Source organism: Bradyrhizobium sp. 930_D9_N1_4 (assembly GCF_052076015.1).
Lineage (GTDB): Bacteria > Pseudomonadota > Alphaproteobacteria > Rhizobiales > Xanthobacteraceae > Bradyrhizobium.
The window spans coordinates 4,439,237-4,547,070 of the sequence record NZ_CP197236.1; the positions used below are offsets into that span (position 1 = coordinate 4,439,237).

118 protein-coding genes and 2 tRNA genes (2 of these 120 running past the window's edge) are annotated in these 107,834 nt (G+C 64.5%); 52 read left to right on the plus strand and 68 right to left on the minus strand.

From position 1 onward, the window contains the following. The 3 genes from AB7532_RS20935 to rpoZ form a co-directional block, all read right to left on the minus strand. Nucleotides 1–52 carry the 5' end (the start) of a pyridoxine 5'-phosphate synthase gene (locus AB7532_RS20935; RefSeq protein ID WP_441236629.1) on the minus strand. It extends 701 nt beyond the left edge of the window, so the window shows 52 of its 753 coding nt (coding positions 1–52); its start codon is at nucleotides 50–52; its stop codon lies beyond the left edge, outside the window. A gap of 45 nt (nucleotides 53–97) precedes the next feature. Further along, nucleotides 98–2,383, minus strand: a complete 2,286-nt coding sequence (locus AB7532_RS20940) for a RelA/SpoT family protein (RefSeq protein ID WP_441236630.1) — start codon at nucleotides 2,381–2,383, stop codon at nucleotides 98–100. A gap of 206 nt (nucleotides 2,384–2,589) precedes the next feature. Continuing rightward, nucleotides 2,590–2,982 carry a DNA-directed RNA polymerase subunit omega gene (rpoZ, locus tag AB7532_RS20945; RefSeq protein ID WP_024512695.1) on the minus strand — a complete coding sequence of 131 codons (393 nt, stop codon included), beginning with the start codon at nucleotides 2,980–2,982 and terminating at the stop codon, nucleotides 2,590–2,592. A gap of 329 nt (nucleotides 2,983–3,311) precedes the next feature. On the opposite strand from rpoZ, the gene AB7532_RS20950 reads away from it, so the two are divergent. Both AB7532_RS20950 and AB7532_RS20955 read left to right on the plus strand, forming a co-directional pair. Next, nucleotides 3,312–3,953: a LabA-like NYN domain-containing protein gene (locus tag AB7532_RS20950; RefSeq protein WP_441236631.1), complete on the plus strand. Its 642-nt coding sequence runs from the start codon at nucleotides 3,312–3,314 to the stop codon at nucleotides 3,951–3,953. Beyond that, nucleotides 3,934–4,608 carry a uracil-DNA glycosylase gene (locus tag AB7532_RS20955; RefSeq protein WP_441236632.1) on the plus strand — a complete coding sequence of 225 codons (675 nt, stop codon included), beginning with the start codon at nucleotides 3,934–3,936 and terminating at the stop codon, nucleotides 4,606–4,608. Before AB7532_RS20950 ends, AB7532_RS20955 begins: the two co-directional genes overlap by 20 nt. Nucleotides 4,609–4,616: 8 nt before the next feature. Here AB7532_RS20955 and AB7532_RS20960 read toward each other — a convergent pair whose 3' ends face one another. From AB7532_RS20960 to dapA, 4 genes are all read right to left on the minus strand, one after another. After that, a complete protein-coding gene (locus tag AB7532_RS20960; protein ID WP_441236633.1) occupies nucleotides 4,617–5,198 on the minus strand; it encodes a peroxiredoxin in 582 nt (193 codons plus the stop codon). Nucleotides 5,199–5,202: 4 nt separating this feature from the next. After that, nucleotides 5,203–5,676: an SsrA-binding protein SmpB gene (smpB, locus tag AB7532_RS20965; protein ID WP_061847806.1), complete on the minus strand. Its 474-nt coding sequence runs from the start codon at nucleotides 5,674–5,676 to the stop codon at nucleotides 5,203–5,205. Between the two features lie 73 nt (nucleotides 5,677–5,749). Further along, nucleotides 5,750–6,163, minus strand: coding sequence for a large conductance mechanosensitive channel protein MscL (mscL, locus tag AB7532_RS20970; RefSeq protein WP_441239325.1), 414 nt, complete (start codon nucleotides 6,161–6,163; stop codon nucleotides 5,750–5,752). Nucleotides 6,164–6,216: 53 nt separating this feature from the next. Beyond that, a complete protein-coding gene (dapA, locus tag AB7532_RS20975) occupies nucleotides 6,217–7,107 on the minus strand; it encodes a 4-hydroxy-tetrahydrodipicolinate synthase (protein WP_441236634.1) in 891 nt (296 codons plus the stop codon). A gap of 241 nt (nucleotides 7,108–7,348) precedes the next feature. Here dapA and AB7532_RS20980 point away from each other — a divergent pair, with 241 nt between their 5' ends. Together AB7532_RS20980 and AB7532_RS20985 are read left to right on the plus strand one after the other, a co-directional pair. Beyond that, complete coding sequence (locus tag AB7532_RS20980) at nucleotides 7,349–9,793, plus strand: lytic transglycosylase domain-containing protein (protein WP_441236635.1); 2,445 nt, start codon at nucleotides 7,349–7,351, stop codon at nucleotides 9,791–9,793. A gap of 239 nt (nucleotides 9,794–10,032) precedes the next feature. Beyond that, nucleotides 10,033–10,125: transfer RNA gene (locus AB7532_RS20985), tRNA-Ser, on the plus strand. Nucleotides 10,126–10,220: 95 nt separating this feature from the next. On the opposite strand, the gene AB7532_RS20990 is transcribed toward AB7532_RS20985, so the two are convergent. From AB7532_RS20990 to gatB, 3 genes are all read right to left on the minus strand, one after another. Beyond that, entirely contained in the window at nucleotides 10,221–10,433 is a 213-nt protein-coding gene (locus tag AB7532_RS20990) for a hypothetical protein (protein WP_441236636.1), read from the minus strand. Nucleotides 10,434–10,526: 93 nt separating this feature from the next. Next, on the minus strand, nucleotides 10,527–10,793 hold the full coding sequence (locus AB7532_RS20995) for a hypothetical protein (protein ID WP_441236637.1): 267 nt from the start codon (nucleotides 10,791–10,793) through the stop codon (nucleotides 10,527–10,529). Between the two features lie 1,521 nt (nucleotides 10,794–12,314). After that, nucleotides 12,315–13,799, minus strand: coding sequence for an Asp-tRNA(Asn)/Glu-tRNA(Gln) amidotransferase subunit GatB (gene gatB / locus AB7532_RS21000; protein ID WP_441236638.1), 1,485 nt, complete (start codon nucleotides 13,797–13,799; stop codon nucleotides 12,315–12,317). 209 nt (nucleotides 13,800–14,008) lie between these two features. On the opposite strand from gatB, the gene AB7532_RS21005 reads away from it, so the two are divergent. Continuing rightward, the gene (locus AB7532_RS21005; RefSeq protein ID WP_441239326.1) at nucleotides 14,009–14,683 is read left to right on the plus strand and encodes a CC0125/CC1285 family lipoprotein; all 675 of its coding nucleotides are present in this window, start codon (nucleotides 14,009–14,011) and stop codon (nucleotides 14,681–14,683) included. On the opposite strand, the gene AB7532_RS21010 is transcribed toward AB7532_RS21005, so the two are convergent. The 6 genes from AB7532_RS21010 to AB7532_RS21035 form a co-directional block, all read right to left on the minus strand. Next, the gene (locus tag AB7532_RS21010; RefSeq protein ID WP_441236639.1) at nucleotides 14,672–14,968 is read right to left on the minus strand and encodes a hypothetical protein; all 297 of its coding nucleotides are present in this window, start codon (nucleotides 14,966–14,968) and stop codon (nucleotides 14,672–14,674) included. The two genes, AB7532_RS21005 and AB7532_RS21010, sit on opposite strands and share 12 nt — an antisense overlap. Further along, on the minus strand, nucleotides 14,959–16,434 hold the full coding sequence (gene gatA, locus AB7532_RS21015; protein ID WP_441236640.1) for an Asp-tRNA(Asn)/Glu-tRNA(Gln) amidotransferase subunit GatA: 1,476 nt from the start codon (nucleotides 16,432–16,434) through the stop codon (nucleotides 14,959–14,961). The genes AB7532_RS21010 and gatA overlap by 10 nt, the downstream gene beginning before the upstream one ends. Continuing rightward, nucleotides 16,431–16,646, minus strand: coding sequence for a hypothetical protein (locus AB7532_RS21020; protein ID WP_441236641.1), 216 nt, complete (start codon nucleotides 16,644–16,646; stop codon nucleotides 16,431–16,433). The genes gatA and AB7532_RS21020 overlap by 4 nt, the downstream gene beginning before the upstream one ends. A gap of 82 nt (nucleotides 16,647–16,728) precedes the next feature. Continuing rightward, nucleotides 16,729–17,016 (minus strand): Asp-tRNA(Asn)/Glu-tRNA(Gln) amidotransferase subunit GatC, encoded by a 288-nt coding sequence (gatC, locus tag AB7532_RS21025; protein ID WP_232992209.1) that lies wholly within the window; start codon nucleotides 17,014–17,016, stop codon nucleotides 16,729–16,731. Nucleotides 17,017–17,094: 78 nt separating this feature from the next. After that, a complete protein-coding gene (locus AB7532_RS21030) occupies nucleotides 17,095–18,171 on the minus strand; it encodes an NAD(P)H-dependent flavin oxidoreductase (protein WP_441236642.1) in 1,077 nt (358 codons plus the stop codon). Nucleotides 18,172–18,306: 135 nt separating this feature from the next. After that, nucleotides 18,307–19,320, minus strand: coding sequence for an NAD(P)H-dependent flavin oxidoreductase (locus AB7532_RS21035; RefSeq protein WP_441236643.1), 1,014 nt, complete (start codon nucleotides 19,318–19,320; stop codon nucleotides 18,307–18,309). A 96-nt stretch (nucleotides 19,321–19,416) separates the two neighbouring features. On the opposite strand from AB7532_RS21035, the gene AB7532_RS21040 reads away from it, so the two are divergent. Continuing rightward, entirely contained in the window at nucleotides 19,417–20,307 is an 891-nt protein-coding gene (locus AB7532_RS21040) for a LysR substrate-binding domain-containing protein (protein WP_441236644.1), read from the plus strand. Here the strand turns inward: AB7532_RS21040 and AB7532_RS21045 are convergent. After that, the gene (locus AB7532_RS21045; protein WP_441236645.1) at nucleotides 20,294–20,509 is read right to left on the minus strand and encodes a hypothetical protein; all 216 of its coding nucleotides are present in this window, start codon (nucleotides 20,507–20,509) and stop codon (nucleotides 20,294–20,296) included. The two genes, AB7532_RS21040 and AB7532_RS21045, sit on opposite strands and share 14 nt — an antisense overlap. Nucleotides 20,510–20,555: 46 nt before the next feature. On the opposite strand from AB7532_RS21045, the gene ruvX reads away from it, so the two are divergent. Both ruvX and AB7532_RS21055 read left to right on the plus strand, forming a co-directional pair. After that, nucleotides 20,556–21,047 (plus strand): Holliday junction resolvase RuvX, encoded by a 492-nt coding sequence (ruvX, locus tag AB7532_RS21050; RefSeq protein ID WP_441236646.1) that lies wholly within the window; start codon nucleotides 20,556–20,558, stop codon nucleotides 21,045–21,047. A 3-nt stretch (nucleotides 21,048–21,050) separates the two neighbouring features. Continuing rightward, a complete protein-coding gene (locus AB7532_RS21055; protein WP_441236647.1) occupies nucleotides 21,051–21,974 on the plus strand; it encodes an AEC family transporter in 924 nt (307 codons plus the stop codon). 138 nt (nucleotides 21,975–22,112) lie between these two features. On the opposite strand, the gene AB7532_RS21060 is transcribed toward AB7532_RS21055, so the two are convergent. Continuing rightward, nucleotides 22,113–22,877: a lysostaphin resistance A-like protein gene (locus tag AB7532_RS21060; RefSeq protein ID WP_441236648.1), complete on the minus strand. Its 765-nt coding sequence runs from the start codon at nucleotides 22,875–22,877 to the stop codon at nucleotides 22,113–22,115. Between the two features lie 38 nt (nucleotides 22,878–22,915). Next, entirely contained in the window at nucleotides 22,916–23,629 is a 714-nt protein-coding gene (locus AB7532_RS21065) for a M15 family metallopeptidase (RefSeq protein WP_441239327.1), read from the minus strand. A 276-nt stretch (nucleotides 23,630–23,905) separates the two neighbouring features. Between AB7532_RS21065 and AB7532_RS21070 the strand changes: the two genes are divergently transcribed. The 4 genes from AB7532_RS21070 (at nucleotide 23,906) to AB7532_RS21085 (ending at nucleotide 28,170) form a co-directional block, all read left to right on the plus strand. Continuing rightward, complete coding sequence (locus AB7532_RS21070; protein ID WP_441236649.1) at nucleotides 23,906–24,853, plus strand: aspartate carbamoyltransferase catalytic subunit; 948 nt, start codon at nucleotides 23,906–23,908, stop codon at nucleotides 24,851–24,853. 5 nt (nucleotides 24,854–24,858) lie between these two features. Continuing rightward, on the plus strand, nucleotides 24,859–26,160 hold the full coding sequence (locus tag AB7532_RS21075) for a dihydroorotase (RefSeq protein ID WP_441239328.1): 1,302 nt from the start codon (nucleotides 24,859–24,861) through the stop codon (nucleotides 26,158–26,160). 32 nt (nucleotides 26,161–26,192) lie between these two features. Further along, nucleotides 26,193–26,789, plus strand: coding sequence for a glycerol-3-phosphate 1-O-acyltransferase PlsY (plsY, locus tag AB7532_RS21080; RefSeq protein WP_441236650.1), 597 nt, complete (start codon nucleotides 26,193–26,195; stop codon nucleotides 26,787–26,789). Nucleotides 26,790–26,976: 187 nt separating this feature from the next. Continuing rightward, nucleotides 26,977–28,170 (plus strand): patatin-like phospholipase family protein, encoded by a 1,194-nt coding sequence (locus tag AB7532_RS21085; RefSeq protein WP_441236651.1) that lies wholly within the window; start codon nucleotides 26,977–26,979, stop codon nucleotides 28,168–28,170. Here AB7532_RS21085 and AB7532_RS21090 read toward each other — a convergent pair. Then, nucleotides 28,162–29,406, minus strand: coding sequence for an amidase (locus AB7532_RS21090; RefSeq protein WP_441236652.1), 1,245 nt, complete (start codon nucleotides 29,404–29,406; stop codon nucleotides 28,162–28,164). The genes AB7532_RS21085 and AB7532_RS21090 overlap by 9 nt on opposite strands. Before the next feature lie 90 nt (nucleotides 29,407–29,496). Between AB7532_RS21090 and dprA the strand changes: the two genes are divergently transcribed. After that, the gene (gene dprA / locus AB7532_RS21095; protein WP_441236653.1) at nucleotides 29,497–30,639 is read left to right on the plus strand and encodes a DNA-processing protein DprA; all 1,143 of its coding nucleotides are present in this window, start codon (nucleotides 29,497–29,499) and stop codon (nucleotides 30,637–30,639) included. On the opposite strand, the gene AB7532_RS21100 is transcribed toward dprA, so the two are convergent. After that, a complete protein-coding gene (locus AB7532_RS21100; RefSeq protein WP_441236654.1) occupies nucleotides 30,640–31,047 on the minus strand; it encodes a winged helix-turn-helix transcriptional regulator in 408 nt (135 codons plus the stop codon). 83 nt (nucleotides 31,048–31,130) lie between these two features. Here AB7532_RS21100 and AB7532_RS21105 point away from each other — a divergent pair, with 83 nt between their 5' ends. After that, the gene (locus AB7532_RS21105; RefSeq protein WP_441236655.1) at nucleotides 31,131–31,739 is read left to right on the plus strand and encodes an FMN-dependent NADH-azoreductase; all 609 of its coding nucleotides are present in this window, start codon (nucleotides 31,131–31,133) and stop codon (nucleotides 31,737–31,739) included. Between the two features lie 58 nt (nucleotides 31,740–31,797). On the opposite strand, the gene AB7532_RS21110 is transcribed toward AB7532_RS21105, so the two are convergent. Both AB7532_RS21110 and AB7532_RS21115 read right to left on the minus strand, forming a co-directional pair. Continuing rightward, the gene (locus AB7532_RS21110; RefSeq protein WP_441236656.1) at nucleotides 31,798–31,980 is read right to left on the minus strand and encodes a hypothetical protein; all 183 of its coding nucleotides are present in this window, start codon (nucleotides 31,978–31,980) and stop codon (nucleotides 31,798–31,800) included. Between the two features lie 176 nt (nucleotides 31,981–32,156). After that, nucleotides 32,157–32,930, minus strand: coding sequence for an SDR family oxidoreductase (locus AB7532_RS21115; protein WP_441239329.1), 774 nt, complete (start codon nucleotides 32,928–32,930; stop codon nucleotides 32,157–32,159). Between the two features lie 121 nt (nucleotides 32,931–33,051). On the opposite strand from AB7532_RS21115, the gene AB7532_RS21120 reads away from it, so the two are divergent. Further along, complete coding sequence (locus AB7532_RS21120; protein ID WP_441236657.1) at nucleotides 33,052–33,519, plus strand: winged helix-turn-helix transcriptional regulator; 468 nt, start codon at nucleotides 33,052–33,054, stop codon at nucleotides 33,517–33,519. A gap of 334 nt (nucleotides 33,520–33,853) precedes the next feature. On the opposite strand, the gene AB7532_RS21125 is transcribed toward AB7532_RS21120, so the two are convergent. Further along, nucleotides 33,854–34,093, minus strand: coding sequence for a hypothetical protein (locus AB7532_RS21125; protein WP_441236658.1), 240 nt, complete (start codon nucleotides 34,091–34,093; stop codon nucleotides 33,854–33,856). A gap of 227 nt (nucleotides 34,094–34,320) precedes the next feature. Between AB7532_RS21125 and topA the strand changes: the two genes are divergently transcribed. The 4 genes from topA to AB7532_RS21145 are packed head-to-tail and all read left to right on the plus strand — an operon-like array spanning nucleotide 34,321 to nucleotide 40,643. Next, on the plus strand, nucleotides 34,321–37,074 hold the full coding sequence (gene topA, locus AB7532_RS21130; RefSeq protein WP_441236659.1) for a type I DNA topoisomerase: 2,754 nt from the start codon (nucleotides 34,321–34,323) through the stop codon (nucleotides 37,072–37,074). A 7-nt stretch (nucleotides 37,075–37,081) separates the two neighbouring features. After that, the gene (rnr, locus tag AB7532_RS21135; RefSeq protein ID WP_441236660.1) at nucleotides 37,082–39,433 is read left to right on the plus strand and encodes a ribonuclease R; all 2,352 of its coding nucleotides are present in this window, start codon (nucleotides 37,082–37,084) and stop codon (nucleotides 39,431–39,433) included. Continuing rightward, complete coding sequence (locus tag AB7532_RS21140; protein ID WP_441236661.1) at nucleotides 39,427–39,864, plus strand: DUF983 domain-containing protein; 438 nt, start codon at nucleotides 39,427–39,429, stop codon at nucleotides 39,862–39,864. The genes rnr and AB7532_RS21140 overlap by 7 nt, the downstream gene beginning before the upstream one ends. Before the next feature lie 32 nt (nucleotides 39,865–39,896). Further along, complete coding sequence (locus AB7532_RS21145; RefSeq protein WP_441236662.1) at nucleotides 39,897–40,643, plus strand: NUDIX hydrolase; 747 nt, start codon at nucleotides 39,897–39,899, stop codon at nucleotides 40,641–40,643. A gap of 80 nt (nucleotides 40,644–40,723) precedes the next feature. On the opposite strand, the gene AB7532_RS21150 is transcribed toward AB7532_RS21145, so the two are convergent. Then, a complete protein-coding gene (locus AB7532_RS21150) occupies nucleotides 40,724–41,098 on the minus strand; it encodes a hypothetical protein (RefSeq protein WP_441236663.1) in 375 nt (124 codons plus the stop codon). A gap of 146 nt (nucleotides 41,099–41,244) precedes the next feature. After that, nucleotides 41,245–41,787, minus strand: coding sequence for a hypothetical protein (locus tag AB7532_RS21155; protein WP_441236664.1), 543 nt, complete (start codon nucleotides 41,785–41,787; stop codon nucleotides 41,245–41,247). Nucleotides 41,788–42,096: 309 nt separating this feature from the next. On the opposite strand from AB7532_RS21155, the gene AB7532_RS21160 reads away from it, so the two are divergent. Both AB7532_RS21160 and rpmG read left to right on the plus strand, forming a co-directional pair. Beyond that, nucleotides 42,097–43,422, plus strand: a complete 1,326-nt coding sequence (locus tag AB7532_RS21160) for an LLM class flavin-dependent oxidoreductase (RefSeq protein WP_441236665.1) — start codon at nucleotides 42,097–42,099, stop codon at nucleotides 43,420–43,422. 124 nt (nucleotides 43,423–43,546) lie between these two features. Further along, nucleotides 43,547–43,714 carry a 50S ribosomal protein L33 gene (gene rpmG, locus AB7532_RS21165; protein WP_008139339.1) on the plus strand — a complete coding sequence of 56 codons (168 nt, stop codon included), beginning with the start codon at nucleotides 43,547–43,549 and terminating at the stop codon, nucleotides 43,712–43,714. Between the two features lie 1,007 nt (nucleotides 43,715–44,721). Here the strand turns inward: rpmG and AB7532_RS21170 are convergent. The 3 genes from AB7532_RS21170 to AB7532_RS21180 all read right to left on the minus strand — a co-directional run bounded on the left by AB7532_RS21170 (nucleotide 44,722) and on the right by AB7532_RS21180 (nucleotide 45,396). Next, complete coding sequence (locus tag AB7532_RS21170) at nucleotides 44,722–44,898, minus strand: hypothetical protein (RefSeq protein ID WP_441236666.1); 177 nt, start codon at nucleotides 44,896–44,898, stop codon at nucleotides 44,722–44,724. Beyond that, nucleotides 44,895–45,158 (minus strand): hypothetical protein, encoded by a 264-nt coding sequence (locus tag AB7532_RS21175; RefSeq protein ID WP_441236667.1) that lies wholly within the window; start codon nucleotides 45,156–45,158, stop codon nucleotides 44,895–44,897. The genes AB7532_RS21170 and AB7532_RS21175 overlap by 4 nt, the downstream gene beginning before the upstream one ends. Nucleotides 45,159–45,267: 109 nt before the next feature. Continuing rightward, nucleotides 45,268–45,396 (minus strand): hypothetical protein, encoded by a 129-nt coding sequence (locus AB7532_RS21180; protein WP_441236668.1) that lies wholly within the window; start codon nucleotides 45,394–45,396, stop codon nucleotides 45,268–45,270. 174 nt (nucleotides 45,397–45,570) lie between these two features. On the opposite strand from AB7532_RS21180, the gene AB7532_RS21185 reads away from it, so the two are divergent. Next, a complete protein-coding gene (locus AB7532_RS21185) occupies nucleotides 45,571–46,791 on the plus strand; it encodes an acyltransferase family protein (RefSeq protein ID WP_441236669.1) in 1,221 nt (406 codons plus the stop codon). Between the two features lie 28 nt (nucleotides 46,792–46,819). On the opposite strand, the gene AB7532_RS21190 is transcribed toward AB7532_RS21185, so the two are convergent. The 3 genes from AB7532_RS21190 to AB7532_RS21200 all read right to left on the minus strand — a co-directional run bounded on the left by AB7532_RS21190 (nucleotide 46,820) and on the right by AB7532_RS21200 (nucleotide 49,780). Then, nucleotides 46,820–47,587, minus strand: coding sequence for an alpha/beta fold hydrolase (locus AB7532_RS21190; RefSeq protein WP_441236670.1), 768 nt, complete (start codon nucleotides 47,585–47,587; stop codon nucleotides 46,820–46,822). A gap of 23 nt (nucleotides 47,588–47,610) precedes the next feature. Beyond that, the gene (locus AB7532_RS21195; RefSeq protein WP_441236671.1) at nucleotides 47,611–48,294 is read right to left on the minus strand and encodes a type 1 glutamine amidotransferase domain-containing protein; all 684 of its coding nucleotides are present in this window, start codon (nucleotides 48,292–48,294) and stop codon (nucleotides 47,611–47,613) included. 247 nt (nucleotides 48,295–48,541) lie between these two features. Continuing rightward, nucleotides 48,542–49,780 carry an MFS transporter gene (locus tag AB7532_RS21200; RefSeq protein WP_441236672.1) on the minus strand — a complete coding sequence of 413 codons (1,239 nt, stop codon included), beginning with the start codon at nucleotides 49,778–49,780 and terminating at the stop codon, nucleotides 48,542–48,544. A 130-nt stretch (nucleotides 49,781–49,910) separates the two neighbouring features. On the opposite strand from AB7532_RS21200, the gene AB7532_RS21205 reads away from it, so the two are divergent. Continuing rightward, nucleotides 49,911–50,474, plus strand: a complete 564-nt coding sequence (locus AB7532_RS21205) for a TetR/AcrR family transcriptional regulator (protein WP_441236673.1) — start codon at nucleotides 49,911–49,913, stop codon at nucleotides 50,472–50,474. A 94-nt stretch (nucleotides 50,475–50,568) separates the two neighbouring features. Here the strand turns inward: AB7532_RS21205 and AB7532_RS21210 are convergent, their stop codons facing one another. Both AB7532_RS21210 and AB7532_RS21215 read right to left on the minus strand, forming a co-directional pair. Continuing rightward, the gene (locus AB7532_RS21210; protein ID WP_441236674.1) at nucleotides 50,569–51,822 is read right to left on the minus strand and encodes a serine hydrolase domain-containing protein; all 1,254 of its coding nucleotides are present in this window, start codon (nucleotides 51,820–51,822) and stop codon (nucleotides 50,569–50,571) included. A 10-nt stretch (nucleotides 51,823–51,832) separates the two neighbouring features. Then, nucleotides 51,833–53,053 (minus strand): ABC transporter substrate-binding protein, encoded by a 1,221-nt coding sequence (locus AB7532_RS21215; protein WP_441236675.1) that lies wholly within the window; start codon nucleotides 53,051–53,053, stop codon nucleotides 51,833–51,835. A gap of 293 nt (nucleotides 53,054–53,346) precedes the next feature. Between AB7532_RS21215 and AB7532_RS21220 the strand changes: the two genes are divergently transcribed. Then, nucleotides 53,347–54,039 (plus strand): TetR/AcrR family transcriptional regulator, encoded by a 693-nt coding sequence (locus AB7532_RS21220; RefSeq protein WP_441236676.1) that lies wholly within the window; start codon nucleotides 53,347–53,349, stop codon nucleotides 54,037–54,039. Nucleotides 54,040–54,139: 100 nt separating this feature from the next. Here AB7532_RS21220 and AB7532_RS21225 read toward each other — a convergent pair whose 3' ends face one another. Both AB7532_RS21225 and AB7532_RS21230 read right to left on the minus strand, forming a co-directional pair. Further along, nucleotides 54,140–55,513: a PleD family two-component system response regulator gene (locus tag AB7532_RS21225; protein ID WP_441236677.1), complete on the minus strand. Its 1,374-nt coding sequence runs from the start codon at nucleotides 55,511–55,513 to the stop codon at nucleotides 54,140–54,142. 14 nt (nucleotides 55,514–55,527) lie between these two features. After that, the gene (locus AB7532_RS21230) at nucleotides 55,528–55,893 is read right to left on the minus strand and encodes a response regulator (RefSeq protein WP_008566616.1); all 366 of its coding nucleotides are present in this window, start codon (nucleotides 55,891–55,893) and stop codon (nucleotides 55,528–55,530) included. Between the two features lie 228 nt (nucleotides 55,894–56,121). Here AB7532_RS21230 and AB7532_RS21235 point away from each other — a divergent pair, with 228 nt between their 5' ends. The 3 genes from AB7532_RS21235 (at nucleotide 56,122) to AB7532_RS21245 (ending at nucleotide 58,283) form a co-directional block, all read left to right on the plus strand. Beyond that, complete coding sequence (locus tag AB7532_RS21235) at nucleotides 56,122–56,433, plus strand: DUF3572 domain-containing protein (protein WP_441236678.1); 312 nt, start codon at nucleotides 56,122–56,124, stop codon at nucleotides 56,431–56,433. After that, entirely contained in the window at nucleotides 56,430–57,719 is a 1,290-nt protein-coding gene (locus AB7532_RS21240) for a DNA polymerase IV (protein ID WP_441236679.1), read from the plus strand. The genes AB7532_RS21235 and AB7532_RS21240 overlap by 4 nt, the downstream gene beginning before the upstream one ends. A gap of 156 nt (nucleotides 57,720–57,875) precedes the next feature. Next, nucleotides 57,876–58,283: an ACT domain-containing protein gene (locus AB7532_RS21245; RefSeq protein ID WP_441236680.1), complete on the plus strand. Its 408-nt coding sequence runs from the start codon at nucleotides 57,876–57,878 to the stop codon at nucleotides 58,281–58,283. A gap of 33 nt (nucleotides 58,284–58,316) precedes the next feature. Here the strand turns inward: AB7532_RS21245 and AB7532_RS21250 are convergent, their stop codons facing one another. Continuing rightward, complete coding sequence (locus AB7532_RS21250) at nucleotides 58,317–58,718, minus strand: RidA family protein (protein WP_129272251.1); 402 nt, start codon at nucleotides 58,716–58,718, stop codon at nucleotides 58,317–58,319. A gap of 174 nt (nucleotides 58,719–58,892) precedes the next feature. Continuing rightward, on the minus strand, nucleotides 58,893–59,738 hold the full coding sequence (locus AB7532_RS21255) for a cell envelope integrity EipB family protein (protein ID WP_441236681.1): 846 nt from the start codon (nucleotides 59,736–59,738) through the stop codon (nucleotides 58,893–58,895). A 245-nt stretch (nucleotides 59,739–59,983) separates the two neighbouring features. Between AB7532_RS21255 and AB7532_RS21260 the strand changes: the two genes are divergently transcribed. The 4 genes from AB7532_RS21260 (at nucleotide 59,984) to AB7532_RS21275 (ending at nucleotide 63,122) form a co-directional block, all read left to right on the plus strand. Beyond that, a complete protein-coding gene (locus AB7532_RS21260; protein ID WP_441236682.1) occupies nucleotides 59,984–60,451 on the plus strand; it encodes a RidA family protein in 468 nt (155 codons plus the stop codon). Nucleotides 60,452–60,461: 10 nt separating this feature from the next. After that, nucleotides 60,462–61,208 carry a glycerophosphodiester phosphodiesterase gene (locus tag AB7532_RS21265; protein WP_441236683.1) on the plus strand — a complete coding sequence of 249 codons (747 nt, stop codon included), beginning with the start codon at nucleotides 60,462–60,464 and terminating at the stop codon, nucleotides 61,206–61,208. Between the two features lie 177 nt (nucleotides 61,209–61,385). Continuing rightward, the gene (locus AB7532_RS21270) at nucleotides 61,386–62,627 is read left to right on the plus strand and encodes a GNAT family N-acetyltransferase (protein WP_441236684.1); all 1,242 of its coding nucleotides are present in this window, start codon (nucleotides 61,386–61,388) and stop codon (nucleotides 62,625–62,627) included. Between the two features lie 66 nt (nucleotides 62,628–62,693). Then, nucleotides 62,694–63,122, plus strand: a complete 429-nt coding sequence (locus AB7532_RS21275; RefSeq protein WP_441236685.1) for an HIT family protein — start codon at nucleotides 62,694–62,696, stop codon at nucleotides 63,120–63,122. A gap of 108 nt (nucleotides 63,123–63,230) precedes the next feature. Here the strand turns inward: AB7532_RS21275 and tsaA are convergent, their stop codons facing one another. The 4 genes from tsaA to AB7532_RS21295 all read right to left on the minus strand — a co-directional run bounded on the left by tsaA (nucleotide 63,231) and on the right by AB7532_RS21295 (nucleotide 65,936). After that, complete coding sequence (gene tsaA / locus AB7532_RS21280; RefSeq protein ID WP_441236686.1) at nucleotides 63,231–63,722, minus strand: tRNA (N6-threonylcarbamoyladenosine(37)-N6)-methyltransferase TrmO; 492 nt, start codon at nucleotides 63,720–63,722, stop codon at nucleotides 63,231–63,233. Between the two features lie 32 nt (nucleotides 63,723–63,754). Further along, nucleotides 63,755–64,105, minus strand: coding sequence for an AzlD domain-containing protein (locus AB7532_RS21285; protein WP_441236687.1), 351 nt, complete (start codon nucleotides 64,103–64,105; stop codon nucleotides 63,755–63,757). Next, nucleotides 64,102–64,842 (minus strand): AzlC family ABC transporter permease, encoded by a 741-nt coding sequence (locus AB7532_RS21290; protein ID WP_441236688.1) that lies wholly within the window; start codon nucleotides 64,840–64,842, stop codon nucleotides 64,102–64,104. The genes AB7532_RS21285 and AB7532_RS21290 overlap by 4 nt, the downstream gene beginning before the upstream one ends. A gap of 104 nt (nucleotides 64,843–64,946) precedes the next feature. Then, entirely contained in the window at nucleotides 64,947–65,936 is a 990-nt protein-coding gene (locus AB7532_RS21295; RefSeq protein ID WP_441239330.1) for a transglycosylase SLT domain-containing protein, read from the minus strand. A gap of 72 nt (nucleotides 65,937–66,008) precedes the next feature. Here AB7532_RS21295 and AB7532_RS21300 point away from each other — a divergent pair, with 72 nt between their 5' ends. Beyond that, nucleotides 66,009–67,025, plus strand: a complete 1,017-nt coding sequence (locus AB7532_RS21300) for a TRAP transporter substrate-binding protein (RefSeq protein WP_441236689.1) — start codon at nucleotides 66,009–66,011, stop codon at nucleotides 67,023–67,025. A 55-nt stretch (nucleotides 67,026–67,080) separates the two neighbouring features. Here AB7532_RS21300 and AB7532_RS21305 read toward each other — a convergent pair whose 3' ends face one another. From AB7532_RS21305 to AB7532_RS21330, 6 genes are all read right to left on the minus strand, one after another. Continuing rightward, nucleotides 67,081–67,275, minus strand: coding sequence for a hypothetical protein (locus AB7532_RS21305; protein WP_441236690.1), 195 nt, complete (start codon nucleotides 67,273–67,275; stop codon nucleotides 67,081–67,083). A 42-nt stretch (nucleotides 67,276–67,317) separates the two neighbouring features. After that, nucleotides 67,318–67,560 carry a hypothetical protein gene (locus tag AB7532_RS21310; protein WP_441236691.1) on the minus strand — a complete coding sequence of 81 codons (243 nt, stop codon included), beginning with the start codon at nucleotides 67,558–67,560 and terminating at the stop codon, nucleotides 67,318–67,320. Between the two features lie 59 nt (nucleotides 67,561–67,619). Beyond that, a complete protein-coding gene (locus tag AB7532_RS21315) occupies nucleotides 67,620–68,921 on the minus strand; it encodes a glycoside hydrolase family 130 protein (RefSeq protein WP_441236692.1) in 1,302 nt (433 codons plus the stop codon). A gap of 34 nt (nucleotides 68,922–68,955) precedes the next feature. Then, nucleotides 68,956–71,241, minus strand: a complete 2,286-nt coding sequence (locus tag AB7532_RS21320) for a glycosyltransferase family 4 protein (RefSeq protein WP_441236693.1) — start codon at nucleotides 71,239–71,241, stop codon at nucleotides 68,956–68,958. 109 nt (nucleotides 71,242–71,350) lie between these two features. Beyond that, complete coding sequence (locus AB7532_RS21325; protein ID WP_441236694.1) at nucleotides 71,351–71,599, minus strand: hypothetical protein; 249 nt, start codon at nucleotides 71,597–71,599, stop codon at nucleotides 71,351–71,353. Between the two features lie 60 nt (nucleotides 71,600–71,659). Beyond that, nucleotides 71,660–71,854 carry a hypothetical protein gene (locus tag AB7532_RS21330; RefSeq protein ID WP_441236695.1) on the minus strand — a complete coding sequence of 65 codons (195 nt, stop codon included), beginning with the start codon at nucleotides 71,852–71,854 and terminating at the stop codon, nucleotides 71,660–71,662. A gap of 303 nt (nucleotides 71,855–72,157) precedes the next feature. Between AB7532_RS21330 and AB7532_RS21335 the strand changes: the two genes are divergently transcribed. Next, the gene (locus AB7532_RS21335; protein ID WP_441236696.1) at nucleotides 72,158–72,802 is read left to right on the plus strand and encodes an HAD family hydrolase; all 645 of its coding nucleotides are present in this window, start codon (nucleotides 72,158–72,160) and stop codon (nucleotides 72,800–72,802) included. Continuing rightward, nucleotides 72,799–73,329: a hypothetical protein gene (locus AB7532_RS21340; protein ID WP_441236697.1), complete on the plus strand. Its 531-nt coding sequence runs from the start codon at nucleotides 72,799–72,801 to the stop codon at nucleotides 73,327–73,329. The genes AB7532_RS21335 and AB7532_RS21340 overlap by 4 nt, the downstream gene beginning before the upstream one ends. A gap of 36 nt (nucleotides 73,330–73,365) precedes the next feature. Here the strand turns inward: AB7532_RS21340 and AB7532_RS21345 are convergent, their stop codons facing one another. After that, a complete protein-coding gene (locus AB7532_RS21345) occupies nucleotides 73,366–74,382 on the minus strand; it encodes a carbon-nitrogen hydrolase family protein (protein ID WP_441236698.1) in 1,017 nt (338 codons plus the stop codon). A 197-nt stretch (nucleotides 74,383–74,579) separates the two neighbouring features. Between AB7532_RS21345 and AB7532_RS21350 the strand changes: the two genes are divergently transcribed. From AB7532_RS21350 to AB7532_RS21370, 5 genes are all read left to right on the plus strand, one after another. Beyond that, a complete protein-coding gene (locus tag AB7532_RS21350; protein WP_441236699.1) occupies nucleotides 74,580–75,536 on the plus strand; it encodes a helix-turn-helix domain-containing protein in 957 nt (318 codons plus the stop codon). Between the two features lie 95 nt (nucleotides 75,537–75,631). After that, a complete protein-coding gene (locus AB7532_RS21355) occupies nucleotides 75,632–75,862 on the plus strand; it encodes a hypothetical protein (RefSeq protein WP_441236700.1) in 231 nt (76 codons plus the stop codon). A gap of 115 nt (nucleotides 75,863–75,977) precedes the next feature. Then, complete coding sequence (locus AB7532_RS21360; protein ID WP_441236701.1) at nucleotides 75,978–77,003, plus strand: aldo/keto reductase; 1,026 nt, start codon at nucleotides 75,978–75,980, stop codon at nucleotides 77,001–77,003. A gap of 401 nt (nucleotides 77,004–77,404) precedes the next feature. After that, the gene (locus AB7532_RS21365; RefSeq protein ID WP_441236702.1) at nucleotides 77,405–78,826 is read left to right on the plus strand and encodes an MFS transporter; all 1,422 of its coding nucleotides are present in this window, start codon (nucleotides 77,405–77,407) and stop codon (nucleotides 78,824–78,826) included. 101 nt (nucleotides 78,827–78,927) lie between these two features. Beyond that, a complete protein-coding gene (locus AB7532_RS21370; RefSeq protein ID WP_441236703.1) occupies nucleotides 78,928–79,392 on the plus strand; it encodes a hypothetical protein in 465 nt (154 codons plus the stop codon). Between the two features lie 128 nt (nucleotides 79,393–79,520). Here AB7532_RS21370 and clpA read toward each other — a convergent pair whose 3' ends face one another. Together clpA and clpS are read right to left on the minus strand one after the other, a co-directional pair. Beyond that, nucleotides 79,521–81,935, minus strand: coding sequence for an ATP-dependent Clp protease ATP-binding subunit ClpA (gene clpA / locus AB7532_RS21375; protein WP_441236704.1), 2,415 nt, complete (start codon nucleotides 81,933–81,935; stop codon nucleotides 79,521–79,523). A gap of 283 nt (nucleotides 81,936–82,218) precedes the next feature. After that, nucleotides 82,219–82,551, minus strand: coding sequence for an ATP-dependent Clp protease adapter ClpS (clpS, locus tag AB7532_RS21380; protein ID WP_015685564.1), 333 nt, complete (start codon nucleotides 82,549–82,551; stop codon nucleotides 82,219–82,221). Nucleotides 82,552–83,067: 516 nt separating this feature from the next. On the opposite strand from clpS, the gene AB7532_RS21385 reads away from it, so the two are divergent. After that, on the plus strand, nucleotides 83,068–83,217 hold the full coding sequence (locus AB7532_RS21385) for a hypothetical protein (RefSeq protein ID WP_441236705.1): 150 nt from the start codon (nucleotides 83,068–83,070) through the stop codon (nucleotides 83,215–83,217). Nucleotides 83,218–83,293: 76 nt separating this feature from the next. Here AB7532_RS21385 and AB7532_RS21390 read toward each other — a convergent pair whose 3' ends face one another. After that, nucleotides 83,294–83,632: a phasin family protein gene (locus AB7532_RS21390; RefSeq protein WP_441236706.1), complete on the minus strand. Its 339-nt coding sequence runs from the start codon at nucleotides 83,630–83,632 to the stop codon at nucleotides 83,294–83,296. Between the two features lie 388 nt (nucleotides 83,633–84,020). Between AB7532_RS21390 and AB7532_RS21395 the strand changes: the two genes are divergently transcribed. After that, on the plus strand, nucleotides 84,021–85,850 hold the full coding sequence (locus tag AB7532_RS21395) for a serine hydrolase (protein WP_441236707.1): 1,830 nt from the start codon (nucleotides 84,021–84,023) through the stop codon (nucleotides 85,848–85,850). A 223-nt stretch (nucleotides 85,851–86,073) separates the two neighbouring features. Here the strand turns inward: AB7532_RS21395 and AB7532_RS21400 are convergent, their stop codons facing one another. From AB7532_RS21400 to AB7532_RS21415, 4 genes are all read right to left on the minus strand, one after another. Continuing rightward, nucleotides 86,074–86,799, minus strand: coding sequence for a DnaJ domain-containing protein (locus AB7532_RS21400; RefSeq protein ID WP_441236708.1), 726 nt, complete (start codon nucleotides 86,797–86,799; stop codon nucleotides 86,074–86,076). Between the two features lie 58 nt (nucleotides 86,800–86,857). Then, nucleotides 86,858–87,601 (minus strand): VWA domain-containing protein, encoded by a 744-nt coding sequence (locus tag AB7532_RS21405; RefSeq protein WP_441236709.1) that lies wholly within the window; start codon nucleotides 87,599–87,601, stop codon nucleotides 86,858–86,860. A 123-nt stretch (nucleotides 87,602–87,724) separates the two neighbouring features. After that, nucleotides 87,725–88,585: an alpha/beta fold hydrolase gene (locus tag AB7532_RS21410; RefSeq protein WP_441236710.1), complete on the minus strand. Its 861-nt coding sequence runs from the start codon at nucleotides 88,583–88,585 to the stop codon at nucleotides 87,725–87,727. Nucleotides 88,586–88,926: 341 nt separating this feature from the next. Further along, entirely contained in the window at nucleotides 88,927–89,850 is a 924-nt protein-coding gene (locus AB7532_RS21415) for a division plane positioning ATPase MipZ (protein ID WP_441236711.1), read from the minus strand. A 285-nt stretch (nucleotides 89,851–90,135) separates the two neighbouring features. Between AB7532_RS21415 and panC the strand changes: the two genes are divergently transcribed. Together panC and AB7532_RS21425 are read left to right on the plus strand one after the other, a co-directional pair. Beyond that, complete coding sequence (gene panC / locus AB7532_RS21420) at nucleotides 90,136–90,987, plus strand: pantoate--beta-alanine ligase (RefSeq protein WP_441236712.1); 852 nt, start codon at nucleotides 90,136–90,138, stop codon at nucleotides 90,985–90,987. Between the two features lie 75 nt (nucleotides 90,988–91,062). Then, the gene (locus AB7532_RS21425) at nucleotides 91,063–91,812 is read left to right on the plus strand and encodes a hypothetical protein (RefSeq protein ID WP_441236713.1); all 750 of its coding nucleotides are present in this window, start codon (nucleotides 91,063–91,065) and stop codon (nucleotides 91,810–91,812) included. Between the two features lie 2 nt (nucleotides 91,813–91,814). On the opposite strand, the gene AB7532_RS21430 is transcribed toward AB7532_RS21425, so the two are convergent. From AB7532_RS21430 to AB7532_RS21450, 5 genes are all read right to left on the minus strand, one after another. After that, nucleotides 91,815–92,255, minus strand: a complete 441-nt coding sequence (locus tag AB7532_RS21430; RefSeq protein ID WP_441236714.1) for a DUF1489 family protein — start codon at nucleotides 92,253–92,255, stop codon at nucleotides 91,815–91,817. Between the two features lie 42 nt (nucleotides 92,256–92,297). Next, nucleotides 92,298–93,278: a hypothetical protein gene (locus AB7532_RS21435; protein ID WP_441236715.1), complete on the minus strand. Its 981-nt coding sequence runs from the start codon at nucleotides 93,276–93,278 to the stop codon at nucleotides 92,298–92,300. A gap of 155 nt (nucleotides 93,279–93,433) precedes the next feature. Beyond that, the gene (locus tag AB7532_RS21440; RefSeq protein ID WP_084292202.1) at nucleotides 93,434–93,637 is read right to left on the minus strand and encodes a hypothetical protein; all 204 of its coding nucleotides are present in this window, start codon (nucleotides 93,635–93,637) and stop codon (nucleotides 93,434–93,436) included. Between the two features lie 189 nt (nucleotides 93,638–93,826). Then, nucleotides 93,827–94,249 (minus strand): YidB family protein, encoded by a 423-nt coding sequence (locus AB7532_RS21445; RefSeq protein WP_441239331.1) that lies wholly within the window; start codon nucleotides 94,247–94,249, stop codon nucleotides 93,827–93,829. Nucleotides 94,250–94,279: 30 nt separating this feature from the next. Then, nucleotides 94,280–94,936 carry a glutathione S-transferase family protein gene (locus tag AB7532_RS21450; protein WP_441236716.1) on the minus strand — a complete coding sequence of 219 codons (657 nt, stop codon included), beginning with the start codon at nucleotides 94,934–94,936 and terminating at the stop codon, nucleotides 94,280–94,282. Nucleotides 94,937–95,058: 122 nt separating this feature from the next. Between AB7532_RS21450 and AB7532_RS21455 the strand changes: the two genes are divergently transcribed. Together AB7532_RS21455 and AB7532_RS21460 are read left to right on the plus strand one after the other, a co-directional pair. Continuing rightward, on the plus strand, nucleotides 95,059–95,775 hold the full coding sequence (locus AB7532_RS21455; protein WP_441236717.1) for a DUF599 domain-containing protein: 717 nt from the start codon (nucleotides 95,059–95,061) through the stop codon (nucleotides 95,773–95,775). Nucleotides 95,776–96,111: 336 nt separating this feature from the next. Then, nucleotides 96,112–96,966: a hypothetical protein gene (locus tag AB7532_RS21460; RefSeq protein ID WP_441236718.1), complete on the plus strand. Its 855-nt coding sequence runs from the start codon at nucleotides 96,112–96,114 to the stop codon at nucleotides 96,964–96,966. Nucleotides 96,967–96,975: 9 nt separating this feature from the next. Here the strand turns inward: AB7532_RS21460 and AB7532_RS21465 are convergent, their stop codons facing one another. The 4 genes from AB7532_RS21465 to mgtE all read right to left on the minus strand — a co-directional run bounded on the left by AB7532_RS21465 (nucleotide 96,976) and on the right by mgtE (nucleotide 100,921). Further along, complete coding sequence (locus tag AB7532_RS21465; RefSeq protein WP_441236719.1) at nucleotides 96,976–97,974, minus strand: hypothetical protein; 999 nt, start codon at nucleotides 97,972–97,974, stop codon at nucleotides 96,976–96,978. 49 nt (nucleotides 97,975–98,023) lie between these two features. Next, nucleotides 98,024–98,842 carry an aldo/keto reductase gene (locus AB7532_RS21470; protein WP_441236720.1) on the minus strand — a complete coding sequence of 273 codons (819 nt, stop codon included), beginning with the start codon at nucleotides 98,840–98,842 and terminating at the stop codon, nucleotides 98,024–98,026. A 124-nt stretch (nucleotides 98,843–98,966) separates the two neighbouring features. Beyond that, the gene (locus AB7532_RS21475) at nucleotides 98,967–99,263 is read right to left on the minus strand and encodes a helix-turn-helix domain-containing protein (RefSeq protein WP_441236721.1); all 297 of its coding nucleotides are present in this window, start codon (nucleotides 99,261–99,263) and stop codon (nucleotides 98,967–98,969) included. Nucleotides 99,264–99,499: 236 nt separating this feature from the next. Beyond that, nucleotides 99,500–100,921, minus strand: coding sequence for a magnesium transporter (mgtE, locus tag AB7532_RS21480; protein WP_441236722.1), 1,422 nt, complete (start codon nucleotides 100,919–100,921; stop codon nucleotides 99,500–99,502). A gap of 115 nt (nucleotides 100,922–101,036) precedes the next feature. On the opposite strand from mgtE, the gene AB7532_RS21485 reads away from it, so the two are divergent. Together AB7532_RS21485 and AB7532_RS21490 are read left to right on the plus strand one after the other, a co-directional pair. Continuing rightward, nucleotides 101,037–101,810 (plus strand): polysaccharide deacetylase family protein, encoded by a 774-nt coding sequence (locus AB7532_RS21485; RefSeq protein WP_441236723.1) that lies wholly within the window; start codon nucleotides 101,037–101,039, stop codon nucleotides 101,808–101,810. A 161-nt stretch (nucleotides 101,811–101,971) separates the two neighbouring features. Then, entirely contained in the window at nucleotides 101,972–103,243 is a 1,272-nt protein-coding gene (locus tag AB7532_RS21490) for a polysaccharide deacetylase family protein (protein ID WP_441236724.1), read from the plus strand. A 3-nt stretch (nucleotides 103,244–103,246) separates the two neighbouring features. On the opposite strand, the gene AB7532_RS21495 is transcribed toward AB7532_RS21490, so the two are convergent. Beyond that, on the minus strand, nucleotides 103,247–103,621 hold the full coding sequence (locus AB7532_RS21495) for a hypothetical protein (RefSeq protein ID WP_441236725.1): 375 nt from the start codon (nucleotides 103,619–103,621) through the stop codon (nucleotides 103,247–103,249). 217 nt (nucleotides 103,622–103,838) lie between these two features. Between AB7532_RS21495 and AB7532_RS21500 the strand changes: the two genes are divergently transcribed. From AB7532_RS21500 to AB7532_RS21510, 3 genes are all read left to right on the plus strand, one after another. Then, the gene (locus AB7532_RS21500; RefSeq protein WP_441236726.1) at nucleotides 103,839–104,096 is read left to right on the plus strand and encodes a hypothetical protein; all 258 of its coding nucleotides are present in this window, start codon (nucleotides 103,839–103,841) and stop codon (nucleotides 104,094–104,096) included. Nucleotides 104,097–104,320: 224 nt separating this feature from the next. After that, complete coding sequence (zigA, locus tag AB7532_RS21505) at nucleotides 104,321–105,541, plus strand: zinc metallochaperone GTPase ZigA (protein ID WP_441236727.1); 1,221 nt, start codon at nucleotides 104,321–104,323, stop codon at nucleotides 105,539–105,541. Further along, nucleotides 105,538–105,723, plus strand: a complete 186-nt coding sequence (locus AB7532_RS21510) for a hypothetical protein (RefSeq protein WP_441236728.1) — start codon at nucleotides 105,538–105,540, stop codon at nucleotides 105,721–105,723. Before zigA ends, AB7532_RS21510 begins: the two co-directional genes overlap by 4 nt. Nucleotides 105,724–105,732: 9 nt before the next feature. Here the strand turns inward: AB7532_RS21510 and AB7532_RS21515 are convergent. Then, a tRNA-Leu gene (locus AB7532_RS21515) sits at nucleotides 105,733–105,817 on the minus strand. 181 nt (nucleotides 105,818–105,998) lie between these two features. Continuing rightward, nucleotides 105,999–106,241, minus strand: a complete 243-nt coding sequence (locus AB7532_RS21520; protein WP_008141759.1) for a FliM/FliN family flagellar motor switch protein — start codon at nucleotides 106,239–106,241, stop codon at nucleotides 105,999–106,001. 81 nt (nucleotides 106,242–106,322) lie between these two features. Here AB7532_RS21520 and lipB point away from each other — a divergent pair, with 81 nt between their 5' ends. Continuing rightward, nucleotides 106,323–107,060, plus strand: coding sequence for a lipoyl(octanoyl) transferase LipB (lipB, locus tag AB7532_RS21525; RefSeq protein ID WP_441236729.1), 738 nt, complete (start codon nucleotides 106,323–106,325; stop codon nucleotides 107,058–107,060). Nucleotides 107,061–107,259: 199 nt separating this feature from the next. Then, on the plus strand, nucleotides 107,260–107,834 hold the 5' portion of the coding sequence (locus AB7532_RS21530; protein ID WP_441236730.1) for a DNA helicase. Its footprint extends 139 nt past the window's final position; the window shows 575 of its 714 coding nt (coding positions 1–575); its start codon is at nucleotides 107,260–107,262; its stop codon lies beyond the right edge, outside the window.

Below are 107,834 nucleotides of genomic sequence, written 5' to 3' on the forward strand. Positions count from 1 at the left end.
CGGTTGCGACGTGATCGATATTGACGCCGAGGCGGAGCGGAGAAGCGGGCATTTCAGGACTCACGAAATCAGGGAGACAGACGCATGCAGGATGCGCTTATCCATTAACACGTTCGACGCGGGCGACGACCGCCTTGGCGCGCAGCTGGGCGAGGATCGCGCTCAGATGCTTGAGATCGTAGACTTCGAGGTCGATTGTCGTCTCGGTGAAGTCGGGCGAGCGCCGCTGCATGCTGATGTTGTCGATGTTGCCGTCATGCTCGGCGATCACGGTGGCGATCTGCGCGAGCGCGCCGGGCTCGTTGACGTTCTCGACCTTGATGCGGGCCGGGAAGCGCTGCGGCATGGAGTCCTCGATGTCCCAGCGCACATCCAGCCAGCGCTCCGGCTCCTCCTCGAAATCCTTCAGGGCCGGCGCCTGGATCGGGTAGATCGTGATCCCCTCGCCCGGCGTGACGATGCCGACGATGCGGTCGCCCGGCACGGCGCCGCCGTTCGGCGCGAACTTGATCGGCAGGTCGGAATTGATGCCGCGGATCGGGATCGCGACCGGGCTGCGCGGCGGCTCCGACGGCTTTTCCTTGAGCTTGGCGGCAAGCCCCTTCTTGACGCCGTAGCGCGCGATGCGCTCCTCCTTGTAGTCGGGATACATCGCGCGCGCGACGTGGGACGCCTTGATCTCGCCGCGTCCCACGGCCGCCATGACGTCCTCGATCGAGGTGCGTGCGAGCCGCGGCAGCGCGCCCTTGAGCTTGTCGTCGGCGTATTCGATCTTGGCGCGCTCGAACAGCCGCTCGACGATGCGTCGGCCGAGACCGGCATATTGATCGCGCACCGCAGTCCGGGTGGCGCGGCGGATCGCGGCCCGCGCCTTGCCGGTGACCGCCAGCGTTTCCCACGCCGACGGCGGCGCCGATTGCGCCTCCGAGGTCAGCACCTCGACCTCGTCGCCGTTCTGGAGCTCCGAGGATAGTGGTGCGAACTGGCCGTTGATCTTGCAGCCGACCGCGCTGTTGCCGACGTCGGTATGCACGGCATAGGCGAAGTCGATCACGTTGGCGTGGCGCGGCAGCGCGATCAGCTTGCCCTTCGGCGTGAAGCAGAACACCTGGTCGTGGAACAGCTCGAGCTTGGTGTGCTCGAGGAATTCCTCGGGGTTGGCGCTCTCCGAGAGGATGCCGATGGTGTGGCGCAGCCAGGCGAATGCGGTGGACTCGCGCTTGAGGAGTTCGGTCGGCGAGCCCACGCCTTCCTTGTAGAAGACGTGCGCGGCAATGCCGCGCTCGGCGATCTGGTCCATTGCCTCGGTGCGGATCTGGAGCTCGACGCGCTGGTTGCCCGGCCCGATCACGGTGGTGTGGATCGAGCGGTAGTCGTTCTGCTTCGGCGTCGAGATGTAGTCCTTGAAGCGCCCGGGCACGACCGGCCAGTTGGTGTGGACGATGCCGAGCGCGCGATAGCAGGACTCGATGTCGTTGACGACGAGGCGGAAGCCGAAGATGTCGGACAATTGCTCGAAACCGACCGACTTGCGCTCCATCTTGGTCCAGATCGAGAACGGCTTCTTGCTGCGGCCATAGACCCGCGCACCGAGGCCCCTGTGGCGCAGATTGTTGGAAAGCTGTGCCTCGATCTCGCCGATCAGATTGCGATTGCGGTCGGCGAGCGCGTCGAGCCGCTGCATCACCACCGAATAGGCTTCGGGATCGAGCGTGCGGAAGGACAGATCCTCCAGCTCCTCGCGCATCTCCTGCATGCCCATGCGCCCCGCCAGCGGCGCGTAGATGTCGAGGGTCTCCTCGGCGATGCGCCGCCGCGATTCCGTCGGCACGAAGTCAAGCGTGCGCATGTTGTGCAGGCGGTCCGCGAGCTTGACCAGAAGCACGCGGACATCATCGGCAATGGCCAGCAGCAATTTGCGCAGGTTCTCGGCCTGCTTGGCCTCGCGCGACACCAGCTCCAGCCGCTTCAGCTTGGTCAGGCCCTCGACCAGCGCACCGATCTCGGACCCGAAGATCTGGTCGATCTCGGCCCGCGTCGCCTCGGTGTCCTCGATCGTGTCATGCAGCAGCGCGGCCACGATGGTGGCGTCGTCGAGTTTCAGGTCGGTGAGAATCGCCGCCACTTCGAGCGGGTGCGAGAAATACGGATCACCCGAGGCGCGGGTCTGCGAGCCGTGCGCCTTCATGGCGTAGACATAGGCGCGGTTCAGCAGATCTTCGTCGGTGTTCGGGTTGTAGGACCTGACGCGCTCGACGAGGTCATATTGACGCATCATCCGCGCGCGCGGCTTGGCCGGACGAGCCACCGGCGCAGTCGGGGCCACGGCAACCGATTCGGTTGCGGCCAGCATCTGCGTTGGTCTCCGGCGCCGATACACCATGCCATCCTGCCTTCAAACGGCCCTGAGACGGCCGTTGTACACACCTTAGCTCCGATCGCGCGCGCGTCCGATCAATTCAGTGACAGCTGCGCAGCGCCAACCGGCAACGCTATGGTAACCACGAAAACGCCAACAAAAGCAAAGGCCCGAACGCGGGTTCGGGCCTTTGATAAGATCACAAGAAATCGACGATCGCGATGGACGATTTACTCGTCCTCCTCGGGCTGCTCTTCCGGCGGCGCGAGGCCCTCGAGGCCCTTCAGGAGCTCCTCTTCGGTCATGCGCTCAACGGCAACCTCGGTATCATCCGCATCGACGCTGGCACCGGCGGAACCGATCAGCGGCACCGTATCCGGCTCGGGCTCGTCGACCTCGACGAACTTCTGGAGCGAGTGCACCAGCTCTTCGCGGAGGTCCTCCGGCGAGATGGTCGAGTCCGCAATTTCACGCAAAGACACAACAGGGTTCTTGTCGTTATCGCGGTCAACCGTTAGTTGTGAACCGGACGAAATCATGCGGGCACGGTGGGCGGCCAGCAGGACCAGGTCAAACCGGTTGTCGACCTTGTCGATACAATCTTCTACGGTGACGCGAGCCATGGACTGTCGCTCCGTTGTGGGTGGGACGAAATATGTGGATGATCGGGGCTAGTTATAGGGGCTGGACCGGTTTCGCAAGGCCAATTTGTGATTTGGCCTCGCCAAACGGCTCTGATACCTCCACATTAGGGCTGGGACGGGTGGTTTCCCGGGCTGCCATTAATGGCGGCGCCGGGTGTATGCAGGTTCGCCATAACTATACCTTGATTGCCCCGACTTCTCCGGATTTGCGGTTTCGACGGGTTTCGGCGTCACCTTAGGACTGCGCGGCTTGCTGCCGTCGCGCCAACAATAAACGATCAATCACGAACTCTACGCGAGCAAACTGAATGTCATCTCCTACCAACAAGATCGCGCTCTTCATCGATGGGGCCAATCTCTACGCGACGGCGAAAACTCTCGGCTTCGACATCGACTACAAGCGACTGCTGAAGGAGTTTCAGAGCCGCGGGACGCTACTAAGGGCGTTCTATTACACCGCCATCATCGAGGATCAGGAATACTCCTCGATCCGCCCGCTGATCGACTGGCTGGATTATAACGGCTATACGGTGGTCACCAAGGCGACCAAGGAATTCATCGACGCCTCCGGCCGCCGCAAGGTCAAGGGCAACATGGATATCGAGCTCGCCGTGGATGCGATGGAGCTCGCCGAGCACATCGACCAGATGGTGCTGTTCTCGGGCGACGGCGACTTCCGCTCGCTGGTCGAGGCCGTCCAGCGCCGCGGCGTGCGGGTTACGGTGATTTCCACCATCGCAAGCCAGCCGCCGATGATCGCCGACGAGCTGCGCCGTCAGGCCGATGTCTTCACCGACCTTGTCGAGCTGCAATCCAAGCTCGGCCGCGACCCGTCCGAACGCCCCGCCCCGCGTGATCGCGGCGATCGCGAGCCGCGCCATCATGCGCCGCAATTCCTCCAGCGCGCGACGACGATGGCGCCGAGGGGCGATGACGACCTCGAGGAGTGAGGCGGCACGGTCAAACCGCCAGCCTCTCGCCCTCGTCCCTGATCGTGACTGTCCGCTCTGTCCGCGCCTGGTCGCCTTTCGCGAGGCGAACCGCGCGCGCGAGCCGTTATGGCACAATGCGCCGGTCGCGCCGTTCGGCGACATCAAAGCGCGCCTTTTGATCGTCGGCCTCGCGCCGGGCATGCAGGGCGCCAACCGCACCGGCAGGCCGTTCACCGGCGACTATGCCGGCGACCTGCTCTACGCCACGCTGCTCGAATACGGATTCGCCAAGGGGACCTATCAGGCCCGCCCCGACGACGGGCTGAAGCTGGTCGACTGCCGGATCGCCAATGCCGTGCATTGCGTTCCGCCGCAGAACAAGCCGCTGCCGGTCGAGATCAACACCTGCCGCCAGTTTCTCGTCGCGAATCTCGAGACGATGCCGAAGCTGCGCGCGATCATCGCGCTCGGGCGGATTGCGCACGACAGCGTGCTCAAGCCGCTGAAGCTGAAGGCCTCGCAAGCCCCCTTCGGCCACGGCGCCGTGCATCAGGCCGGCGCGTTCAAGCTCTACGACAGCTATCATTGCTCGCGCTACAATACGAACACGCGCGTGCTGACCACGGACATGTTCCGGTCTGTGTTCGCGAAGGTGAAGGCCGACCTCGATTAGTCTTTGGATCAGGCCTTGGCCGGGTTGGCCTTGAGCCAGTCCAGGACATCGCCGGCGTTCCGGTCGGGCGGAAACACCGGATAGAACACATGCGTGATCCTGGCATCGTCGATAACCAGCGCGAGGCGCTTGATCAGCGTCAGGTCTGCGACCTCCATGGTCGGCAAGTTCAGCGCACGCGTGAGTGCCAGCTTCTCGTCCGACAGCACCGGGAACGGCAGATGCAGCCGGGAGGCCATTTCGGTCTGGTAGTCGTTGCCTTGGGTCGAGAGACCGTACACCTGGGCGGCGCCGGCGGCCTTCAGCTCGGCAAACAGATCGCGAAACGCGCAAGTCTGCGGCGTACAACCGCGCGCGCCCGGGATCATATCCCAGTCGTCGACCAGCGCGATCTTGCCGGGCTCGCCGGTGCGCGGATAGGCGAACACCACGGTCCGGCCGCGCAGGGACGAGAGCGTCACCGATGTATCGTCGGTCGCAAGCAGGCTGACCGGCGGCAATGCCATCCCGGCGAGATGGGCTGCGCCGCCGTCATCGGCGGGCGCGGCAATCCGGCTCCAATCGACCTCGAGCAGGTTCCGCTGGTTCATCTCGCTATCCCCTCGCCCGCATCAGGCGGCCCTTCTCTCGACTCCAGTCGCGCTTCTTCTCGGTCTCGCGCTTGTCGTGCAGCTTCTTGCCCTTTGCAACCGCGAGCTGCAATTTGGCGCGACCGCGCTCGTTGAAATACAGCTTGAGCGGGATCAGCGTCATGCCCTCGCGGTCGACCGCGCCCATCAGCTTGTTGATCTGCCGCCGATGCAGCAGCAGCTTTCGGGGCCGCTTGGGCTCGTGATTGAAGCGATTGCCCTGGAGATATTCGGGGATGGTGGCGTTGATCAGCCAGATCTCGCCGTTCTTCGAATCGGCATAGGACTCCGCGATCGTGCTCTTGCCGTTGCGGATCGACTTCACCTCGGTGCCGGTCAGCGCAATGCCCGCCTCGATCGTGTCCTCGATGGCGTAGTTGAAGCGGGCCTTGCGATTCTCCGCCATGACCTTGATAGGACGTTCGTTCTTATCGGCCATGACTTGGAAAACCTGGTCAACAAAGCTGATCGCGATGCGCGCGTAAGCTAACAGTTTGGACGAAGCGCGCGCGTCACTTCTTGAGGAGATCGCGGATCTCGGTCAGCAGCTCGACCTCCGCGGACGGTTTCGCAGGAGCCGCAGGCGCGGCCTCCTCCTTGCGCTTCAGCGTGTTGATGCCGCGGATCACCAGGAACAGCACGAAAGCAACGATCATGAAGTTGATCGTGAGCGTGAGGAAGCTGCCCCAAGCGAGCACGGCACCTTGCTTTTTCGCGTCAGCTAAGTTGGTGGCGGTAACGGCTTTCGACAAGGGGGTGAAGTAGTTCGAGAAGTCGAGGCCGCCGGTGATCGCGCCGATGATCGGCATGATGACGTCGCCGACCAGCGACGTGACGATGGCGCCAAAGGCCGCGCCGATGATGACGCCGACCGCGAGATCGACCACGTTGCCCTTGACGGCGAACTCCCGGAACTCCGTGAGCATCCGCCTGCCCGATTGCTCGACTCCCATAAAAACCTCCCCGGTCGGCTAACGCATCAATTGATCAGGCCAGCGTGCACCATGGCGCTGCGCACGGCAACGCGCGTCGGCTCCGAGACCGGGACCATCGGCAGGCGCAGCGTCTCGTCCAGCTTGCCGAGCAGCGACATCGCGTACTTGATCGGCGCCGGATTGCTCTCGATGAAGAGGTTGTTGTGCAGCGGCATCAGCTTGTCGTGCAGCTTCAGCGCGGTGGCGTGGTCGCCCTTCGCCCAGGCCGCCTGGAACTCCGAGCACAGGCGCGGCGCGACGTTCGAGGTCACCGAGATGCAGCCATGGCCGCCATGCGCCATGTAGCCGAGGATGGTCGCGTCCTCGCCGGATAGCTGGTTGAAATCCTCGCCCATCGCGGCCCGCTGCTGCGAGACGCGGACCATGCTGGCGGTCGCGTCCTTGACGCCGGCGATGTTCTTCAGCTCCCACAGCCGCTTCATGGTGTCGACCGACATGTCGATCACCGAGCGCGGCGGGATGTTGTAGATGATGATCGGGATGCCGATCGCATCGTTGATCGCCTTGAAGTGCTGGTACATGCCTTCCTGGGTCGGCTTGTTGTAGTAGGGCGTCACCACCAGCACGGCGTCCGCGCCCGCCTTCTCGGCGTGCTGGGCAAGCTCGATCGCTTCCTTGGTCGAGTTGGATCCGGCGCCGGCAACGACGGGTACGCGTCCCCCGGCTTCAGCGATGCACCATTCGACGACCTTCTTGTGCTCGTCATGGCTGAGCGTCGGGCTCTCGCCGGTGGTGCCGACCGGGACCAGGCCGTTGGTGCCCTCGGAGATCTGCCAATTGACCAGCGAGCGGAACGCCGCCTCGTCCAGCGAGCCGTTCTTGAACGGCGTGACCAAGGCGGTGAACGACCCCCGGAATTTCGTCTTGGCTGCCATGGACTTCCTCCGTACGCGGCTATCTCGTGAGCAAGCCCCCTTCATACCGGGTCTGATCCGGCGGTAAAAGGCCCGCTGCCGTGTGACGCACCGTTTAGGCCGCGATTTTGCCGCGGTGGTGGTGCAAACCCGCGCCCGGTAAGCGGCTGTTGGTATTTTGTCCGCATATTCAATCAAATACAGCCAGATCTTGTACAGATAGGTCTTGAGCCAATTGACTGATTCGGGGCGACGAAACGCCGTGATCTCACTTCCGCGCGCCGCATGGCGATCCCTAGGTCTGGTCGTGTGCCTGATGGCAGGGCTGACGGTCGGCTGCGCCGCCCTGGCCAAATCCAACGAGACGGCCGCTGAAGGCGCCAAAGACGCTGCGAAGCCAGCCGCCAAGGGATCGGCGAAAGAGACGGCCAAGGGAACCGGCAAGGACACGGCGAAAGGCGCGACCAAGGGAGCAGCCGGCGCCCCGGCCAAGGATGCCGCGAAAAAGCCGGCCAAGGACGGCGCCAAGGACAGTACCAAGGACGCTGGCAAAAATGCCGGCAAGAGCGCCGGGAAGGAACCCGCGAAGGACAAGCCCAAGCCCGCCGCAGCCGCCGCGCCGAAATCAACGCCGACGGCCCATGGCTCGCCCCCCAAAGCCGCACCGGCTGTGACGGCTACGATCAAGCCCAGTGCCCCGGCTCCCGCAAAGCCCATAGCTGCTCCCGTGCTGGCACCTGCGACCCGCCAGCATGCGACGCCGCGCAAGCCGGTCACGCCCGCCGCGGTCGCTGCGACCTCGTCGACGTCGCAGGCCGACAAGGACACGCTGGAGACCGTCATCGAGCTGGTGCGCAAGCGCAAGGCGGGTGACGCGACCGATGCCGCGGCCTCGATTTCCGATCCCGTCGCGCGAAAGCTCGCGGAATGGATCATCCTGCGCAGCGAGAACAACGGCGCGACCGTCGAGCGCTACCGCGCCTTCATCTCCGCCAATCCGAGCTGGCCGTCGCAGACCTTCCTGCGCCGCCGCCTGGAAGCTGCGATGTGGGATGACAGGCGCGACGATTCCGTCGCGTGGTCGTGGTTCGAGAATGAATCTCCCATGTCCGCCAAGGGCCGCTTCACGCTCGCCAAGGCGATGCTGGCGCGCGGCGATCGCGCCAATGCCGAACGGCTGGTGCGCGAAGCCTGGCGCAGCGACCCGATGTCGGAGGACACCGAGAACAACGCGCTCGACCAGTTCGGCGCGTTGCTGACGCCGGGCGACCAGAAGGCGCGGATGGACACGCTGCTCTACGGCAGCGAGAACGAGGCGGCGCTGCGTGCAGCGAAGCGCCTCGGCGCCGGCTATCTCGCGCTCGCAAGGGCCCGCATCGCCGCCGTCAAGAAGGCGCCGAACGCGCACGCGCTGCTCGACGCCGTGCCGCGCGAGCTGCACAACGATCCCGGCTTCATCTTCAGCAAGATCCAGCTGCTGCGCCGCGAGGAGAAGTTCGCCGAAGCCGCGCAGCTGATGCTGTCGGCGCCGAAGGATCCCAACCGGCTCTACAATCTCGACGAATGGTGGATCGAGCGGCGCCTGCTGGCGCGCAAGATGATCGACACCGAGGAATTCCGTAGCGCCTATCTGATCGCGCGCGACGCGGCCCTGCCCTCGCGCGACATCTACAAGACCGAGCAGGAATTCACCGCGGGCTGGATCGCGCTACGGTTCCTGAACGATCCCGCGGCGGCCACCCAGCATTTTGCCCGCATCGGCGTCGGCAGCGTCAATCCGACCACGCTGGCGCGCGCCGGCTATTGGCAGGGTCGCGCGGCGGAAGCCGCGGGCCGGCAGCAGGAGGCGCGCAACGCCTACGCGCGCGCCGCCGAGCAATCCACCAGCTATTACGGCCAGCTCGCACGCGCCAAGCTCGGCCTGCCGCAGATCGAGCTCAACAGCCAGCCGCGCGGCCGCGGCGCCGAGCGGCTCGAGATCGTGCGCGCCGCGCAGCTGCTCTACGAGCTCGACGAGCGCGAGATGGCGATCCCCGTTCTCGCCGACATGGGCGAGAACGGCGATGCCGAGGCGCTTGCGGGCCTCGGCGAGCTCAGCCAGCGCTACAGCGACGCACGCGGCATGCTGCTGCTGGGCAAGGCCGCGCTCAACCGCGGCCTACCGTTCGACTTCTACGCCTACCCCGTCAACGGCATCCCGCAATTCACGCCGATCGGCCCCGAGGTCGAGCGCAGCATCGTCTATGCGATCGCGCGGCAGGAAAGCGCGTTCAACCCTTCCGTGGTCTCGCCGGCGCAGGCCTACGGGCTGATGCAGGTGACGCCGGATGCCGCCCGCTATGTCTGCAAGCGGCATGGCGCGACCTACGATCTCGGCCGGCTGAAGAACGACTCGGTCTACAACGCGACGCTCGGCTCGGCCGAGCTCGGCGGCCTGCTCGAGGATTATCGCGGCTCCTACATCATGACGTTCGCCGCCTACAATGCCGGCCGCGGCAGCGTGAAGAAGTGGGTCGACCGCTACGGCGATCCGCGCGATCCGAAGGTCGACGCGGTCGACTGGGTTGAGCTCATTCCATTCTCCGAGACGCGCAACTACGTGCAGCGGATCATGGAGAACCTTCAGGTCTATCGCGCCCGTTTCGGCGGCGGCACGCGGTTGCAGATCGAGGCTGACCTGCGCCGCGGCGCCGGCAGCGTGCAGTAAAGCACCATCCTGCAATTCAGTGATCGCCCGGCTGGCGGCCTCGCGGGCTGGCCGCGACGGATATGCGCGAAGCCCATGCTTCGGCTGACATCGCGTTTGATGTTGCAAAAAAGTCACACAAGCGCATACATCGCTGAGAGCAAACTCGTTTTGTTTCGAAGATCGTTGGGAATATTCGAGCGAAAACACGCGCTTCCAAATTGACCGGCCCAAGTAATTAGATGCATAAGGCTCGCACCGGAGAGGTGGCCGAGTGGCTGAAGGCAACGCTTTGCTAAAGCGTCATACGGTCTCAAGCTGTATCGAGGGTTCGAATCCCTCCCTCTCCGCCACCCAGCCCTGGAATCAAGGATCCGCGCGTCTTTCACCTGAAAGCGATCGTGGAGCGGCTGCGCAAACCTGGCGCCGAGGATCGGCGCGGCTGAGATCAGCCGATGCGCGCTGTCGTTATATATGCGTGTTCGCATCTCACGGCCGGATCGCCAGACCCGCCAATGCCCGGAGCTGCGCCGGCACAGATGGTGAGCGGCAGGATGCCGGTCTTGTGCGGCCGTCCGAGCTCCAGATCGCAATCGTCGGGCGCGATCTGAATCGGCAGCCATTGACCCAATCCTGAGTCATTCTTGTCGGGATCGCTCATGCCGCGCGGGTTACGTGGCGGCACGACGCAGGAGCTTGATTCAGCGCAACCCGACAGCCCCGTGAAAGCACGGGGGCGGATGCGATTCCCGGTCTAGTGGGCGGAAACCCACGCCCTCGCCTCGCGCTGCGCGGCCGAGATCTCGGTCTCCGACATCTGACCGGCAACTTCCTGGCGCAGCACCACGGCATCCTTGCGGCCCTTCAGGGCGGCGAGGTTGAACCATTTGTGGGCGGCGATGAGATCGACGAGGCCGGAGCGGCCGCTCGCCCAATAGATCCCGCGCTCGAACAGCACGTCCGACAGCGCGCTCGCGTCGATCGGCGTCGCCGTCTCCAGATCGAATGTACCCTGAAACATAACGCATCCCCTTTTTTCTTGTGCCGCCTCGTCCCCCGAGCGCGGCTCCCGTCCAACTTTGATGTGCATGACCCTTCCTCGATCGTGCACTGTTCAACTCTCCCCATGCCGTTTGCCGGCTTGTTGGAGGTTATGATGGCGGGCAAATTTGAATGGCAGTTTAAGTATCGCGATGAAGCAGACGTAAACGCAAACGCGTTCACCCGCGCGCGGAATTCAAAAAGCCCCTGATTTGCAGGCACTTCTGCGATTCGTCAGATTTGGTTTACCTTGGGATTTTGGGAGAACGATAACCATCGCGCGCGGTGGTGCGTGTGCCGTGGTTACAATTTGCGGGCGCGGATCGCCGGAAAGGGCCAGCGGTCCGCCTCGCGCGGGCGCGAGCCGCGGCCGTTATGCCGGCGGGCGCGAAGGACGGGACCCCGGAGATGCAATCGCATCGCATCGCGCGCGAACGGGGACCGTCGCAACACATGACGGTTCGCCGCAGCCCTCGCCTGCCCCATGGCAATGCGACGACGTTGCGTTCAGATCAGCAATGTGAGGAAAGAAATGCCGGCAATACCCCGGCCTCAAGAGAACGAGGGCGTCGGCGAACACGTCAGGATCAGATTTCACGTTGGCCCGAAGGCCGCCTGTGAAATTGCGGAGCTCCTTGCGGAGAACCGCACCGAACGAAGAAAACTTGTTTCTTCTGCCGGACCGGGCTTTAGCGAGCGAACCCGCGAAGCGAACGATCCGACCGTTGACCTGATGTCTCGCCGACACCCTCTATCGTCAACCAGGACCTCCAGGAGGTGCTGATGACGTGCCGGCTCTCGAGGAGCCGGCAACTTCAGAAGCGAAGTTACTTCTTCTTGGCGACCTTGCGGGTCTTCTTCGCAGTCTTCTTCACTGCGCTCTTCGCCTTCTTTACCTTCTTCGCCTTCTTAGCTTTCTTGGCCATGTTGCCCTCCGATGTGTGAGATGGCTTAATTGCTGTGCGCATTCGGGGATCGAATGCACTCACCCCGAATACACCAACACGACGAAAAAAACATCTTCCCACTTAAGGAAGTGTTGACGACGCAGCGCGCGTGCGCCAGCCGCGCTTGATTTGCCGATGCGCAGAGACACGTGTCCGCGATTGCAAATACTTCTCGCAGCGTCGACGTCGACAAGAGCAGAGATTGCGAAAAACCCTACGCAGCAAGTATTATTCTGCGCGCGCATATGATGCGCGATCGGTGCAACGATAAACGCTGCAAAGCGCTCGATCGCCTCGCGGGGGCGCGTCGTGGACTCTGAGTCGCGAATTTTGGCAATTAAATTATTTTCGTCCACAACGGCGCGAGCGCTCGTCCGAGCGTGTGCAAGCCGCCGTTTTGCGCGAATCGCGTGACGGCGATTCGGTGGCGTCGTGCGCCTTGAGCAGATGATGAGCGGGTGATGTTCACCGCCGACGATGCGCGCGAACGCCGCATCGCGAACCCGTCGCGAGGTGACGACGCGTGTTTCGTCACCTCGTTCGAACGTGTGAGATCAGATGCCGAGCTTCGACTTGAGCAGGTCGTTGACGCTCTGCGGGTTGGCTTTGCCGCCGGACGCCTTCATCACCTGGCCGACGAACCAGCCGAGCGACTGCGGCTTGTCCTTCACCTGCGCGGCCTTGTCGGGATTGGCCGCGATGATGTCGTCGACAACCTTTTCGATCGCCGAAAGATCCGTGACCTGCTTCATGCCGCGGCTTTCGACCAGCGCGCGGGGGTCTCCGCCTTCCTGCCAGACGATCTCGAACAGATCCTTGGCGATCTTTCCGGAGATCGTGCCCTCGCCGATCAGGTCGACGATCGCGGCCAACTGCTCGGCATTGATCGGAGAGCCCGTAATATCCCGGCCTTCCTTGTTGAGGCGGCCGAACAGCTCGTTGATCACCCAGTTCGCCGCCATCTTGCCGTCACGGGCGCGGTTGCCGAGCTTGTCCAGCACGGTTTCGTAGAACACCGCGCTCTCGCGTTCGGCGACCAGCACGCCCGCATCATAGGCCGACAGGCCGAGATCGGCGACGAAGCGCGTCTTCTTCTGGTCCGGCAGTTCCGGCAGCTCCGTCTTCAGCGCGTCGACGAACTCTTGGCTGAATTCCAGCGGCAGCAGGTCGGGATCGGGGAAGTAGCGATAGTCGTGCGCCTCTTCCTTCGAACGCATCGAGCGCGTCTCGCCCTTGTTGGGGTCGTAGAGCCGCGTTTCCTGGTCGATCTGGCCGCCGTCCTCCAAAATCTCGATCTGGCGGCGCGCTTCATACTCGATCGCCTGGCCGATGAAGGTGATCGAGTTCATGTTCTTGATCTCGCAGCGGGTGCCGAGCGGCGCGCCCGGCTTGCGCACGGAGACGTTGACGTCGGCGCGCAGGCTTCCCTTCTCCATGTCGCCGTCGCAGGTGCCGAGATAGCGCAGGATCGAGCGCAGCTTGGTGACATAGGCCTTGGCCTGCTCGGCATCGCGGATGTCGGGCTTGGAGACGATCTCCATCAGCGCCACGCCGCAGCGGTTGAGATCGACAAAGGACATGGTCGGCGACTGGTCGTGCAGCAATTTGCCGGCATCCTGTTCCAGATGCAGCCGCTCGATGCCGATGGTGGCGATCTTGCCGCCGTCCAGTTCGACGACGACCTCGCCCTCGCCCACGATCGGCGACTTGTACTGGCTGATCTGGTAGCCCTGCGGCGAGTCCGGATAGAAATAGTTCTTGCGGTCGAACACCGAGCGCAGGTTGATCTTCGCATTGAGGCCGAGCCCGGTGAGCACCGCCTGCCTGACGCATTCCTCGTTGATGACGGGCAGCATGCCCGGCATTGCGGCGTCCACCAGCGACACGTGGCTGTTCGGCTCGCCGCCGAACGCGGTGGAGGCGCCCGAGAACAGTTTCGAGTTCGAGGTCACTTGGGCATGGATCTCCATGCCGATGACCATCTCCCAATCGCCGGTGGCGCCTTTGAGAAGCTTGTGGGGTGCAGCAGGTGCGTTCATCGATCCAGGTCCGGATAAGATCATATCGGGGGCGGTCCGGCTTCGCGCAACGGATCGTGCCAGTCAAGCTTGAGATCAGGGCACGGTCCTTCCGACGCAGCACCGGCGCTCCGCTCCCGCCGCAACACACCGCCGGGCATTGACGCCAGCGCCTCAGATATCCTAGAAGTTGCACGCAGGGGGCACTGCGTATGTTCATTCGTGCTTTGATGTTGGCGGCGGCGGCCGTCATGCTCACATCGTGTGCGACACCATATCAGCAATCAGGTTTGATTGGCGGCGCGGAGGTCAGGGAATTGCGGCCTGACGTTTATCGGGTCACGTTCCAGGGCAACGGGTACACCACCCGCGAAACCGTCCAGGTCTACTGGCTCAACCGGTGTGCCGAGCTCGCCGTCGAAAAAGGCTTTGCGGGATTCGAGATCCTGTCGGACGTGCGGTTCGTCATGCGGCGTCCACCGACGGAGGATCGTCACGACGCCCGGCTCGCAAGTGCGATCCCATCGCTCAAGACGCAGATTCCGGTGTCGCGGGACGAAGCCTCCGCATTCAGGTTTCGACCTGACAGTGCCGATCCAGCCAACCGGCCGCTCGCGCCGGTCAGGTTGGCGCGCGGCGGCACGCTGTTCGTTTACTCGGCTCCCGTCGCGGCTGGTCCCAAGCCGGGGATCGAGGCTGACATCCACTTCCTGGCCGCACCGGTGAACGCGGCACCTCCCAGCGTGTTCAACGCCAGGACACTCCTCGCGCAGCTCGAGCCGATCATCAAGGCCGAGAAGTGTGGTGTCGGCAATGTCTGTCCGCATGTGCACGATTATCTGCTGCCGAAGGACATGCTGAAGCCGCAGCAGGGAATAGGTGGCGGTGCGCCTTCACTTCGCTAGCAGCGTGGCCGCGATCCGGTTCCACTCCGCCTCCAGTGAATCATTTGCCGCCACCTGGCCGGCCTGGCGGTACCAATAGCCGGCATTGCCGAGATCGCCTTCGACCCGGTGCAGATAGGCGTGCACCCAGGCGGCGTCGCGGCCGCTATCATTTTGAACGATCCTGTGCGCCTGGTCCCAGTCGCCCTTGCCGGCCCACCACAGTCCGGCGAGCGGCGCGTTCAGGTCCGGCGCCGGTGCTGCACCGTCGAGGCTCGCGATGAAATCAGCGACATTCACCACCACCTCGTCGGCGTGAAGCGGCCGGCAGCCTGCTCGATCACCTCGCCGAGCGAGAACAAAGTCTCCTCGTCGAAGGGACGGCCGATCAGCTGAAGCCCGAGCGGCAGGCCCTGCGCGTCCTTGCCGGCGGGCACGGCGATGCCAGGCAGGCCCGCCATGTTCACGGTCACCGTGAAGATGTCGTTGAGATACATCTCGACGGGATCGGCGCCGCCCTTCTCGCCGATGCCGAAGGCCGCCGACGGCGTCGCCGGCGTCAGGATGGCATCGACGCCCATGGCGAAACAGTCCTCGAAATCCCGCTTGATCAGCGTGCGCACCTTCTGGGCGCGCAGATAATAGGCGTCGTAATAACCGGCCGAGAGCACGTAGGTCCCGATCATGACGCGGCGGCGCACCTCCGCGCCAAAGCCTTCGGCGCGGGTGTTCTCGTAGAGCTCGTGGATGGTCTTGCCCTGCTCGCGCAGGCCGTAGCGAACGCCGTCATAACGCGCGAGGTTCGACGAGGCTTCCGCCGGCGCCACGATGTAATAGGCCGGCAGCGCATACTTCGTGTGCGGCAGCGACACCTCGACCAGCTCGGCGCCGGCCGTCTTCAGCCAGGCTGCGCCCGCTTCCCAAAGCTTTTCGATCTCGGCCGGCATGCCGTCGAGGCGATACTCCTTGGGGATGCCGATCCTCTTGCCCTTCACGGACTTTCCGATCGCGGCTTCGTAATCCGGCACGGGAATGTCGACCGAGGTCGTATCCTTCGGATCGTGCCCGGCCATCGAGCGCAGCAGCATCGCGCTATCGCGCACGCTGCGCGCGATAGGACCCGCCTGGTCGAGCGAGGAGGCAAAGGCGACGATGCCCCAGCGCGAGCAGCGGCCATAGGTCGGCTTGATGCCGACGGTCGCGGTGAACGCCGCCGGCTGGCGGATCGAGCCGCCGGTGTCGGTCGCGGTCGCCCCCATGCACAGCAGCGCCGCCACGGCCGAGGCCGAGCCGCCGGACGAGCCGCCCGGCACCAGCGTCGTGTTGCTTCCCTCACGCCGCCAGGGATTGCCGACGGGACCGAAGCACGAGGTCTCGTTCGCCGAGCCCATCGCGAACTCGTCATTGTTGAGCTTGCCGAGCATCACCGCGCCGTCGCGCCAGAGCTGCGAGGTGATGGTGGACTCATAGGTCGGCACGAAATTGCCGAGGATTTTCGAGCACGCCGTAGTGCGCACGCCCTTGGTCGCGAACAGGTCCTTGATGCCAAGCGGAATGCCCGCGAGCGGGCCGGCGTTGCCCTTGGCGATCTCGGCGTCCGCCTCGCGCGCCATGGCGCGCGCCTGGTCCGGCGTCTCCATCACGAAGGCATTGAGCACCCGCGCGGCCTCGATCGCGCTCAGATGCGCGTCGGTCAGCTCGAGGGACGTGAAGGTTTTTGCCGCGAGACCCTTGCGGGCCTCGGCGAGCGTCAGGGATGTCAAATCGGTCATTTATTGATCGGGCTGCAGAAGAACGGAGACAGGGTCTTGTCGTTGGCCGGGTCGTCTTTTGTCTTGGCGGCAGCGTTCGCTGCGGCCTCGATCTCGTCGAGCACGGCATTGACGGCGACATTGGGATCGGCGGCCTTGCCCTGCCGCTCCATCTTGTCGAGGTAGTTCATGTAGGCCTGATAGGCCTTCTCATCGTCGCAAAGCATGCACATCGGGCGGCGTCCTGAGACTCTTTAGTTTGACGCGTTTTCTTGACGCGAACCGGCTTCCACTTCGCTCGAAAACGCTCTGCAATTACTCGACGACCTTCGGCACCAGGAAGAAGTGCCCCTCGGTCGCGGGCGCATTGGCAACGATATCGTCGGCGATCTCGCCGTCATTGACCACATCCAGCCGCTTCTTCATCTGCATCGGGGTCACCGAGGTCATGGGCTCCACGCCCTCGACATTGACCTCCGAGAGCTGCTCGACAAAGGCGAGCATGGCGTTGAGCTCGCCCTGCAGATGCGGAACCTCGCCCTCGGAAACCGCAATGCGCGCCAGATGCGCGATGCGGCGGACGGTAGCGGCGTCGACGGACATTATATACGGCCTCTCACGGCAAAATCTAACTGCCGTATAGCAGAGGCCGGTTTTGCGCCGCAACCGGCGCTTTCCCGCTTATCCAGCGAGCGCCTTCATGCGGGCCAGAGCCGATTTGGCAAAATCCCGGGTCAATTCGGCTGCCGGGACCTCGCGACCCAGGGCCACGGCCTGTCCGGCCCAGAGATTGGTGAAATCCACCCTGCCCTGCTTTTCGGCGGACGCCTTCAGCGGTCCCAGCGCGGTCGCGGCGTGCGGGAACGGCGGCGCATCCGGCGAGATCGGGCCGGCCTCGCGCATCACGCGGTTCTGCACGCCGCGCGCCGGACGCCCGGTCATGACATTGGTGATGACGGTGGAATCGTCCCGCGCCTCGGCCAGCGCCACGCGGCCGCCCGCGCTGACCTTGGATTCCGGACAACGCAAGTAGGCGCTGCCGATCTGCACGCCGGAGGCACCGAGTGCGAAGGCGGCTGCGATGCCGCGCCCGTCGGCAATGCCACCGGCCGCGATCACAGGCACCTTCACGGCATCGGCGACCTGCGGCACCAGCGCAAAGGTGCCGGGCTGCTCGGAAATCTTGTCGGTCAGGAACATGCCGCGATGGCCGCCGGCCTCGGCGCCCTGCGCGATGACGGCATCGACACCGTGCTGTTCCAGCCAGACCGCTTCCTTCACCGTCGTCGCCGACGAGATGACGAGGCAGCCGGCCGCCTTGACGCGCTTGAGCAGCGATGCATCAGGCAGGCCGAAATGAAAGCTGACGATTTCCGGCTTCAGCTCCTCGACGACCTCACAGAAGGAGGCGTCGAACGGCGCACGGTTCGCGGCATTGATCGGCGCGGCGGGATCGAGACCGTGCTCGGTGTAATAGCCCGCCAGCCGCTGCTTCCAGCGCGCCTCGGCTTCTGCCGTGAGATCAACCGGGGTATGGCAGAAGAAATTCATGTTCACCGGCGCCTTCACCCGCTGGCGGATGATGTTGACCTGCTCACGCGCCTTCTCCGGCGACAGCATCGCGCTCGGCAGCGAGCCGAGCCCGCCGCCCTCTGCCACGGCGATCACCAGTTCCGCGTCCATCACGCCGGCCATCGGCGCCAGCACGATCGGGAATTCGGTCTTGAAGAGGTCGATCAGTCGACGGTCAGGCCACATGGTGTGTCTCTCGCTCTTGCCCTCTCCCCTTGTGGGAGGGGGTGGATCGCCGCGCAGCGGCGAGACGGGTGAGGGGTTTGCATCCGCGGACGCAGACCGCTCGAATTTGACTTTACTCTCCGCGGGTAGAACCCCTCAGCCGGCGTTACGCGCCACCTTCTCCGCAAGGGGAGAAGGGAAAGAAGCACTGGAGTTTCTTCGCCCCGCCAGCAGCTGCTCGGCTTCGGCCGCGATGCGTTCGACGATCTCGGCCGCCGGGGGAATATCATGGATCAGGCCGACCGCCTCACCCGCAAACACGGCCGCGATTTCGAAATCGCCCGCCATTTTCGCCGCAGCATACTGCGCGGCAATTTCACCGGCGCGCTGCATCAGCTCGACTTCGCGGCCGGTCCAGCTCTTGATGTGGCCGTTCATCAATGTGCGCGCGGTGAACGGGGCCGGCCAGAACAGCTCTCTCGACCAATCGGGAACGACGCCGCGCACCGTGTCGTTGCCATCAGCCGCGCGAATGCGCTGCTTCGCCTCCTCCGCACCATTGGCCTCCACGCTCGCATAGAACCGCGTCCCGATCAGCACGCCGGATGCGCCCAGCATCATCATCGCCGCAAGGCCGCGACCGTCAGCGATACCGCCGGCCGCGACAACAGGCACCCGCCCGGCCGCAAGGTCGACGATCGCCGGCACGATATCGACGGTGGTGCGCGATGCGCCATGGCCACCCGCCTCCGTCCCCTGCGCGATTAAAATCTCGGCGCCGGCATCCAGTGCCTGCTTCGCCATCTCCTCGCTCTGCACCTGGCAGATCAATCGTACGCCGCGTGCCTTGATACGCGGCGCGAACGGTGCGGGATCGCCGAACGACAGCATGATGGCTTGCGGCCGAGCGTCGAGCGCGACATCGAGAAGATCGGGCTGCTTGGCAAGGCTCCAGGTGATGAAGCCGATGCCGAACGGCGCAAAACCGTTCAGCTCGCGGGCCTCGGCCTCCAGCCGCGCGCGGTCGCCATAGCCCCCGCCGAGGATCCCGAATCCGCCGGCCTCGCTGACGGCGCGGGTCAGCCGGCTGCCGGCGATCGTGTCCATGGGGGCCGACAGGATCGGATGCCTGATCCCGAGAAGCTCCGTCAGTGGCGTGGCGATCGACATGGGTTCTCCCACTCTGGACAGGAACACTAGGCGCAACTAGCATTCACGAAAAATGAATTGTTGCGAACGTTCCCATCACAAAAGCGAAACGACGCCATGGAACTCAGCGATATCCAGACCTTCGCCGCTGTCGCCCGCACCGGCGGCATCACCCGCGCCGCCGAAGAGCTCAACACGGTGCAGTCGAATGTCACCCAGCGCGTGAAGGCGCTGGAGGCGGAGATCGGCACGCCGCTGTTCGAGCGGCACAGTCGCGGCATGACACTCACGGCCGCCGGCAAGCGTCTCCTGCCCTACGCGCAGAAGATGACCGCGCTGTCGCACGAGGCCGTCCTCGCCGCGCGCGACGACGGTGAGCCGAAAGGACCGCTCGCGATCGGCTCGATGGAAACCACCGCGGCCGTGCGGCTGCCGCCCCTGCTCGCCGATTTCCATCGGCGCTTTCCCGCCGTGCGGCTGACGCTGCGCACCGCGACCACCGCCGACCTCGTGGCCGCCGTGCTGGATGGCACGCTCGATGGCGCCTTTGTTGCAGGTCCAATCGAGCACGCGGATTTGTTTGCCGCCAGCGCCTTTCGCGAAGAGCTGGTGCTGGTCAGCGCACGGCGCTGGGGTTCGCTTGCCGAACTGCGCGCCGGCACGCCGGAGTCCGGCCCGACCGCACTCGCCTTCCGCACCGGCTGCACCTACCGCCAGCGGCTCGAACAGATCTTCGTCGAGTTCGGTTGGCCGTCGGCCGCACGCTTCGAGCTCGGCACGCTCGACGGCATGATCGGCTGCGTCGCCGCCGACATGGGCGTGACGCTGCTGCCGCGGGCCGTGGTCGAGCGTAGCGCGATGAACGGCAGCGTCTCGATGCACACGCTGAGCCCTTCGCATGCGCGGGTCGAGACGCTCTTCATCCAACGTCGCGCAGGGCATCAATACAGTGCGCTGAGCGGTTTCATCTCCTGCCTGCAGGCAGACGACGAAATCATCGCGGCCTGAGCATCCACCGCCGCAGCGCAACCAGAGCCCAGATCGCCTCGACCAGGCCGAATGGCCAGGCGCCTTGCAGGAAGCCGTACGCCGAGCCGAACGCACAGGATATTGCGAACAGCAGCACGAACCAGTGGCTGCGATCCTCCAGGGCATAGCAGACCAGCATCGCGGTGACGGCAAACAGGCCGAATAGGGTCAGCGCATCCATTGTTTCGGGTTCACTCCGCAGCGCGACGCATGATATGCGCTAACTCATGCCGGCTCTTATCCTGCCAATCGTCGATGCTGCAACCCACTGGCCCGAACGCGGCGGGTTGATCGGGCTCGATCTGGGGACCAAAACCATCGGCGTTGCCGTCTCCAATCCGGATCGCCGGCTCGCGACCGGCGTCGAGACGATCCAGCGCAAACAGTTCAAGCAGGACGCGGCCCGCCTCCTCGCGATCGCCGCCGAGCGGAAAGTGGTCGGTTTCGTGCTCGGTCTGCCCATCAACATGGACGGCAGCGAGGGGCCCCGCGCGCAATCCACCCGCGCGTTCGCCCGCAACCTTGCCGGGCTGACCGCACTGCCGATCGGCCTCTGGGACGAGCGCCTCTCGACCGCAGCCGTCGAGCGCGAGCTGATCGGCATGGACGTCAGCCGCGCCAAGCGCGCCGAGGTGATCGACGAGCACGCCGCGATCTTCATCCTGCAAGGCGCGCTCGACCGCCTCGCCAATCTTCGCGCCAGCCCGGGGGCTGGCTGATCCATGATCGTGGTGATCGCGGCGTTGCTGCCGGTCTTCATCCTCATCGTGCTCGGCGTGGTGCTCCGCCACAGCCTGATGCGGCTCGACACGCAATGGCACGGGCTGGAACGGCTGACCTACTTTGTCCTTTTCCCAATGCTCTTGATCCAGACGCTGGTGAAGGCGGATCTCTCCAAAGTCCCGGTCGCCGGCGTCGGCGGCGCGCTGCTGCTGTCGGCGCTCGCGATGTCGCTGCTCTGCCTTGCGCTGCGCCCGGTGCTGGCGCGGCTCGACATCGACGGCCCCGCCTTCACCTCGATCTTCCAGGGCGCGACGCGCTGGCAGACCTATGTGGCGCTCTCCGTCTCCGCCAACCTGTATGGCGATGTCGGGCTGGCGCTGGCCTCCGTCGCCATGGTCGCGATCATTCCGCTGGTCAACGTGTTCAGCGTCGCGGTGCTCGCCCATTACGCCTCGCCCGAGAAACAGTCCGCGCGCGCGATCGTCATGACGGTGATCCGCAATCCCCTGATCTGGGCCTGCGTGATCGGGCTCGCCATCAACCTCATTCATCTGCCGCTGCCAAAGATCTGGCACGAGGTCGCGGACGCTCTCGGCCGCTCCTCGCTCGCGATCGGCCTGCTCGTCACCGGCGCGGGCCTGCAGCTCAAGGGCCTGTTCCGCCCAAGCCTTGGCGTAACGCTCGGCGTGGCGTTCAAGCTGGCTCTGATGCCTGTCCTCGCGCTGGCGCTCGCCGTCTGGTTCGGGCTGTCAGGCACCAACCTCGCGATCGTCGCGATCTGCGCGGCAGTGCCGACCTCGCCCAGCGCCTATGTACTGGCCCGCCAAATGGGCGGCGATGCGCCACTACTGGCGCAGATCATCACACTACAGACGATTTTGGCGGCGATCACCATGCCGATCGCGATCGCACTGGTGGCGTAGAACGCGTTATTGCACACACCTCTCTCGCCTCGTCATTGCGAGCGCAGCGAAGCAATCCAGAATCCCTCCACGGAGGCACTCTGGATTGCTTCGTCGCAAGGGCTCCTCGCAATGACCGAGTGTGGAGCAGCAGCAGGGCTAACTCCCCAGCCACATCGTCAGCACCACCGCCGTCAGATTGTTCAGCGCATGCAGCATGATGGTGAGCCAGAGCGAATTTGCGCGATAACGCATGTAGCCGAACCAGACGCCGATCGAAAACACCTCGGCGAGGAAGTACAAATCGTATTGCAGATGCACGGCCGTCCAGACCAGCGACGACAGCAGGATCGCGCCGGGCACGCGCAGGAAGCTCGCCGACCAGCCACGAAACAGGAACCCGCGCGCCAAAACCTCTTCCGACATCGGCGCCGCCACGCTGAACGCGAACAACAGCATCACGGCGGCGCCCTTGTCGCGGCCGGATTTCAGCAGATCCGTCATGAACCCCGGCGTCGCCTCGCGCCCCAGGCTGCGCGACATCGTCTCCCAGATGACCACGACCAGGATCAACCCGACGGCGCCGAGCAGAAGCTGCTTCCAGGACGGCCAGTGCAGCGCGAGGTAGTCGACGAAGGAAGCCTTCTTGATGCGGATCGCGAGCCACACCGCAGCCAGCGTCGCCGGCAGGCCCATGGTCACCGACAGCGCGAGCGCCGCGGGCTCGCGACCGACGTCCTGCATCGACGCGAGACTCATGGGAGCGCCGTGCTCCCAGACCAGGTAGATAATGGCACCGACTTGCCCGACGAACATGGCCCCGAAAATGACGATGCCCCACACCGCCGTGCCCCAGAACATCCAGACGCGCGGCGGCGCGGGCGTTACGGTCAGCGGCGGGAGATCGGGATTGAGGGAATCCATCAAGAGGCCTTCGTTAGGTGCGGCAAACCATCGGGCATTCAACGTCGCGGTTGAATCGGGAAATCATAGGCCGCCACGCCCGCCCCCGGCAGGGAAAAATGCCACCACTCCTTCGAATAGTTCACAAAGCCTTGCTTCGCCATCGCAGCCACCAGCCGCCTGCGCCAGACGCGCTGGTCCGGCGTGATCGACGACGCCGCGGTATGGCCTTTCGTGTCCGTGCAGTCATAGCCGGTCCCCATGTCGACGCTGCCTTCCGGCAGCCGCGCTTCGACCGGCGCCGTGCAATCGGCATAGGTTTTCGACGGGTCAATCTTGGCCGAATTGTCGGCCTTGAGATCGACCAGCGTGAGATCGAGCGCCGCCCCCGTCGAATGCTGCGAGCGGTTTGCGATGTAACCGAGGCGGAACAACTCGGTCTTCGGGATCTTCGGATTGTAGCGCCGTTCGGCGGCCGTCTCGCGGCCGTTCTGCGACCACTTCACCATGTCGAGCGAAGCCCGCGCGGGCCGGTAACAGTCGAACATCTTGAGCGAGAGATTTTGCGTGGCGAGTTCCTGCTGAACCGCCTTCAGCCGCAGCCCCACCTGGCGCATCACGACGCATTCGCCGGCGTTGTATCCGGCGAGCGGACGGCCGACAAAATTGTTCGATGTGGCGTAGCGGATGTCCTGGATGATGGTGGCGTCGATGTCGCGCAAATAGACGAAGCCGCCGGGGAGCGATTGGGCGTGGGCTGCGCCGATCATCATAGCGGCGAAGAGCGCCGTCCAAATTGTTTTCACGTGATGTGTCCCCGCCGTCATGGCCGGGCTTGTCCCGGCCATCCACGTCCTTTTACCTCAAATGCGATTGAAGATTGTGGATGCCCGGGCCTTCGCCGCGCCGAAGCGGCTTCGGCCGCGCAGGCGGGACAAGCCCGGGCATGACGGAGAGTATGAGCCAAAACCGACAGATCAGGGGATAACTCCCCGCCCCGGCTTTGGCCCTTGCCCCCCCAGCCATCCGCGCCTATAGCTCTCGCTTTAATGACATCGAAATCGACCTTCGTCCTCGGCCACCGGCATTTGCTGGGCATCGAGGGCCTTTCCGCGGCCGACATCACCGGCCTCCTCGACCTGTCCGAAGAATATGTCGAGCTCAACCGCCAGGTTGACAAGAAGCGCACCGTCCTGCGGGGACGGACGCAGGTGAACCTCTTCTTCGAGGCCTCCACCCGAACCCAGTCGTCGTTCGAGCTCGCGGGAAAGCGGCTCGGCGCGGACGTCATGAACATGTCGGTCGCCTCCTCGTCCATCAAGAAGGGCGAGACGCTGATCGACACCGCGATGACGCTAAACGCCATGCACCCGGACATCCTGGTGATGCGCCATCACGCCTCCGGCGCGGTGGAACTGCTGGCGCGCAAGGTCGACGGTTCCGTGATCAATGCCGGTGACGGCGCGCATGAGCATCCGACCCAGGCGCTGCTCGACGCGCTGACCATTCGCCGCAACAAGGGCCGCATCGAAGGGCTCGTGGTCGCGATCTGCGGCGACGTGCTGCATTCGCGCGTTGCCCGCTCCAACATCATCCTGCTCAACACCATGGGTGCCCGCGTCCGCGTCGTCGGCCCGTCCACGCTGCTGCCGCCCGGCATCGAGCGGATGGGCGTCGAGGTCGCACGCGACATGCGCGAGGGTCTCAACGGCGCTGACATCGTGATGATGCTGCGGCTCCAGCGCGAGCGCATGAACGGCTCCTTCGTGCCCTCGACCTCCGAATATTTCCACTATTTCGGGCTCGACCAGAAGAAGCTCGCTTACGCCAAGCCGGATGCCCTCGTGATGCATCCCGGCCCGATGAACCGCGGCGTCGAGATCGACACTGCGGTTGCCGACGGCGCGCAATCGCTGATCCGCGAACAGGTCGAGATGGGCGTCGCCGTGCGCATGGCGGTGCTTGAAGCGCTCGCCCGCAACCTGCCGAACGCGTGATGCCGATGCTGACCGACCGCCGCCCCATCCTGCTCGCCAACGCCCGCGTCATCGATCCCTCCAGGGATTTCGACGGCATCGGCGACGTCCTCATCGCCGACGGTGCCATCCGCGAGACCCGCCGCGGCATCGGCGCTGCCGGCGTCCCCGAGGGCACCGACATCGTCAACTGCTCCGGCAAGGTCGTCGCGCCCGGCCTGATCGATATGCGCGCCTTTGTCGGCGAGCCCGGCTTCAGCCATCGCGAAACCTTTGCCTCGGCGAGCCAGGCGGCTGCGACCGGCGGCATCACCACCATCATCTGCCAGCCCGATACGTCTCCGGTCATCGACAATTCGGCGACCGTCGACTTCGTGATGCGCCGCGCCCGCGACACCGCGATCGTCAATATCCAGCCGATGGCCGCGCTCACCAAGGGCATGCGCGGCGAGGAAATGACCGAATTCGGCCTGCTCAAGGCGGCCGGCGCGGTCGCCTTCAGCGACAGCGACCGGAGCGTGACCAATGCGCAGGTGATGCGCCGCGCGCTCACCTACGCCCGCGACTTCGACGCGCTGATCGTGCACTTCACCGAGGATCCCGATCTCGTCGGCGAAGGCGTGATGAACGAGGGCGAGTTCGCCTCGCGGCTCGGCCTGATGGGCATCCCGAAAACCGCCGAGGCCGTGATGCTCGAACGCGACATGCGCCTCGTCGCCCTGACCGGCGGCCGCTATCACGCGGCCTCGCTGTCCTGCATCGAGTCGCTCGAGATCCTCAAGCGCGCGCGCGACGCCGGCCTCGCCGTCAGCGCCTCGGTCTCGATCAATCATCTGGCGCTGAACGAGAACGATATCGGCCCCTACCGCTCGTTCCTGAAGCTGTCGCCGCCGCTGCGCAGCGAGGACGACCGCCGCGCGCTGGTGGAGGCGATGGCGTCCGGTCTCGTCGACGTCATCATGTCCGATCACAATCCGCAGGACGTCGAGGTCAAGCGCCTGCCGTTCGCGGAAGCCGCTCCCGGCGCCATCGGGCTCGAGACCATGCTGCCGGCGGGCTTGCGGCTCGTGCACAATGGCGAGATGGACCTGAAGACGCTGATCAAGGCGATGTCGACCCGGCCGGCCGAACTGCTCGGCCTGCCCGGCGGAACCCTGCGCGCAGGCGCCCCGGCGGATGTCATCGTGATCGACCCCGATGTGCCCTGGGTGGTCGATCCCGCCGATCTGAAATCGCCCTGCAAGAACACTCCGTTCGACGAGGCCCGCTTTACAGGCCGCGTGGTGCGCACCATTGTCGGCGGACGAACGGTGTATGAGCATGTCTGACGTGCAGGTTCGTTCGACATGGAGATTCAACCATGGGGCTTGATGCCTTTCTGCCGGTGGCCTTCGTCATCGGCTACCTGCTCGGCTCGATTCCGTTCGGGCTGGTCCTGACCAGGCTCGCCGGCACACAGGATATCCGCTCGATCGGTTCCGGCAGCATCGGCGCCACCAATGTGCTGCGCACGGGCCGCAAGAGCTTGGCCGCGGGCACACTGCTGCTCGACGCGCTCAAGGGCACCGTGGCCGTGGTGATCGCCGGCACGATCGCAGGCCCCGATGCCGCGATGCTGGCCGGGCTCGGCGCCTTCCTCGGTCATCTCTTCCCGGTCTGGCTGAAGTTCAAGGGCGGCAAGGGCGTCGCGGTCTATATCGGCATCCTGCTCGGCCTGTTCTGGCCGGCCGCATTGGTGTTCTGCGTGCTCTGGCTGGCGACCGCTTTCACCACCCGCTACTCCTCGCTCTCCGCACTGGTGGCCTCGTTCATCACGCCCATATTCCTGTGGTGGTTCGGGCACCTCGCGCTCGCAGCATTGGCCGCGGTGCTGACGCTGCTGCTGTTCTACGCGCATCGCGAGAACATCAAGCGGTTGCAATCGGGCAAGGAAAGCCGGATCGGCGAAAAAGCCTGAATCGGTTCGCGTCGAGAAAACGCGTCAAAAAATCGAGGGCCGGAAAAAGTACGGATACCGCCGCACCACCTCCGCATCATATGACAATTGCTGTTCGCAACTTCGAGCCGACTCACGGCAGGCTGTAGCGAACGGGTTCCATGCCTGTCATCCTGGCAGCGGACATGGCGTTACGCGGGTGCTCAGAATGAGCGCGAAGATTGACGGCACACATGACGAGGGTGGCCCGCAGGGCACTGCGGCAAGCCGGCTGCTGTCGACGACGAGCATCTGGTCCGATGCGCCCTCGCCGCGTCCCGCGCTTGAGCCTGTCCCCGTTCCTCCACCGGCTCTGCCATCCGCTCCCGACGTTCCAGCCGCGCGCGAGGTCGTAACCGAGGCTGCGCCGGTGACGCGCGCGAAGCAATGGCCGCCCCGAAAACTCTCGCTCGCGCTTCAGGGCGGCGGCACCTTTGCCGCCTTCACCTGGGGCGTGCTGGAGCGGCTGCTGGAAGAGCCTGATATCGAGATCGACACCATCAGCGGCGCCAGCGCAGGTGCCATCAATGCGCTGCTGCTCGCGTCCGGCCTGGTCGAAGGCGGTCGCGAAGGCGCCCGCAACCGGCTGAACCGTTTCTGGATCCGCCTGATGCACGAGGCCTCGTTCCGCTCGCTGATGCTGGTCGGCGGCTTCTCGCCGGCGGGAAGCTCGGTCGCGTTCGGGACGACGCTGCGCTCCGGCCAGTTCGATCCGTTCGATCTCGACCCGCTGCGCCAGGCACTCTCGCGCGACATCAATTTCGCGAGCTTGCGCGATGCGGCGTGCCCGAAACTGCTGATCGCGGCAACGCGCATTCGCGACGGCCAGCAACAGATCTTCCGCAACGATTCCATCACCGCCGACGTCGCGCTGGCCTCGACCTGCCCGCCGCTGGTTCATTGCGCCGTCGAGATCGAGGGCGAGGCCTATTGGGACGGCGGTTTTGGTGGCAATCCGGCGCTGGTGAAGCTGGTGCAGGAATCTGCAACCGCCGACCTGCTGCTCATTCAGGTCACGCCGGCGCGCGACAGCTACGTGCCGATCACGCTCGCCGCGATCGACCGCCGCCTCGACCAGATCGCGGCCAATGCCGCGCTCAATGCCGAGATCGCCGCGATCGAATGGGCACAGTCACATGCTGCGCCCACTCTGCGGCTCTCCAGGATCGCGGCCGAAGACTCCGTCGAGGGACTGGCGCAGCGCTCATCCACCGATCTAGGCCGCGGCTTCATCCGCACGCTGCACCGGAGCGGCCGCGAGGCCGCCGCGCGCTGGCTCGGGCAAGGCGCCGCAGGCACACAAGGTGCAGTCGGCACCGAGGCCCAACACACCCTGCCCGTGGGCGAGCCCGCGCTAGCCTGATGTCGCCAGCGCGTTCTCCAGGAACCACGCCGACGACAGTGCCACCGGATCATTTCCGAAGCGCGCGATCACCTGCACGCCGACCGGCAGGCCGCCGACCTTCAGCACCGGCACGTTGACGCAAGGATTGCCCATCAGCGTCCACACCCGGTTGTAGCGGGGGTCACCGGTGGTCGCGAGCTCCTTGGACGGCGGCGTGCCCGGCGCCGAATAGGTCAACAGCACGTCGAAGCCTTCGAACAATTCACCGAGCTCGCGGCGGCCGCGCCGGGCGATCCGGCGCGCCTCGTCATAGTCCTTCGGCGTCAGCCCGACCGTCGCGTCGAGGCTGGCACGCAGCATCGGCTCGATCTCGTCGTGACGCGCGTCGAATTCCCAGGCAAGCGCGCGATGCGCCTCGAAGTCCTGGATGATGGGATGGATGCGCCAGGCCTCCTGCACGGACGCCGGCAGCGCGATGGTCTTCACGCTGGCACCGGCGCGCTCCGCGGCCTTGATCGCGGCTTGCAACCCCTCCTCGGCCGCCGGCTCGACGGCGCCGGCAAACTCCTGCCTGACAACGCCGATGCGCGGCGCCTTCGCCGGAGCAATGCCGGAGAATTCGGTGCGGCCGGTCATGCCCAGAAGGCCACGCGCAAGATCTTCCGCGCGCGATCCGAACAGGCCCACCGTGTCGAGCGCCCATGAATAGCATTTGACCCCGACCGTCGGCAGCATCCGGAACGACGGCTTGATCGCGGCCGCTCCGCAATAGGCCGCAGGCCGGATCACCGAGCCGCCGGTCTGGGTGCCCAGCGCCAACGGAATCATGCCGGCGCCGACCGCCGCCGCCGAGCCCGACGACGAGCCGCCGGGCGTATGGCCGAGATTGTGCGGATTGAGCGTCGGCGTCGGATCACGCGAGGCGAACGCCGTGGTCGTGGTCTTGCCGATGATGGTGGCGCCTGCCCGCTTCAGCATCATGACGACGGGCGCATCCGAACGCGGCTGCCAGCCGCGATAGATCTTCGAGCCCATCTCGGTCGGCATGTTGGCGGTGTCGATGATGTCCTTGATGCCGACCGCGATGCCGCGCAGCGGCCCGGCGTTCTGCGCCTTCGCCGATTTGTCGTGGCGGACGAACGCGCGGACATCCTTCTCCTTGGCCTCGATCGCCGCATGCGACTGGGCGATGGCGTCCTCGGGCGAAAGCTCGCCCGCTTCAATGCGGCGCTGGAGGTCGGCGAGTGAGATCATGGCAATACCCTTCTTATTGGTATCGCTTTTAGCATCGCGACAACGCCGTGCAAGCGCACGTCACTGTTGCCCACGCCCTCAGGTTGTTCCATGCTGCTCCCACAAGGAGACGCCGTGGACGCCATCAATCCCAGTGTGGAGCTGACCGAGGCGGAGCGGATCGACCGTCTGCGGCTGATCCGCTCCGACAATGTCGGGCCGCGCACCTTCCGTTCGCTTGTCGATCATTTCGGCACGGCGCGCGCGGCGCTGGAGCGCTTGCCCGATCTGGCGCGCCGTGGTGGTGCGCAGCGATCGGGCCGCATATGCAGCGCGGATGAGGCCAGGGCCGAGCTCGCTGCAAGCCGCAAATTCGGCATCGCCTGGCGCGCGCCCGGCGAGGACGGTTATCCCGCGCGGCTGGCGATGATCGACGATGCACCGCCGCTGCTCGCGGTACGCGGCGACAACACGACCTTGATGCGGCCGATGATCGCCATCGTCGGCTCGCGCAATGCCTCGGGCGCCGGGCTGAAGTTCGCCGGTCAGCTCGCGCGTCAGCTTGGTGAAGCCGGCTTCATCGTCATCTCCGGGCTCGCCCGCGGCGTCGATCAGGCCGCACATCGCACCAGCGTCGAGAGCGGCACGATCGCGGTGCTCGCCGGTGGACATGATTGCATCTATCCGCCCGAGCATGGCGATCTGCTGGCATCGATCCTCGATCACAAGGGCGCGGCGATTTCCGAGATGCCGCTCGGCCACGAGCCGCGCGCCCGCGATTTCCCCCGCCGCAACCGGCTGATCTCGGGAGCTGCACTCGGCGTGGTCGTGGTGGAAGCGGCGCACCGCTCGGGCTCCCTGATCACCGCGCGCATGGCAGCCGAACAGGGCCGCGAAGTGTTCGCCGTCCCCGGCTCGCCGCTCGATCCGCGCGCCGCCGGCACCAACGATCTGATCAAGCAGGGCGCGACGCTCGTCACTGAGGTCGCCGACATCGTCAACGCGGTCCAGCCGATCATGGAACGGCCGCCGATGCATCCGATAAGCGAGCCTGACAGCGAGCCGTTCGAGCACGATCCGCAGAGCCACGACCGCGACCAGATCATCAACCTGCTCGGCCCCGTGCCGATGGGAATCGACGATCTCGTGCGGATGTCCGGCGCCTCGCCCACGATCGTGCGCACGGTGCTGCTGGAGCTCGAGCTGGCCGGAAGGCTCGAGCGTCACGGCGGTGGATTGGTGTCGCTGATCTAGCTAGCCAGCCTTCGCGTCGAAGCGCGTGCGCGCCGCCGCGATCTGCGGCTGGTGATCGAACGCCCATTGCCCGAGCGCCTTCACCGGCTCCTGAAGCCCGCGGCCGAGATCTGTCAGTTCGTAATCGACCCGCGGCGGAATGGTCGGGAAGATCGTGCGCGTGACGAGACCGTCGCGCTCCAGCCCGCGCAAGGTCAGGGTAAGCATCCGCTGCGAGATGCCGTTGATCGTACGCTTCAGCTCGTTGAAGCGCTTCGGACCGTCGCTCAAATTCATGATGACGAACACGCTCCATTTATCGCCGACGCGCGACAGGACCGACGCCACCCCGCGGCAGTCGGCATGGTCGGGACTCGGCACAAGCGGAGCAGGCAAATCGGTGTGCGCAGGTTTCAAAGATGTGCCCATGGCTCAAAAAAGTGCGTTCTTGCGGGGATTTCGACAGTCACTCATGTAGTGCCAGTTACAAACATATACCATGGGTGACCCCAATGAAACTCCTCCATATCGACTCCAGCGTGCTCGGCCCCCACTCCGTCTCCCGGCAGGTTTCCGCCGCCATCGTCGACCGTCTCCGGCAGACGACGCCTTCGCTCGACATCGCCTATCGCGACCTGACCCAGACGCCGCTCGCCCACCTCTCCGGCTCGCATCTGGCGGCCGCGCAAGGTGCACCCGCGCCTGCGGAACTCGGACCCGATCTTGCCGCGAGCGCGGCGGTGCTGAACGAGTTCCTCGATGCCGACATCGTCGTGATTGGCGCGCCCATGTACAATTTCACCATCCCGAGCCAGCTTAAGGCCTGGATCGACCGCGTCCTCGTGGCGGGGAAGACGTTCAAATACGATGCGAACGGCCCGCAGGGCCTCGCCGGCAGCAAGCGCGTGATCGTGGCGATCTCGCGCGGCGGCTATTACGGCCCGGGCACGCCGGCGGCGTCGCTCGAGCATCTCGAAACCTATCTGCGCGGCGTGTTCGCATTCATGGGCGTCACCAGCCCCGAATTCATCGTCGCCGACGGCATCCAGGTCGGCCCCGAGCATCGCGAGAAGGCGTTGGCCGGTGCGCTCCAGGCCGCAACCTCCTTGCGCGCCGCGTAAGGCTCACGCCGACACCAGCCGCTGCCGGTCGCCGGCGGCGGCTGAGAGTTCGACTGCGCTAAAACCAGGCGCCTTGAACGCCCAGGATGACGGCAACGAGTGAAATGAACAGGCCGATGCCGGAGAAAATGGCGACGCCGATCAACTCGGACCGGCCGGAGCGTTTGGCCGGAATGGCGGAAGGTTCGCTGTAAATATGCGGTTCTGAAATCGACGGAAAAATGCGAGCTGCTTTTGGCATTACGGGCTCCATTGAAATTGAGTCTTGTGACCCCTGCCCGTAAAAATGTCTGCGCAGCAGATGCGAAGGTTCAACGCCTCACGGAAGGTTCAGAGCCATACGTTCGCCGGGATGCAGGAACCGGTCGACACAACCGCAATGATCGTGCCGGCCGATTCAATTTTCGACAGAGTTGATCAGCCGCGATAGATCGGTGCGCCCGCGGGAGAGGCGACCGCGCCTCCGTCAACGAAGATCTCCTGGCCTTGAATGTGCGCGGCATCATCCGACGCAAGGAACAGCACCGTCTTTGAGATGTGATCTGGTTCACCAATGCGCCCAAGCGGCGTGGACAACCCGATGCGCGCCTCGAACGCCTTCTCCGCTTCAGGCGTTGCAACCGCAGCACCCCAGATCGGCGTGCGGATCGCGCCGGGCGCAACGACGTTGACGCGAATGCCGCGCGGCGACAGTTCCGACGCCATGATCCGCGCCATCGCGCGCACGCCGGCCTTGGCCGCGCCGTAAGCCGAGTAACCGGGAATGCCGAGCACCGAGATCACCGAGCCGTTGAGGATGATTGAGGCATTGTCGTTGAGATAAGGCAGCGCGGATTGAACGGTGAAGAACACGCCGGTGAGGTTCGTGCTGATGACTTTCTCGAAAACCTCGAGCGTCGCCGATCCCAGCGGCGTGCCGCCGGGAATGCCGGCATTGGCGAACACGACGTCGAACTTGCCGAACTTCTCGGCACCCTTTTTGATCGCCGCGTCGGTCGCGGCGATGTCGGTGGCGTCAGCGACGAGCGCGAGCGCGTTCGGGCCGAGCTCCTTTGCGGCCGCGTCGAGCGTTTCCTTGTTGCGCCCGGTGATCACCACCTTGGCGCCCTCCGCCACGAACAGCTTTGCCGTTGCCAGGCCGATGCCGCTATTGCCACCCGTAATCAGTGCCGTCTTGCCTTGAAGTCTCACGTTCGCCTCCAGTGGTTGCATAATGAAACTGAGTTGCCATCTAGGCCATACGGTTTTATGATGCAACCACACAAGCGCGTGATCGGCGCCGACATCGGGCGAATGCGCAAGGACTAGGACGATGGTGAAACGAACCAGCTTCGAGGGCGATTCCTGCCCGATCGCGCGGTCGCTGGAAGCGATCGGCGACTGGTGGTCGCTGCTGATCATCCGTGAAGCGCTGTTCGGCGTCCGCCGCTTCGGCGAGTTTCAGAGCAGGCTCGGTATGGCCAGGAACATTTTGTCCACGCGGCTACGTGCGCTTGTCGATCACGGCATTCTGGAAACAGCCCCCGCCTCCGACGGCAGCGCCTATTCCGAATATCTGCTGACGCCGAAGGGCCGCGGCACTTTCCCGATCCTGGTGGCGCTCCGGCAATGGAGCGAGGAGTTCGACGACACGCCAGAGCAGATCGCGACCATTCTGGTCGATCGCGAGAAAGGCCGCCTGGTGAAAAAGCTCGAAATGCGCGCGGAGGACGGGCGCCTGCTCACGCCAGCCGACACCGTAGTGAAGCTGCGCCCACCACCGCGAAAGCGATCGGCCTGACGGATCTGCGTAGCCCGGATGCAGCGAAGCGAAATCCGGGGCCACTTAATCCGCGGCGAGAATCCCGGATTGCGCTTCGCTCCATCCGGGCTACGCGCACGTGACGACCCATAGCTGCCTCTCCACCGTCATTGCGAGCGCAGCGACTTGTCCCGCCGAAGCTTTAGCGAAGGCGGAAGCAATCCAGACTGCCACCCGCGGAAAGACTCTGGATTGCTTCGCTGCGCTCGCAATGACGGGGATAGAGCAACGCCTCCAAATTTCTCCCCGTCACCCTGAGGTGGCCGCTTCGTCAGCGGCCCTCGAAGGGCGACGGCCCGGCTCTCTCCCGCCGCTACGACAACTTGCGCTTGCTCCGCAGCCGCAGGTGCTCGTCGGCTTCGAGCTTGGTCATCCCCAGGAGATAATGCAGCACATCGAGCTTGTGGCGCTCGGCCAGCTTGCGCAAAGCCGTCACCTGCTCGGCGATGAAGGCGACGGCCTCTTCGACGCCGCCCTCCCCCGGTTCCTCGTTGCGTAAGCTCCCTCGCGCGCCGGACGCGGCGCGCGCTCGTTTCTTCCCCGGCCTAGTCACCAGACCCCACCCGAATCCATGCCCCGGAGAGACTCTACGCCCACACCAGCCACAACTCCAAGGTGGTATTTCGCAACTTTCGCGATATGAAACTTTTCCCATTTCGCGGGCTTTCAACACCCTTCGATTTGACAGCGGGGGTCGCACCACCCATGTTCGGGTCGAAAGGGCCGACCCGAATCTCATCGAATTCGGCCCGGAATTTCCCCATAAGTTACTGGAACTACATGAATATCGTCATTGTGGAGTCGCCGGCGAAAGCCAAGACGATCAACAAGTATCTGGGCTCGTCCTACGAGGTTCTGGCCTCGTTCGGGCATGTCCGCGACTTGCCCGCGAAGAACGGCTCCGTCGATCCCGACGCCAATTTCAAGATGATCTGGGAGGTCGATCCCAAGGCGGCCGGCCGGCTCAACGATATCGCCAAGTCCCTGAAGAACGCGGACCGCCTGATTCTCGCGACCGACCCTGATCGCGAGGGCGAGGCCATCTCCTGGCACGTGCTGGAGGTGTTGAAAGAGAAGCGCGCGCTGAAGGACCACAAGATCGAGCGCGTGGTGTTCAACGCCATCACCAAGCAGGCGGTCACGGACGCGATGAAGAATCCGCGCCAGATCGACGGCGCGCTGGTCGACGCCTATATGGCGCGCCGCGCGCTGGACTATCTGGTCGGCTTCACCCTCTCCCCCGTGCTGTGGCGCAAGCTGCCGGGCGCCCGCTCGGCCGGCCGTGTGCAGTCGGTGGCGTTGCGGCTGGTCTGCGATCGCGAGCTCGAGATCGAGAAGTTCGTTGCGCGCGAATATTGGTCGCTGATCGCAACCCTGCTGACACCGCGCGGCGATGCCTTCGAAGCCCGTCTCGTCGGCGCCGACGGCAAGAAGATCCAGCGCCTCGACATCGGCACCGGCGCTGAAGCGGAAGACTTCAAGAAGGCGCTGGAAACGGCCGCCTACGCCGTCACCTCCGTCGATGCGAAGCCCGCCCGGCGCAATCCGCAGGCGCCGTTCACGACGTCGACGCTGCAGCAGGAAGCCAGCCGCAAATACGGCTTTGCCCCGGCGCACACGATGCGCATCGCGCAGCGCCTCTATGAAGGCATTGACATCGGTGGCGAGACCACCGGACTCATTACTTACATGCGGACCGACGGCGTGCAGATCGATCCGTCCGCGATCACCCAGGCGCGCAAGGTGATCGGCGAGGATTACGGCAACGCCTACGTGCCGGACGCCCCGCGCCAGTACCAGGCCAAGGCCAAGAACGCCCAGGAAGCGCACGAAGCGATCCGTCCGACCGACATGTCGCGCCGCCCTGACAGCATGAGCCGCAAGCTCGAGTCTGATCAGGCGCGGCTCTACGAATTGATCTGGAAGCGCACCATTGCAAGCCAGATGGAATCCGCCGAGCTCGAGCGCACCACGGTCGACATCACGGCGAAAGCCGGCGGCCGGACGCTGGAGCTGCGCGCGACCGGCCAGGTCGTCAAGTTCGACGGCTTCCTCGCGCTCTATCAGGAAGGCCGCGACGACGAGGAGGACGAGGACTCCCGCCGCCTGCCCGCGATGAGCCCGAACGATGCGCTCAAGCGGCAGTCGCTCGCCGTCACCCAGCACTTCACCGAGCCGCCGCCGCGTTTCTCCGAGGCCTCGCTGGTCAAGCGCATGGAAGAGCTCGGCATCGGCCGTCCCTCGACCTATGCCTCGATCCTCGATGTGCTGAAGGCTCGCGGCTACGTCAAGCTGGAGAAGAAGCGCCTGCATGGCGAGGACAAGGGCCGCGTCGTGGTCGCCTTCCTCGAGAGCTTCTTTGCCCGCTACGTCGAATACGATTTCACCGCCGGCCTCGAAGAGCAGCTCGACCGCATCTCCAACAACGAGATCTCCTGGCAGCAGGTGCTGAAGGATTTCTGGACCGGCTTCATCGGCGCCGTCGACGAGATCAAGGATCTGCGCGTCGCGCAGGTGCTCGATGTGCTCGACGACATGCTGGGCCAGCACATCTATCCGCCGCGCGCGGATGGCGGCGACATCAGGCAGTGCCCGAGCTGCGGCAACGGCCGGCTCAATCTGAAGGCCGGCAAGTTCGGCGCCTTCGTCGGCTGCTCGAACTATCCGGAGTGCCGCTACACCCGTCAGCTCGCCGCCGACAGCGAGCAGACGGCCGACCGTTCGCTCGGCCAGGATCCCGTCACCGGTCGCGATGTCTGGGTCAAGGCCGGCCGCTTCGGCCCCTACATCCAGCTCGGCGAGCAGAAGGATTACGAGGAAGGCGAGAAGCCGAAGCGCGCGGGCATTCCGAAGGGCACCTCGCCCGGCGATGTCGAGCTCGAGCTTGCGCTGAAACTGCTGTCGCTGCCGCGCGAGATCGGCAAGCATCCGGAAACCGGCGAGCCGATCACCGCTGGCCTCGGGCGCTTCGGGCCGTTCGTGAAGCACGAGAAGACCTATGCCAGCCTCGAGGCCGGCGACGAAGTCTTCGACATCGGCATCAACCGCGCGGTCACGCTGATCGCGGAGAAGATCGCCAAGGGTCCAAGCCGCCGCTTCGGCGCCGATCCCGGCAAGGCCATCGGCGATCATCCGACGCTTGGCACCGTCACCGTGAAGGGCGGCCGCTACGGCGCCTATGTCACGGCCGGCGGCGTCAACGCGACGATCCCGAGCGATATCGAGAAGGACGCCATCACGCTGCCGCAGGCGATCGCACTGATCGACGAGCGCGCGGCCAAGGGTGGCGGCAAGAAACCGAAGAAGGCGGCCAAGCCGGCCAAGGCCAAGAAGACTGCCAAGGCTGCGGACGGCGACGACGCCGCGCCGAAGAAGAAACCGGCTGCGAAGAAGGCGGCCAAATCGAAAACCGAATCCACCAGCAAGGCGCGCGCAGCCGTGTCGTCGACCGCCAAGACTTCAGCAGTCAAGACGTCGCCGACCAAGGCATCCGGCGCCAAAGCTCCGGCCAAGAAAAGTGCCGGCACCAATTAGAGGTTAAGTGAAACGCAAGAATGACCATGGCTTTCCCGACCGGCAAGCCATCGTCGCCTTCATCAAGGCAAACCAGGGAAACGTCGGCACCCGCGAAATTGCGCGCGAGTTCGGCCTGAAGAACGCCGATCGCATCGAGCTCAAGCGCCTGCTGCGCGAGCTCGCGGACGACGGCACCATCAAGAAGAAGCGCCACACGGTATCCGAGCCGGACACCCTGCCGACGACGTTGGTCGCCGACATTACGGGCCGCGACCCCGACGGCGAATTGATCGCCACCCCTACCGAATGGGACGAGGTCGAAAGCGGCGAGCCCCCCAAAATCCGCATCCAGATGCCGCGCCGGCCGAAGCCCGGCACCGTCGCCGGCGTCCGTGACCGCGTGCTGCTGCGCGTCGAGCCGAGCAACGAGACCGAGGGTCCGGCCTATCGCGGCCACGTCATCAAGGTCTTCGACAAGACCAAAAGCCGCATCCTCGGTGTTTTCCGCAGCCTGCCCGACGGCGGCGGACGGCTCGTGCCCGTCGACAAGAAAGGCGCCGACCGCGAGTTGAACATCGCCGCGGCCGAGACGCACGGCGCCCAGGACGGCGACCTCGTCAGCGTCGACATCATCCGCTCGCGCAGCTTCGGCCTCGCCTCCGGCCGGGTGAAGGAGAAGCTCGGCTCGGTCAAGTCGGAGAAGGCGATCAGCCTGATCGCGATCTACGCCCACGACATCCCGCTGCAATTCTCCTCTGGCGCGATGCGCGATGCGGAAGCCGCAGAGCCCGCGAACCTGAAAGGACGTGAAGACTGGCGCGACGTCCCGCTCGTCACCATCGATCCGCCCGACGCCAAGGACCACGACGACGCGGTGCATGCGCAGCCGGACGACGATCCCAACAACAAGGGCGGCTTCATCGTCAACGTCGCCATCGCCGATGTCAGCTTCTATGTCCGGCCGGGCACCGCGCTCGACCGCGATGCGCTCGACCGCGGCAACTCGGTCTATTTCCCCGACCGCGTCGTACCGATGCTGCCGGAGCGCATCTCCAACGATCTCTGCTCGCTGGTCCCCGGCGAGCCGCGCGGCGCACTCGCGGTGCGGATGGTGCTCGGCCCCGACGGCCGCAAGCGCTCGCACAGCTTTCATCGCATTCTGATGCGCTCGGCCGCCAAGCTGAGCTACGCGCAGGCGCAGGCCGCGATCGACGGGCGGCCCGACGACACCACCGGCCCTCTGCTCGATCCGATCCTCAAACCTCTCTACTCGGCTTATGCCTGCGCCAAACGCGCGCGCGACGAGCGCGATCCGCTCAATCTCGATCTGCCTGAGCGAAAAATCCTGTTGAAGAGCGACGGCACCGTCGACCGCGTCATCATCCCCGACAGGCTCGACGCGCACAAGCTGATCGAGGAGTTCATGATCCTCGCCAACGTCGCCGCGGCCGAGATGCTGGAGAAGAAATCGCTCCCGCTGATCTACCGCGTGCATGACGAGCCGACGCTGGAGAAGGTTCATGCGCTCCAGGAATTTTTGAAGACGCTGGACGTCCCCTTCGCGAAATCAGGCGCTCTGCGCCCGGCTCTGTTCAACCGCGTGCTGGCCCAGCTCGAAGGCCATGATCACTTCCCGCTGGTCAGCGAGGTGGTGCTGCGCTCCCAGTCGCAGGCCGAATATTCCTCGGAGAATTACGGTCATTTCGGTCTGAATTTGCGTCGCTACGCGCATTTCACCTCGCCGATCCGCCGCTATGCCGACCTCGTCGTGCACCGCGCGCTGGTCCGCGCGCTCGGGCTCGGCGAAGGTGCCCTGCCCGACAGCGAGACGCCGGAAACGCTTGGCGAGGTCGCAGCCCACATCTCGGTGACCGAACGGCGCGCGATGAAGGCGGAGCGGGAAACCGTGGACCGTCTGATTGCCCATCACCTCGCCGACCGCATCGGCTCGACGTTCCAGGGCCGCGTCTCCGGCGTCACGCGCGCCGGCCTGTTCGTGAAGCTCGCCGATACCGGCGCCGACGGCCTGATCCCGATCCGGTCCCTCGGCACGGAATATTTCAACTATGACGAGGGCCGCCACGCCCTCGTCGGCACGCGCAGCCGCACCATGTACCAGCTCGGCGACGTCGTCGACGTTCGCCTGATCGAAGCAGCCCCTGTTGCGGGCGCGCTGCGCTTCGAGCTGCTGTCGTCGGCCAGCGAGACCGCGCCGCGCGACCGCCGGTCATCCGGTCCGCAACGCCGCCCCTCCTTCAAGGCCCAGCCCGGACGCAGCCCGGCGAAAAAACACAAGCCGCCGAAGCCGAAATCCGGCAAGCCCAAGAAGAGCAAGAACAAGGGCAAAGGCAAGGGCCAGAAGGGCAAGGCATGGTGACGAGCACGGCCCCAAAGATCTGGACGCGCGAGACCGGTCTGGTCGAGAAGCGCGACGTCTGGGCGGCGATAAAGCGCGGCTTTCGCAGCCGCTGCCCGCGCTGCGGCGAGGGCAAGCTGTTCCGCGCCTTCCTGAAAACCGCCGACAATTGCGCGGTCTGCGGCCTCGACTTCACGCCACATCGCGCCGACGACCTGCCCGCCTATCTCGTCATCGTCATCGTCGGCCACATCGTGGTGCCCGCGATATTGTGGATCGAAACCAATTACACCACGCCGGCCTGGCTCAGCTTTGCCGCCTATCTGCCCTTCACCTTCGTCGCCTCGCTGGCGTTGCTCCAGCCGGTGAAAGGAGCTGTGGTCGGCCTGCAATGGGCTCTGCGCATGCACGGCTTTGACGAGAACCCGCCGGATGGTATTCCGCCGGTCTAAGCAAATAATCAAAAAGCGGTTTGGGTGAGGACATGACGGATATTTCGCAGGACGAAAAGGCGAAGGTCCACGACCAGAAAGAAGCCGATCACCATCCTTATTTCCGTCCCAAGGATGCCGCGACGCTGATCCTGGTCGATCGCAGCGGCACGATTCCAAAAGTCCTGGTCGGCAAGCGCCACGACAAGGTGGTGTTCATGCCCGGAAAGTTCGTCTTCCCCGGCGGCCGCGTCGACAAGGACGATTATCGCGTGCCGTGTGCCGCGCCCATCACCACCGAGCTGGAAGCCAATCTCGCCAAGGGCAGCCCGAAGACGCCCGCCTCGCGCGCCAAGTCGCTCGCCATCGCCGCGATCCGCGAAGCCTGCGAGGAGACCGGCCTCTGCCTGGGACGCAAGATCGAGGGGAAGGCAAAACTCGAAGGCGCCTGGAAGCCCTTTGCGGATGCGGGCCTGCTGCCCGATCCCTCCAGCCTGTTCCTGATCGCACGCGCGATCACCCCGCCCGGCCGCGTCAAGCGGTTCGACACCCGCTTCTTCACGGCGGATGCCTCCGCCATCACCCATCGCGTCGATGGCGTGATCCATGCCGATGCCGAGCTGGTCGAGCTGGTCTGGGTCGAGCTCGGCTCGAAGCCGCTCGCCGACCTGCATCCGATGACGCGCAACGTGCTCAACGAGCTCGACACCCGCCTTGCCACCGGCCCGCTGCGCCACGACGCGCCGGTGCCGTTCTTCCATTTCTATGGCGGCAAGATGCAGAAGGATATTCTGGGCTAGGACGCGGACTCATTGAGGCGCAGCCACATCACCCCACCGGAATCATGCGTCCGGCGGCAGTGGACAGCATTGTTGCCTGATCAGTCGTTCGCGCCGATATCCGTAAAACGGAACCCCGCCGGCGTCTTGGCAAAGACGAAGATGTGCTGCCCGCAGAAGACGGAGTAATAGCCATTGTTCTCTTGATCGCGATCGTAGACGGCCTTGCTGCGCTGGATACACGCGCGATTTTTCGCCGTGAAAAAAGTCGCATAGGTCTTGGCGCGAAATTGCGCGGCGTCGCGAATTGCGCTGTCGTTCATGAACGGCAATTTTGTCATACCGGCGACGGCGGCGGAATCGTTTGTCTTCAGCGCCGCGCGAAACGTCTCGATGAAGCCGTCGAATTCCTTCTGCAAGGCAGGAGAAGCGACGGGGTCCTTCGGCGTCTGGGCGACGGCTGGAGCAAGGTTCACGAGAGCGGCTGCAAGCATAATTCTCAGCAAAAATCGCACGGGTCGGTTCCTTCCATCGAACAATCAAGATCTTCCGACCGCTCCAGATCCATGGCGTTCTTTTACGTCAGGGATTTTCTGGCTCGCCGGGTTTATGGGTACACGACCTAATCAGCGTCCGGCTCGGTACCGACATAGTCGCGCGCCGGCAGCTTGAGGACGCGGCCGATCTCGCTTGCGAGCTGGTCCGCTTCCTCGCGCCTGGTAAAGCTCTGGAGCGTGATCGGCTCGGTGCCCCTGTTGCCGCAGAGATTGACGTCGTAGGCCGTCAGCTCCGGGTCATAGTCCTCGGTGATGCTGATGAAATGATAGTCGGCGAGATCGCGGTGCTTGCGGATGTTCAGCGGGCCGAACTGCCTGGTGATCACGATCTGGCGCAGCGTCTCGTTGAGCACGACGAAAGTGCGGTAGCTGAGCAGGATGACACCGGGAATGCCGACCAGCAGCCCGAGCCCGGTGAACACCAGCACCGGCACGAGGTCATCGGCGAGCCGTCCGAAACCGGAAAAATCCTGGCGCAGGCCGAGCGCGACATTCCACAGCAGATAGCCGCTCGCGGCCAGCAGCGGCAGCGACAGCAGCCGCCCGACCCAGGGCATGGGCCGGTCGATGCGGACGATGCTGCCATCCACTGTCATTGCGCCTGCCATGAAAAGTCTCCTCGGAAGCGAAGGTCATGGCTTGGTCGGAGTGAACCGCGGATTGGTTCGAGAGACGCACCGCTCTCTCCCCGTCATGCCCGGGCTTGTCCCGGGCATCCACGTTCTTCGTGCCCGGAGCAAGGCGTGGATGGCCGGGACAAGCCCGGCCATGACGCTGAGGATGCGCCGCGGCCCTCAATGACGAGAACGTGCTGACCATGTCGCAAAAAACAAAAAATTCTTCCCGCCTCCCCCAATGGCGGAGTTCCCTGGCGTCCCTATGTGTTCAGGAACGACACCCAGAACGGATACGGGGCAATGGCACAACGGCAACTCAAGCTTGGCGCATTCATGCGGCCGGTCAGCATCCACACCGGCGCATGGCGCTATCCCGGGGCCTGGCCCGACGCCAATTTCAATTTCGGCCACATCAAGACGCTGATCAAAAAGCTCGAGGCCGGCAAGTTCGACGCCTTCTTCATGGCCGATCACCTCGCCGTGCTGAACATGCCGATCAACGCGCTCAAGCGCAGCCACACCGTGACCTCGTTCGAGCCGTTCACGCTGCTCTCGGCGCTCTCCGCCGTCACCGAGCGGATCGGCCTGGTTGCGACCGGTTCGACCACGTTCGACGAGCCCTATCACGTCGCGCGCCGCTTCGCCTCGCTCGACCATCTCAGCGGCGGCCGCGCCGGCTGGAACATCGTCACCACCTCCAACCCGGATGCGGCGCTCAACTTCGGCCTCGACGACCACATGGAGCATGCCGAGCGCTACAAGCGCGCCCGCGAGTTCTACGACGTCGTCACCGGCTTGTGGGATTCCTTCGCCGACGATGCCTTCGTGCGCGACGTCGAGAGCGGCCTGTTCGTCGATCCCGCGAAGATCCATGTGCTCGACCACAAGGGCAAATATCTGAAGGTCCGCGGTCCTCTCAACATCGCCCGTCCCGTACAGGGCTGGCCGGTGATCGTGCAGGCCGGCGCGTCCGAGGACGGCCGGCAGCTGGCGGCGGAGACCGCGGAAGCCGTGTTCACCGGCGGCGGTCCCCTCGCGGACGGCCAGAAGCTCTATGCCGACATCAAGGGCCGCATGGAAAAGATCGGCCGCGACCCCGAGCACCTCAAGATCCTGCCCGGCGCCTTTGTCGTGGTGGGCGACAGCGACGACGAGGCCAAGGAGAAGCGCGCGCTGCTCGACAGCCGCGTGCACTACGACAGCGCGATCGCCTCGCTCTCGGTCATCCTCGGCACCGATGCCTCAGGCTTCGATCCCGATGGCCAGCTGCCGGAGATTCCGGAGACCAACGCCAGCAAGAGCGGCCGGCAGCGCATGGTCGACGTCGCCAGGCGCGACAAGCTCACCGTGCGCCAGCTCGCCCAGCGCGTCGGCGGCTATGGCGGGCTGTCCTTCGTCGGCACGCCAAAAACCATCGCCGACCAGATGGAGGAATGGCTGGTCGGGCGCGGCTCGGACGGCTTCAACATCATGTTCCCGTTCCTGCCCGCCGGTCTCGACGATTTCGTCGACAAGGTCGTCCCGGAGCTACAGAAGCGTGGGATTTTCCGGAAAGAATACGAAGGGGCCACTTTGAGGGAGAATCTGGGCCTGCCTCGGCCGAAAAACCGGTTCTTCGAGGCTTGATCGGGCCGATTTGGGTGGTTTCCCAGCCCTGAAACCTTGACATCAGGCGGTTTCTGGCTAGGTTGCCGGCCAACGCGGGCCGTTTGGCCGGCTCCATATTCCCCAATTTTCTGAGGTTCAGAACATGGCCAAAGCGGTCACCATCAAGGTCAAGCTCGTGTCCTCGGCCGACACCGGCTTCTACTACACGGCCAAGAAGAACTCGCGCACCATGACCGACAAGCTGGTCAAGAAGAAGTACGATCCGGTCGCGCGCAAGCACGTCGAATTCCGCGAAGCCAAGATCAAGTAAGATCGGCGCCGCGTTGAAGCGTTTTGCGGGGCCCCTACGGGCCCCGTTTTCGTTTTGGGGCCTCCCTTGTGTCCCGGGCGCGCCGCAGCGCGGAGCGCTGCTGCGCAGAACCGGAACCCAGAAAGCTACACGGTAAGGTCGGAGACATGGGCCCCGGCTCTGCAGCGCACCGCTGAAGGAGCGCTGCGCTGCGTCCGGGGCACGAGACTGAAGTTGAAGCGCTGCCTCTCCACGCCGCATGGCATGTCTCACATCGATGGCGAATCATTGAGCAGAGGGTTTATCAACCCTCGGTTGCCCCATCCCTAGTGTATGTTACCGTGCACTGACCGGGACGGCATTTCCGGTCCCGGATTTGGGAGGACATGGTCATGAGATTCTCGCCAAGCCTTGTCGTGCCTTCAACCGCCGCCATCTTGTCAACGGTCCTGCTGTGCGGTCCGGCCGCGTCGCAAATCAACGCCGGCTCCACCGCTACGCTTCCCCCCGTCACAGTCGATGCGCCGAAACAGGCGGCAAAGCCGCACGCGTCGGAGCGGGGAGCAAACACAGCGGCGCCGCGCCGGACTGCGTCAACCGCGCGACGGTCAACCGCGTCCACGCCTTCATATGCGCCGGGTTCTGTGATGGGGAGGATTGCCGGCCTCGAGGCGCGCGCCAGCAGCTGCAACGGCGGCTGTGCATCAAGCTTCCGGCACGGCAACGAGCCCTGGATTGGATGCAGCGAGTCCGGCGGCGGTCTGAACTATGGACCTTTCTCGCCAACGTGCCGGGACACCATCACCCATACATCCTACGAGAATTGCGTCGAGACGAAGGTGTTCCTGGGCGAGTTTCGAAACAGGGCCCACTGGTTCTGCAGCAGCCTGCAGGCCGGCAACAGGTTCAAGGTCGCCGATCTCAAGCGGCCAGGACGTCGCTAGTCCAGACGTCCGGGGCGCTCTGTTCAGCAACGTTGAAGCTGGACGGCTCCATCTGCCCCGGGCCGATTGCACACATGCGCTCCGCTACGGCGACCATTTTTCATGCTCTTCGTGGTAAGCCTGCTCGTTGAGGCGGTCGGCGATCTCTTCCGCGACAGGCTCGCTCTCCGCGTCCGCGAGCGGCTTACCTGTGCTGGTTTTGACGGTCGTCTTGTCGGCCTCGACCGGGAAGTCGTTTGGATGTAGCGCGGGTTTGGTCATTGCTGTTCCTCACCATCACGGGAATGAATCAAAACGAAAGCAGACTCAAGTTCGTCCCTGGTTTGCCTCACCACACTGGCCGCAAGTTGCGAGTTGGCCGCGCCGCTGTCGATGAGGCTGGCATGCCAGGTCACGCCGGCGCCGACGATCCGAACCGGTGTGATTGCGATTTCCTGGACGAGCTCACATCCCTGATGCGTCCGGACTGCAGTCAACACTTTGACGGTCAGTTCCTCGTGGGTAATCGCAACCTTGCACATCAACGGCCTCGTCAGCGAAGTGAACACCTCATTCAACCGCGGAAGAGCCACTGGAGTTTCGCAGAATTTCACGTCGCGATGAGGTCATGTGGACGCAGGTCTCGGCAGATCAATTGCCAATGAGCTTGTCGAATCCAACCAACAGCCAGAAACCGGCGAAGGTCACGGCGAGGAAGGCGACAAAATACCAGATGCGATACATGCGGGGATAACCGTCAATCCGGAGAATGGTTGCCACCCGGCCAACTCCCCTCCCGCTCTGTTGGTTACGGAGACATCTAATGTGACGGCTGGATGAAAATGCTCCGCGGAGCAAGTGTGACGCACGTCAAAGAGCGAGCTGACAGGATTCAATATCTCCGACGGGATCGTTCCCTGAATCTGGTCCAATCCCGTGAAGAGCCATTTACCGTTGCTGGATCCGCTGCGTTTCGCCGCCGCTCTCGGCGTCGCCCTTTTCCACTGGATGTTCTGGTCCTGGGGCTGGGCCTCGATCGGCGTCCCCGGTTTCGAACGCACCATCGCCGCCGACGTTCTCTACCCCTCCGCCGCACCCTTCACATGGTTCGGCTGGGTCGGCGTCGAGATCTTCTTCGTGATCTCCGGCTTCGTCATCGCGAATTCCGCAAGCCAGTCCGCGCCCGGCGAATTTCTGCTGGGCCGTGCGCTCAGGCTCTATCCGGCGGTCTGGATTTGCGCGACCGCGACCTTCCTGGTTCTGCTTCTCTTCGGCAGCGGACCAGCATCCGAACTCATCCTGCCTTATATCCACGCCATGCTGATGGTCCCCAAGGGCGTCACGGGCGAGTGGCTTGACGAGGTCTATTGGACGCTGGCCGCCGAGACAGCGTTCTACGGCCTCGTGTTCTGCGCGATGCTGACGCGGAAGATCACGCTGCGGCACCTGGCCTTTGGTCTCACCATCTACAGCGCAATCTTCAATGCCATCGCATTGCTGGTGATGTCCTGCACGACGCCATCCGACCTGCCTTATCTCGTCATCCTGATGTTCCGGGTGCCGTGCGCGGCATTCCTGTTGACCCACGGCTGCTTCTTCGCGCTGGGGATCTGGCTGTTCATCTCTGCCAACCGCGAATTGACCGCACTCGAACAGGCCGCCGTCGCCATCACGTGTCTGTCGGGCGCCGCCGAAATCTACGTCTTTGCTTCCTTCTTTTTGACGTCGATCCCCGCCATCGCGGATCAGTCAGCCCTTGTGCCGATCATGGTCTGGGCCGCCGCGGTCCTGCTCATCGCCCGTGCCGCGAAGCGGAACAGGAACGCCGCAGACACCGCGTCCCCCGAAGCGCCGTCCTATTTGAGAACGCTCGGGCTGATCACCTATCCGCTCTATCTCACCCACAACGTCATCGGCACCGCGATCATTCGTGCGCTGGTCGACGCCGGCCTCGACGCCACCACGGCCGTCTGGGTCGCGCTGGGCCTGCTTGTGCTGGTCTGCTGGTTCATCTGCACGAAGATCGAGCCGGCCGTCAGACGTGCGCTGATGCAGGCCCTCGCCCATTTCGGGAAGCTGCCGAAGAGACTGCCGGCGACGCGACGCCCGGCGCTGGCTCGGGGGTTGGGCCTTCCGCTGCCCATCCCTGCCAGGGTCAAGGTCGCGGCCTCCTAGCCGCCACTCTCCCGCGAGCCCGACAGGCTCACTCGGCCGCCTTGATGATCAGGTCGGCGACGTCCTTGGGGCGCGCCAGCATGGCAACGTGGCTCGACGGCAGCTCGATCGTCGTGGCCTTGGCCGCCTCTGCCTGATGCTTTTGCAGCAGTGGCGAGATGATGGTGTCTCTGGTCGCGACGACCATGAAGGTCGGCTTCTCGCGCCACGCGGCACGACTGACGGGTGTCGTCGTGGCACGGACGTGGAACGGTCCCTGTGTCGCCGCGACGATCGCCTGCTCGTCCGGCGTCAAGTCTGCTGCAAAATGTTTTCTGATGCCCTCGTCGTCGATCCTGAGAAACCCGTCGGGATCCCTGACGAAGTTGTTCCGCCCCTCGGGAGCCGGAAACTTCGAAGCCGCGCTCTGCAACGACTCGCCCTTGTCAGGCGCGTAGGCCGCAACATAAACGAGCGACTTCACCTTTTCATCACCGCCCGCCTCCGTGATCACGACACCGCCCCATGAATGGGCAACCAGGACGACGGGGCCATCTGCATTCCGGATGGCTCGCCGGGTGGCCGCGACATCATTCTCGAGCGAGTCGAGCGGATTCTGGACGGCAATCACCTTGAGACCCGCCTTCTCGAGATAGGGAATGACCTTTTGCCACGACGATCCGTCGGCAAAGGCACCGTGCACGAGAACCGCGGTTTTGGCTCTTGGTTCAGCCGCCCTTGCCGGCAGGCCGGTCGCCACCATCCCCGCGACGATGCCGAGGAGACCCAAGGTGATCAGGCCGTGGCGTCGTTTCATTCCCGCTCTCCCGCCCGAATGCATCAGCTTGCAGCAGCCGTCCGTTTCAGGGCCGTCACCAGCTCCTTCCCCAGCGGTCCCGCCGAGGCCGGATTCTGGCCGGTGATGAGGCGGCCATCGACAACGACATGGGGTTGCCAGTTGGCCGCAGACGAGTACTCGGCCCCCTCTGCCCTCAGCGCGTCCTCCAGCTCGTAAGGCACGTCTTCGCGGGCGTAGTCGAACTCTTCCTTTGTCGAAAACGACGTGAGCTTCTTGCCGCGCACGAACGGCGTGCCGTCACCAAGGTCGACGCCGAGAAGCGAGCACGGACCGTGGCAAACAGCGCTCACGATCTTGTTCGTGCTCCACGCACGCACGACGGCCCTCTGCACGTCCGCATTTCGCGCGATGTCGACCATCGGCCCGAGGCCGCCGGGGATCAGGATGGCGTCATAGTCCGCAGCGTCCACCTCGGACAATTTGCGGCTGTGATTGAGCCGGCGAAAGGCCTTGCTCTCGAAGAACGCCTTCTGGGCGGGGTCCTTTTCGTCATATGCGTCAAAGGGCGTCCATCCGCCGGCAGGCGACGCGAAATCCACCGCGATCCCCGCTCTGTCGAGCACGTCGAAAGGATGGGCAATCTCCGCAAAGAAGAAGCCGGTCTTGCGGCTATGCGGGCCGATCACGCCTGCGTTGGTGGCGATAAACAGAACATATTGGGTCATGTTCGTTCCTCGATCTGGATGAAGCGTTCAGGGATCCGATCCCAGGCGCGTCCGTCACAAGCGCCCCGGCGCGCGATGCACGCACCTAACTATCACCGCGGTCGGCGCGGCGGTGGTTAAATGAGGTAAAAGGGGAAGATCCGGCAAAGGTCGTCAACCGGAACGGATCCCCGGCGAGATCCATTTCTCTGCGGCTTTCGTTATGACGTCGATCCCCGCCATCAGTCTGGCGGCTGCACGCCCCGCCCTACGCCGCCTTCAACACCGGCGTCGGTGGCTGCGACGGCCGGATCAGCGCGAACGCGACCTGGATGATGCCGCCGGCCAGCCCCAGCGCGACGCCGATGCGCCAGGCCATGGTGTAGGAGCCGAGCGCGTCGTAGAGCACCCCTCCTCCGTAGGCACCTAAGAAGCTGCCGATCTGGTGGCTCATGAAGGCGAGGCCCTGGATCATCGCCTGCCAGCGCAGGCCGAACATCTCGGCGACCGCGCCTGCGACCAGCGGGCCGACGCCCATCCAGAGGAAACCCATGATGGCGCCGAACAGCAGCGTCGATGCGGGCGTTGCCGGCAGCATGAAGTACCAGGCGAGCGCGAGCGAACGCAGGATGTAGATGCCGCCGAGCAGCGCCAGCTTGTTCCAGCGCTGGCCGGCCCAGCCGAAGAACAGCGAGCCCAGCACGTTGAAGCCGCCGATCATGCCGAGCGTCTGCGCGCTCAGCATGGGATCGAGGCCGCAGATCGCCAGATACGACGGCAGATGCGTGGTGAGAAACACGAGCTGCATGCCGCAGACGAGATAGGCGCAGGTCATCACGACGAACGGCGCATTGCTGAACGCCGCCTTCGCCACCGACGCGGCACTGACATCGCCGATGTCGTCGGCGGCCGGCTTCGGCAGCGGGACCTGATCGACGCGCCCCGCATACCACGCGGCGGGAATCATGAAGATCGACATGATGACGAAGCCGGCGAGCCCGACGCGCCAGCCAAAGCCCTCGTTGAGCATCTGTCCGATGGGCGCCGACAGCAGCGCGCCGAGCGAACCCGCGCCGGAGACGATGCCGAGCACGGTGGAGCGAACCGTCGCGGGGACGGCGCGCGCCGCGACCGACATCGCGATCGCCGCCGCGGTGCAGGCCAGCGACGTGCCGATCAGCACGCCGCCGCCGATCATGATGGCCACGAGCCCGTTGGCGGACGCCATCAGCACCAGGCCCGCGATGTACATCAGCGCGCCTGCAATCATGATCGGACGAAAGCCGTAGCGCACGGTCAGCGCGCCGATAGGCGGCTGAAGAAAGCCCCAGGCGAGATTCTGCACGGCCAGCGCCAGCGTGAAATCCGAGATCGAGATGTGGATGTCATGCGTCAGCGGCTGCATGAAGATGCCGAGGCTCTGCCGCAGCCCCATGCTCAGCGTCAGCATGATCGAGGCGCCGATCAGGATGGGCAATGTCGGACGCAGAACCTGCAACAGGGGCATTTTTCTTCTCCCTCGGGCGCGCGGCGCAATAGCCGTCGTCTGCAATTCTCTATGATTTTAGTTACACAGACCTGTGTACTTAGGCTATGAACGGGCGCTGCTGTCAAGCAACCTGGACACACGCTGCCGCATGGCTCCCCCGCCCGCCCCACAGACGATGAAAGAGCGGATCCTCGAGACCGCCGACAAGCTGTTCTATCTGCAAGGCATTCGCGCGATCGGCGTCGACACCATCGCGGCCGAGATCGGCATCTCCAAGCGCACGCTCTACAACCACTTCCCCTCCAAGGACACGCTGATCACAGCCTATCTGGAGCGCCGCTTCGTCCACACGCGCCCCTCGGACAAGCCGCCGGCCGAGCAGATTCTCGCCACCTTCGATTCGCTGGAGCGTCGGTTTGCGGCGAAAGACTTTCGCGGCTGCCCGTTCGTGAATGCGGTGGCCGAGCTCGGGCCCACCGACCGCGCGGTGAAGAAGATCGCCATCGCCTTCAAGGAAAGCCGCCGTGTCTGGTTTCGTGACCGGTTGAATGAGCTCGGTGTTGCGGAGGCGGAAGCGCTGGCAACGCAGCTCGTGCTGCTGGTCGACGGCTCCATCGCCCAGGACCTCGTGCGCGACGATCCCGCAATGGCGCGCGCCGCGAAGGACGCGGCGAAGGTGTTGCTGCGGAATGCAGGGGTGGATGTGGCCTGATCGAGCAGCAGAGGACAAGCGAGGCACGCCCGCACCGCGCTGACCGTCGTGGTCGCGTAGCAAAACGCCAGCGATCCCTGTGCATCGCGCTGACCTAGCCGCCCTGCAACGCGTCATAGATTGCGCGTTGATAGACCGGCAAGGCCCTGCGGCCCGCGGCGCCACGGCCGGTCGCGATCGTCGCGCCCGAATTTGCCGAAACGGGCACCTGATGCTGAATCAGGTAGATCATGATCAGATCGTGCACCGGATCGGCTTGCCACCAGGTCCCGAATATGCCCGGCCAGGTTATCGAGCCGGGGGCGCCACAAGCATACGGATTGTCGACGGAATCTTCGGCAATCGAAATCCCCAGTCCGAAGCCGGATTTCTGCCAGAGCGGCATGCCCGCAAATGGAACCTGACGTTGGGCATTGGTCAGCCGGTTCGTTCGCATCAGTTGGACAGTCTCCGGCTTCAGCAATCGAACGCCATCGTGCTCGCCCTTGCCGAGCAGCATGCGCGCGAACCGGTGATAATCCGACGCAGACGAGATCAAGCCACCCCCGCCCGGCGTATAGGCCGGCGGTTCGTCGTACATATCCATCGTGACTTTCGCGAGCTGACCGGCCGTCTCATCATATCGGTAGAGGCTGGCCAGACGGCTTCGCTTGTCGCCCGAAAGCCAGAAGTCCGTGTTCTCCATGCCCAGCGGCGCGAAAATCATCTCGCTGAGGACGCGACGCAACGGCTTTCCGAGGAGTCGGCCGATCAGGAAGCCGAGAACGTCCGTCGAATGGCCATAGTGGAACAATTCGCCCGGCTGATAGGCCAGCGGCAGCGTGCCGAGCGCGGCCAGCCATTCGTCAGGCGTCAATCGATTCATCGCGGGATCGCCAAGCGCCTCCTCATAGGACTGCTTCAGAGGGCCCTCCGAGAAGAACGCGTAGGCGATCCCCGAACGATGCGTCAACAGATCCTCGAGGGTGATCCCGCGCCGCGCCGGCACCGTGTCTTCCAGCGGTCCCGCGGCATTCCGCATGACCCTCGGCTCGGCAAGTTCTGGAATCCAGCGCGATATCGGGTCTGACAGCGCGATCCTGCCCTGCTCGACTAGCATCATAGCCGCCACCGAAGTGATCGGTTTGGTCATCGAGGCGATGCGGAACAGGGTGTCCGGCCGCATCGCCGTCTTCGTTTCGATGTCGGACCAGCCAAGCGCCTCGGATTGAACGATCTTGCCGCGACGCGAGGTGAGCGTCACGATGCCCGCGATCTCACCCCGATCGATGAATTGCTGGAGCGCCGGACCGGCCTCAGCAAGCTTGGCGGGATCAAGACCGCCAACACTGCCAATAACATGAGTCATGCAGGGCGCTTCAATCCGCCTTGAACTCGTCGGTCAGGATCGGCCCGAACAGCACCCAGCGCTGCCCGTCGAACTTCATCATCTGGAATTGCTTGTTGATGCGATAATCGTCGGCACTGGTGTTGATCGACATTCCAGGCAATCCCAGGTCGGGGACGAAGCCCTTGATGCTGGTGGCCTGCTTCATGATGTTGGCGCGGGTGAGTTCGTCGCCGCATTGCTTCAGGATGTGGACCAGCAGCGCCGCCGTCGAATATCCGTAGGTGGCGAAGCCGCTATTGGCGTCCTCGCCGGGCGCGTATTTCGCCATGAAGGCCTTGTAGCGCTTCATGCCCTCGTCATCGGCCCATTGCGGATCGAGCGGATCCTTGCCGTAGTTGACCGAGATGATGTCCTTGGCGTTCTCGATGCCCGCAGGCACCAGAACCTGGCCCACGGCTGTTGCGTTGACCTCCAGGATATGGACGGGCTTCCAGCCGAGCTCCGCCGCTTTCCTGATCGATTGCGCGGCGAATTTCGGCGTCGACATGTTGTAGAAGAGATCTGCGCCTGACGCTTTCAGCGTCACCATCTGGGAGTCGACGGTCGGGTCGGCCAGCTCGTAGGAGAGCTCCTTGACGATCATGCTCGTCTTGGCGCCCAGCCCTTCCTTCAAGCCCTTGACGTAATCTTTGCCGAGATCGTCGTTCTGATAGAGGATGCCGATCTTGGCGTCCGGATAGTTCGCCAGGATATGCCTGGCATAGATGTGCGCTTCCGACTGGTAATTGGGGTTGGCGGAGATCGTCCAGGGGAAGTTTTTCGGATCGGTGAAGCGTGATGCCCCGCTTCCGGCCAGGAGTTGCGGGACCCCCTTGCTGTTCAGGTATTTCTGCACGGCCGAGTTCGGCGGCGTCCCGATGATCTGGAACGTCGTGAGCACTTCATCGCTTTCGACCAGCTTGCGCACCTGCTCGACCGTCTTCGGCGGACTATAGCTGTCGTCGTACTGGATAAGGTTGATCTTGCGCCCGTTGACCCCGCCCTGATCGTTGATCATGCGAATGTAAGCCGCCTCGGCCTTGCCGATGGCACCGAAGGCAGACGCCGGCCCGCTCAAGGGATTGGTTTGACCGACCTTGATCTCGGTGTCGGTTGCGCCCGTGTCGTATTTCTTCTGCGCCAACGCAGGTGCCGCAAGTGCGGTGCCGAGCATCAGCATGGCTGTTGCCATCGACTTCAAGCCCGTCATGGAGTCCTCCCCTAAGGCGGCTGGTCGTTGCCAGCCGTTGTTCTGGATTGCGCTCTCGTCCTGCGGCGGCAGGGCGATGGCGATTTTTGGCTGACGCCGGATGCCGTGGTCCCCGGCCCCTTCGCCACTACCGTGAGGCTCTGGACAGGTCAAGTTCATTCATTTAGCACTAAATGAATATTTGGAGGGACAGCCGGCCCGAGCTTGACCCGGCCCGGCCCGCATTCCATCGTGATGTCGAATTGGTTGGAATGCCGTCTTCCCCGACGCGTCCGTCAGGAAAATCGGAGATCATGCCAGCAGCGTTGAAACTGGAGAGCCGCCGTACACGCGCTGAACAGCGTGCCGCGACCGTGAAGCTGATCCTCGACACCAGCGAAGAACTGTTCGCGCAGCTCGGCTATTTCGGGGTGACGATCAAGGATGTCGCGGACAAAATGGGCATCCATCCCGCCCTCATTCACTATTATTTCGACGGCAAGAAGTCGCTGTTCGACGCCGTGTTCGAACGCCGCGTGGGGTATGCGGTGACTTTGCGGACCGCCGAGCTCGACGCTTACGAAGCGAAGATCAAGGGCCGCCCAACCGTCGAGGGCGCGCTTCGCGCCTATTACGATGGCGCCTTCGACGTCTATATCAATGACGAGCAAGCCTGGCGCAATTTCGGCCGTATCTTTGCCCAGGTCAACAACGCGCCCGGCTACGGCGCCGAGAAGATGGAAGCCTATCTCGATCCGCTCGTGCTGAGGCTGATCGGCCTGCTCAAGAAGGCGGTACCCGATGCGAAGCCCGAGGATTTGTTCTGGGGCTTCCAGTTCACCTCGGGGGCCTATTCGCTGCTCATGTCGCGGACGGGCCGCATCGATCGTCTCTCGAAGAATCTATGTGCGTCCGATGACTTCGAAGCCGTTCGTGAGCGCTTCGTCACGTTCATGGCGGGCGGCTTCAACGCGCTCTACAAGCGGCGCAAGGGCAAGTCGAGATAGCCGTATGAATCGGCGTCGTCACTCCGCATAAGCCATTGATTTAGCTCGCGCCGGCTACTGTGCATGGGGTTGTTTTCGCACTTTTGTGTGCGAGCAGCCCTCACGCCGCCTGCGACACCACCCGATTGCGGCCGTCGTGCTTGGCGCGATACAGCGCCGTGTCGGCGCGCTTGAGGACGTCGGCGACGGCCTCGCCCTTCTGCTCCAGCGTGGTGAGCCCGATCGAGATCGTGACCTCGATGCGCTTGGTGCCCTTGTGCACGGAGAACGGCTCGCCGGCGATGGATCGGCGCAGGCGCTCGGCGACCATGCCGGCGACGTGGAGATCGGTCTCCGGCATCACGATCACGAACTCCTCGCCGCCGTAGCGGCAGGCGAGATCGATGCCGCGGATCGACTTGCGGACGCGCACCGCGAATTCCCGCAAGACGTCGTCGCCGGCGTCGTGGCCGTAATTGTCGTTGATCGACTTGAAATAGTCGATGTCCAGGATCATCAGCGCCAGCGGCTTGCCGCGCGTGGAGGCCTGCTCGGCGAGCGTCGCCAGATGGCTTTCCATGTAGCGGCGATTGTGCAGGCCGGTGAGCGCGTCGGTGATCGCCATCTCGATCGAGTTCTGCACGTTGTCGCGTAAGTGATCGGTGTAGCGGCGGCGGCGGATCTGGGTGCGGGCGCGCGCCAGCAGCTCGGTCTTGTCGATCGGGCGCAGCAGATAGTCGTTGACGCCGATCTCGAGCCCGCGAAGCAGCCGCGTCGAGTTCTCGGGGTCGGCGATCGCCAGGATCGGCACATGGCGGGTGCGCTCCAGCGAGCGCGCCTGGCTGCAGAGACGGAGGCCGTCGAAATTGTTGAGGTCGAGCGAGACGATCAAGAGGTCGTAGTTGCCCTCGGCGGCGTGGAACAGCGCTTCTGTCGGGTTCGGCTCGACGTCGATGGTGTGCTCCGCGGCGAGGATCGTCGCCAGCCGCTCGTAAGAGGACTGGCGGTCGTCGACGAGGAGGATGCGGCCGCCCTTGCCGGTGTCGGCGACGGCGCTGCGCTCGGGCGCCTGCATGCCGATTTCGAGCGAGGTGACGGCGCGCATGCGCAGCTCATCGGTCATCATCTTCAGCCGCGTCAGCGAGCGCACGCGCGCGATCAGCACGACGTCGGAGACCGGCTTGGTCAGGAAGTCATCGGCGCCGGCTTCGAGACCGCGGTTGCGGTCGGACGGGCTGTCGAGCGCGGTGACCATCACGACGGGAATGTGGTGCGTCGCCGGATTGCTCTTCAGGCGACGGCAGACCTCGAAACCGTCCATGTCGGGCATCATGACGTCGAGCAGGATGATGTCGCATTCGGCGCGGCTGGCCAGCGCCAGCGCCTCGGTGCCGTTCGAGGCGGTCATCACGTCGAAATATTCGGCGGACAGGCGGGCTTCGAGGAGTTTGACGTTGGCGGGAACGTCATCGACAACCAGGATACGCGCGGACACTGTGAACTCACTTCCTATCCGATAAAACGCCGGACCGTCTCAATGAATTTGCCGACCGAGATCGGCTTGGACAAATAAGCCTCGCAGCCGCCCTCGCGGATGCGCTCTTCGTCGCCCTTCATCGCGAACGCGGTGACCGCGACGACGGGAATGGCGCGCAGCTCCGGATCGTCCTTGATCCAGCGCGTCACCTCGAGGCCTGAGACCTGCGGCAATTGGATATCCATCAGCACGAGGTCGGGCCGCATCTTGCGAACGAGGTCGAGCGCCTCATATCCGTTGCTGGTGCCGGAGGTCTGGTAGCCGTGCGCCTCCAACAGGTCGCGGAAGAGCTTCATGTTGAGCTCGTTGTCTTCCACGATCAGGACGGTCTTAGCCATCCCGCCCTCCTGTTTGGCACGAAGCCGGATACATGTGACGCCTCAGGCGCCGCTTGCCGGCGCTTCGAAAACTGGATTCAAACTAGCCTCAGATTCGCTTGAGTTTCGTTAAACCCGAGGGCCGACTTTCTACGATGTGGTTTCCAGTTGCTTGTCGGGGCTCTTGAGACTCGGGCATGATGGTTTCAAAGTAGACACCGAAAGTTAACGGAAAGGCAAACCGCCCCCTTGAAAAAGCCTGTTCACAACCCTCGCGAAGTCGCTGAAATCGTTGCGATTCAGGCGCTGTCCTTCGTGGCCGGCGATCCCGAGCGGCTGGGCCTGTTCCTGGCTGAGACAGGGGTCGGCCCGGAGACTCTCCGGAACGCCGCCTCGGACCCGAACTTCCTGCTCAGCGTGCTCGATTTCGTGATGCGCGATGACGCCACCGTGAAAGCCTTTGCCTCGACTGCGGAACTGCACCCCACCAACGTTGCAGCAGCCCGGCAGGTCCTCGGCGATGCGCTTGGCGACCCCAATTGGGAGCGCGACGTGCCGTGACCGGCCCCGACCCGGCCGGGCCTCGTTGCTTCTGCCGGGATTGTTCGGCCGATCTGGACATGGCGGTCCGGCGCTGTTCCGCCTGCGGTTCCCCTCGCCTCGTCCGCCACCGGGCGCTGGCGAGCCTGACCATCGCCCATATCGACTGCGACGCCTTCTATGCGACGGTCGAGAAGCGCGACAACCCTGACATCGCCGACAAGCCCGTCATCATCGGCGGGGGCAAGCGCGGCGTGGTGTCGGCCGCCTGCTATATCGCGCGCACCTATGGCGTGCGCTCGGCCATGCCGATGTTCAAGGCGCTGGACGCCTGCCCGCATGCGACCGTGATCCCGCCTGACATGGCGAAATATGTCCGTGTTGGCCGCGAGGTGCGGCAGGCCATGCAGGCGCTGACGCCGCTGGTGGAGCCGCTGTCGATCGACGAGGCCTTCCTCGATCTGTCCGGCACCGAGCGGGTGCACGGCATGATCCCGGCAAAGGTGCTGGCGCGCTTCGCCCGCGACATCGAGCGCGACATCGGCATCAGCGTTTCAGTGGGCCTCTCCTGCAACAAGTTCCTCGCCAAGATCGCCTCCGACCTCGACAAGCCGCGCGGCTTCGCCGCACTCGACCAGGAGGAAGCGCGCGCGATGCTGGCGGAGAAGCCTGTCGGCTTCATTTTTGGCGTCGGCCCCGCGACGCAGGAGCGCCTTGGGCAGCGCGGTTTCCGTGTCATCGCCGACCTCCAGAAGGCCGACGAGATCGAGATGATGCGGCAGTTTCCGAGCGACGGCCGCAGGCTGTGGCGGCTCGCCCGCGGCATCGACGACCGCCGCGTCGAGCCTGATCGGGGCGCCAAGACGATTTCCAGCGAGACGACCTTCGAGACCGACATCCGCGACTTCGCGACGCTGGAGAAAACTCTTTGGCGGCTGTGCGAGAAGACCTCGTCGCGCCTCAAGAGCAGCGAGCTTGCCGGCTCCACCGTCACGCTGAAGCTGAAGACGTCAGATTTCCGCCAGCGCACCCGCTCTCAATCAATTGCAGCCCCGACCCAGCTTGCCGCAAAGATCTTCTCGATCTGCCGCGAGATGCTGGCCAAGGAGATCGACGGCACCGCCTTCCGCCTGATGGGCGCCGGCGTCAGCGCGCTGCGCGACGGCTCGCCCGCCGACGACACCGACATGCTCGACCGCCGCGCCGCCCATGCCGAGCGCGCGGTGGACAGCCTGCGCAAGAAATTCGGCAGCGCCGCGGTGATCCGCGGCATTGCGTATGACGGGCCGGAGAAGGCGCAGGAGTGACCTGGCAACAACGGAGGTACCTGTTCCGTCATCCTGAGGTGCGAGCCTTGGCGAGCCTCGAAGGATGCACGGCCGAGATGCAGCCGGGCCGTCCATCCTTCGAGGCCTCCGCTGCGCTCCGGCACCTCAGGATGACGGTGGTGAGAGGAAGCGACCGTGACGGGTGAACGCGATCTCGACGCGCTGCTGAGGCAGATGAGGCCGGAGCTGCGGCCGGGCACCTTCGTGTTCTGCACGATCGCCGCGAACGAGCGCATTCCCGCAGCACTCAATGCGCTGCTGACGTTTCGTGAGCAAGAAGGCACTACGCTCGTGATTTCGCGCGAAGAGGCCGAAGCAGCAGCATTACGCTACGCCTTCCCGTCCCGCCTGATCACGCTGACGGTTCACTCCGCACTCGATGCGGTGGGCTTCCTGGCGGCGATCACAGCGCGTCTCGCCGATGCCGGCATCAGCGTGAATGCCGTATCGGCCTTCCACCACGACCATCTGTTTGTGCCCGCCGACAGGGCCGACGAGGCGATGGTGCTGCTGCAACAGATGTCAGAGGCGAAGCACCCATAGCCCGGATGGCGAAGCGCCATCCGGGCTACTGACTCAATCCGCAACCGCGATTGCCTCGATCTCGATCAGCCATTCCGGCGCGGCGAGCGCGGAGACGCCGACGAGGGTCGAGGCCGGCGGCTCCATGCCTTCGAAGAAGGCCGAGCGGGCCTTGCCGATGATCGGGCGCAGCTCCGGCTTGTAGCCGACCACGAAGGTCGTGATCTTGACGATGTTGGAATAGCTCGCGCCGGCCGCCTTCAGCGCATGACCGAGATTCTGCATCACCTGCGTGGTCTGCGCGGCGAGATCGCCTTCGCCGACGATCCGGCCTTCCTCGTCGGTCGAGACCTGGCCGGAAATGTAGATCGTCCGCGCGCCCGTGGCGGTGACGACGTGGGAATAAGCGGGATTGTGATGCAGGCCGCTGGGGCGGAGATGGTCGAGCTTGGGCATGGGCTGGCTCCCGGAGTTTGTGGTTGGGAGAGAGCGTAGCTGGACAACGTGACGAGAGCTAGTCCCGCTGGGCTCCGTCATTGCGAGGAGCGAAGCGACGAAGCAATCCAGAATCTCTCCGCAGAGGGATTCTGGATTGCTTCGCTGCGCTCGCAATGACGAAGAGACAGCCCCTCAATTGCAGGGCTTGCTGTCCTTGATGTCGAACTTGCCCATCGCGCCCGAGATGACAAAATCGTTGTAGTCGAGCACGAGCTGGCGCGAGACGCCGTTTTCGTAGAGCTCGAACGCCATCGCATAGACCGGCGTCTGCTCGCCTTCCTTCTGCTGCGACTGGCGGTCGAAATAGCTGACGGTGACGGGCCAGCGCTTGAGCGACTTCATGTGCTCATCCGCGGTCGACGGGTCGGACGACGTCGCGCGCTCGGCGGCAATGGGCTGGCCGATCACGGTCAGCGTGTTGTAGACCTTCTGGCCGTCGTCGGAGCCGTCATAGACCGACAGCTCGAGCAACGACTTGCCGTCCCTGGCGGCGGCGATGATGCGCTGGATCTGCTCGGTCGGGAACACGATCTGGCCGTCGAGCGTGAAAGTCTTCGGCGCCGGCAGCTTCAGCTTGACGTTGATGTGGTCGCCGTCGCGCTCCGCCGAGCCGTCGACCCGGCCGGCATCGGCCTCGTTCATCCGCGTCTCGATCTTGAAGCGGTAGCTTTTGCCCGCGGCATCTTCCCAGGAGTTGGAGCGGAGGTCGCTGAGCGTGACCTTGCCCTCGCCGCTGTCGAGCTCGGAGACCTGGCGGAATTCGGAGGTATAGCCCTCGCACGAGCTGCCGGTGAAGTTGTAGAGGATGCGGCCCCGCGCGCTGTTGACCGAATTGGAGCGCGATTTGACGAGGCTGAGGTCATAGAGTGCCTGGTGCGCGAGGAACGGACCGTTGGCGGCCTGGGCAACGCCTCCGGGGCCGAACGCAGCCGCCGCGAGCGTCATCACACCGAGCGAAGTCCGGAAAAGGTGCACCATGTCTCATCCTTGGGAACGCACTTGGGAAGCGCAGATTCGACAGTTTAGTGACCGTTCCATTGCGTCGCAACTGAGGCCGTTTCACGTAAAGTTGCTGCCCTCGCGCTGAACCTCCTGCCCGGCGTCGATAAAATGCAGCCCCGTCCGGTTGCTTGCATGTGGCGGCACGATGGGCGAAACAGGGCGCGCCCGGCCTCCCGACGGACGCGCCCGGGCGGACAAATTTTGGACAACGAGGTCGAGACATGGCGGGCACGGTCGAACAAAAGCTGGCGGAACAGGGCATCAAGCTGCATGAGGCCCCCACCCCGGTGGCCAATTACGTGCCGTTCGTGCGCACCGGCAATCTGCTGTTCGTCTCCGGCCAGGTCTGCTTTGCCCCGGACGGCAAGCTGATCGCCAAGGGCAAGCTCGGCGCCGGCGTCTCGATCGAGGACGGTGCCGCGGCGGCGCGCGGCTGCGCGGTCAATCTGCTGGCCCAGGTCAAGGGCGCGCTCGGCGACCTCGACAAGGTCGTGCGCGTGGTGCGCCTCGGCGGCTTCATCAACTCGGCGCCGGACTTCCTGGACGGGCCGAAGGTGCTCAACGGCGCCTCCGACCTGATGGTCGCCGCTTTCGGTGACAAGGGCCGCCATGCCCGCACCACCGTCGGCGTCGCCTCGCTGCCTGCGGATGCGGCGGTCGAGGTCGAAGGCGTGTTCGAGGTCGCCTGAGGACAGCATCGTGCGCGCTCCTGATTGGCTGACAGCCCGGCCGGTCGCCCATCGCGGCCTGCATGACATCTCCCGTGGCATCGTCGAGAACATGCCGGGCGCGGTGCAGGCTGCGATATCAGGCAATTTCTCGATCGAGGTCGACATCCAGCTCTCCGCCGATGGCGAGGCCATGGTGCATCACGACCATGCGCTCGGCCGCCTCACCGAGGCCACCGGCGAGGTGGTCTCGAAGACCGCGGCGGAGCTGAAGGCTGTCGTATTCAAGGATACGCCTGAGCGGATGATGTCGCTGTCCGATCTCTGCGCCATGGTCGCCGGCCGCGTGCCGCTGGTGATCGAGGTGAAGAGCCATTTTGACGGCGACCGCAAGCTGGTGAAGCGGATGGCCGAGGTGCTGGCGTCCTATCAGGGCCCAGCCGTCGGCATGTCGTTCGATCCCGATCAGGTGCTGGCGCTGCGCGAGCTGCTGCCCTCCCGCCCGCGCGGCATCGTCGCGCAGCGAACTTATGAGGACGAGTACTGGGCGAAGCTGACCCAGGCGCAGCGCGACAGCATGCTGTACCTGCGCCACGGCTTCCAGACCCAGCCGCATTTCGTCGCCTTCAAGGTCGACCACTTGCCGGCCCCCGCCCCCTGGATCGCCCGCAATGTCTTCGGCTGCGCCCTGCTCGGCTGGACGGTGCGGACGGGGGAGCAGCGGACACGGGTCGGGCAATATGCGGACCAGATGATCTTCGAGGGGTTCGTGCCGTAGGGCCGAACTGCCTCTCCATCGTCATTGCGAGCGTAGCGAAGCAATCCAGAAATGCGCCTGCGGAGGCATTCTGGATTGCTTCGTCGCAAGGGCTCCTAGCAATGACGGCTGGGATGGCTACCGCCTCCCAGTTCCCGCCTCTTGAAGTCGGTGCTGCAATGCACGATCTTGGGCACGATGAGACCAGCGGAAATCACGCTCGAGGCCGTGCCTTCGATTGGCGAGGTGTCGCCTGAGGATTGGGACGCTTGCGCCAATCCCGACAAGGCTTGCAACGGGTATGGCGCCGGAACTTCATCCGCGCTTCCAGGCGATTCCTTCGGCCTCTCAAGACCCGCCTATAACCCGTTCGTCTCGCATGCCTTTCTCTCTGCCGTCGAGAAATCGGGTTCGGCAACGATCCGCACCGGCTGGGGGCCGAGACACCTCGTGGCCAAGGTCGATGGCCGCGTCGCCGGCGTGGCGCCCTGCTATCTGAAATCGCACTCTCAAGGCGAGTACGTCTTCGACCGCGGTTGGGCGGACGCCTACGAGCGGGCCGGCGGGCGGTACTATCCGAAGCTCCAGGTCTCGGTTCCCTTCACGCCGGCCACGGGCCCGCGGCTACTGGTCCGCGACGGTGTCGACCACGAGCGCATCACCGAGGCGCTGGCGAGCGGGCTGGTGGCCCTGTGCGGCGTCAGCAAGGCCTCCTCGGTCCATGTCACCTTCGCGCGCGAGGCGGAATGGAAGCTGCTTGCCCAGCATGGCTTCCTCCAGCGCACCGACCAGCAGTTCCACTGGCGCAACGAGGGGTTTGCGGGTTTCGACGATTTCCTGGCGACACTGAATTCCCGCCACCGCAAGTCGATCAAGCGCGAGCGGCGCGATGCTCTGGCCAATGGCATCACCATCCATTGTCTTACCGGCAAGGACATTACCGAGGACGCCTGGGACGCATTCTTCGAGTTCTACATGGAGACCGGCTCGCGCAAATGGGGCCGGCCTTACCTCACGCGCGAATTCTTCTCGCTGATCGGCGAGACCATGAGCGAGGACGTGCTGCTGGTGATGGCCCGCCGCAACGACCGCTGGATCGCGGGCGCGATCAACTTCATCGGGTCGGACACGCTGTTCGGCCGCAACTGGGGCGCGGTCGAGCATCACCCCTTCCTGCATTTCGAGGTCTGCTATTACCAGGCTATCGATTTCGCCATCAAGCGCGGCCTCACCCATGTCGAGGCCGGCGCGCAGGGCGAGCACAAGATCGCGCGCGGCTACCTGCCGCGGACAACGCACTCCGCCCACTTCATCGCCGACCCCGGCCTGCGCCGCGCCATCGACGATTACCTCAAGCGCGAGCGTGCCTATGTCGCGGAAGCCGGCCGGGAGCTCGCCGAGCTCGGCCCGTTCCGCAAGGGCATCGACGAGGCGCCTTGACGCCCTCGTGTGCCTGGTGACAGTAAGCGCAAAATTCCAAGCGCAGAATTCCTGGGAGCCGCCGCCATGACCGCCTACGACACCAACAACATCTTCGCAAAGATCCTGCGCGGCGAATTCCCGTGCCACAAGGTCTATGAGGATGAGCACGTGCTCGCCTTCCTCGACATCATGCCGCGCGTGCCCGGCCACACGCTGGTGATCCCGAAGGCCCCTGCCCGCAACATCCTCGACATCAACCCGGACGATTACGCCCACGTCGCGCGCGGCGCGCACAAGATCGCGGCCGCCGCGATGACGGCGTTCAAGGCCGACGGCATCACGGTGCAGCAGTTCAACGAACCTGCCGGCGGACAGGTGGTGTTTCACCTGCACATGCACGTCATGCCGCGCCATGACGGCATCGCCATGCTGCCGCCGGCGAGCCGGAAGGAAGACGTCAAGGTGCTGGAAGAGAACGCGACCAAGCTGATCGCGGCGCTGAAGGCAGGTTGATCTCTCTCCATTCGTCATTGCGAGCGCAGCGAAGCAATCCAGAGTCTTTCCGCGGAGGCAGTCTGGATTGCTTCGTCGCTTCGCTCCTCGCAATGACGGAGGAGAGATTTACTCCGTCTGAAAATCCCCCGGCTGCGGCGCGGCCAGTGGCGTAAATTCGCAACGATCGGGCTTGATGTCGATCAGCGGCGTATGGTCGATGCAATCGAGGCCACGCACCAGGATCGCATTGCCCTCGATGCCGACCAGCTTCACGATCGAGGTGCCGATCGGATTGGGCCTGACCGGCGACCGTAGCGAAAAGGTGCCGCGGGTTTTCTCGTTGTTCTTCGGGCTTTGCAGCACGATGTCGCGGCGCGACTTGTCGAGCCAGTAGAGCACTTCGAGATTGCTGTAGAAATCGACGCCCTTGATCGCCGGTATGAAGGGCTCGAAGATCTCGAGCCGGCAGATCGGGCCATCGGCGCGGCCCTGCCGCGGCGTCTCCAGCCGCGAGGTCCAGGGCGTGCGGATGCGGCCGATGAAGACGAGGCCGGCATCTTCCGTCGACGGCAGCTCGATGGCGATCTCGCCCTCGCGGAGCTCGTTTTCGCGAACCATAATTCGTGTTCCTTGGCTGTTCGGAGGCGGTTTTAGCCCAACCACCACGTGCCGGCCAGCATGAAGGCTTCGCCGGCGACCACGCCCGCGAAAATCGAGCGGCGGGTCAGCAGGAAGACGACGAGGCCCGCGGCCACCGCACCGTAGCGCAGGACATCCGGCACACTGGCCAGCGCGCCCGGCGGCTGCACCACGATCTGGGCGATGACGCCCGCCAGGATCGCGGTGGCCACCGCCCGCACCCAGACCAGCAGCTCGGAGCCCTCGTCGATGCCGCCGCCGAACCACAGGCCCAGCATGCGCCATATCTGGTTGGGAATGACGCCCGCGACGAACAGCACGACAAGCGCATGCCAGTCACCGATGAGCTGCGCAGCGCTCATGCGCGCACCTCCCGCCACCAGTGCACGCCATAGGCGATCGTGCCGGCCACCAGGCCGCTGACGAGGATGTCGAGGCCCGAGTTCATCTTCGCGGCCAACGGATAGAGCAGAAAGCCGAGTGTCAACGCGACGACGTCGGCGGCCTCACGGCTGTTGCGCGCGGTCGAGAACAGGAACGACAACGGCGTCAGCAGTAGGATCGCCGCACCCAGCGTCTGCGTCAGATTGGCGGCGAGGAAATAGCCGACCGTATTGGCGGTGAGGCACACCGAGACCAGGCCGAAGCCAAGTCCGTTGACGAAGGCGATCCGCCGCTCGCGCGGCACCTGCGGCAGGAAGCGGTGGCATTCGACCCACAGCGTCACGGCGGTGAGATGCGCCGCGAAGAACAGCTCGCGCCGCTTGGTCGTCGGCGTGCGCATCAGTGGCAGCACGGAGACCACCATCGGAAACAGCCGGATCGCGCTGACCGTGACCGCGATCGCCGACTGGATGACCGTCGCGCCCGAGCCGAGCGTGGTGATCAGGATGATCTGTGCCGGACCTGCCCAGACGAACAGCGTCGAGCAGAGCGCCCAGAGCAAGCTGAAATGGGTGTCATGGGCCAGCGCACCGATGCCGAGATAGGTCGCAAACAGCACGAGCGTGAGGATCGTCTGCGTGATCGAGCGAAGCCCCCACGCAAACGCGCGCCAGGGACTTTGCCATTGAGGTGAATCGAGCGGAGGAAGCGCCACGGGGGTTTTGGCCGGGGTTGTGGAATCGTGGCTGCATAACGCGGAATGCGGCGTCTGACGTCAAGGAAGCGCGCGGCGGGGCTGGCATGCGCACGGAGAGACGCCTACCCGCTCACACCCCGGTTCTTCAGCACGAAGCACGCGCCGCCCGCTTTCCGGATGCGGTTGCAGAGATCATCCGCCTCGCTGCGCGTATCCGCGCCGATCCTCACTTGGTAGAACGCACGCGTGCCGCGGCTGCGCATCACCGAGCTCAGCAGGCTCGGATCGCGCTCGCCAATCACGGTGCTCAGCCGCCCGACGGCACGGGAATACATCGCCAGCGCCCTGTTGCGGTCGAAGCCGGCCGCGAGCTGCACGCCCCAGATCTTGGCGGCGGCAAGCTCGACATGCTGCTCGAGCTCGGCGACGAACGCATTCGGCGCGCGCTTGAGGAGCGCCATCAGATCGCGACAGCTCGTCGGCGGCGAGCTCGGCGGTCCCTTGCCGGTTGCGCCTGCCTTGGCCCACGCATCGACGCTCGTGCCGGTAATCGCGTAGACGTAGTTGCGCGTCTGGTCCGGCATTGGACCGGTCCCCGCGAGCCATTCCTGGATCCGGCGCGGACCGGCATTGTAGGCGGCGGCAGCCAGGCCAAGATTGCCGAACTGGTTGCGCAGCTCGTTCAAGAACTCCGCCGACTTCGGCAGCGCCTGCACCGGGTTGAACGGATTGAGCAGCCCGCGCTCGCTCGCGGTGCCCGGCATGAATTGCGCGATCCCCTGCGCGTGTTCGCCGCTGCGCGTCATGGGGCCTACCGCATCGGCCTGGAAACGGCTTTCCTGCCAGATCACGCGGGCGAAGAATTCCAGCGGCAGATGGGCATCGCGTGCGGCCGCTTCCACGATCAGGCAGATTGATTCCCGCGTGTCGCTTTCGCGTGCGTCCGCGGGCTTCGGCGGCGGCATCGCGAGTTCCTCGACGCTCGGCACCGCGACGTTGATCTTCGCAGGCGAGCTGTCCCATGCCGCAACCTGTGTCGCAGAGACCAGCAGTGCGGCAACGGCGAGTGCTGCAATTCGCGCCAACAATGCCCAAGCATCGCCGTGGCGCATGCCGGCGCGGCATGCAACAAGAAGATCTGCCATGTCGTGGCATCGTGCCATGGTTCGACGAGTTGCCAATATATGCTGCCTGACCTGCTTCTCCCAATGCGCATCCCTGCCAAACGGATCCGCACGCTCATTGCCCTTGCTGCCCTCGCCCTGTCCGCTACGCCGGCGATGGCGCAAGTCAACTGGCGGATGACCACGGAATATCCGCAAAATAACATTTCCGGGATAGGCCTTACGACTTTCGCCGATCGGGTCGCGGCGCGCACAAACGGTTTCGTGACCGTGACCAGCGCCTTCGACAACGAGCTCAAGATCAACTCTGGCGAGATGCCACGCGCGGCTCTGGACGGCCGGATCGCGGGCGGCGATGCCTTTGCGGGCGCCCTCTCAGGCCTCGACCCCGTGCTCGGATTGTCCACCCTTCCCTTTCTGGTGCAGTCGGTCGACATCGCCCATGCCGGCAACGCGCGAGCGCGCCCGCTCTATGAGAAGGCGTTCGCCGCACGCGGCCTCAAGCTGCTCTATTTGACGATCTGGCCGGCCACGGGCCTGTGGTCGGAACGGCCGCTCGACGGTGCCGACGACCTGCCAACACTGAACTTGCGGGCCTACGACGCCAATTCCAGCGAGGTCATGCGCGCGGCGGGCGCGAACGCGCAGTTCTTGCCGATGGACAAAGCGCTGGCCGGCCTGAAGGACCATCAACTGAACGCCTTCCTCACCTCCGGCGACGGCGGCGCAGGGCGAAAACTCTGGGACTTCCTGCCGCATTTCACGGCCATCAACTACGCGATGCCGGTCTCGATCGCCTTCGTCCGCAGCGAGGCCTTTGCCGGGCTGCCCGAGCCGATGCAGCGCGAGGTGCTGGCTGCGGCGGCCGAGACCGAGCAAAGCCAGTTCGCGCTCCTGGCTCACCGGACCACCGAGAACTACGCGCGCATGCGCGACAATGGCGTCCGCATCGCCGAGCCGGCACCGGCCTCCCTGATCGCCGCACTCCGGAAGGCGGCAGCGCCCGTGATCGCGGCCTGGGAGGCGCAGGCGGGCGCCGATGCCACTGCGATCGTCGAATGGGCGAGACAGCAATAAAGCGAGCCGTCGGCGATGAGTTGTCCGCCAGTTCCGCCTTTCGCTCGCTTCGCTCCTAAGCCGAGGCGGGCTTCTCCGCACTGATGGCGCGATCCAAGGCATCAATCAGCGTTTGAAGCTCGACGAATTTGTTCCGTGCGCGCTCAGCCTTTTCACGATCCAAGGGAGCGGCCAGCACCTTCGCATGCGGATCTCTGTCCTCGATCATGCGATCCCGGGCCTTCTTCAATGTTTCAAGTCGTTCGTTCATCTGTGCTCCTCCGCCAATATCTGCTCGACCACGACCAGCGACTCAGTCGAAGCCAGTCGGAAGCTCACCCTTTCGGAAGAACACCGTTGGCTCATCGTCGTAGTCACCTATCTCGGGATCGCCGCTGGATGAGAACGCGACGACGCCGAGTTTGCTCAAGGCCAATCTCTCCGCCGTTCGCAGCGCACCGCTTTCCGACTTGCAGACGATGGGAGCATCGGCCTTCAGACGTCCGCCCTTGCCCGCATTGAACGCCCGCACGACATAGGTTGTTTCGCGGACCATGGCGGCTCCTCTGAACTGTTGACAAACGGAGTTGACGTCAACGACCGTGAAGGCCGCGCTCAGCGGTGCATCGCTTCGACGAGCGGGGAAAGCCTGATCGTTGCAAAACTGGAGAAGGTATCCGACACGGCATATGGCAGGATGATCTGGTCATTGTGCCTCATCGCACCGCAGGTATAGACGACGTTGGGGACATACCCTTCGCGTTCGGACGGTTCAGGCCGCAACAGCGGCTCGGCCGAACGTGCGAGCACCCTGGATGGGTCGCGCTTGTCGAGCAGCGCCGCTCCGATCGAGTATTTTCGGATCGGGCCGACACCGTGCGTCAGCAGCAACCAACCTTCGTCAAGTTCGATAGGCGACCCGCAATTTCCGATCTGCACGAACTCCCACGGAAATTGCGGTTTCAGAAGGGGGACCCCGCCGCCGTCCCACGTGTAGAGGTCGTCCGAATAGAGCAGGTACAGGTTCTCGTTGTCTTGTCGCGCGATCATGGCAAAGCGGCCGCCGATCTTGCGGGGGAACAGCGCCATACCCTTGTTCTGTGCCGCACTTCCCCGCAAAGGCGTCAGTCGAAACGACAAGAAATCGCTGGTCTCGATCAATTCGGACCGGATTGCCCGTCCGCTGTAGGCCGTATAGGTCGCGTAGTAGGTCTCCCGATCGCCGTCGTTGAATTTGACAAAGCGCGCATCCTCGATGCCGTTCGACTGGGAATCGGTAATTGGAAAGATGACCCGCTCGCTGATGTCTTCCTCGGGCCTGAACGTCAATTCCACACGGTCGCCGTCCGGTCCGGAGACGCGATGGCTGACCCGGGGAACCGAGGCAAGGCGCGCCGTCGGATCGACGGCCAGGCTTCCGTCAGCCGCAATTGTTCCGGTTCGAAACGTCAGTGACGACACATGCCCCTCGCCGACGGCGCGAAGGCTCATGATGAAGCGCAAGCCTCCCTTCGGCGCCCCAGATTGATCGGGATGCGGGACGATGCTGGGGTTGAACAAGGCAGAGGCTTCGAACGAATACTCGCTGAGGAAATAGGCGCCGACCAGCTGACGCTGCGTCTTCGAGAAGAGGCCGTGCGTCGCGAAAGCATCCTCCATTTCATCCGCGCGGGTCTCGAACCTCTCCAAGAGGTTACGATGTCGCCCCTGGAAATTGTCGAGGACATCCGCAAGCTGAACTGCGACAGCCTCCGAGCTGAGCGCGAGGACCCGGTCGACGATATGATTTGCCCGCATCTTGTCGGTCGGGTTCAGGTCGCGGGGTTCGGTTGCCGGCTTGAATGGCCGCACGATGACCCGCGCTGGATCGGGGCGCAGATGAAGCCCCTGCCGGTTCAGGAAAGAAGCTTGTGACACGGTATCCTCGGCCTGCTGAATGAAAAGATGAAGTTCAGGCGCTCACGGCGCGCAAGGCTGTGGGCCGTGTCAGGCTCGGGTTGACGCGCGCAAGCTGGCGCATCTCCGCAAGTCCGAGGAGATAGCAAACAACCGACTCGCCCCCGCGGTTTTCGTTGGCGCGATCGGGGTGCAAACCATCCCGGCAACTGCCAGTGAGCGGATCGACCAGCGCCACGGAGAGATCGTTGCTGCCGAGAAACCAGGCGAAGGCCCGAGTCGCCAAGGCTTTCCATTCGGCGTCGCCATCGGCACGCCACGCGGCGAGGCAGGCGGCGATCGTTGCCGTCGCCTCCACAGGCTGCTGATCAAACGCACGGGGATGTTGCCGCCGCTCGCCGAAACCAGCGGTGCCGACCGGACGGAAATGCCCTGCCGCGCTCGTCTGTTGCATCATGAGCCAGCGCAGAGACCTCAATCCGGCATCGAGATATCGAGGCATCTGTGTCGCCATGCCCGTTAGTATCAAGGCCTGCGGCAATCGCGCGTTATCGTAGGCCAGCCCTTCCTCGAACCACACCCAGTCTGCCGTCTCGACCGACGCCAGACAGGTCATCAACCTGTCGGCAAGCGAGTGCCGGACTTCCCTGGCGTGGAGATCGTCTGGAGTTGCCGCGCAATAGGCGTCCAAACCGAGCAGCATGAACGCCCACGCGCGTGGCGAACAAAAGCTTTTCGCGATCGGCAATGCCCGGGCGAACAACGCAGCAGCCCACAGGCGCCGGGTCGGGCTCGCGTCTCTGCGTGCAGCCTCGCCCAAGGCCCATAGCGTTCGCCCGTGACTGTCTTCGGACCCTCTGTCTTCCAGCCAGGTTCGATTGAATCCCATGAAGTTGCGAAATTGCCCGGTGTCAGGGTTCCAGGCATGCTGCACGAATGCCGCGAACCGGCTCGTCAGGACTTCCGAGAGTGGCTTTTCGCCCGGACCATTGAGGGCGCAGGCCAGCAGCAGGGCTCGGGCATTGTCGTCGACGCAATAGCCGTGGGCGCGATCCGGCACCGAATGAACCGCGTGCTGGAACAGCCCGACATCGTCGCACATCGACAGGAAATGTCCGATCTGCATATCGGGCGGCACGGGGATGCGCAGCTCGGGCGCGTTCATCTCGGAGAGCGCGAAGAGTTTGGGCTGATGGCCTTGCCGTGCTTTGTCGAAGACGGACACGTAGCTCTCAGCCACCCGCTCCCACGTCATCATCCGGCTTGCCGCATAGGCGCGCCGAGACATCGCCTGCCGGCGAGCATCGTCGGTCAGCAGATTTGCAATCTCGTCACCGATCGCCCCGGCATCGCCGAAAGGCACCAGCACGCCGCAACCGTCGGCAAGCAGCTCACGCGCGTGCCAGTAAGGCGTCGAAACGACTGGTTTCCCCAGTCCGAAGCTGTAGGCCAGGGTTCCCGAGGTCATCTGGGCTTCGTTGAGATAGGGCGTGACATAGACGTCGCACATCGAGATGAATTCGAGCAGCGTGGCAAGATCGGCAAATCGATCGAAGAACACCACGTGCTCGTCGATCCCGAGTTCGCGCACCCGCGCCGTCAGGCTCTCGCGATAGGCCTCACCCTGGTCCTTGACCAAATTAGGGTGCGTTGCGCCGAGCACGACGTACACTGCATTCGGGCAGCGCTTCAGGATCGACGGCATGGCGTCGATCATGACCTCGATGCCCTTGTTCGGGGACAACAGGCCGAATGTCAGAATGACCGATTTCTGTTCAAATCCGAGGGTGGCCTTCGCTGCATCGGGCGCGGCGAAGGCGACATCGGGAATCCCGTGGGCGATGACTTCGATCTTGTCGTCAGGCACCAGGTAGACGTCACGCAGCAGTTCGCGGCCCTTATGGGCCATCACCACGACCTTAGACGACGCCTCGACGATGCGCTCCATGACCGTCCGTTGCGCAGGTGTCGGATTGGCCAGCACGGTATGGAACGTCGTCACCACCGGCATGGCAAGGCGGGACAACAACACGAGGATATGGGCCCCGGCTTCACCACCGAAAATCCCGAACTCGTGCTGTAGACACACAGTGTCGAACCGGCCGGCATTGAGGAAATCCGCGGCCCGCATGTAGTCTTCGATATTGCCGTCCTTGATCTGGAACGCGACCGCCGGAGGATAATCATAGGCTTCACCGCGATCGGTCATTGCCACGATGCAAATCTCCAGATCGTGGCGCGAAACCGAGATCGCGTCCTTCAGGTCGGTCGTATAGGTCGCAATTCCGCACCGGCGCGGCAACGAGTTGCCGATGACGGCGATACGGCGGAGCGGCGTCATTTCGGCACCTCACTGATTTCACTTGATGTCGGAGCGTGCCACGGCGGCAGACGGCTTATTCCGCCGCCCGTCAGCCTTCTGCCACGCCTGCGCTGCCTGATGACAAACCTCAACAGCCGCGGCAGATATTCTTCAGCTTCGCTGCGGTCTTGGCCTCTTCCGCGATGAAGGGATCCTTGTAGGCAGCCCGCGCCGCGTCTTTTTCGGCAGCAGTGGGTTGCTTCGCCTGCGGCGGAAACGCAGCGTCGTAACAGGCGAGCCGTCCGCTCGTGCTTTCGATCGTACGGCAGTCCGCTTCTTTCGCGACGGCACTTTGCACAAACATGCCAAGCGCCAATACGACAATAAATACTTTCATGCAGGTAACGTTCCTCGCGGAGAATCCGGGTAAGCCGAGTGGCGAACCGTCGGCGGCTTCTCATGCCTCGAACTGGTCGAACTCGTCAGAGAGCAAAATCCGGCCTTGCGGCGTGCAGATTCGCACGTCGATATAGCCTTCCTGCAACAGCTCCCTTGCCTTCTTCAAAGCAGCAGCCGTCGTGTCGCGGCTCAGACTGACGTAGCCGCTTTGATCGCGTCCGCTCACGAGATATTGGAGCGTCGTCCTAACCATGCGAAAAAGCCGCGGCAGCCACCAGGAGCAACAGAAACAGCGGGACAATCACCGGCGGCACGATCCAGTCGGCCAGCACAAATCGAGGCATGCGCCCTCCTCCTCGTTCGGCGGGAGCGCTAGTGACCCTCAGTCACCGATGGATGCCATAGGAAGGGCGGTGATTGCGTGACTCTACGCCTCCCCCCTGCGAATAGCGAGCCTTTAAAACGGTACGCGACATCGACGAGGCGGTGTTGCCTTGGCGAGCGGCCTCGTTTAGGTCAAGCAATAGACGATAGCATCGACACGGACACGGCCAGCATGACGACAATCTATTTTGATCTCGACGGCACGCTGACCGACCCGAAGCCCGGGATCACCCGCTCGATCCAGTACGCGCTGGAGCGGCTGAACGTCGCGGTGCCCAGCGAAGACGAGCTGACCTGGTGCATCGGCCCGCCGCTGCATGCGAGCCTGGAAAAGCTCACCGGCAGCTCGGAACTCGCCGACCGGGCGCTGCTGCTCTACCGCGAGCGCTTCAGCGATATCGGCCTGTTCGAAAACGAAGCCTATTCGGGCATCGTGGACACTTTGGCGACGCTTGCCGCGACGACACCGCGCATGTTCGTGGCAACCAGCAAGCCGGTTGTCTATGCGAGCCGCATCGTCAATCATTTCGGCCTGAAGCCGTATTTCGAGCGCGTGTTCGGCTCCGAACTCGATGGCACCCGCGTCGACAAGCGCGACCTGCTGCGTTACGCGCTCGACGAAGCCAAGGTCGATCCGGGCAACGCTGTCATGATCGGCGACCGCAGCCACGACGTGCTCGGCGCTCGCACCAACGGCATGACCGCGATCGGCGTGCTCTACGGCTATGGCAGCGAGGCCGAGTTACGGGATGCCGGCGCGCATCACATCTGCGCAGCGCATCCGGAGCTGCTCGGCCATTGCCTAACCATCTCGTGACCGATCTTGAATTGGACGCTTACGCCAAGCTGGTTCATGCTCTGACGTTGACAATGCGCCTATTCGAAACATCGGACGACCTTCCAACCGTAAACGAGTCGAACCTGCCGCCGCCTTACATCGACACGGGGCATATGTCGCTATTGGAACGAGGTGCAGGTTTCTTGTGGGATCTTGAGATCGTTCGGTCTCTGGATAAAGACAACAAAGAGTTCGGCCCCTTTCTTAAATTCGATTGCCGGCCTGACGATGTCCGCGCCATCGCCATTAAGAACGCAGCAAATGGTCCCACATTGGACAGTCTGGTGTGGCTCTACGTTGAACTAAGATCAGAATTTTCCCGAATGCACCTTGATCGGTCGACGCTGTTCTTCGTCGATGAAGTGCCAAGTTTTTCCATTTGCGCAGAGGAGATCGCGTCGTTCAAAGCCATGGAAAAGCTTGGCTACGTGGAGGCCGTCCCAGGCGGTTTCGCTTCCACTGCCAAAACCAACGCACTGTTGAGCAAGCCTTGGTGGGATGAGTAAGCCGCATATCGGTCTACGAACATCCCAATTGAATGATCAGCTCGCCGCTGCGCCGATGTCCGTGGGCTCGACGCTGTCGACCGGCAGCGCGAACTGCTCGACGCGCTGATATCGCTTCTTGTTGAGCAGGAGCCGCGTCACGTCGGGCCGCGAATAATGCCCGGCGGGATCGGCCGCGTTCTTGGCGACGCCGATGGCGCCGAGATCGATTTCCGCGATCAATAGCCCCTCCTGGTCCGGCGCCAGCTTGTCGCCGATCTGGCTGCCGTCGGGACCGTAGATCGCGGCAAAGCCGCCGCCGGCGTGCAGCAGCGCGTGCTTGTCGGGACGGTCGCACAGCTCATCGATCATGGCTTGCGAGACCGTCGCGCACGGCGCGAGCACGAAGCAGGAGCCCTCCACCGCATAGACGCGCGAGGCGGCGTTGTTGACCTCGGCGCCGAGCGCCGGCGCAAAGGGATCGTAGAGCGAGAAGCTCGGCCAGGCCGCGACATGCACCTGCTCGTCCTGGGCATACATGGCGTATTTCGACAGCGGCTGCAGATGCTCCCAGCAGCACAGCGCGCCGATGCGGCCGATGTCGGCCCTCGCATGTACGGCGAGATCGCTGCCGTCGCCTTCGCCATAGACCGTGCGCTCGGCATGGGTCGGCCGCAGCTTGCGGCGCTTTGCGATGGTCTCGCCGTCAGGGCCGATCAGCCATTGCGCCAGATAAAGACTGCCGCCGTCGCGCTCGGACAGGCCGAACACGGCGGTGAGCTTCGCTTTCCGCACCGCATCGCGCAGCCGCTCGGCCTGCGGACTGTCGTAGGACAGCGAATTGTCGAAATAGCGCTGCACAAAACCGCGGCCGATCGCCCAGGCCGGCGAGTCCATCCAGATGTGCCAGGGGTAACCGGGGATGAAAGCTTCCGGAAACGCGATCAGCCTGGCGCCCTTCTCGGCGGCCTCCCTGATCAGCGCGATCGACTTGTCGATCGAGGCATCGAGGTCGAGCCAGGCCGGCGCCGCCTGCACCACCGCAACCTTGTATTTCGGATGTTCGATGCCCATTCCCGCCTCCCTTGCCGGTTGATCGGAAGCCACGTCCGATGCAGTCTATTTGGCCAAGCCGGGCGGCCGGGCGCTCGACCGCGGCGGAACGAAAACTCGACCGGAGGGAGCGCCGCACGGGTACGGAATTTGCCTCCGGTCAGGCTGGATCCGCGCCAATATGCGATTTTGCGGGATGTGAAAGGGAGGCTGTCCAGATGACCATCCAGTTCACGACAGACGGCAGCCCCGGCTATCGGCGGCTGGCGCTATGGCAAGACATCGTCTGCGACGTCTTCGTCGGGCTCGACTGCAAGTCGGATCTCGGCAGCGCCTTTCGCGGCTCGGTGACGCAGGCCTCGCTTGGCAAGGCGGTATGCTCCGAGGTCTGCTCCGACCGCCAGCACGTGTTCCGGACGCCATCCCGCATCGCGCGTTCGGATCAGGATTTTGTCCTGGTCGCGCTCGGCAATCGCGGCGACGGAGGCGTGGTGCAGGACGGCCGCGAGACCGTGATCCATCCCGGCGAGTTCGCGCTTTACGACACGACGCGGCCCTATGAGCTGAAGTTCAACGACGCCTTCACGCAGACCATCTTCAAGGTGCCGCGGGAGATGCTCCAGCGCCGGCTCGGCGCCACCGAGACGCTCACCGCAATGTCATTCGGCGCCGAGATGCCGCTCGAACGGCTAGCCTGCGATTTCATGGTCAGGCTTTGCCAGAGCGCCGACCGGCTTGCGCCGGACAATGCCGCCGCGTTGTCGGAACAGGCCGTCGATCTGCTCGCGATGGCGCTGAGCGAACGGCTCAGCAAGGCATCGCTGCCATCGTCAACCCATCGCTCCGCCCTGCTCTACCGGTTGAAAGCCCACATCCGAGCGCACCTGGCCGATCCCGACCTCTCGCTGTCGGAGACAGCGGCCGCGCTCGGCATCTCGCCGCGTTATGTGAACGATCTCCTCGCCGACGAGGACATCTCTTTCCAGCGCCATGTGCTGGCCGAGCGTCTCGCCCAATGCCGGCGTGACCTCGCCTCGCCCGTGCTGGCCCATCGTCATGTCAGCGAGATCGCGTTCGCCTGGGGGTTCAACGATCTCTCGCATTTCGGCCGCGTCTTCCGCGAACATTTCGGGATGTCGCCGCGCGACTTCCGGCAGAGCCAGTTGCGGCACTGACAATCAGCTATCACGTCAAGCCTTCGCCGTGGACGAAGGTAGCGCTCGCCAATTCCAGATTGTTAGGACTCGCAGCCTGCATCAGGCTGGCTCGCATGAGGACTCACACCACGATAAGCGGATCGGAGCTGCTGCTGGGTGTGATCGCGATCCGCCTCGCGGTGCTGGTCGTGGTGGGCTGGAGCCTGACGCTCCTGCCGCAGCAGGCGCGTGACAGCGCACCGGTCTGTTCGTCCGCAACCCGGACGGAGGCTCGATCTCCGACGAACTCAGTCGGCCCGCACGTTGCCGATGCCGCCTTCAATGACATGCGTCTGCACGACTAGGCCATTCCCGAGCAAGGCCGGTATGTGAGCGCGCGATAGGACGACGCGCCTGCTTGCGCTAAATTCGGCTCCAAGGCCGCACCGATCAACCGGCGGCCAGCCGAGGAGCATATCGATGGAATACCGACGCTTGGGCCAGTCAGGCCTCATGGTGCCCGCTTTGAGTCTTGGGACCGGCACCTTCGGCGGCGTTGGCCGCCTTGCCGCATGGGGCACGACAGACGCGACCGAGGCGCGGCGGCTTCTGGATATCTGCCTCGAGGCCGGCGTCTCGATGTTCGACACTGCCAACGTCTATTCGCTCGGCGAATCCGAGCGCGTTCTCGGCGAAGCCATCAAGGGCCGCCGCGACAAGGTGCTGATCTCGACCAAGGCCACGTTCCGCTTCGGCGACGGGCCCAACGACATCGGCTCGTCGCGGCAGCATCTGCTCAAGGCTATCGATGCCTCGCTGAGCCGGCTCGGCACCGATTACATCGACCTGTTCCAGCTCCACGGCTTCGACGCCTTTACACCGCCCGAGGAGGTGCTCTCGACCCTCGACGTGCTCGTGCGCGCCGGCAAGATCCGCTATGTCGGCGTCTCGAATTTTTCGGGTTGGCACCTGATGAAGTCGCTCTCCGTCGCCGACAAGCATGGCTTCCCGCGCTACGTCGCCAACCAGACCTATTATTCATTGATCGGGCGCGACTACGAATGGGAGCTGATGCCGCTCGGCGTCGACCAGGGGTTGGGCGCCGTGGTCTGGTCGCCGCTCGGCTGGGGACGCCTCACCGGAAAAATCCGTCGCGGCCAGCCGAAGCCTGACGTGAGCCGCCTGCCCAAGACCGCCGAGTTCGGCCCGCCCGTGCCCGACGAGCACGTCTATCGTGTCGTCGATGCCATCGACGAGGTCGCGAAGGAAACCGGCAAGAGCGTCTCGCAGATCGCGCTGAACTGGCTGCTCCAGCGCCCAACGGTCTCGACGCTGATCATCGGCGCGCGCAACGAGGCGCAACTGCGCGAAAATCTCGGCGCGGTCGGCTGGACGCTGACCAAGGACCAGATCGCCAAGCTCGACGCGGCGAGCAAGGTGACGCTGCCCTACCCGTACTGGCACCAGCGCACGACCTTCACCGACCGCAATCCGCCGGCCGTTTAGCGAGCTTCGGACGGGCGACATCGTCGGCAGGCTGCGAAAGCCGCCTGCCGATGCCCCCGCACCGTAGGACAAGCGCATATGGCATTTTGCGCGACCTGAGCGCGCGCCTCGTCCTTCGAGACGACCGCTTCGCGGTCTCCTCAGGATGAGGCTAAGCAGCATCGGGCTCGTCAAAACCAGGGCCGCACACTCGGTCCTCATCCTGAGGGCCCGCCAACGGCGGGCGTCTCGAAGGATGGCCGCAGGGGAGATGCCCCTTGCGCCTAGCTCATATGCGATTGCCCGGCGCCCGAAGCCCCGCTTCCGGCCAGGAACCTGCCCGTGCCCTCCCGGGTTGCGATCCATCAGGCAATTTCCTAATCCGGAGATGCAACACGGCCCGAATCAACCGCGCCTCCATCATGTCGTCCGCCCCGATCGAGCATGCCGACGGCCTGCCGCAGCCCCAGCGCAACCAGGCGGTGCTGACCATTGCTCTCGGCATCATCATGGCGGTGGTCGACAGTGCCATCGCCAATGTGGCGCTGCCGACGATCGCGGCCGACCTCGACGCAAGCCCGGCCTTCTCGATCTGGATCGTCAACGGCTATCAGCTCGCCATCACGATCTCGCTGCTGCCGCTGGCTTCGCTCGGCGAGATCGTCGGCTATCGCCGCGTCTATCTGGTCGGGCTGGTGCTGTTCACGCTCGCGTCCGCCTTCTGCGCGCTGGCGGATACGCTGCCGCTGCTGACGATCGCGCGCATCATCCAGGGTTTTGGCGCGGCCGGCATCATGAGCGTCAACGCGGCGCTGGTGCGCTTCACCTACCCGCGCAGCCAGCTTGGCCGCGGCATCGGGATCAACGCCCTCGTCGTCGCCTTCTCCGCCGCGGTCGGCCCGACACTCGCCGCCGGCATCCTCGCGTTCGGCAGCTGGCCCTGGCTGTTCGCGATCAACGTCCCGCTCGGCGTGGTGACGCTTGTACTGGGTCTGCGCAGCCTGCCGCACACCAGGCCCGCCAGCCGTTCCTTTGACTGGCAGAGTGCGGGGCTGTCTGCGATCACCTTCGGGGTCGGCATCGCGGCCGTCGACAGCGTCGGTCATGGCGAGGCTGCACTCACCTGCCTCGTTCAGTTCGCCATCGCCATCGTCGCGGGCGCGCTGCTGATCTACCGCGAAACCCACATGACCTCGCCGCTGCTGCCGGTCGACTTGTTGCGCATCCCGGTGTTCGCGCTGTCGATCGCGACATCGATCGCCTCATTCTGCGCGCAGATGCTGGCCTTTGTTGCGATCCCTTTCTACCTCCAGAGCCGCTTCGGCTATTCCGCCGTTCATATGGGCCTGCTGATCACGCCATGGCCGATCGCGGTGGCGTTCGCAGCCCCCCTCGCCGGCCGCCTGGTCGAGCATTATCCGGCGGGCCTGCTCGGCGGCATCGGCCTCACGCTGTTCGCCTGCGGCCTCGGCGCGCTCGCCTTCCTGCCGGCAAGCCCGACGCCGTTCGACGTGATCTGGCGGATGGCGCTGGCCGGTGCCGGCTTCGGCCTGTTCCAGACGCCGAACAACCGCACCATGATCGCGGCCGCCCCACGTGAGCGCGCCGGCGGCGCCAGCGGCATGCTGGGCACAGCGCGCCTGCTCGGACAGACGACCGGCGCCGCGCTGGTGGCGCTGCTGCTCGGCCGCTACCCGGTCGAAGGGACCCGGCTAGCCCTTCTCGTGGGGGTGGGATTTGCGCTGTGCGGCGCAGCGCTGAGCATGCTGCGGCTATCGCCCGCCGGCGCGCGCGGCGCGGAGCATGTCCGCGTGCAGGACGACCAGCGCCTGCGCGGCGAGTGACCTCTCGCTCGGGCGAATCCGTAATTTTACGATGCCACGCAAGGAGTATTGCTCTCGCGCTTTAGTTGCGCTTCATTGCAACCAGGGCTGGGAGATATTTTATGAATTATTTTAAGGTTGTGGCGCTTTGCGCCGTGGCTGCTGCTGTGAGTGGATGCGCGGGCCGCGCGCCGGCTCCCGTTTCAGTGGTGCAGCCTCAGGACCGATACATGGACTGTGCAGCCATTTCCATTGAGGTCCAGTCCAACAACGCCAAGGTTCAGCAACTCGCCTCCGACAAGGGCTTAAAGGTCGCCCAAAACGTCGCTGCCGGTGTCGCGGGATTGGTCATTCCCGTACTTTGGTTCGGCATGGACTTTCAAGGAACGGCTGATACCGAAATTCAAGCACTTCAGGCACGTCAGCAGTATTTGGCTTCGCTCGCAGAGCAACGCCGCTGTGGTGACGACACCGGAGAGCCGCAAAAGGTGGTCGCCGAGCCCGCGAAGAGGCCCAAGGCGAAACCGAAAACCCCGCCTGCCCCTACTGCTTCGGCGGCCCCGCCCGCCCCAACAGAGCAAAAGTAAATACGCGCCTTTTGGTCTTTCGCGAAACGCATCTGACCAAATTTGGTCACACGTTTACGGCTAACGGCTCTGCCGCAAACAAAAAGGCCGGCTTCTCAGCCGGCCTTTTCGATTCATGTCGCTTGCGTTCAAGCCTTGACCAGCGGCCCCTTGGACGTCGGCCCCTTCGAGCCGCCGGAGCCACCACCGCCCGGCTTGGACTTGCCCGGCGGACGCTTGCGGGCACCGGGCAGCTTCTCCTGCTTCGGCGTGACCGGGCCATCGAGGAACTCGAAGCCGATCTTGTCCTTGGTCTCGTCGGCCTCGTCCTTGACCAGGACGACGCGGACGTGGCCGCCACCCTTGAGCTTGCCGAACAGTACTTCGTCGGCCAGCGGCTTCTTGATGTGCTCCTGGATCACGCGGGCCATGGGCCGTGCGCCCATCTGCTCGTCGTAACCATGCTGGACCAGCCAGGTCTTGGCGGGCTCGGACAGCTCGATGGTGACGTCGCGGTCGCCAAGCTGCGCCTCGAGCTGAAGCACGAACTTCTCGACCACCGTGCCGATCACCTCGACGCTGAGATGGCCGAACGAAACGATGGCATCGAGGCGGTTGCGGAATTCCGGCGCGAACTGCCGGTTGATCGCCTCGTGGTCGTCGCCTTCCCGCTTCGAGCGCGTGAAGCCGAACGCCTGCTTGGCTAGATCGGACGCGCCCGCATTCGTGGTCATGATCAGGATCACGTTGCGGAAGTTGACCTGCTTGCCGTTGTGGTCGGTGAGCCGGCCGTGGTCCATGATCTGGAGCAGCACGTTGTAGAGATCGGGATGTGCCTTCTCGATTTCGTCGAGCAGCACCACGCAATGCGGATGCTGGTCGACACCGTCGGTCAGCAGGCCGCCCTGGTCGAAGCCGACATAGCCGGGAGGCGCGCCGATCAGGCGCGACACGGTGTGCCGCTCCATGTATTCGGACATGTCGAAGCGCAGCAGCTCGACGCCCAGCGACGCCGCGAGCTGCTTTGCGACTTCGGTCTTGCCGACGCCGGTCGGACCCGAGAACAGATAGCTGCCGATCGGCTTCTCCGGCTCGCGCAAGCCGGCACGCGCCAGCTTGATCGAAGCGGCGAGCGACTCGATCGCCTTGTCCTGACCGAACACGGTGCGCTTCAGGGTCTGCTCGAGATGCTTGAGCACCTCGGCGTCGTTCTTCGACACGCTCTTCGGCGGGATCCGCGCCATCGAGGCGATCGTGGTCTCGATCTCCTTGATGCCGATGGTCTTCTTGCGCTTGTTCTCGGCCACCAGCATCTGCGCCGCGCCGGACTCGTCGATCACGTCGATCGCCTTGTCGGGCAGCTTGCGGTCGTGGATGTAGCGCGAGGAGAGCTGCACCGCGGCCTCGATCGCCTCATTGGTGTACTTCAGCCGGTGGTAGTCCTCGAAGTACGGCTTGAGGCCCTTGAGGATCGCGATGGCGTCCTCGACCGTCGGCTCGTTGATGTCGATCTTCTGGAAGCGCCGCACCAGCGCGCGGTCCTTCTCGAAGTGCTGGCGGTATTCCTTGTAGGTGGTCGACCCCATGCAGCGGATGGTGCCCGAGGCAAGCGCCGGCTTGAGCAGGTTCGACGCATCCATCGCGCCGCCCGACGTCGCTCCCGCACCGATCACAGTGTGGATCTCGTCGATGAACAGGATGGCGTTGGGATGCGCCTCGAGCTCCTTCAGCACCTGCTTGAGGCGCTCTTCGAAGTCGCCGCGATAACGCGTGCCGGCGAGCAGCGTACCCATGTCCAGCGAGAACACGGTCGCGGCCGCCAGAACCTCCGGCACCTCGCTGTCGACGATGCGCTTGGCAAGGCCCTCCGCGATCGCGGTCTTGCCGACGCCGGCCTCGCCCACGAACAGCGGATTGTTCTTCTGCCGGCGGCACAGCACCTGGATCGCGCGGTTGATCTCGGAATTGCGTCCGATCACCGGATCGATCTTGCCGTCGCGCGCCTTCTTGTTGAGGTTGACGCAATAGGTCTCGAGCGCTTCGCCCTTCTTCTTGGCGTCCTCGGTACCCTTGGCCTCGGCCTCCTCGTCGACACCGCGAACGGGGCGCGCCTCGGAGACGCCCGGCCGCTTGGCGATGCCATGGCTGATGTAATTGACGGCGTCATAGCGCGTCATGTCCTGCTCTTGCAGGAAGTACGCAGCGTGGCTCTCGCGTTCGGCAAAGATCGCAATCAGCACGTTGGCGCCGGTCACCTCTTCGCGACCGGACGACTGAACGTGAATCACCGCGCGCTGGATCACGCGCTGGAAGCCGGCGGTCGGCTTGGCGTCGTCGGCGCCGTCCGTCACCAGATTCTCGAATTCGGTTTCAAGGTAATTGACGAGGCTCGTGCGGAGCTTGTCGAGATCGACGCTACAGGCACGCATGACGGCGGCTGCATCGGAATCGTCGATCAAAGAGAGCAAGAGATGCTCGAGCGTCGCGTATTGGTGATGACGCTCGTTGGCGATCGCCAGTGCACGATGCAGGGATTGTTCAAGGCTTTGGGAAAAAGTCGGCATTCGCGTCCTCTATGGCCCCCACCATCATGATCGCCATCGCCCGGTCAGGCAACAACAACCTTTGTCACATATAGTTATACAAAATCGCGGTGAAAGACCGGTTCCGCGACTCAGGCTGCGACATGCCTGCGGTATCTTTGATGCAAAACCCGTTCCGATTTGGGCAGAACTACCCATTTGGGCAGGATTGGCGCCAGCGCGATGTTCGTCGGATCATGCAGCAGGATGTGCTGCCGTCACACACCGCACGAAAAGAACCACTCTAAAGAACGCGAACGCGCGACTACTTCTTTTCCATCACGCATTGTAGCGGATGCTGATGCTTGCGGGCGAAATCCATCACCTGCGTCACTTTGGTCTCGGCGATCTCGTAAGTGAACACGCCGCACTCGCCGATGCCGTGATGATGGACGTGCAGCATGATCTTGGTCGCAGCCTCGACGTCCTTCTGGAAGAACTTCTCCAGCACATGGACGACGAATTCCATCGGCGTGTAGTCGTCGTTCAGGATCAGCACGCGATACAGGTTCGGCCGCTTGGTCTTCGGCTTGACCTTGGTGATGACGGACGTATTCGGCCCCGTCGGTCCGCCCGAACGGTTCTCGTCATTGCTCATGCGAGGAGCGTGGACAGCGGCTGGCGCGGAGAGGTCTAGTCTGGAAGTCAGGTGCGGCATGGCTCAGGCGTTCAAATTCCCCACAGAAGCGAATGACGGTCGGCCGAACGGCCCCGTCCTTCGGAGCTTCGCACGGGCGCGCCGCCTTGCTGGATCGCCGCTTCCAACCGGTCCGGTCAAGCCCGGATCGATTGTGGGCAATATGGGCCTGCCCCCGGCTCGCCGCAAGCATACAACGGTCTGGCCGGCACGGCCGAGGCAGTCCCCGATTCCCGGTCCGGGAGATCCTGGCCAAGGTTAATCAATCCAGACCGATTTGACAAAAATTTCCGCCTCGACAGTTTAGAGCATCTTGATCAGGAACCCGCCTCAGGCCGCCGCGGCGGTTTCGCGCGGGTCCCTCCGGTTTTCTACGGGGCACTTTATCCGTCGTTCAATCGCGCGCAGATCGACGCGCGGCGGAAGAAGCCGTGCGATAACGCCAAGGAAGCGAACATCACGATCGATGCGGCGCAGGTGAACACCGGCAGCGACCCGATCTCGAGCGTGCTGCAATATTGCGCGAGCAGCACCGACAAGTTCTGTCTGGTGACGAAGACGGACCAGACCGTGTCGGTGTTCAAGGATATCGGAACGTCACTGTTGAAACTGCGCGTGGCGCGCTGAAACGGATGTCCAGCGCGGCAAACAAAAAGCCCGGCTGAACCAGCCGGGCCTTTCGATTCCAGAACTTCCGGAAAAATTAGTTCGCGGCCGGGGTGAACTTCGACACGATGGTCTCGACCGGCTTGAACGCCTGCTTGGCGAGGTCGCTGTAGAGGCCGGCGATCTTCTGCGATTCCGCAACGAAGGTCTCGTAGGCGGAACGGGCGAAATCGGTCTGCGCTTCCACGGCCTTGTCCAGCGACTTCACGCCGGAGAGCTTCTCGACGAAGGACTTGGTGTCTTCGAACGACTTCTTGGTGTAGTCGCCATACGCGCTGGCGATCGCCTGGAGGCCGTGCTGCACCGAGGTCGCGGAGGCAACGTACTGCTCGAAATGCTCTTTCCCGTAATTCTGAAAGTCTTCAGCCTTGAACATTTTGGAATCCTTTTCCCTGACTCTCGTCCGGAAGCCCCGGCTCCCTGACTCCGCCCAAAATTAGTGCAACGCACAAAAAAGTCAAGAATATTGTGCGACGCACAAAAATAGATGTAAATCGCGGAGATTCCCGGGGTTTCCCGCAAGGGTTCCTTAAGCTTTTGGAAACCGCGGACCCCTACCTTGATTCCTTGGACGTGTTCAGCTTCCGCAATCGGCCAAAAGCCTTTTGAGAACACCACCTTAGCCAGAATAGCGGCTCAGGCCCAACGTCCCCCGCGGCGAACACCAGCGGAGGGACAGCCTGAGCAGGTAATGATCCCGGGTCCAGTGGGCACAATTTCGCCTCACGAGCCGGTGATCAAGTCAGAAACGGGGACGGGGTTTCATGCTTCGTAAAAACTTGTCTTCCTCGCGCTTGGCGCGGGTTGGCGTTTTCGGGCTGCTTACGATCACCACGGCAGTCATCTTCACCACCGATGCTGCCGAGGCACGGCGTCACCGCTCGCGTCACTACGCGCACCACCGGGTGCAGCGCGACGTGTCCGAGAGTTCCAGCCCGAAATTCGCGTCGATCATCGTCGACGGCAATTCCGGCTCGGTGCTTCAGTCGAACAGTCCCGACGGGATCCGCCATCCCGCCTCGCTGACCAAGATCATGACGCTCTATCTGCTGTTCGAGAAGCTCGAGTCCGGCAAGATGAAGCTCGACACCGAAATGCCGGTGTCCAAGCACGCCGCCGATCAGGATCCGACCAAGCTGAACCTGCGTGCCGGCCAGACCATTCGCGTCGAGGACGCGATCAAGGGTCTCGTCACCCGCTCCGCCAACGACGCGGCCGTCGTGATCGCGGAAGCGATCGCCGGCGACGAAGACGACTTCGCCCAGATGATGACGCGCAAGGCGCGCTCGCTCGGCATGTCCAAGACGGTCTATCGCAACGCCAACGGCCTTCCCAACGACGAGCAGGTCACGACCGCGCGCGACCAGGCCACGCTCGGCCGCGCCATCCAGGAGCGCTTCCCGCGCTACTATCGCTATTTCGCGACCTCCACGTTCAACTGGCGCGGACAGTCGATCCGCAACCACAATCACCTGCTCGGCAGTGTCGAGGGCGTGGACGGCATCAAGACCGGCTACACCCGCGCCTCCGGCTTCAATCTCGTGACCTCGATGCGCCGCGGCAACCGCCATTTGATCGGCGTGGTGCTGGGCGGCCGCAGCGGCGGCTCGCGCGACGCCATCATGCGCAACCTGCTCGCGGAGAACCTCGACAGGGGCGCGACCACCCGCACCGTCCTCGCAGTCGCCGAGCGCAATGGCGCCGACGCCAACACTGACGTCGCTGACGCGTCGGACACCCCCGCCCGCGCCGCTCCGGTTCAGGCTGCTGCCGCTCCCGAAGCCGCCCCGTCGCGCCTCGCCGCGCGGCTGTCGACGCTTGCGGCTGCGACCGCCGCGGTGCCGCCGGCTCCGCCCAAACCCGAGGTTCGGCCGACCGAATCCAAGATCGAGCCGGCGCCGCTCACCAATGGCGTGATCTCGAGCCAGCCGCTCTCCATCATCCCCGGCTCGTCCGAGCCGATGAAGCCGGTCCGGGTCAAAACCGTCCAGGTCAAGGCCGGCGCCGTGAAGGTCGCCTCCGCCGCCCCGGTCCAGGTCGCCCCGCAAGTCACGAGCACGATCGCATCGCGTTCCGACGTCGCAGAGACCTCCACCGCCGTCGTCGCCCGCGCCGATCTCATCAACAAGCCCGAGATCGCGAGCCAGCCGGAAGCTCCGCGGGCCGAGATCGCCCGCGCCGAGATGCCCCGTCAGCCGGCGGGCTTCGGCACCGGCAACGGCATTCTCGGCGTGCTGCCGGCCGCGACTGCCGCGGCCCCCGCTCCGGCCCCCACGAAGCTCGCTTCCGCCGATCCGGCGCAGCACCCGATCCAGATGAGCGCCACCACCAAGCCGGTCGTCACCCACAGTGGCTGGATCGTCCAGGTCGGCGCGCTCGAGAGCGAGAACGAGGCCCAGCAGCGCATCGACGCCGCGCGCAGCTCGGCCCGCGGCCTGCTCAGCAAGGCCGACCCGTTCACCGAGCCCGTCGTCGCCAAGGACAACCGCAAGCTCTACCGCGCCCGCTTCGCCGGGCTCGAGCGCGACCAGGCCGAAGCGGTCTGCCGCGCCCTGAAGCGTGCCGACATCTCCTGCATCACCGTCCGCAACTGATCGATCGGACCGTTGCAAACAAATGCCCGCGCCTTGCGCGGGCATTTTTGTTTTGGGGACGCCGTTCGCGCAAAGTCAGTTCCGCGACAACCTCTCGTCAACAATTTACGGTTAAATTTTTACTCAAGGGATCGACCACGCCGACAATGGCGGGCATCGGGGCGACAGCAAACAGAGCAAGCGGAGCTCACGCGGTACTGGCGTTTGTAGCGTAGTGCTGGAGTTAGCCGTTATGCGTGCGAAGCAGAGTATCCTTGGCCTCGTTCACACGGGCAGCGAGATACGTCGAGCCCCCCTGGTCGGGATGGAGTTTCTTCATCAGGGACTTGTGAGCCCGGCTGATGTCGTCCCGTCCCGCGCCCGGCTGCAGGCCAAGGATCTGATAGGCTTCCTCCGCCGTCATTTTTCCGCTCGCCGCCGTGCGGCGCTGCCGCCCTGCCGCGTCGCCCTGCGCGTTCTGACGCCAGGCGGGAAACCGGCGGTCCAGATAGCTTTCAAGTAGGGCCACGCTCTCGGCGTCGAACGCCGGAGCCATTGCCAGCAGGCCGGCGAGATCGAACTCGTCGAGATCGCGCCCGGCGTACGGCCCGGCGATAATCTGGCCCGCGAGCTGGCCGGAATCGTGGTCGAGCCGCATGTCCAGGAATGGCGATCGCACGCGCGAGGCCTGCCCGGACGGCCGCGTCGCGCCGCCGCCGAACAGCCCTCCGATGTTGCCGAAGCCGGCGTTCGCCAATGGCGTCCAGCCCAAGAGTCCGGCGCCGAATATTCCGAGCGGAATCGCGACCACCAGCTCGCCCCGCAGGCCCGTGAACGCTGCGACCGCCAGCGCCAACACGCCTCCCCCGAACTTGACGGTGCGCGCCAGCACCGCCGGATTGGCGGAACGGAACATCTGGAGCAGCAGATAAAGCGTGATGATTGCGACGGCGCCGGCGATCAGGGTCATGGCCGGAATATAGTCGCCCTCACGGCAAAATGCATGGCGTTCGCTCCGACGCGACCTGCTACTTCATCTGGCCGATCAGCTTCGCCGCCCCGCTTGCGCTCTGCGCCAATTTCAGCAGCGCCTCGCGGCCGCCGGCGGCGTAGGCCGCGGCGGCCCGCAGCAACTCGCGGAGCTGCGCCGCAGCACCCGGATCGAACCGGCACCAGGCCCCGCCGGTCAGCCGCGCGATCTCGCGAAACGCCTGCTCGGCCACGGCGTCGTCGCCTTCCTGAAACAGGAAGACAGGCACCTTGAGCATGCCGAGCTCGCCCGCCTTGGCGCACAGTTCGTCGACCTTCTCCTCCATGGCATCGCCGACGAAGACCACCGCTCGCACGCCGGATGCGACCGCCTCGCGGCGCACGTCGCTCAAGACCTTGCCGATCTGGGTGTCACCGCCGCGGCAATCGATCCTGCTCATCAGCGTCGCGAGCCTGGCGCTGTCCGAGATCCAGCCTGAGGCGCGGCACTCGCTGAGGCCGCGATAATAGACCAGCCGGATGTCGAGGCTGCCGATGGCCGAGGCCTCGCGGAACATGTCCGCCTGAAGCGCGCAGGCCATGTCCCAGGTCGGCTGCCGACTCATCGTCGCGTCCAGAGCGAACACCAGCCGCCCCTTCGCGCCGGGCGCATGCGGCGACAGCGCGCGCGCCTTGGCGACAAACGCAGCGATGTCCTCCGAGGTGCTGGCTTTGGGCAGCGCGCCGCCGGCCTCTGTCGAGACGGCATCACGGCCACGCGGCTTGACGGGTTCGCCGGGCATCCCTGCTCGCTTCCTGCGTGAGCGGCTAATGTGGATAGCGCATGCTGCCCGGTCAATGTGCAAAGCCTCCGCGGGCGGATGCCGACGGAGGCTTTGAGATCATGCTTGAAGATCAGATCTGTATTAGCTCTTGGCGGGCGCCATCAGAGCTACCGGACCAGGCTCGAGAATCTTGGGCGGTGCTGTGCGGGTATCGACCGGCGCGACCGCGCTGTCGGTATCGCTCAGGAACTTGTCGAGCATGCCCTGGATCGAGTTCTTGGCCGCATCCGGACCGGTGTCGCGCATGTCGTTGTGCTGGAATTCGGTCTTCACGACCTGAATGCCGGCCTTCTCGCATTCCTCGTCGGTCGGGATCACGCCCGCGTCGACCTTAAACTGCGGATCGCTCGAACGGAACGACAGGATCTTGAACTTGCCGGCGGTGACGAAGGGCACGCGCAGATTGTCGAGCGTGACGACCTTCTTGACCTCGTCCGGATACTGCTTGGCGAAATACATCGTGATGTCGCCGCCCATGGAGTGGCCGACCATCGTCACCTGGTCGTAATCGGCGTTGGGCTGAACCTTCTTCAACTCCTGCATGGCAAGATGGATGTTGGCAACGCCGCGCAGGATCTGCGGCAGCCGGCCGACATAGAGCTCGCCGGGCTTGGTCACCATCGGAGGATCGGTCGGCAGATCATGCTGCGGGCTCACGACCATGTAGCCGCGCGCCGCGAAGATGTTGGCGAGGAAGCCGTACTCGGTGTTCTTGACGGTGTTGCCGTGATTGATCACGGCGACCGGCAGCGTGATCATGCCGGCATTGGCCTGCATTTCCTTGTCGCGGCGTACCGCAATGTCGACAGGCACAGGACGGTTGTCGCGCGAAGGATCGTAGAAGGTGACGGTCTCATGCTTGATCGCCCACTTGCTCGCCGTGAAATAGGCGACGCCGCAGAGGGCACTGACACAAACCAGAACGGCAATTCCACGCTTCATTTTCGTCCTCAGCCTCAGGCTCTCGTGGCCTGAATCCCTGTTGAAAATCGTGTTCTTCCGGGGCTCTTCGGCCCCTGGTCGCCTATTCCCTAATATATGTCACAGGGCCGTGACAGAAAGACCAAATATTGTGAACCGGCAGCCCTTTCATTGTGCGCCGCACACGTTTCTTGGGCATCCCGTCCTCGACTGGCTACGTCAGGGTGCGGGCCACCATCCGACGCAACCGGTCTCGATTGGGTTCAATTCTGCAGTAAACGTTGAATGAAAACGGCCGAGCTCACGCTCGGTTCCGCAGGGAACCGGCGGCTTGGACCGACTGGAAGTAGCGATATACCGTCTCAGGCGCCGAGGATGTCGTGGACCTCGAGCGGCTTGTCGACCTGGCTGAACCATTCGGCGCGATTTGCCGCACGGCGGCGGCCGCGCTCGTCGAGCGGCAGCTTGAGCTGGCGGAGCAGGCTCGTCACCTCTTCCCGCGCGGTCAGGTGGCCGAGATTGGGCCGCATGCCGAGCGTGGCTTCGTCGATCTCGTCGAGCGCGGTCAGGCCGCGCGGGAAAAACTCGCGGTAGACGACGCGCTCGGCGAAACCGTCGATGTAGCGGAAGCCGAGCCGCAGCGACAAATCCTTCAGGCCCTCGGCGACCAGCTGCTTGTTGCGCGAGCCGAGCATCGACAGGCGGTTGCGCACCACGATCCAGTCGGTCGAGGAGCCGTCGAGCTGGCGGCGCTTGCGCCTGACGTCCCGCACCATCTCGGCGTAATGGCTCTCGCCCGTGACCGCATAATTGGCGGGATCGACGGTGCCGAGCACGTCGAAATCGAGGAAGCTGTCGTTGATCGGCGTCACGAGCGTATCCGCCATCGAGTGCGCGAGCCGCATCAGATAGCTGTCGGTGCCGGGCGTATCGATGACGATGAAGTCGAAGCTGCTTTCGACCGCCGAGACCGCCTCCATGAATTGAAGGAACTCGGAGTTCTCGTTCTCGGCGACCTGCATGGTCTCGCCGAGCTTGATGCACCGATGCTGCGGCAGTTCCAGGCCAAGGCCGGTGCGGCGCGCCCAGGCGGCACGGTTGGTGATGTAATGGGTAAAGCTCTGTTGGCGGCAGTCGAGGTCGATGGTGGCGACGCGCTGGCCGGCCTTCAGCAGCGCAACGGCGATGTGCAGGGCGGTGGTCGACTTGCCGGAGCCGCCTTTCTCGTTGCCGAGCACGACAACATGCGCCGAGCCGGATTGGCCTTGGCTAGCCTGCACAAGCATAGCGATCCTCAACACCCCTGACGAATATCTTCGAGTTGGCCGCGTCTGCGGTCAAGTGAAATGCGTGACAGTAAATGCAATTCGCACTGCGCCGTTCTTCATCATGAATCGCGGCATCGAAATGCGTCTGTGATCCAGTCCACACTGTCGCGACGTCGTGCGCAGCGTCGCGCGGGAAGCTGTGCCGCATCCGGATGCATGGCGTCCATGGCCGCCGCTTGTTAAGGTTAGCCGGCCGGGCGCCGGGACGCGCCCGCCTTCCATTCCCAACACTGTCGAGTGCTGATGTCACCAAACCCCTTGATCGCCCGCACGGTCCCCGCCCTGCGACGCGCCGTCGACAATCTTCGCAAGCGAAAGGCCACGGTCGCGCTGGTGCCGACCATGGGGGCGCTCCATGACGGGCATGTGTCGCTGGTGCGCCTCGCCAGGCGCCGTGCCGACCGCGTCGTGGTGTCGATCTTCGTCAACCCGACCCAGTTCGCCCCGACCGAGGATTTCGGCGCCTATCCGCGGACCTGGAAGTCCGACATTGCCAAGCTCGCGGCCGAGAATGTCGACATCGTCTGGCACCCCGGTGTGGAGGCGATGTATCCGGAGAACTTCGCGACCCGCATCGTGCCGGAGGGTCCGGCGCTCGCCGGCCTCGAGGACCGCTTCCGCCCGCATTTCTTCGGCGGCGTCGCCACGGTCGTCGGCAAGCTGTTCACGCAGTGCCGGCCGGACTTCGCGATCTTCGGCGAGAAGGACTTTCAGCAGTTGCGGGTGGTCTCGCAGATGGCGCGCGACCTCGACCTCGGCGTCAAGGTGATCGGCTCCCGCACGGTGCGCGAGCGAGACGGGCTCGCGATGTCCTCGCGCAACGTCTACCTCTCTCCCGAGGAGCGGCAGACAGCGACCGTGCTCTACCGTGCCATGAAGGACAGCGCCGGGCGTATCCGCGCCGGCGAAGCAGTCAGGCCCGCCATGGCGCGCGGCGCGGAGACGATCAGTGCGGCCGGCTTCGCGCTCGACTATTTCGAAGTCCGCCACGCCGAGACGCTCGCGCCGGTCACCTCGCGCAAGGACGGCCCTTTGCGGATCCTGGTCGCGGCCAAGCTCGGCAGCACCCGGCTGATCGACAATATCGCGGTGTGACCTCCAGGGTTGCACTTGCAGGCGCGCTCACCTCCAGGGATAATCGGCTGCGAGCAACCGAACCGAGGGCCGCGCATGCCGTCCATCCGCATGATCATCGTGAGCGGCTTGCTGGCACTCGCCGCCCTCCCCGCACAGGCACAGCAGCGGCCGCCGATCGGCACCTTCGGCTCGCCGCCCGACGCGATGATCTTCTACGTCGCCCATGGCGCGGCCGACGCCTGCGGGCCGGGCTGCTCGGACTGGATTGCGGCTGAAGGCGCCGTGCAGTGGGACAGCTACAAGCGGCGGATCGCGATCCTCGACCGGCAGGCCGGACGCAAACTGCCTGTCGTCATCCACAGCTGGGGCGCGTCCAATCTCAAGGTCGCGAGCAGCCTCGGCCGCATCCTGCGCGACCGGGGCCTCGACGCCACGGCCGGCGACACCCAGGTCGCGGCCTGTGCCGGGAAACCGGAGGCGGAGTGCTTCACCTTGAAGCGCCCGGGTGGACCGCTGGACGCCGGATTGTCGGTATCGGATCTGATTTGCGATTTCGCCTGCGTGCTCACCCTTGCAGGCGGCGTGCATCGCAGCCTGCCGCAAGGCGCGAAGGTCGTGCTGGGCAGCCGCTCCATCCGTAACCGGCTCGCACCCAACGTGTCGGCCGAACAGCGCGAGAGCCTCACCGAGTATTTCGGCGATCAACACCGGAAATATCTGAACGAGATGGGCATCGCGCCGGAGCTCGTCGCCATCGTGGATGGCATCGGCGAAGGCGGCCGCCCGGTCGTCATACCGCCGACCGACTGGGCGCGGCTGCACATCGTGACGCCTTCGCCGTAGGGCTAAAGCAATCCGAGATCGCGCAGCTCGCGCCGCATCGGCTCCGGCATCGCCGCGATCGAGCCGGCGGCGGACCTGCCGAGATCGGACGGTACGGAATCATCGGCGAGATAGCGCCAGCCCTGGAACGGGCGCATCGGCCGCGGCGATACCGAGATCACCTTCGGCTGCATCACGATCCGGCAGCGCCCGATACCGTCCTTGTCGCGAAACGGCTCGATGCCGATGATCTTTTCGCGCGCGGCGACCTCGCCCTTGATCACCCAATAGAGCGATCCGCCGGCGAGGAGCTCGGCGTCGCGCTTGGGCACCATGCGGGTGATGTGGATGTGATGTTGCGGCAGACCCTTCTTTTTGGCGGTCTGCATCCGTTCGGCGACCCACCCCTTCAATTCCTTGACGGAGTCGCAGCCGACGGCGAGCTTGATCAGATGTAGCGGCATGCCCCAGCATTAGCCGGGCAGCCTCGCATTTGGAATGCCGAACTATTCGTTATCCGCAGCCGCGGGAGCGGAGGCCGGCGGCGGTGCGAGCGGAACCGGTGCCGCGGCAGGTGCGCGCTTGGCGGCCGGCTGCTTCTTTGCGGCCGCCGCTGGAGCTGCGGCCTGCGCCGACGTCGTGGCAGGCGCGCGCGGCGCGGGCGCTGCGTTCGCAGCGGGCGCCTGTCGCGTTGTCGCTGTCGGCTCCGGATTCATGATGCTGACCGGCGGCGTCGATGCCGCGCTCGGGAAATCCGCATTGGTCGGCTTGCCCGTCGGCATCGCCGGCGGCAGCCCCGCGAGCGCAGCTGTCGGCGGCAACGCAGCCGGCGCCGCCGCGGGCGCGTTCCAGGCCGGTGCATAGCGCGCGACCAGCATGTCGTAGAGATGCGAATCCATGTTGGCGGCGACCTGCTGCTGATCGGTCAGCGAGCGGAACGCGGCACAATCGAACTGCGTACAGCCGTCGCGCGCGACCAGCACCTGCGCAACGAGGCCGTAGCGATCACGCTCCAGCGACCTTCGCAGCACCTTGATGTCGAGCGTCAGGCTCTTCTCGGCGGACGCGGCATCGCCGAGCGCGGTCAGCCGGTCGATCCTGACGGCTGTGTAGGCAACGGCCGCAGCCGCCGCATCGGGCGCGCCGAACAGCGCCTTCTCACAGCCGACGGCCACGGCATCGCCGGCGAGGTCGTCGAGGCAAGCCAGCGCCGGCAGGCTCGCCGTCACCGTGGCTTGCGTACGGGCGTCAGCCGTCGTGGTTTCGTGCCCCAGCGGCCCATAGACGCGCACAGTGGCCGCGACCGCGATGGCAATGGCGAGCAGCGTGATGACCGTCAGCGCGCCGTTGGCGACCGATCTCTCGGCGCGCAGCAGCGTGATCAGCAGGATCAATCCGAAGAAGCCGGCAGCCGCCAGCGTCATCCACATCGGGAAAGCCGGCGAGTGCCAGATTTGGTCGAGCGAAGAGGCCCATGCCCAGTTCATGCGCGATGTCCCCTCACGCGAGCTGAGAGCGAATGGTCAAAGCGAGCACCGCTGATCGGCAACTGCTCCCGCCGCACCTTGGTGAGGTGAAGCGGGCCTTTTGACGGCGGGAAATATAAATCGTTGAACGACGGCTGATGCGCCGGCCCGGCCGATCAGGACTGTGCGAGCTGGCTTTCCTTGGCGACGCGTTCGAAGGCTTCGGTCGAGCTCTTGATGCGGTACTGGCAGTCGTCACCGTCCGTCGGCAGCAGGCGAATGATTTCATACGAACCGCTCGCAGCCGGGCGCGCGACGTTGCTGGCCGTGAACAACACGCGCGTTCCAATCGGGAATTTGTGCTTCAACACCCTCTCCATCACTCAAACAGCGCCTGCCTCGCCCATGGTCCCACTGCGTCGGCCGGCCGGAAACCCGGCAGCTGTATAACACGCGATGCGGCGTTTTGGCCAGCAGTATACAGGCATGGCAAACGGGCCGATCCGGCAGCATTTTCAGGGTGATAGTGGGGGAACCGCGCGGCTCGTAATACCGCTGGAACCGGCCGGTCAGGCCGTATGGGGCAAATGCCCGTCGGGGCTGGCGTGGTCCACCGCCTTAGGCAGTTCCTGGGCCAAAATCTGGCCGAGCTGGTCGACCGGGATGTTGTAGCGGGCAGCGAGCTGCCGAACGGTATCATTGCCGAGTACGGCGCGGAGCTGATCGGCCGAGATCGGCAGGTTCTGGCCGTTGCCGAGCCAGGATTTGACCTGATCGCCCAAGCCCGACTGCTGAAGCTTCGCAACGATTGCGCTGAGGCCGCCCTGATTGCTGCTGCCGAGCACCTCGTTCAGCACGGCCGGCAGCACGGAGGCACCGAGCTGGCCGAGCGCGCTGCGGAATGCGGGGTTGTTCTCCAGCGAGTCCAGGATTCCCATGACCGTGCCCTTTCCTTGCCTCTCGCTGCAATTGAGCGCCGCCGGCTTGCTGATCGTCAAGCGGCGCTCGATCACATTCGCGGGTTAGACAGTCTCGAACCGTTCGATGACAAGCGTTTCGGCGATCCCCTCACGCGTCCACTCCTGAAACGCCGGCAGCGCCATCATGGTGTCCATGTAGGCCCTGGTCTCCGGCGTGACCTCGATGGCGTAGGTGCGGAAGCGGTGCACGACCGGGGCATACATCGCATCGGCCGCACCGAAGCGACCGAACAGGAACGGCCCGCCGTAGCGCGCCCGGCAGTCGCGCCAGATCTCCTGAATGCGCGCGATGTTGGCCCTGGCGTCGGCCGACAGCGTCACGGGGCGTATGGGCCGGTGCAGGTTCATGCCGCATTCGTTGCGCAAGGCCATGAAGCCGGAATGCATCTCGGCAGAGACCGAACGGGCATGGGCGCGGGCCGCGACGTCGTCGGGCCACAGCTTCACGTCCGGAAAGCGCTCGGCGATGTATTCGATGATGCTGAGCGAGTCCCACACCGTGATGTCGCCGTCGACTAGCACCGGCACCTTGCCGGCGCGGCTGAACGACAGGATCTGCTCCTTGTCGGCGGGGTTGTCGGTGTAGAGCGGGATGACGGTTTCCACGAACGGGATGTCGTTGGCGCGGAGCGCAAGCCAGGGCAGCATCGACCATGACGAGTAGTTCTTGTTGCCGATCGCGAGCTTGAGCGCTGCCATGTCACCGGTCCTTCCTTCAGTCCTTCGGATGCGGCTGCTTTTAGCGCCATCGCCTGTCGCCAATCAATCGTTGCCGCACGCCGGCATGCGTGGCAATCGTTGCGATCCCTGAGGAGCACGACATGAGCAGGCATTGGGTCGACATCACCGCGGTCGGCTTCTTCATCGTCGAATGGCTGGTCTATGCCCTGACGCTGGAGCACTCGGCCTATGGCCGCGACAGCCTGTCGGCGCGGATGAACCGCTATCGCGAGGTCTGGGTGCGCCGCCTGCTCGACCGCGACGCGCGCATGGTCGACATGCAGATCATGGCCTCGCTCCAGAACGGCACCGCCTTCTTCGCGTCCACCAGCCTGATCGCGCTCGGCGGCGCGCTGGCGCTGCTGCATGCCACCAACGACGCCATCGCGATCCTGAGCAAGCTGCCGGTCGACCTCAGCCCCACGCCCGCGCTGTGGGAGCTGAAATGCGTTGGCCTCGTGCTGATCTGCGTCTACGCCTTCTTCAAGTTCGCCTGGTCCTACCGTCTGTTCAACTACGTCGCGATCCTGTTCGGCGGCATGCCGCCGGCCTCCATGCGCGACACGGCGGAGGCCGAGGCCCACGTCATCCGCACCACGCGCCTGTTCGAATCCGCCGGCCGCCATTTCAACCGCGGCCAGCGCGCCTTCTTCTTCGCGCTCGGCTATCTCGGCTGGTTCGTCAGCCCCTGGGTGCTGTTCGTGACAACTGCGGCAGTGGTGATCGTGACATGGCGGCGGCAGTTCGCGTCGAGCGCGTGGGAGGCGATGGCACCGGAGGTGGTGACTGGTGAGGACGTGCGGAAGCGTGGCCGTTGATCCTCTCGTGTCCCGGACGCGCTGCGGCGCGTAGTAACGGTGCGCAGAGCCGGGACCCATGCCACAGGGACTGCTGCGAGACATGGGCCCCGGCTCTGCAGCGCACCACTTCGTGATGCGCTGCGTCCGGGGCACGAGAGCGGCAGTTGAGGCGCAGACTCTCTCCCCTTCGTCATTGCGAGCGCAGCGAAGCAATCCAGAATCCTTCCGCGGAGGGATTCTGGATTGCCTCGCTGCATCCTCAATGGCAGCGTATAAGACATACGCCACCCGCGTGACCAAGCTCACGCACGCACGGCTTGACATCGAGCGCGAGTTTCCGCGCAAATCCCGGCCATGATCAGTTTTCCAATCCTCGCCGATCTGCCGACAACGCCTTTCTCCGGGGCTGACGTGGTTCGCGGCGTTGAATGCTCCTCGTCCGATGGCGACGGTGCGGGACGCGTGCGCGTCGAGGTCGACGGCAAGCCCGACGTTCTCGCTTTCTACGGCGCTGCGCCTGAGGGTGCACCGGCCGATCCCGTCATCTTCCTGCGCGGTGATGCCGTGGAGAAGCGCGGCGACGAGGTCGTGGCCAACGAGTGGTACGTCGTGGCAACGGCCTACGACGTGCAGGCGTTGACCGAACAGCTGAGCGCGAGCTTCCATCGTCCCTATGTCCACCTTGCGCGCCCGGGCATCCTGGGCTCAACGGGGCATCATCTCGACCGGCGGCGGCCGCGTGAGGTCGCGCTGGTCGATGCGGCGCTCAGCCGGCTCAAGGCGCATTTCGGCTGGCATCGTCTCAATCTGGTCGGCCAATCCGGCGGCGGCCATCTCGTGGCCGCGTTGATCGCGCGCCGCGACGATATCGGTTGCGCGGTGATCACCTCGGGCAATACGGCGGTCGCACAGCGAAACTGCGAGAACGGCTGGATCGCCGACATCACCGGCCACAGCGATTTCCTCGATCCCATCGATCATGTCGCCGAGGTCGCGCGTCATCCCCCGCAAAAGATCATCGCGCTGACCGACCCGCACGATCAGCGCGTCTCGGCGTCGGTTCAGACCGCCTATGTCGAGGCGTTGCGCGGGGTCGGCGTCGCCGTGGACCACCGCCTCCTGCCGGCGTCCGGCAGGCTTCGCCACGATCTGCAGCTGCCGGGAATTCTGGCAGCCTTCACCTGGCTCGCGGATAACCACCGAACATGATCGAACGGGCTACGACCCGAAATCCCGCGGGCTGAACGGCAGGTCCATGATCTTCCATTCGCCGTACAAATTGGCCGGCAGCATCTTGTAGGGCTGGCAGGCCTGGAGCGCCGCCATCGCGGACTTCACGAGGGCCACGCCCTTCACGGATGGCGGGGCTTCGATCAGGATCGGCTCGCGCGCCAGCGTGCCGTCGGTGGCGAACACCGTGCGCAGCTTGATGTTGACGGCATCGGTCGGACTAACCCCCGCCGGCAACTTGGCACAGCTTCTCAGGTGGCGGCGAAGCGCGGCGATGACCTCGGGCGGCAGCTTGGCGGCAATTGAATCCTTGGCGTCGCCGCCGTCGTCCTTGGGCGCGTCTTTCGGCAGCTCTCCAGGCAATTCGGGCGGCAGGCCCAGAAGGACGCCGTACTTGACGGTGACGTCGGGCTCCGGCGCCTGATAGGCCGGTGGCGGCGCGGCCTCCGGCGGCGGCATCGCCGGCGAAGACTGTTGCGGCGGTGGTTGCGGCATCGGCGGCGGCTGCATCGCCTGGGGCTGCGGCTGCTGCGGGATCGGCTGCGATTGCGGTGGCAGCTGTTGCGGCGGCTGCGACTGCTGAGGCTGCGATTGAGGCTGGACGTTGGCCTCGCGCTGCTTCGGCGCCTGTGAGGGCTGTGGCTGTGGCTGCTTCTGCTGCGCTGGCTGCTGCGGTTCAGGCGAGGCCTGCTGCTTGGCGGCCGGCTTCGACGCTGCTTCCGACTTGTCGGTAAAATCGATCTTCGGCAGCTTCAGGTCGGGTTTCGGCTCCGGCGGCTTCTCCTTCGCCTCCTCTTGGGCCTTCTCCTCCGCCTTGGCCTCTTCCTGCTTCACCTGCTCCGGCGTGACGATATCAACGGAGACGGTCTCGGGCGCCTGGCTGCGAAACGGATGGACTTCGCTGATCACGATGATCAGCGCCACCAGCGTCAGATGCGCGATCGCCGATGCCGCGATGTCCGTCCGTATGAGCTTCCGCAGTTCCATCGCCCGATCTTGGGTTGCCGCCCTGCTCCTAGCATACAGGAACGGCCCCTCAATCCCATTTCGGCGCGAAGCCAAAATCGGTCAGGCGGCCCTTGGGGCTGGCCAGCGCGGCGATCTCGGCCATCTCGTCGTCCGAGAGCTCGAAATCGAAGATATCGATGTTTTCCGACAGGCGTTCGACCCGCGAGGTGCGCGGAATTGCGGACGCATTCTGTTGCACCAGCCAGCGCAGGCAGATTTGCGCCGGGCTCTTGTGATGCGCGCGGCCGATGGCCGCCAGCGTCTGGTCGGCCTTGATCCGGCCCTTGGCGATCGGGCTGTAGGCGACCAGCGCGAGGCCGTGCTGGTCGCAGGCCGCCCTCACCTTCGCCTGGTCGAGATAAGGATGATATTCGACCTGGTTGCAGACCAGCGGCTCCGGCGAGAGCGCCACCGCCTGCTCGACCAGCGCCACCGTGAAGTTGGAGACGCCGATGTGACGGGTCAGGCCCATGCGCTTGGCATGCGACAGCGCGCCCAGCGTCTCCTCCAGCGGCACGTGCGAATTGGGCCAGTGCAGCAGCAGGAGATCGACGGAGGAAAGCCGCATGCGCGCCAGGCTCTCCTTGACCGAGCGTTCGAGATCGTGCGGCGCGAAATGGTTGGTCCAGACTTTTGTCGTCAGGAAGATGTCGTCGCGGCGCACCCCGGAAGAGCGCACGCCGTCGCCGACCTCGCGCTCATTTTCATAGACCTGCGCGGTGTCGATGTGCCGGTAGCCGAGCCGCAACGCCTGCTCGACCACGCGCGCGCAGGTGCGCCCGCTCAGCTCCCAGGTCCCGAGCCCGATCGACGGTATCCTTGCGCCATTGGCCTCGACGAACAGCATGAGGAATCCTCTCTGTTGCGGTCGCCTAAGGCGTCATTATGGACCCGCCGCATGACACTGCCAACGGATGCAGGGCCAGATGTTCAGCGCAATGCTAACGGCAGGTTCGTTTCAGGCCTCGACGTCAAGCTTTGGCGAGCGCCTGGAATACGGTGTCCGGCGCATGGGCGATCACCGCGAGCAGCGCGCGGGCCGGTCCCCGCGGGGCGCGCTTGCCCTGCTCCCAGTTGCGGATGGTCTCGACGGGAACGCCGAGTTTTGCGGCGAACTCCATCTGGGTGAGGCAGGCACGACGGCGCAGATCGCGCACGGCGAGCGAACTGGTGTCGCCAGGTGCAGCATTCGTCGCAGGCTGGACCGGAAATTCCTGCCCGTCCCGCAACTCGACGACCCGTCCGTCCGCCTTCAGCCGCAACCGCATGTCCAGTCCCCCAAGCGCAGGCGATGATGCGGCAGGTCGCTTAAGGTCGGATTAAAGATGATGGTCGGGAGCCCTGGACGCGGCGCAGCGTGCCGGGGACGCGAAAGTGAGGCGGCCCCGTTGCCTATCCCCGTCATTGCGAGGAGCCTTGCGACGACGCAATCCAGACTGCCGCCGCGGAGAGATTCTGGATTGCTTCGCTTCGCTCGCAATGACGAGGAGAGAATGCGCCTCCCTTACTTCAACCCGAACCAGAGCGTCGCGATGCCGAGGAAGGAGAAGAAGCCGACCACGTCGGTCACCGTGGTGACGAAGGTGCCTGACGCCACCGCCGGATCGGCCCGCACACGTTCGAGCGCCATCGGGATCAGGATGCCGCCGAGCGCGCCGGCGAAGAGGTTCACGATGATGGCAAGGCCGATGACGATGCCGAGGCCCGGGATCTTGAACCAGGCCACCGCGGCGATGCCGGTGATCACGGCGAAGGCGAGCCCGTTGACGAGGCCGACCATGCCTTCGCGCATCACCACGCGCCAGGCGTTGGAGGAGCCGAGCTCGCGCGTCGCCAGCGCCCGCACCGCGACCGTCATGGTCTGGGTCGCGGCATTGCCGCCTTGGCTCGCCACGATCGGGGCGAGCACGGCGAGCGCCACCATCTTTTCCAGCTGGCCCTCGAACAGGCCGAGCACGGAGGACGCCAGGAAAGCGGTGGCCAGATTGACCAGCAGCCAGTTGAACCGCGCGCGCGCAATGGTGAACACGGTGTCGGAGAGTTCTTCGTCGCTGTTGACGCCGCCGAGCGCCTTGAGGTCCTCGTCCGCCTCCTCCTCGATCACGTCGACCACGTCGTCGACGGTGATGACGCCGACGAGGCGATCCTGAGTATCGAGCACGGGCGCGGCGACGAGATTGTACTTGCCGAACATGCGCGCCACCTCCTCCTGGTCCTCCAGGACGGAGACGCGGCGGCGATCCTCGTCGGTCAGCTCGGCCAGCGCCACCGGACGGCGGGCGCGCAGCAGCACGTCGAGCGAGATCGCGCCCTGCCAGTGCTGGTCCTTGTCGACGACATAGATCTCGTAGAAACGGTCGGGCAGATCCGGCGTCTCGCGCATATAGTCGATCGCCTGGCCCACGGTAAAATCCTGCGGCACCGCGATGAACTCGGTCTGCATGCGGCGGCCGGCGGAATTTTCCGGATACAGCAGGCTGCGCTCGAGCGCGACGCGCTCTTGCAAGGGCAGCTTCTCGAGGATCTCCTCCTGCTCGGCCTCGTCGAGGGTCTCCAGCAGCTCGACCGCATCGTCGGATTCGAGCTCGCGGACACCCTCGGCGACCGTCTCCGGCGGCAGCTCCTCGAGAATGTCGTCGCGCACGGTCTCGTCGACTTCGTTCAGTGCCGAAAAGTCGAAGTCACGCCCTGTCAGCTCGACCAGGCGGACGCGATCATCGGGTTCAAGGGCTACGATCAGATCGCCGAGATCGGCCTCGTGCAGCTCCGCGACACAGGCGCGCAGCGACGCGCTGTCGCCAGCCTCGATCGCATGGGCGATTTCCTCGACGAATTCGTGCCGGATTTCGCCGTCTTCATTGCGCATCGGCACGTGGTCGAGTACCGAATCCGCAGCGGCTGGCGCACCGTCCATATGTTCATCCATGGTGGGCCTCGCCGTTTGACTGGTTGGAACGCGTGGTCTGGGCTGACGGTCAGGCAATACCCACAAGGCAACTCTGAGCGCAATGACAAAGATGCTTCGACTGAGGTGGACTTCGATGTCGATGGCTGCGGCCCTCACGGCCCTCATCGGCATCGCCTCGACGGAGGCCGCCGAGTGCCCGCGCAAGGATGCGCTCGGCACGTCTCGCATTCTGAGCGTCGATGCCAGGACCACGCCGCGCGTGGGCCTGAAGAGCTTTCCGCAGACGCTGGCGCTTGCCGATCACGAGGTCGTGCTGACCTTCGACGACGGCCCGAACCCGCCGACGACCTCGAAGGTGCTGGCGGCACTGGCGCAGGAATGCGTGCGCGCGACCTTCTTTCTGATCGGTTTGCACGCCTCGCAGCATCCCGACATGGTCAAGCGCATCGCGCGCGAAGGCCACACCATCGGCCACCACACCTGGTCGCACCCGTTCATGGCGCGGATCCCGTTCGACAAGGCGAAGGCTGAGATCGACCGCGGCATCGCCGCCGACGAGATGGCGCTCAAGGGCGTCTCAACGACGACACCTTCGACGCCGTTCTTCCGCTTCCCCTATTTCGAGTCCACGCCGGCGCAGCTCGACCTGCTCGAGTCGCGCGGCATCGTCGTGTTCGGGGCTGATCTGTGGGCCAGCGACTGGAACGAGATGACGCCGGAGCAGGAGTTGAAGCTGGTCACCGAGCGCCTGGCTGCGGCCGGCAAGGGCATCATCCTGTTCCACGACCCCAAGGCACGCACGGCCGCGATCATGCCGGCCTTCCTGCGATACCTCAGGGAAAACAACTACCGCGTCGTCCATATCGTGCCGGCGGGCACGTCACAGAAGAGCGCCGACGCGCGTTGATGCCGGAATGTCACGCCGGCGCAAAATGGGGTGATCTGGGCCCTATTAACAGTCTGTTCATGCTACGCCATGCAAACATGGAAGGGGGCTTGTGCCTGAACCGTTTCCGGGCCTCTCCGACTTACCATAGCGGCAATCGCGTATGAGGGCAGACGGGGTTCATGATCGGAAGTGGCGTTGTTTTTCGGACGCGGTCGTGGATCGTCCTCTGTCTTGGAATGCTGGCCATCGGTTCGCCGGCGGCGCTCGCAGCCGAATGCCCCGGCCATCCCGACGCGCTCGGGATCTCCCGCACCCTTGTGGTCGATCCGCGTGAGCATCCGCTGATCGGCACCATGCAGTATCGCGAGACGCTGCCGTTGAAGGACCATGAAGTCGTCCTGACCTTCGACGACGGTCCGCTGCCGAAATATTCCAACCAGATCCTCAAGATGCTCGACGACGAGTGCATCAAGGCGACGTTCTTCATCATCGGCCAGCAGGCCAAGGCGAACCCCGAAGGCGTGCGCAAGCTGATTGCGGCCGGCCACACCGTCGGCACCCACAGCATGAACCATCCGCTGACCTTCGACCGGATGCCGATCGAGAAGGCCGAGGCCGAGATCGACGGCGGCATCGCGTGGACGTCGGCCGCGATGACCGATCCATCGAAGCAGCTCGCGCCGTTCTTCCGCATTCCCGGCCTGATGCGCGCCGAAGGCGTCGAGAGCCATCTGATCTCGCGCGGCATCCAGGTCTGGAGCGCCGACTTCCCCGCCGACGACTGGCGGCATGTGTCGTCCGACCGCGTCTACCAGCTCGCGATGCAGCGGCTGGAGGCCAAGGGCAAAGGCATCCTGCTGCTGCACGACATCCAGGCCCGCACCGTGGCGGCGCTGCCGAGGATCATCCGCGACCTCAAGGCAAAGGGCTATCGCATCGTGCATGTGGTGCCCGCGACCGCCGATCGCCCGGCGACGCCGACGACGGCGGTGGAGTGGCTGCTGCATCCGCCGACCGAGACCGTGCCGATCGCGCGCTGGCCGCGCGTCCCTGGCTTCACGTTCATGCAGACTGCGACGCTGCCGGCGCCTGCGCTGGCCGACCTGAATGCGCAAGCCGTGCATCAGCCGCTGCTGCCGCGCCGGACCAAGGCGCAGATGGATGTTGCATCCACCCTTCCCGTCCCCGGCCGCGATCTGTTCGCGATCCCCGAGGGCTCGGTCGAGGTGCTGTTGTCCACGACCCTCTCGCGGCGCGCCGCGACGCGGCTGGCAATGGCGTCCCAGACGCCTCGCGCCGCCAAGAGCAAAGGCGGCAAGCCGCACGCTCCCGGCGCCGCACATGCCGCGCACGGCGCCCCCAAGCACGCCGCACAGGCCAAGGGCACCTCACCCAAAGGCGCCGCGTCACACCCGACCCGGGTGGCGAGCCTGAAAAAGCGCGCGCAGTAATTTCTACTGCCGCATGATGGCGGCGACGCAGAGCAGCACGATCAGAGCCAGGAAGAACAGGTCCATATAGGACTTCAGCTCGCCGTCCCGGCGCAGCCGCGCCACGTCAGCCACGACCTGCTTACGTCCCGCCGTTCCGCCCGAGCCGTCATTGATCGGGCCCTGCAGGCGCTTCGTCTCGGCCTCCAGCTTCTCGATCTTCTGGTAGAAGTAGAATGCACGGAGCGTGGAGGCCGCACGCATGCCGGCATAGACCAGCACGAGGATCGCGATGATCGCCCGGTTCTGGTATTTCTCCATGAAGTTCAGGCTGAAATAGACCATCGCCATGAACGCGAAGTTGGTCACGAAGCGATAGACGAAACTAAGAAAGACCATGCTGGCTCCAGCCCTGAGCGGTGCGACCCCGTCTACGCCAACTTCGTTTCAACAAGGATACGATTGCCGGCCGCCTTTTAGCCACGCGCGGTCATAATGCAAGCGAGAGGACCGCTGGCGGCATGTTCCACGCAGACGCGAGGTTGCCGGCCAGCTCGATGGAGATTCGACGCAAGCTACGGTACACTCGCACAGCCATCGCATGTGGGGTCTGCCGATGCCGAAAAAGGGAATCACGGGCCACGACGACTGGGTCCTGACCGAGGCGCTTGCGACCGCGCTGGTCGCGCTGGAGCAGCTCGAGGCAAAGCACCAGCCGAGCGCGCATATGGACGACATCCGCAAGATGCTTTCGAACGGCAAGGAGCCGTCGGCGGTGAGCTTGCACCTCGCCCAGGCCAAATGCCGCCTGTTCCCGGAATCGGATCCGCTCGAGATCTACCGGGAATACGGGATCGGCGAGGAATATGGCTGAGTACGCCGCCGATCCTGCGCGCGCGCTGCTGCCTTGAGCCGAGTTAGTTGCCGGTCGCGGCAACGGGCATCCACCTCAATAGTCCCATGAATGTCAGCTGAGCCGCAAAACGGCTTGACGCCGGCGCCGCCAACGAATGTAATGTTATAACATTACATATCTGGTTCCAATGCCCCAAACCACGCGTCGCCGTCCTATCCCCTTGAAAAGGCTCTTCGATCTCAATGCCAAAACTCCCCGTCGCCGTCTTGTCCGGCTTCCTCGGGGCTGGAAAGACCACTTTGCTGAACCACGTCCTGAACAACCGGCACGGCCTGAAGGTGGCGGTGATCGTCAACGACATGAGCGAGGTGAACATCGATGCGGATCTGGTGCGCGATGGCGGTGCGAACCTGTCCCGGACCAATGAGAAGCTGGTCGAGATGACGAACGGCTGCATCTGCTGCACGCTGCGCGACGATCTGTTGAAGGAGGTCCGCGCCCTCGCCGAAAACGGCCGCTTCGACTATCTGCTGATCGAATCCACCGGCATCTCGGAGCCGCTGCCGGTCGCGGCGACCTTCGATTTCCGTACCGAGGACGGCGAAAGCCTCTCCGACGTCGCGCGTATCGACACCATGGTCACCGTGGTCGACGCGGTGAACCTGCTGAAGGATTATTCGTCGACGGATTTCCTGGAGCAGCGCGGCGAAGCGCTGGAGAACGACAAGCGCACGCTGGTCGATCTCCTCGTGGAGCAGATCGAATTTGCCGACGTGATCGTTCTCAACAAGATCGACGACGCCTCGCCCGCGCAGCGCGAAGCGGCGCGTCAGATCATCCGCGCCCTCAATCCGGAAGCGGATTTGATCGAAGCCAATCATAGCCGCGTCGCTTTCGATCGCATTCTCGACACCGGCCGATTCGACTTCGAAAAGGCGCAAGCGCATCCGCTCTGGTTCAAGGAGCTCTACGGCTTCGCGGATCACGTGCCCGAAACCGAGGAATACGGCGTGACAAACTTCGTCTATCGCGCGCGCCGGCCGTTCGATCCCGGGAAGTTCGACGAGTTCGTCAGGGAGTCCTGGCCCGGCGTCATTCGCGCCAAGGGACACTTCTGGCTGGCGACGCGCCCGCAATGGCTCGGCGAGATCAGCCAGGCCGGCTCGATCACGCGCACTGAGGCGCTGGGCTTCTGGTGGGCGAGCGTGCCCGTGGAGAGATGGCCGGACGATCCGTTCTGGCGGCAGCGGCTGCGCGCGAACTGGAACGACGTCTATGGCGATCGCCGCCAGGAGATCGTGTTCATCGGCACCGGAATGGACCAAGCCTCGCTCCGTGCACGCCTGGACGCCTGCCTCGTCCCTGGCAAGCCGGCGATGAACGTTGCGGAATGGGCCAAGCTCGCAGACCCCTTCCCCGTCTGGCGCCGCGCGGATGAAAGCACCCGGGCGGAGCACGCATGAGCAACGTCGTTCGATTCGTTCCGAAATCCGAACGCGAGCGGGAGCGCCTCATTCGTGAGGCGCGTGCCATCTACGACAGCATTTTTCCGCCGGTGACAGCTCTCGGCGAGCCCGCCGACGATGATGCAGGCCCAAGGGCTCCGCACGAGGCGGTCGCCGAAATCAAGCCAAAACAACGATAAGGGATGAGGTGGTGCGCTCGGAGGGACTCGAACCCCCACGGTGTTACCCACTGCCACCTCAAGGCAGCGCGTCTACCAATTCCGCCACGAGCGCAAGGAGATACCGGCCTGAGGTCGTTAGGCTGGCCGGATCAGCGGTCGCCGATCTAACAAATCCATCAGGGGGATACAAGCCTGCAAGGCCCCTGAATTCCACAAGCTTGGCAGGAAAGTCCTTATCCCCGTCCGGATCGGCCCTATCGGGTCCCCGAAGCCGTGACCGCGTGGCCAAGGCGCTACCGCGTCCCCTGCGTGCGCGGCAGCATCTGCTTGACCTCGACCGCGATTCTGTTGCGGTCGACCAGAACGACACCGGAAGCGACCGGCAAATTGTTGGCGAGAACCTTGACCTCGTCGGCCTCGGTTGCGTCCAGCTCGATGATGGCGCCGCGGGAAAGACGTAATACTTGATGGATCGGCATGGTGGTCGTTCCGAGGACGACCATGAGATCCACGGTGACTTTATCGAGAGTGGGCACTGTCAGGACCGCCGCAACTTGGGACTAAACCAAAGGACTTGGTATTTGCTCCCGTGATGTTCACCACGTTATGGTTAGCCAATGGTTAATTCGCCCCAAAACCCCCGCCAAGAGCTCGATTTGGCGTCGTTTTCCGCCTCTGGCGGCGAGCCCGTCGAATGGCGAATCTCGGACGCGCCGGTGCCTTATCCGGAGGCCGTCGCCGTCATGGAGGCGCGCGTCGCCGCGATTGCCGCGGGCGAGGCCCCGGAACTGGTCTGGCTGCTCGAACACCCCCCGCTCTACACCTCCGGCACCTCCGGCAAGGACAGCGACCTGCTCAATCCCCGATTCCCGACCTTCGCCACCGGGCGCGGCGGGCAGCTCACCTACCACGGGCCCGGCCAGCGGGTGGCCTACGTCATGCTCGACCTCAAGCGGCGCCGGCCCGACGTGCGGGCCTATGTCGCGAGCCTGGAGGAACTGATTCTGCGCACGCTCGCCGCCTTCAACGTCCGCGGCGAGCGGCGCGAGGACCGGGTCGGCGTCTGGGTGAGGCGCCCGGACAAGGGGCTTGAGCATGAGGACAAGATCGCGGCCATAGGCGTGCGGCTGAAGCGCTGGGTCTCCTTCCATGGCATTGCCATCAATGTCGAGCCGGAGCTGTCCCATTTCGCCGGCATCGTGCCCTGCGGCGTCGCCGATCCCCGCTACGGCGTGACGTCGCTGGTGGACTTTGGCCAGCTCGTGTCGATGGCCGATGTCGACATCGCGCTGCGGCAGGCGTTCGAGGCGTTGTTCGGGGCGACCAAGGCGTTGGTGCCAGAGGTGGTGGTCTAACATTTTCCTGTTCGAGCCCGACCGCGCGTGCTCTCCGCGCACGGTGGAATCGGTTATGCTCGTTTCCGGCGTCGCCCACGCCTCCCCCCTCCGCCGGGAAAGCAGACCTCATGCCGGGCGAGTTGATCATCGGACCGACTGTTCGAGCACTGGGCATAAGGAGGGATTGCGTTTCAGCTCGCAATGGGAGGTTCTCTTGATGAAGCTGTCTGCACCCATCTATCATCTGAAGCGAAAGGCAAAACGCCTGTCGCGCGAGGAAGGCATTCCGCTGCACGACGCGCTTGACCGCATCGCCACGACGGAAGGGTTTTCCGCCTGGAGCATGCTTGCGGCGAAGGCCGCCGCACTCTCGCCCGCCAACAGGCTTTTCCCGCAATTCAAGCCGGGCGATCTCGTGCTGGTCGGGGCGCGTCCCGGTCACGGCAAGACGTTGATGAGCCTCGAACTCGCGGTCGAAGCGATGAAATCGGGGCATCGCGCCGCGTTCTTCTCGCTCGAATACACCGAGAAGGACGTCTTCGAGCGCTTTCGTGCGATCGGCGCGAACCCGGCACAGTTCGATCAACTCTTCGAGGTCGATTGCTCCGACGCGATCAGCGCCGATTACGTCGTCAAGCAAATGGCGGCTGCGCCGCGCGGCACGGTCGTGGTGATCGACTATCTGCAGTTGCTCGACCAGAGGCGGGAAAATCCTGACCTGACCGTTCAGGTGCACGCGCTGAAATCATTCGCGCGCGACAAGGGGCTGATCGTCGTCTTCATCTCGCAGAT

What these genes read in the sequence shown, in the direction of transcription:
- AB7532_RS20940 (WP_441236630.1), bottom strand. Translation starts at nt 2,383, where the DNA reads ATGGTGTATCGGCGCCGGAGACCAACGCAGATGCTGGCCGCAACCGAA.
- rpoZ (WP_024512695.1), bottom strand. Translation starts at nt 2,982, where the DNA reads ATGGCTCGCGTCACCGTAGAAGATTGTATCGACAAGGTCGACAACCGG.
- AB7532_RS20950 (WP_441236631.1), top strand. Translation starts at nt 3,312, where the DNA reads ATGTCATCTCCTACCAACAAGATCGCGCTCTTCATCGATGGGGCCAAT.
- AB7532_RS20955 (WP_441236632.1), top strand. Translation starts at nt 3,934, where the DNA reads ATGACGACCTCGAGGAGTGAGGCGGCACGGTCAAACCGCCAGCCTCTC.
- AB7532_RS20960 (WP_441236633.1), bottom strand. Translation starts at nt 5,198, where the DNA reads ATGAACCAGCGGAACCTGCTCGAGGTCGATTGGAGCCGGATTGCCGCG.
- smpB (WP_061847806.1), bottom strand. Translation starts at nt 5,676, where the DNA reads ATGGCCGATAAGAACGAACGTCCTATCAAGGTCATGGCGGAGAATCGC.
- mscL (WP_441239325.1), bottom strand. Translation starts at nt 6,163, where the DNA reads ATGCTCACGGAGTTCCGGGAGTTCGCCGTCAAGGGCAACGTGGTCGAT.
- dapA (WP_441236634.1), bottom strand. Translation starts at nt 7,107, where the DNA reads ATGGCAGCCAAGACGAAATTCCGGGGGTCGTTCACCGCCTTGGTCACG.
- AB7532_RS20990 (WP_441236636.1), bottom strand. Translation starts at nt 10,433, where the DNA reads ATGAGCGATCCCGACAAGAATGACTCAGGATTGGGTCAATGGCTGCCG.
- AB7532_RS20995 (WP_441236637.1), bottom strand. Translation starts at nt 10,793, where the DNA reads ATGTTTCAGGGTACATTCGATCTGGAGACGGCGACGCCGATCGACGCG.
- gatB (WP_441236638.1), bottom strand. Translation starts at nt 13,799, where the DNA reads ATGAACGCACCTGCTGCACCCCACAAGCTTCTCAAAGGCGCCACCGGC.
- AB7532_RS21005 (WP_441239326.1), top strand. Translation starts at nt 14,009, where the DNA reads ATGTTGGCGGCGGCGGCCGTCATGCTCACATCGTGTGCGACACCATAT.
- gatA (WP_441236640.1), bottom strand. Translation starts at nt 16,434, where the DNA reads ATGACCGATTTGACATCCCTGACGCTCGCCGAGGCCCGCAAGGGTCTC.
- AB7532_RS21020 (WP_441236641.1), bottom strand. Translation starts at nt 16,646, where the DNA reads ATGTGCATGCTTTGCGACGATGAGAAGGCCTATCAGGCCTACATGAAC.
- gatC (WP_232992209.1), bottom strand. Translation starts at nt 17,016, where the DNA reads ATGTCCGTCGACGCCGCTACCGTCCGCCGCATCGCGCATCTGGCGCGC.
- AB7532_RS21030 (WP_441236642.1), bottom strand. Translation starts at nt 18,171, where the DNA reads ATGTGGCCTGACCGTCGACTGATCGACCTCTTCAAGACCGAATTCCCG.
- AB7532_RS21035 (WP_441236643.1), bottom strand. Translation starts at nt 19,320, where the DNA reads ATGTCGATCGCCACGCCACTGACGGAGCTTCTCGGGATCAGGCATCCG.
- AB7532_RS21040 (WP_441236644.1), top strand. Translation starts at nt 19,417, where the DNA reads ATGGAACTCAGCGATATCCAGACCTTCGCCGCTGTCGCCCGCACCGGC.
- AB7532_RS21045 (WP_441236645.1), bottom strand. Translation starts at nt 20,509, where the DNA reads ATGGATGCGCTGACCCTATTCGGCCTGTTTGCCGTCACCGCGATGCTG.
- ruvX (WP_441236646.1), top strand. Translation starts at nt 20,556, where the DNA reads ATGCCGGCTCTTATCCTGCCAATCGTCGATGCTGCAACCCACTGGCCC.
- AB7532_RS21055 (WP_441236647.1), top strand. Translation starts at nt 21,051, where the DNA reads ATGATCGTGGTGATCGCGGCGTTGCTGCCGGTCTTCATCCTCATCGTG.
- AB7532_RS21060 (WP_441236648.1), bottom strand. Translation starts at nt 22,877, where the DNA reads ATGGATTCCCTCAATCCCGATCTCCCGCCGCTGACCGTAACGCCCGCG.
- AB7532_RS21065 (WP_441239327.1), bottom strand. Translation starts at nt 23,629, where the DNA reads ATGATGATCGGCGCAGCCCACGCCCAATCGCTCCCCGGCGGCTTCGTC.
- AB7532_RS21070 (WP_441236649.1), top strand. Translation starts at nt 23,906, where the DNA reads ATGACATCGAAATCGACCTTCGTCCTCGGCCACCGGCATTTGCTGGGC.
- AB7532_RS21075 (WP_441239328.1), top strand. Translation starts at nt 24,859, where the DNA reads ATGCTGACCGACCGCCGCCCCATCCTGCTCGCCAACGCCCGCGTCATC.
- plsY (WP_441236650.1), top strand. Translation starts at nt 26,193, where the DNA reads ATGGGGCTTGATGCCTTTCTGCCGGTGGCCTTCGTCATCGGCTACCTG.
- AB7532_RS21085 (WP_441236651.1), top strand. Translation starts at nt 26,977, where the DNA reads ATGAGCGCGAAGATTGACGGCACACATGACGAGGGTGGCCCGCAGGGC.
- AB7532_RS21090 (WP_441236652.1), bottom strand. Translation starts at nt 29,406, where the DNA reads ATGATCTCACTCGCCGACCTCCAGCGCCGCATTGAAGCGGGCGAGCTT.
- dprA (WP_441236653.1), top strand. Translation starts at nt 29,497, where the DNA reads ATGCTGCTCCCACAAGGAGACGCCGTGGACGCCATCAATCCCAGTGTG.
- AB7532_RS21100 (WP_441236654.1), bottom strand. Translation starts at nt 31,047, where the DNA reads ATGGGCACATCTTTGAAACCTGCGCACACCGATTTGCCTGCTCCGCTT.
- AB7532_RS21105 (WP_441236655.1), top strand. Translation starts at nt 31,131, where the DNA reads ATGAAACTCCTCCATATCGACTCCAGCGTGCTCGGCCCCCACTCCGTC.
- AB7532_RS21110 (WP_441236656.1), bottom strand. Translation starts at nt 31,980, where the DNA reads ATGCCAAAAGCAGCTCGCATTTTTCCGTCGATTTCAGAACCGCATATT.
- AB7532_RS21120 (WP_441236657.1), top strand. Translation starts at nt 33,052, where the DNA reads ATGGTGAAACGAACCAGCTTCGAGGGCGATTCCTGCCCGATCGCGCGG.
- topA (WP_441236659.1), top strand. Translation starts at nt 34,321, where the DNA reads ATGAATATCGTCATTGTGGAGTCGCCGGCGAAAGCCAAGACGATCAAC.
- AB7532_RS21140 (WP_441236661.1), top strand. Translation starts at nt 39,427, where the DNA reads ATGGTGACGAGCACGGCCCCAAAGATCTGGACGCGCGAGACCGGTCTG.
- AB7532_RS21145 (WP_441236662.1), top strand. Translation starts at nt 39,897, where the DNA reads ATGACGGATATTTCGCAGGACGAAAAGGCGAAGGTCCACGACCAGAAA.
- AB7532_RS21155 (WP_441236664.1), bottom strand. Translation starts at nt 41,787, where the DNA reads ATGGCAGGCGCAATGACAGTGGATGGCAGCATCGTCCGCATCGACCGG.
- AB7532_RS21160 (WP_441236665.1), top strand. Translation starts at nt 42,097, where the DNA reads ATGGCACAACGGCAACTCAAGCTTGGCGCATTCATGCGGCCGGTCAGC.
- rpmG (WP_008139339.1), top strand. Translation starts at nt 43,547, where the DNA reads ATGGCCAAAGCGGTCACCATCAAGGTCAAGCTCGTGTCCTCGGCCGAC.
- AB7532_RS21170 (WP_441236666.1), bottom strand. Translation starts at nt 44,898, where the DNA reads ATGACCAAACCCGCGCTACATCCAAACGACTTCCCGGTCGAGGCCGAC.
- AB7532_RS21175 (WP_441236667.1), bottom strand. Translation starts at nt 45,158, where the DNA reads ATGTGCAAGGTTGCGATTACCCACGAGGAACTGACCGTCAAAGTGTTG.
- AB7532_RS21190 (WP_441236670.1), bottom strand. Translation starts at nt 47,587, where the DNA reads ATGAAACGACGCCACGGCCTGATCACCTTGGGTCTCCTCGGCATCGTC.
- AB7532_RS21195 (WP_441236671.1), bottom strand. Translation starts at nt 48,294, where the DNA reads ATGACCCAATATGTTCTGTTTATCGCCACCAACGCAGGCGTGATCGGC.
- AB7532_RS21200 (WP_441236672.1), bottom strand. Translation starts at nt 49,780, where the DNA reads ATGCCCCTGTTGCAGGTTCTGCGTCCGACATTGCCCATCCTGATCGGC.
- AB7532_RS21205 (WP_441236673.1), top strand. Translation starts at nt 49,911, where the DNA reads ATGGCTCCCCCGCCCGCCCCACAGACGATGAAAGAGCGGATCCTCGAG.
- AB7532_RS21210 (WP_441236674.1), bottom strand. Translation starts at nt 51,822, where the DNA reads ATGACTCATGTTATTGGCAGTGTTGGCGGTCTTGATCCCGCCAAGCTT.
- AB7532_RS21215 (WP_441236675.1), bottom strand. Translation starts at nt 53,053, where the DNA reads ATGACGGGCTTGAAGTCGATGGCAACAGCCATGCTGATGCTCGGCACC.
- AB7532_RS21220 (WP_441236676.1), top strand. Translation starts at nt 53,347, where the DNA reads ATGCCAGCAGCGTTGAAACTGGAGAGCCGCCGTACACGCGCTGAACAG.
- AB7532_RS21230 (WP_008566616.1), bottom strand. Translation starts at nt 55,893, where the DNA reads ATGGCTAAGACCGTCCTGATCGTGGAAGACAACGAGCTCAACATGAAG.
- AB7532_RS21250 (WP_129272251.1), bottom strand. Translation starts at nt 58,718, where the DNA reads ATGCCCAAGCTCGACCATCTCCGCCCCAGCGGCCTGCATCACAATCCC.
- AB7532_RS21255 (WP_441236681.1), bottom strand. Translation starts at nt 59,738, where the DNA reads ATGGTGCACCTTTTCCGGACTTCGCTCGGTGTGATGACGCTCGCGGCG.
- AB7532_RS21260 (WP_441236682.1), top strand. Translation starts at nt 59,984, where the DNA reads ATGGCGGGCACGGTCGAACAAAAGCTGGCGGAACAGGGCATCAAGCTG.
- AB7532_RS21270 (WP_441236684.1), top strand. Translation starts at nt 61,386, where the DNA reads ATGAGACCAGCGGAAATCACGCTCGAGGCCGTGCCTTCGATTGGCGAG.
- AB7532_RS21275 (WP_441236685.1), top strand. Translation starts at nt 62,694, where the DNA reads ATGACCGCCTACGACACCAACAACATCTTCGCAAAGATCCTGCGCGGC.
- tsaA (WP_441236686.1), bottom strand. Translation starts at nt 63,722, where the DNA reads ATGGTTCGCGAAAACGAGCTCCGCGAGGGCGAGATCGCCATCGAGCTG.
- AB7532_RS21285 (WP_441236687.1), bottom strand. Translation starts at nt 64,105, where the DNA reads ATGAGCGCTGCGCAGCTCATCGGTGACTGGCATGCGCTTGTCGTGCTG.
- AB7532_RS21295 (WP_441239330.1), bottom strand. Translation starts at nt 65,936, where the DNA reads ATGCGCCACGGCGATGCTTGGGCATTGTTGGCGCGAATTGCAGCACTC.
- AB7532_RS21300 (WP_441236689.1), top strand. Translation starts at nt 66,009, where the DNA reads ATGCTGCCTGACCTGCTTCTCCCAATGCGCATCCCTGCCAAACGGATC.
- AB7532_RS21305 (WP_441236690.1), bottom strand. Translation starts at nt 67,275, where the DNA reads ATGAACGAACGACTTGAAACATTGAAGAAGGCCCGGGATCGCATGATC.
- AB7532_RS21310 (WP_441236691.1), bottom strand. Translation starts at nt 67,560, where the DNA reads ATGGTCCGCGAAACAACCTATGTCGTGCGGGCGTTCAATGCGGGCAAG.
- AB7532_RS21320 (WP_441236693.1), bottom strand. Translation starts at nt 71,241, where the DNA reads ATGACGCCGCTCCGCCGTATCGCCGTCATCGGCAACTCGTTGCCGCGC.
- AB7532_RS21325 (WP_441236694.1), bottom strand. Translation starts at nt 71,599, where the DNA reads ATGAAAGTATTTATTGTCGTATTGGCGCTTGGCATGTTTGTGCAAAGT.
- AB7532_RS21330 (WP_441236695.1), bottom strand. Translation starts at nt 71,854, where the DNA reads ATGGTTAGGACGACGCTCCAATATCTCGTGAGCGGACGCGATCAAAGC.
- AB7532_RS21335 (WP_441236696.1), top strand. Translation starts at nt 72,158, where the DNA reads ATGACGACAATCTATTTTGATCTCGACGGCACGCTGACCGACCCGAAG.
- AB7532_RS21345 (WP_441236698.1), bottom strand. Translation starts at nt 74,382, where the DNA reads ATGGGCATCGAACATCCGAAATACAAGGTTGCGGTGGTGCAGGCGGCG.
- AB7532_RS21350 (WP_441236699.1), top strand. Translation starts at nt 74,580, where the DNA reads ATGACCATCCAGTTCACGACAGACGGCAGCCCCGGCTATCGGCGGCTG.
- AB7532_RS21355 (WP_441236700.1), top strand. Translation starts at nt 75,632, where the DNA reads ATGAGGACTCACACCACGATAAGCGGATCGGAGCTGCTGCTGGGTGTG.
- AB7532_RS21360 (WP_441236701.1), top strand. Translation starts at nt 75,978, where the DNA reads ATGGAATACCGACGCTTGGGCCAGTCAGGCCTCATGGTGCCCGCTTTG.
- AB7532_RS21365 (WP_441236702.1), top strand. Translation starts at nt 77,405, where the DNA reads ATGTCGTCCGCCCCGATCGAGCATGCCGACGGCCTGCCGCAGCCCCAG.
- AB7532_RS21370 (WP_441236703.1), top strand. Translation starts at nt 78,928, where the DNA reads ATGAATTATTTTAAGGTTGTGGCGCTTTGCGCCGTGGCTGCTGCTGTG.
- clpA (WP_441236704.1), bottom strand. Translation starts at nt 81,935, where the DNA reads ATGCCGACTTTTTCCCAAAGCCTTGAACAATCCCTGCATCGTGCACTG.
- clpS (WP_015685564.1), bottom strand. Translation starts at nt 82,551, where the DNA reads ATGAGCAATGACGAGAACCGTTCGGGCGGACCGACGGGGCCGAATACG.
- AB7532_RS21390 (WP_441236706.1), bottom strand. Translation starts at nt 83,632, where the DNA reads ATGTTCAAGGCTGAAGACTTTCAGAATTACGGGAAAGAGCATTTCGAG.
- AB7532_RS21395 (WP_441236707.1), top strand. Translation starts at nt 84,021, where the DNA reads ATGCTTCGTAAAAACTTGTCTTCCTCGCGCTTGGCGCGGGTTGGCGTT.
- AB7532_RS21400 (WP_441236708.1), bottom strand. Translation starts at nt 86,799, where the DNA reads ATGACCCTGATCGCCGGCGCCGTCGCAATCATCACGCTTTATCTGCTG.
- AB7532_RS21405 (WP_441236709.1), bottom strand. Translation starts at nt 87,601, where the DNA reads ATGCCCGGCGAACCCGTCAAGCCGCGTGGCCGTGATGCCGTCTCGACA.
- AB7532_RS21410 (WP_441236710.1), bottom strand. Translation starts at nt 88,585, where the DNA reads ATGAAGCGTGGAATTGCCGTTCTGGTTTGTGTCAGTGCCCTCTGCGGC.
- AB7532_RS21415 (WP_441236711.1), bottom strand. Translation starts at nt 89,850, where the DNA reads ATGCTTGTGCAGGCTAGCCAAGGCCAATCCGGCTCGGCGCATGTTGTC.
- panC (WP_441236712.1), top strand. Translation starts at nt 90,136, where the DNA reads ATGTCACCAAACCCCTTGATCGCCCGCACGGTCCCCGCCCTGCGACGC.
- AB7532_RS21425 (WP_441236713.1), top strand. Translation starts at nt 91,063, where the DNA reads ATGCCGTCCATCCGCATGATCATCGTGAGCGGCTTGCTGGCACTCGCC.
- AB7532_RS21430 (WP_441236714.1), bottom strand. Translation starts at nt 92,255, where the DNA reads ATGCCGCTACATCTGATCAAGCTCGCCGTCGGCTGCGACTCCGTCAAG.
- AB7532_RS21435 (WP_441236715.1), bottom strand. Translation starts at nt 93,278, where the DNA reads ATGAACTGGGCATGGGCCTCTTCGCTCGACCAAATCTGGCACTCGCCG.
- AB7532_RS21440 (WP_084292202.1), bottom strand. Translation starts at nt 93,637, where the DNA reads ATGGAGAGGGTGTTGAAGCACAAATTCCCGATTGGAACGCGCGTGTTG.
- AB7532_RS21450 (WP_441236716.1), bottom strand. Translation starts at nt 94,936, where the DNA reads ATGGCAGCGCTCAAGCTCGCGATCGGCAACAAGAACTACTCGTCATGG.
- AB7532_RS21455 (WP_441236717.1), top strand. Translation starts at nt 95,059, where the DNA reads ATGAGCAGGCATTGGGTCGACATCACCGCGGTCGGCTTCTTCATCGTC.
- AB7532_RS21460 (WP_441236718.1), top strand. Translation starts at nt 96,112, where the DNA reads ATGATCAGTTTTCCAATCCTCGCCGATCTGCCGACAACGCCTTTCTCC.
- AB7532_RS21465 (WP_441236719.1), bottom strand. Translation starts at nt 97,974, where the DNA reads ATGGAACTGCGGAAGCTCATACGGACGGACATCGCGGCATCGGCGATC.
- AB7532_RS21470 (WP_441236720.1), bottom strand. Translation starts at nt 98,842, where the DNA reads ATGCTGTTCGTCGAGGCCAATGGCGCAAGGATACCGTCGATCGGGCTC.
- AB7532_RS21475 (WP_441236721.1), bottom strand. Translation starts at nt 99,263, where the DNA reads ATGCGGTTGCGGCTGAAGGCGGACGGACGGGTCGTCGAGTTGCGGGAC.
- mgtE (WP_441236722.1), bottom strand. Translation starts at nt 100,921, where the DNA reads ATGGATGAACATATGGACGGTGCGCCAGCCGCTGCGGATTCGGTACTC.
- AB7532_RS21485 (WP_441236723.1), top strand. Translation starts at nt 101,037, where the DNA reads ATGTCGATGGCTGCGGCCCTCACGGCCCTCATCGGCATCGCCTCGACG.
- AB7532_RS21490 (WP_441236724.1), top strand. Translation starts at nt 101,972, where the DNA reads ATGATCGGAAGTGGCGTTGTTTTTCGGACGCGGTCGTGGATCGTCCTC.
- AB7532_RS21495 (WP_441236725.1), bottom strand. Translation starts at nt 103,621, where the DNA reads ATGGTCTTTCTTAGTTTCGTCTATCGCTTCGTGACCAACTTCGCGTTC.
- AB7532_RS21500 (WP_441236726.1), top strand. Translation starts at nt 103,839, where the DNA reads ATGCCGAAAAAGGGAATCACGGGCCACGACGACTGGGTCCTGACCGAG.
- zigA (WP_441236727.1), top strand. Translation starts at nt 104,321, where the DNA reads ATGCCAAAACTCCCCGTCGCCGTCTTGTCCGGCTTCCTCGGGGCTGGA.
- AB7532_RS21510 (WP_441236728.1), top strand. Translation starts at nt 105,538, where the DNA reads ATGAGCAACGTCGTTCGATTCGTTCCGAAATCCGAACGCGAGCGGGAG.
- lipB (WP_441236729.1), top strand. Translation starts at nt 106,323, where the DNA reads ATGGTTAATTCGCCCCAAAACCCCCGCCAAGAGCTCGATTTGGCGTCG.